A 97987-nucleotide genomic window follows, 5' to 3' on the forward strand; every position below is an offset into this window, starting at 1 on the left:
AGAAAAAATTAAACCAGTGTGCCCCGGTTGAATACCGAAACACACTGGCTGCTTAGGCTTTTTTAATTGTGTCTACTTGACAGGGGTAAGACCAAAGCTAGAGGAAAAGATGGCTTTTCTTTTTACTTTCTCTTCTCTTGACGCACCAAATACAAGAAGTACGGAACACCGATGACCGCCGTCACAATACCCGCGGGAATCTCGATCGGAGGATTCAGTCCCCTCCCCAATGCGTCTGCAATCACGAGAATCAACGCTCCCAAAACTGCCGCACCTGGCAACAGATACCGATGCTGATGACCGAACAGGTTTCTCGCCATATGTGGCGCAATTAATCCAACAAAACCAATCGAGCCAATCGCCGCTACACATGCGCCTGCCAATGCAACGGCGAGCAGCAAGAGCACATAGCGTGTCCGTACGACATTCAGCCCGAGCCCGGTGGAGCTCCCTTCATCCAGACTGATAATGTCCAGCTTTCGATGCAGGGCAAAGCTAATGGGAATGAATACGAGCAGCCACGGCAGCAACGCATAAATTTCATCCCAGCCTTTTCCCCACAAGCTCCCCGCCAGCCAGACAAGAGAATCATTGGCTTGCATCGGATACTTCACCATGATGAATTCCGTCAGCGCTTGACAGATCGCCCCTACTCCCATACCGACCAAGGCAAACGTCGTTGGCTGCGCACCGCTTTTCCGAGCGAAATAGATGAGGGCAATCGCTACCGCCAGTGCTCCCAAAAACGCGACAATCGGGAGAAGAATTGGTGAAGCAGTCGGAAACAGAATGATGACCACAACCGCGAACAAGCCCGCACCTTTGGTTACCCCTACAACATCTGGAGATGCCAGCGGATTACGGATCATTCCTTGCAAAATCACACCAGCGATCGCGAAGCCCGCTCCTGCAAGAATCGCGAGCAACGCCCGCGGCAATCGATAGTTTTCCATCATAAACGTAAGCGACGAAGATTCACCCATGATCACCCGGATGATTTGATCAGGGCCGATAAAGATCGGGCCGATTCCCATGCTAAGCAATGCTGCCACTAAGACTAAGGCGCTGAGGCCAACCAGGAGCAGGGTGTTTTTTCGTGAAGTCATACCATTTCCCTCCCCTTTTTTCTCGCCAAGTAAAGAAAGAACGGGGTTCCCAGAAGCGCCGTTACAATTCCTACAGGAGACTCAAACGGATAGGAAATCAAGCGAGCCACTACATCGGAGATTGTGACCAAGACAGCGCCCCCAAGCGCAGACACAGGGATAACGACCCGATAGTCCGTACCCACGAGCCTCCTTGCGATATGCGGAATCATCAGTCCGACGAAACCAACAGCTCCGGCGACAGCAACAGAGGCGCCTGACAAAATAACGACCACAACATAAGACAGCAGTCGGACGCGGGCGATTTTTTGCCCCAACCCCATCGCGACTTCCTCCCCCAGTCGAAACACAGACAATGAGCCGGACAGCCAGATCGCCAGCAGGAGTCCCGCCATCGACCACGGCAATATCAACTGCACATCCGTCCAAGCCGCTCCGCTAATGGAGCCAGACAACCAGTACAGTACATTCGATATGTGTTCGTTAAAAATAATAATTCCCTTCGTAATGGAGGTGAGCAGCAAGTGGATGGCCATACCTACCAAAGCGATCTTGAGATTGGTCATCCCGCGGGAAGCTGCAAATCCAAAGACAACAAGTCCCCCGAGAATCGCTCCACCAAATGCAAAATAGATGAGATTGGCTTTCCCGATATCCGGTAATAACACAATCGCGAGTACGACCACCAGACAAGCCCCCGCATTGACACCAAATACTTGCGGGGAAGCCAGTGGATTGCGGGTAACGGCCTGCATCACAGCTCCTGCCACAGCCAAATTCGCCCCGATGATGGCTCCCAGCACTGCTCTCGGAACTCGGATGGTTTGGAAAATCAAGAGCTCCTTGGAGTAATCACCCGATAGCCAATTCGTCAATAATGATCGAATCTGCAACGAAGCTACTCCAGTAAACAAGCTCAGCAACAAACCAATGAGCAAGAGGATCGCCAAGCCGATCGCAATGAGGACAAAGGTACCTTTTCGTCGTCGTATCGTTGTTTTCTGCAATACAAGCCACCTCGATCAACTACCACGTGCAGGAACACGGAAAAGACCAGATCAGCGATCGGTCTTTCCAGCATTTGCATCGTATGTGTTCTTATTTATCCTTACTGTACAAAAGGTTCACTGCCTCTTCGACAATACGTTCTGCGGATTTCAGTCCACGATAGCGCGTCCAGAGGTCACGATTTACTTTGTGTACTTCCTGATTTTTGACTGCGGTGATATTGTTCCAGAGCGGATTTTGCTTCCATTCGTTCAACAGCGCGTCGTCGGCCTCCGCCAGGAAAATCACGTCCGGGTCCCACTGCACCATTTGCTCCAGACTGATTTTTACCGTTGGTTCTGGCGCATCTTGAATCGCATTTTTGATTCCAATCATTTCGAGCAATTCGCCATCAAACGATTTTGCACCATGTGCGGACAGCGAATCTGCGCGGAACACACCCAGCATGACATTGCGGGAATCATCAGTTGATACCTTCTTCTTAAACTCTGCGATGATCTCCTTGTGCTTGATCAGGCGTTGTTCTGCTTCTTTTTGCTTGTTCAGCGCTTCCCCAATCGTGGCAAACGAGCTCAAGTTTTCCTGATACGTCGAGTTGCGGCTTTTCAGGATGATCGTCGGTGCAATTTTTTGCAAATCCTTGTAAATGTCTTTGTGGCGATTCAAATCAGCGATAATCAAATCCGGCTGCAATGAGCTGATGACTTCCAAACTCGGCTGTTGGCGTGTCCCAACAGGGGTATACTCGATTTTTTTGCCGATCAGTCCTTCTACATCCTTATCCTTCTCCTGCGCGATTCCTACAGGCGTCACTCCCAGCTCCCATAGTCCGTCCACAAAGGAGTACTCCAGCGCCACGACTCTTTTCGGGTCTCCGGTCATTTCTGTTTCGCCCAACTCGTGTTTTACCATGCGCTTTTGTGTGGTTGGCGCGCTATCTTGACCTGCTGCTGGCTGTTTTTGCTCTGCGCTTCCGCATCCGGTCAGTAATACCGTACCTGCCAGTGCAAGCGTCCAAAGCATATGACCGAGACGTTTTATTCCGTTTGTTCGCTTCATTTTTGTCCCTCACTCGATGTAATTGATAATGATTATTATTACCGATTAAATGCGCTTTTTATTGTAACAATCCGCTGCCGCAAATGAAACATTGTGCTTATTAAACCTTTTAGCGCAATAAAGGTGATTAACGTCATTTTGTTCATGCTTCGCCATTACGAAAAAAAGCCGTTACGCCTGAACAATCGACGTAAACGGCTTTTCGCCACGATGCTATTTGTTGTGTTGCGTATGACATACTTCAGACTTCTGGCTCAGCTTCTCTAATGCTTCTTTGGCTGGTGCATGATTTTCCGCCATCGCCAACGCCGTCTGATAAGCTGCCACGGCCTCTTCCACTTGACCCAATCCTTCGTAGCAGAGCCCTTTGTAATACCAGGCGTAAAAACTTCCCGATCCCTTCAAGGTCAGATGACGAATGTTGCTCTCACCTAGCTCCAAGCAATGATCAAATGTCATCAATGCTCGTTTATAGTCCTTTTTCAAATATTGAATGATCCCTTTGTACAAATGCAAATCAACGTAGTCAGGATAAATCTCGATTGCCTTCTCAATTCCTGGCCACGCCCCCTCCGCACTGCCAATCGAGATCAACGTAGAGTATTTGAGCTTGTAAAGAAGCGAAGGCGGCATCATATGGTTTTCGAGAAACCCGATAATAGACAGATTCACGAACTTGAACGTTTTCTCATGCTCCTGGATACGTGAGAATTCACTGGCAAGATGATACTCAATCCATGGAGAGTGGTCCTCTTTTTCCAATTCCTTCATTAGCAGCTGAATATTGCGCTCGAATTTTTTCTTTCTGCCAGTAAATTCATTCATGTAGCCGTAATGGTAAATCCGTACAGGCAAGATTTGAATGTGGAGGTCTTCGGTCAGATTGGGAAGAACTTCTTCTACGTTGAGCGTTTCATGGATGGGAAAATGGAAGCGAAAACCGATGCTATTGCGAAACAAACGTGAGTGAGCGATATGAAAAGCATCGTCTTCATTTTTTTCATCTCCAATGTAGTTTATTAGATGGATATAAAAAAGAGAATCTTCTTGACCGCGAAGCAGCTCTTTCAATTTCTTGCTGTCTTCCTTATTCATTTCCTCATCGGCATCCATCCACAAAATCCAGTCGCCCGTTGCTTTTTCCAGTCCAAAGTTCCGCGCTTCTGCGAAGTTATCCTGCCACTCATACGAGAGCACGACCGCTCCGAATGACTTGCCTATCTCTATCGTTTTATCGGTACTCCCCGTGTCTACGATAATCATTTCATCCACAAGATCTTTCACGCTTTCCAAGCACTTGTGAAGGCACTCTTCTTCGTTTTTTACAATCATACATAAGGAAATCTTGGGCGCCTCAGACACGCTGCTCATCTCCTTTTACACACATCACTGAGATCGTAGTCTATCCCCCCTTTACTCTATGAGCGGACTGCTCCTTTCAGAACGGCGCCATTTCCTTGGTTTTCGAACCTTTTGCATGAACAGAGCATAGGTAGTTGTAGGCAGATATCACAAAGAAAGCAGGGATCGTATCCATGCATGACTCATGCCCTTTGTGCAACAGTTCTCAGGTTGCGCTTTTCCACCAGTACGCTACCTTCTCGCTCCTAACATGCAAAGATTGTGATCTCGTTTTTCAACCTCACCTCGACCAAGTCAACGTGACACAGCTGGTTGCAGACATTTACGATGCGAGTTGGGTTTCCATGCGGGATCAATACGCCAAAAATACATTTACAGAACATGCGATCTTCCATACATTGCTGCTCGATATGTGGTTTTCGGAAAAAGGGAAGCTGCTCGAAATTGGTCCAGGGACAGGAGAGTTGTTATTCCTTGCTCGTGAGGCTGGGTGGGAGGTTATTGGGGTAGAGCCGTCACACCAATCATGCGCATACGCCCAAGACCGGTATGGATTACAACTGGTTCACTCGTTATGGAACTCCTCCGTTCTCGCCCCAGAGCACATTGGTACTTTTGATGCCATCGTTTTTTGTCACGTCTTTGAGCATATTTCGCATCCGAAGCAATACCTTGAAGAATTGAAGGGGTTTCTTAAACCAGGAGGAAAGATCATTTTTAGCGTGCCGAACAAAAACTCGTTCACCAATAAATTGTTCGGGGTGTATTCCCCGCTGTATACCGAAAATGACCACCTCTTTCATTACTCCCGTGACAATCTGATCTCATTGCTTCATCAAGGTGGCTGGGAGGTTCTCTCCATCTTTTCTCGAGAAGAAACGAATCGCTTGGAAAACCATCTGCGCAAAACCACGCAAACACCTCTACCGATCCAGGACATCATGAAGCTAGCTGTGAATCTCCAATCAACATTCCAAGGCCATGAGATCTTCTGCATTGCAACACGCCAAGCGCAGGAGGTGGAGCACGCAGATGACCAGAGCCAAACTGACTCTTTCTATGATTGTGAAAAATGAGGGCAATCGCTATTTGAGACGAGCGCTAGAAGCACATAAAGACTTTATTGACGCAGCCGTCATCATTGACGATGGCAGTATTGATCATACCGTGGAGCTTTGTAGAGAGGTTCTCAAGGGCATTCCTCTTCACCTGGTTCAAAACGCAACCTCCCAGTTTTCCAACGAGGTTGCCTTGCGCAAACAACAATGGCAAGAAACGATCCAGACTGATCCGGGATGGATTTTGAATCTGGACGCCGATGAAATCATGGATAGCTCCTTCCCCTCGAAAGTTTCCGAGATTTTGGAACAGCAGACATACGAGGCGATCTACTTTCGTTTGTACGATATGTGGAGCGAGACGCATTATCGCGAAGATGTGTATTGGAATGCCCATCATTACTACCGTCCTTTTATGATCAAGTATCGCCCTGACTTCCCATACATATGGAAGGAAACCCCTCAGCATTGCGGCAGATTCCCTCTCTCAATCAACCAGTTCCCTTACCTGTGCCATCTATCACGCGTGAAACATTTTGGCTGGGCCCGACTAGAAGACAGACAAAGCAAGTACAACCGCTATCAGCTCCTCGACCCCGATGCCAGATATGGCTGGAAGGAACAGTATGAATCGATCTTGGATCAACATCCCAATCTGTTGGAATGGGTGGAATGAAGATGATCGTTCGCGATATCGAAAAAGCTTTGCAGCAATCTAATTGTAATCACTGGCGATACAACTCACTCACGTTGAGCAAACAGGCCCTCGTACATACATGCCGTCATATCAAAAAAGAAAATGAGAAGTGCCAGATACTTCAGTTGGGTGGAGGTGACTCCGCTCTGTTTTGGAAATCACTTGGCGAGCTTGAGCTGCTCCCGGTTCAAGCAACCATTGTGGAGCATCATCCGATTCGTGCAAAGGAAATCAAGGAGAGCCTAGGGGATGTACCGCATGTCGCTTTGGTGACCAGCTCTTTGAAGCAACTATCCGAAGAGGAATGGAACAAGGTCTTCGACAATCCAGCAGAGAGCAGGAGCTTGTGGCCTGCCATCGGACAGCATGTTCCTGAGAAACAGATTGATCAGTTTTCTATTCAAAACGCATTTTACGCGGATTTGGACCAACTATCGCTTTCCGTTCATTCAGTAGATGTCATGGTTGTGGACGGTCCGCATGGCAACGGCCGCTCTCTGGCCTATCCACTATTTGTTGACGCGCTCAAACCAGATGCGCTTATTCTCGTAGATGATTTTGATCACTATCCCTTTCTGACTCATCTCGGAAAAATCTATCACTACGAAGAACTTTTTCGAGAGATAGTCGGAAATCGTCGCTGGGTATTGGTAGGGCTTCAAGGCACCAAAAATTAATGGGCGGCTACCCATTCAGACAGACACCGCCATAGGCACCTGTGCATATCCTACTCTCGAGACAGTTTGATAGGGTGGTTACATACTAATCAATCCATGAGGTGATGATCATGTCCCAAGCATCGATCCCTAATATTACGCCTGTTATCTCGATTACTCTAGACCAAACCACTTCGCTATTGCTTGCCTCCATTGCTTTAGAGGAGCTGGCTTTGGCTCAAATTCTAAACGCAGAGGCTGAAAAACTCCAATTTGTTTTAGGTACCCTTGATCCAGGGCTCGAACCAGCACCAACACTCTCCGACATCCTGCTCGTCAATGCAAGCGTTCGTCAAACGATACAAGATGTCATCAAAAAAGATATGCTCCTGCAATTCAAATTGGAAAATATCGTGGATAATCTTCTTCCACAGATTCCTTCGATTTAATAGGCCTCATTCGTATGGAAACTATCCCAATACCACTGGTCCGGGTCAATCGATCCGGGCTTTTCGCATTCCCTGCTTCCTTACGCATGTGTACAAATAAACAGTTCAGTGGGACACACACCTATGCATACACTTACCGTAATGAAAACAAAGGGGGGAATAGCTAGCGCTCACGGTTTAGAAGTAAGCGATAGGCTTACGAGTAAAACAGTTATCCATTCCTTCAAAGAGGTGATCTCATGTCTCACCCTACCATTCCTAACATTACACCCACCATTTCCGTTACGATTGAGCAATCCGTGTCTTTACTGCTGACATCCATTGCTATGGAGGAATTGGCTTTGGCGCAAATTATGAGTGCAGAGGCAGAAAAGATCCAGTTTGTGGTAGGTACATTGGGGATTACGCCTGGGGTCGTCCCCACCATCTCTGACATTCTTGCCGTTGACAACAGTGTTCGCAGAACGCTGCAAGATGTCATCAAAAAAGATATGCTCTTGCAATTCAAGCTGGAAAGTGTGGTTAACATTATCCCGGGCACCTGAATACGATTAAGTTGTCATATTAAGATCGCGGTTACATAACATGTACTGCGAGGAAGTTTCCATTTATTCACTATCAATATACGCGATCCTATGACGACCCTATCGTTTTTAAGCACGTTGTAAGAAACTTGCCCGAAGGCGTTCTATGCAAATAACGGGAAGCAGATCGCCTTCTTCTTCGGGCAAGTCTTATTATGTATACAAAATCAGACAATCAAAGGATGTAGATAACGATGTCAATGCCCACGGTCCCCAATATAACACCGGAAATTATATTGAAACGCAACGAAGTATTAAATCTGCTTCTCACCTCTATTGCGCTGGAGGAAATCGGACTTTCTCACATTATTAGGGCAGAGGGGGAAAAGATCCAAAAGATCGTGAAGGAGCAAGGCCTCTCACTCAATGATGCAATTACCCTAAACAATAGCGTAGAACGAATGCTGCGCAATGTTATCAAGACAGAGATGCTTTTGCAATTCAAGCTGGAGGACATTATTAAGCTGGAGCAGATGCATGATGATCATCAGGATGACTTACCTGACTTGCCCGATCCTCCTTGCCTCGAAAAATAACTCCCCTTGCTCACACTGCTTTTCATGGGGATTCATAATTTTATTGAAGAGGGATGATGATGACCTTACAGGATAAAGTTCCATCATATGATGTGCCTACGCGCGAAGAAGCTTTGAGTCATTTGCTGCAATCGATTGCCCTAGAGGAAGAAGCCTTGTCCAGATTGCTAAACGCCGAAGCTGACAAAGCCCTTGCTTTCGTTGGCAAAAATCTGGACTTCCCTAACAACCCCTCCAATGATGAGATCATCACCTTTAATCGTACAGTCATTTCGATTCTGGATTCGGTGCTGATGGCTGAATGGCTTTTGTTAAAAAAGCTGGATGCGGCCATTCACATGTACCCTGTGGCGCTTAAATCAAATTTTGAGATGGAACAATCTGATTTCGCGGATGAATTGGATGACATCACCATCGACTATTAACGATTGTTCATTTCAGGAATTCGAGGTCAATTGCCATGAAGAACAGAGGTATCGATGACCAAACCGTTCTAAAGCTGACCTATTCCCTCGTCCAGTTGGTCAAAGGATTGGAATCCCGCTTTCATCATGCCAAAGATTATGAGCTTATGCTGTTTAGCTACCAACTATCAACGATGATCAATCTGCTCGTCAGACTGCATACCCACATACATAATAAGCAGATTGCTCACAGCTTCCTTTTTGAATCGCGTCCCCCTCTTCATCCCACTAGTGAAATGTCCACACATTTCCTTGCTGCGATTGCCCGGTTATCGGAATTGGTAAAGACATGGAGGTTTCCACATAAACAAATCGCCACATTGATAGAAAATCATCTGCAGCAATTACAAGCTTTTTACTTGATAGAAGACCATTCTCATCATCAAACAAAGTATATGGAACCGGAAGAGAATTCCCCCTACAACAAGCCGATGCAATTGGAGCTAGAAGAAGATTTACCAGATGACGAACCGATACGTCTGGATCTGGGTGAGCAAACGAAAACTACTGACGCTCCACCTATGCCTTCCCCAACCCCTCCATTGCTCGCAAACAACGCACGCATCGATACAGCCAACAACCGGAAACCAGTACGTCCAAAACCCCCATTATTAACACAGGCTGCATCCGTCCCTACTCCCGATAAAAACAAAAACAAATCTATGCGTCCCAAGCCTGTAACCAACGTGGCGAAAGTGCGTGGACAGAAAAAAATGCTGGCTAAGCGAGTGTCTGCACCTGCAAAGCCTCCTTTTGTACCGAACTCCGTAAAGGTACGTATTGGCAATGTCACCAAGGTCATCCACATATGAACCTGAATCTAATGAAGGAGTAAGGGATATGGATCGTTTGGAATTGATCGAAGTGGCCGGCAACAGTTATGTGGTCTCCGGTAAATACGGGATCGGTGTCTATTTGGATAGGCCCAGCAAAATCGCTGTTTTCATTGATAGCGGACCGAATGCCACGGTCATCGAGGAAGTATGCACGAAAATCAGTAATCGAGGGTATCAAATCTTTGCCGTTGTTCATACACATGGCCACGCTGTTAATCACGGCGGCAATCTCTATTTGAAAAAGAGGTTCCCCAACATTCGCATCTATGCGACACATCTGGCATCCTATCTCATTGAAAATCCGCATCTCGAGCCTTTGGTTTTCGACGCAGGTGGAGGGCCTGATACTACACCTGATCAAAATAAAGAGAATGTGCGTGCGCTCGTAACGGATTATCTTCCATCCATCGATGGTATCTTTCACGTCCATACCATTCCATTCAAAATCGTCTCCTTACCTGGACATTCACCGGGAATGGTCGGTATTGTTACCCCTGATCATGTCCTTTACTGCGGCGATGCCTTATTTGGCCCCAAAACATTGAACAAGCAGAATCTCCTTTTTTTTAACGATCTGAGGGCTGCAAGGAGAAGCTTCAAGAAGCTCTCGATGATGAAATTGAACGCTTATGTGCTTTACCATGGTGGAGCCTTTAAGACAGTAACGGGTTTAATTAACAAGCATCTCACCCTTATGAAAGACACCTCTGCTTTTCTTGAAGCATTGATTCAAGAGCAGCCAAGCACTCTCGAACAAGTCGTCCAAAAAGTCATGAAAAAGTATGAGTTTGAAGATGACTTGCACCGCTACGGTTTGACTGCTTCGATTATCCGCTCTTATTTAAAAGAGCTGCAGCATGAGAACCGAATTGTCGCAAAAGTGGACAATGGTTTACTGCTATTCAGCAAACCTGCGGCAACCACTTGAACAAGGCTATAGATGGGGGTGTACCATGGGTAAAAAACGTATTTTAATCGGTAGTCCCATTCAACAATTCCCGATCATTTTGGAGGAATTCCTTCAATCGCTCACGGAGCTGACTACCAAAAACGAACTGGTTCATTACATGTTCATTGACGATAACAAAGACCCATTATCCAGTACACTCTTGGCTGATTTCGAGAAGGAGAACAAACGAACAGTCATCCTCAAAAACACAGACGATGACACGTATGTCCGAAATGAAATGACCCATTATTGGACGGAACGAAATATTTGGAAAGTAGCCCAAATGAAAGATACGATCATCTCCTATGCGCTCAAAGAGGGTTTCGATTACTTGTTTTTGATCGATTCCGATCTCGTTTTACACCCTCACACCCTGCAACAATTGCTTCAAGCCAATAAAGATATTATCTCCAACATTTACTGGACACGTTGGCAGCCTGATTCGATTGAGCTTCCTCAAGTTTGGCTGATGGATCAATACACGTTGACACGCGAAGGCGCGTCCGAATCAGCGGAGAACCAAAACTTTTTAGAGATGCTGCGTAAACCGGGTGTGTATGAGGTAGGAGGCCTCGGTGCATGCACGTTAATCCATCGAAAGGTCTTGGAGGCAGGCGTCAGCTTCAAGCGAATAGCTAACTTGTCGTTCTGGGGAGAAGATCGGCATTTTTGCGTCCGGGCTGTAGCTATGGGCTTTTCTTTGCATGTAGATACACACCTTCCTGGATACCACATCTACCGTCAGTCGGATCTGGCAGGAGTGAGTGAGTATCGCAAAAAAAATGGCATGACAGCGGGGAAAGCGAATCAGATTTCCATCAGTTTATGCATGATCGTCAAAAATGAAGAAGACGCTCTGGAGCGTTGCCTCTCCACCGTTGCGGATCTCGTCGATGAAATCATTATCGTCGACACGGGTTCAACAGACCGTACGAAAGAAATTGCGTCCAACTATGGCTGCACCATTTATGATTTCGAGTGGATTGATGATTTTTCAGCTGCAAGAAACTATGCGTTCAGCAAGGCAACATGCCCCTATATTTTGTGGCTGGATGCAGACGATATTCTTCTGGAGAAAGACCGTCAGCTCTTCCGCGAGTTGAAGTTTACGTTGAATTACAGCATCGACAGTGTCACGATGAACTACAATCTTTCTGTGGACAGCAATGGGAATGTGGCATACAGCATTCGCCGCAATCGCCTCGTAAAACGCGACCGTGGTTTTCGCTGGATCGGGCCCGTCCATGAGTATTTGGAAGTGAGTGGAAACGTCATCAACAGTGATATATCCATCACGCATAACAAGCAGAAGGAATACACGGACCGCAATCTGCAAATCTATCGACGCAGGGAAGCCAAAGGGGAAGAATTCTCTCCACGGGACTTGTACTATTATGCGAATGAATTACGCGACAATCAGTATCATGAAGAGGCCATTACTTTTTACACCAAGTTCCTGAATACCCAACAAGGCTGGGTAGAAGACAACATTAACGCTTGCTTGAAGTTGGCGAATTGCTATTCTCATCTATACGAGAGACAAAATGTTCTGTCCTCGCTATATCGTACGTTCAACTACGATCGCCCACGGGCTGAAGCGTGCTGCCAGATTGGAGCCTTTCATGTCGAAGATAAAAATTGGCTACTGGCCATTTTTTGGTATGATCTCGCAACAAAAGTGGAGCGACCTGCTGAAAAACTCGCACACATCGACCACGTTTCCTGGACGTGGCTACCTCATCTGCAACTCTGCTTATGCTATTCTCAAATGGGGGATACCGAGAAATCACGTCACCACAATGATATTGCTTACTCATACAACCCAACCCACCCTAGCATTCTCTACAACAAAAGGTATTTTGAGTCTCTGACCTGACTCCTAATCGTGGCATTGGATCACCCACTAGCTGACTCCAATGCCACGATTAGGAGTGTTTTTTACGAATTCTATCAAGATGCGGTAAATATTATGAACAAACCTCTCCAACAGAAAAGCTCCTTTTTTGTGTCCATGTGAAATCCTCTTCTGGTTATCTACATACACTTGATACCAACCCATACAGTCCGCAGGTCATGTATCGCCTCGAAATCGTATACAACCCACGTTTTCTCATACGTCCATCGATTTTGATGAGGAGGGCTTCAGTTTCAACGTGCTTGTATTTCTGCTGAGAATGTTTTCTTTGATCTGTTTTGAATCTCTACAGAAAGGAATGATACGATGTCTCAGGGAAATATCCCCAACATTACCCCTACCATTACCTTAACCAGAGATGATGCCATTAACTTGCTTCTCTCATCTATTGCGTTAGAGGAATTGAGCCTCAGTCATATCCTCAACGCCGAGGGCGAAAAGCTACAGTTTGTACTCGGTACTTTACCAGGAATATCTTCACCACCCGCAACGATCAGTGACCTCCTTACAATGAATCAGAGCGTGCGTGACACGATCAGAGTCATTACGCAAAAAGAACTTCTGCTAGATTCCAAGCTGAATTCGATCTTGTCCATCCCTATATCCGTTGGGGCGACTGGAGACACTGGTGCTACAGGAGCTACCGGGGCTACAGGAGCTACCGGGGCTACCGGAGCCACTGGGGTGACTGGCACGACAGGCGCGACTGGACCTGCTTTCACCGCAGAAAACTTCTCTGCCTTCTTATCAACTGTGACCCTCAGCGCATCTTCCCAATTAGTGAACTGGTCAACAGCCAGCCCCTACTATAGCAGTCCAAGTTTCGATGCTGAAACTGGCACTTACACAGTGCCAACGACTGGAACTTACGCCATAAAAGCAACCATTAACTATGAAACGAGCACAGCCATTACCGCTAGTTTAGACGAGGGAATCACCCCTGCATGTGAAGTACGGAGACTCACCCCTGCTGAAACAAGTCTCATTATTGGTGATTTCCCTATCCTCAACCTAAACATTGCTCTCGTACTCACATTAAGAGCTATTTTGGGGGCTGGAACAATCACACTCGCAGGTAACGTTCAACTCAATGAAGGGGATACGCTCGGTTTGTTTTATGTAGCCAATGGATTGACTATTAACCTCAACTTAGGAGGCGGCGGCGAGGGCATCGTCTGGTCCATTCATCGTCTCAGCTAACACCTCATTCCTTACGAAAAAAGCTGACTGCACTCTAACATGCAGTCAGCTTTTTCTTGTCCGAGGCATTCCCCAGCTTACACCTTTTTCACAAATTCGGATTTTAGCTTCATTGCGCCAAAACCATCGATCTTACAATCAATATCATGGTCCCCATCGATCAGGCGAATGTTTTTTACCTTTGTTCCTATTTTTACAACTAATGAAGTTCCTTTTACCTTGAGGTCTTTAATGACCGTTACTGTGTCGCCATCGTTAAGGACATTTCCATTTGCATCTTTGATGACTTTATTATCTTCATCATTATCGTTACCTGCTTGGAGCGTCCACTCATGACTGCATTCCGGACAAATCAAGGAGCTTCCATCTTCGTACGTGTATTCCGAATGACATTTTGGGCAATTTGGCAATTGACTCATCTTTGATATAACCTCCATTCGATACTGTCCATTCGATACTGTCCATTCTATCTTGACACTCCCCATACCTAAAGGCGGGGGATTCTTGGGTAATCACTCCTAACGGAGTGAATTTTACCAAGCTATCCCTGTGTGTCCCACAGTTTAGTTGACTACGCCAACAATCGAAGTCCTTCTTGCTCAATATTGATCGCAGCGTTTTGGTCACGATCATGTTGTACGCCACAGTGCGGGCATATCCAACTGCGCAAGTTGAGACTTTTGACTTCTTTGTTGCGGTATCCACAGTTTGGAGTTGAGCAGAGCTGGCTTGAAGGAAATTGTTTTCCAACAATGGAGACCTTTCTTCCATACCATTCTGCCTTATACTCCAGCATCGTACGAAACATAGCCCACGAAGCATCTGCAATGGATTTGGCTAACTTGTGATTTTTGATCATATTTTCCACTTGCAAGTCCTCCAAACAGATCACTTGGCTTTCGTTGATCAGCTTGGTTGACAGCTTATGTAGGAAATCGTTACGGGTATTTGCAATTTTTTCGTGGAGTCGAGCTACTTTGGTACGCGCCTTGTTCCGGTTGTTGCTGCCTTTTTGTCTACGAGATTGAATCCGTTGCCACTTCGCAAGTTGTTTTTCATACTTGCGATAGTATTTGGGATTTGCCACCTTCTCACCTGTAGAAAGAATGGCGAAATCCTTAATCCCAAGGTCAATCCCAACGGTTTGTTCTACTTTTAGGAGTAATTGACTCTCTGTTTCACACAATACGGACACAAAGTATTTACCTGAAGGATTACATCTAATCGTAGCCGATAGGATTCGCCCTCCAACTTCTCTGGATTTCGCAAACGATACCCATCCCAGCTTAGGAAGTTTGATGCGATTCCCTTCTATTTTGATGTTCATCTTGCAAGTATAGGATTGCTTTGGGTTCTTCTTGCTCTTGAATTTGGGATAGCCTTTTTTCTCTTTGAAAAACTTTTTGTAGGAGGAATCCAAATCTTTTAAGGTTGATTGTAGGGCAGTGGAGTCCACTTCTTTCAACCATTCGATTTCTTTTTTTAGTTGCGTGAGCAAAGCAGAACAGTCGTTGTAATTCAGCGTTTTGTTTTCTTGTTCGTAAGCATCTTTTCGTTTCGCAAGAAAGTGATTGAATACAAAGCGAGTACATCCAATTGTCTTGTTGATGAGTGTTGCTTGTTCTTTGTTTGGATACAAACGGAATTTGTAGGCTCTATGCAAGTTCAATCATTCCTTTCTTTTTGAGACTCGATGTATTTCTTAATTACATCGAGTTGCACCGTGCCAACCGTTGCTACAAAGTAGGAGTTTGTCCATAGTGAGGGAAGTCTGCTTTTGAGATGTCTAAATTCCATCCGCAACACTCTGGATGTATAACCCTTCAAATGTTTTACGACTCGGTGGATTCCGAATTGCGGATCGCATTTGATCAGCAAATGAACATGATCAGGAATGATTTCCATTTCAACAACTTCCGCACGTAGTTCCACTGCCTTTTCAAGAAACAACTCTTTTAATCGAATGTCTACTGGCTCTTTCAAAACCTTTTTACGATACTTCTGACAAAAAACAACGTGATATTTACAGTCAAATACGACATTGTGGTTACTTTCCACTGATCTACTCAGAACCATCACCCATGGTTAATGATACCACTTCGTTAGATCGAGAAGACATATCTAACAGAGATCGACAAAAAAAGAACTATTTTTGTTTGCTCTTAGCAGAGCAAAGTGCCTTATATCCCCATAGCTAAAGCAAGGGGTTTTACGGCACGAGTGATAAGACTCCGAGCCCGCAGCTGGAGGGGCTTTACAGTTACCCCGTTTTTTTTAAGCATAATGTTTGATCCAAGGAACTACGATTAAACTAAGCCGCATAAGGAGGAACGAACCATGAGTACTTCAAGCTTAAAAATCGGGATTATTCTGGGCAGCTCTCGCCCAGGCCGAGTCAGTCCCCAAGTAGGTGCGTGGCTCAAAGGAGTTGCCGATCAACGAGGAGACGCAGCGTATGAAATCGTTGATATTGCGGACTTTCACTTACCGTTCTTTGGCGATCCGAATGGTGAGCAACAAGTAGCCGCATGGGCGGCAAAGCTATCCAGCCTGGATGGATTCGTATTCGTTACCGCCGAATACAACCACAGCATCACAGGGGTTTTAAAAAACGCACTCGACCTCGCCCGCAAGGAATGGTACAACAAAGCGGCTGGTATCGTCAGCTATGGTTCATCAGGTGGAACTCGTGCAGCAGAGCACTTACGTGGAATCCTGGGGGAATTGCAGGTTGCCGACGTTCGTACACAACCTGCCTTCAATCTATTTACTGATTTTGAAAATTACACGGTCTTTAAACCATCCGAATTGCACATCCCACATGTAAACGACATGTTAAATCAAGTGATTAGTTGGTCAACAGCATTGAAATCGGTTCGAGACTAATAGAAAAATGACTAGCAGCGATATCTGCTAGTCATTTCTTTTTCGTTCCTCACTCATAGCGCAACGCATCAATCGGATTGAGCCTGGCTGCCTTGTGAGCCGGGTAGAGCCCAAAGAAAATACCGATGGCACTGGAGAACCCGAAGGCGATTACGATACTTTCCCATGATAATAGCGGCGGCACATCGACATATTGCGAGGCAAACATGGCTGTCCCGATACCAAGCAGTACCCCAAGTGTTCCGCCAATCAGGCAGACGATCATCGATTCGATCAAAAACTGCAGCATAATATCTCCGTATCGTGCCCCTAACGCTTTGCGAATGCCGATTTCCCGTGTCCGCTCCGTGACAGATACGAGCATGATGTTCATGACGCCAATTCCACCGACAAACAGCGCAATCCCGGCTGCGACACTAAAAATCGTGGTGAGCGTGCCGGAAAAGGAATCCATCTCCCCCAGTGCGTTCTCGATACTATCAATTTGGTAGTAGTTTTCGCGATCGTGCCTGCGGTTTAAGTACTTCTCTGTCTGCTTCTTGGCTGCTTCCATCGTTTCCTTCGACTTGGCTTTTACAGTTATCGTATGAACCATCTTCAACCCGGCCACATTTTGCAGGTAGGTAATCGGTATATAGGCAGTCTCGGATTGACCATTGTCAAACATCAGCTTGTCTTCCCTCACCACGCCAATGACGACGGCTGATGCTGTTTCGTAAGTCAAACGCTTCCCAATCGGGTCTTCACGTCCGAAAAGTCCTGCCGCTAACTCTTCGTTTAAAACAATGACGCGCTTCCCTTCTCTTACTTCCTCCGCAGTAAAATATCTACCTCCAACTATTTTCAAGTTTGGTTGAACCTTCAACAAGTCCTCATTTGTTCCATGTATCCTTGCGTCCTGCTCCTTTTTCGGGCCACGAATCGTTCCAGAAAGAGAGAGAAACGGCACGGCCTCTTCAATGTAGGGCGATAGTTTGGGAAGTGCATCTGCATCCTCCACTGTCAAATCAGTAAGTTTGCTTCCTTGCCTCGGGTCCCAGCCAAAATAAACGCTGAAATTCGTAGCTCCCAGCTTCTCCAACTGATCGGTATAGGCTTGTTGACTGCCGTTTCCAAGTGTAATTACGGCAATGACAGACATGATTCCGATGATGATCCCAGACATCGTCAAGGTAGCTCGGAGCTTATTTGTCCCAATCCCTTCCAGAGCCGTACGAAAGCTTTCGAGTAAATTCACGTGAGGATCACCTCCTCGGACGGAGTAGCAAACAATCGCTTCTCCACTCGCTCATCCCGGATGATATGACCATCTCGAAACGTAATGACCCGTTCGGCATGCTGGGCGATATCAGCCTCGTGCGTGACGAGCAGAATCGTTACCCCTTGGGCATGCAGCTCCTGAAAAATCGCCATGATCTCGATGCTGGAACGACTGTCCAGATTCCCCGTCGGCTCGTCTGCAAGTAAAATGGCTGGCTGGTTGACCAGCGCTCTGGCAATGGCTACCCGCTGTCTTTGACCGCCGGACAACTGCGTCGGTTTATGATCCATCCGCTGTCCGAGTCCGACACGCTGCAGCGCCGCTGTCGCTCTTTTTTTGCGTTCTGTCATGCCGACGCCCGCATACATCATCGGCAGCTCTACATTTCGCAGCGAAGTGGCACGTGGCAACAAATGAAATGATTGAAAGACAAATCCAATTTTTTGATTGCGTACCTGCGCCAGTCCACTATCCTTCAACTGCGTAACATCAATTCCATCCAAGACATACGAGCCGGAGGTTGGCCGATCCAGACAACCCAGCATGTTCATAAATGTCGATTTTCCGGAACCAGAAGGTCCCACGATCGCTACGAATTCACCTTGAGCCACATGGATATTGATATTTTGCAAAGCGAACAGCTCCAGCTCATCTGTCTTGTACTGCTTGGTTAACCCCTCAATGTGCAGCATATGTATCCTCCTTTACTCCGCAAACTCTTCGGGAGATGCTTGGAAGACCGCTTCATTTTCCTGCAAGGTTTCCGGCGGATTCGCTACCAATTCTTCACTGCCATCCAATCCGCTTTCAATTTGAATAAACAACTCACTTTCAATCCCAGTCGTCACTTTTTTCTTCTTGGCCTTGCCATTTTCCGCTACCCAGACAAAGGAAGATCCATCTTGATCCGTTACTACTGCCTCAATAGGCACTTGCATGGCGTTTGCTGCTTTTTGCAGGACGATGTCCACATCCACGTGAAAGCCTGGCTTCAAATACTCCCTCGTCTCATTCAGATCGACAGCGACCTTCACTCTCGTCTTCTCTCCCTCCGGTCCTTGACTGGTTACGGCTATAGGAGAGATGCGCGACACCTTGCCCTGCAACTGTTCTCCACCCAAGGAAAGGCCTGAAACCACTGCATCCTGTCCGATTTTGATTTTGCGCAAATCAGATTCTCCTACCTCTGCTTCGACCATGACGTCACTTGTATCTCCAATCGTGAGGATTTCCTCGCCTTTACTCAAGTACTTCCCTTTTTTCACCTTCGTCGAGAGCACCGTCCCGTCAATCGGTGAAACAATGCTGCTTTGCACACGTTGCTTTTCATATTTCGATTTTTCCAAATTCAGCTTTTGAATTTGCGCCTCATAGGAGCGAATCTCCGACTTGTCTGGCCCTTTTTGCTTCAAGAGTAAATCTTGCTTTGCGACCTTCACGCTTGATTCCGCTGTTTGCAGCTTTTGCTTCGCCTGCTCTACAGCTTGTTGAGTAGACACGCCAGCAGTGAACAGCGATTGTGTTCGTTGGTAGTCTTTTAATGCCGTTTGGTACTCGCGTTCATGCTGGGCAAGCTGCTCCTGCAGTTTCGTGACTTCCTCAGGCTCCACACCTTTGGAGAGCCTTGCGATATTCGCTTCCTGAATGGTGATTTGCGCCTCGATATCCATGATTTCATTGCTGACATCGGACATGTCGATATTGCCGATCACCTGCCCTTTCGTCACTTTGTCTCCCTCCTTGATGGAGAAATTCCGCAGATCGCCTGCATAGTTGGCGAACAATGTATGTTCATTTCGCACTTTGACCATGCCTGACGTCAAAATGGTGCTTTCCAAATCGGCCGTTACCACCGTTAATAACGTGACAGGAACACCACTCTTCTTTTCGCCCGAAGAAGCCGCATAGCCGCCAAGCCCAGCGACAAGCACGCCTACCCCCAGCCAGATCCACAAACGTTTTTTCATATTCCTTACCTCCCCAAAAACTTTAAACCCCGATCATTCTTAGCCAATCAAAAAACCCCACTTTTTCTATTACAGGTTCCACCCTGGCTCGTCACCCGATCAGGATAAGGAATACTGTTAAAAGAAAAAGTGGGGTAAAACTTAAATTTTTTTAAAGTGAGGGATTCTATTCGAAAGGTAAGCGTACTTCAAAAATCGTCCGGATCAAATTGCTCTCGGCAGAAATCGTCCCTTCGTGGCGCTCTACGATATTTTTGGCGATAAATAGCCCAAGACCTGTGCTTCCGTTTTGATGACTTCGGGCCTTGTCTCCCGTGTAAAACATCTCGAAAAGATGCGGCAGATCTTCCGGGGGAATCTCGTTGCCATAATTGATAATCTGCACAACGACTTCGTTGCCCGCAAGATAACCATTGATATCAACAAACTGACCATCGTGTCCGTAACGGATGGCATTTGTCATGATGTTCTCGAAAACGCGCGCCAAGAGCTCGCCATCTCCGCGAACTGTCAATCGAGGTGCCACATTCATTCTGGTTTCCAACTGATTTTTCTCCAAGGAAGGGTATAGCTCCTCGTTTAACTGCATGAGCAGTTCACTCAGGTCAATCAGGTTTTGTTGGATAGTGAGCATGCCGTAGTTCATTCTCGTAATTTCGAAGAGCTCATCGACCAGCTTTTCCAAACGCTGCGACTTGGTAAAAGCAATATTTGTGTAATGCCTGGCTTGTTCCACTGTTAACTGCTCGTCCCGCAAAATGATGTCCAAATACCCTAAAACAGAAGTCAGCGGCGTCCGAAGGTCATGCGCCAGATTCAAAACCAGCTGATCCTTGCTGCTTTCGGCAAAATCTCCTCTTTGTACGGCTTCCTGCAATTTTTCACCTGCCAGATTGATGTCCTTGGCAATATCTGCGAACTCATCGTTTGACGGTATTTGAACATGATGGGTAAAGTCCCCATTCGCCAGATGATGAATTCCTCTGGAAATCTCCTGAAAATAGATGGCATACCGTTTGGTTAGCAAGAAGAAAAACAGTATGGCTAGTGGAACAAAAATAATCAAAAAGAAGTAAATGTCCCCTATTTCCCGCATAAAATAGCGAATCGGCGTTAAAAAGCTTTCAAACTTTACCTGTGTCCGATAGTAAAGCTGAAGCGTTTTAAAGATCACATAGGTAACCGCACCGGATAGAAGCAGACTTAGGCCCAGAAGCTTGACCATTTGGAACCGAAAGCTTCCTATCATCTTAGCCATTAAAGGAATACCCCACGCCCCAGACCGTTTTGATCCACTTGTTCTTGGTTTTTTCTTCTCCCAGCTTCTTTCGCAAGGTGCGAATGTGTACCATGACTGTATTGCAGCCTTCATAGTACGCTTCGCCCCACACCTGCTGAAAAATATTATCCGCACTAAATACCTTCTTTGGATAGCTGGCCAGCAGGTAGAGAATATCAAACTCTTTTGGCGTTAACTCAATCGTTTCTCCGTACAGGCTCACGGTTCGCTGCTCTGGATAAATGACGAGTCCACCTGCCTCTAAGACCTTGTTACTCGCCACTGCTACTGCTGGCTGATTCAGCTGCTTAAAGCGTCGGAGCTGGGCATTCACACGAGCGACCAATTCCATTGGATTGAATGGCTTGGTCATATAATCATCTGCGCCCATCACCAATCCCGAAATTTTATCCAGATCGGACGCCTTGGCACTCAAAAAGATGATCGGCATATTGTGCTGTTCACGAATGAGCCGGGTGACCTCATAGCCATCCAGCCCAGGCATCATAATATCGAGAATCGCCAAATCAATCGAATGCGTCTGCACAGCTTGGAGTGCTGCCTTTCCATCCGCTGCGATAATTGTATGGTAACCTTCTTTTTTTACATGCAAGGCAACGAGCTCAGCAATCTCCGCTTCATCGTCGGCGATCAATATGGTGACGTGCTTCATCGTTTTTCCCATCCCTTGTATCCATTTGCTACCATTATAGCAGGTATGAAAATACTTTTCTGTTATCTCACCATGATATCATTCATACAATTATGGATAATAATTACTTTCAGTTTGTTTTGACTTTACGGACTTTTCTATATTACTATATTCATGTCCATATCATATCTATCATAAATATACTTGGGGGTAATTTATGAAAAAACTAATGTTTGCTGTTGTTTCTAGCTTGTTGGCGCTCGCGGTAAGTGCATGTGGAAGTGGCACGGATCAGGCTGCTACAACATCTGGGCAATCCGGTGCAAAAAAGTACGTATTTGGTACAGATGCAACATACCCACCCTTTGAGTTTGAAAAGGACGGAAAATACGTGGGAATTGACATCGATCTGATCAATGCGATCGCCAAAGAAGAAGGCTTTGAGGTAGAAATTAAGCCGATGGACTTCAAAGGAATCATTCCGGCTGTTCAAGCGAAGCAATTGGACGGTGCCATTGCAGGAATCAGCATCACCGATAAGCGCAAAGAAATTTTAGATTTCTCTGAACCTTACTATCAAGCAGGTCTTTCCCTGGTCGTACGTGAGGACAACACAACGATCAATGGAGAGGCAGATTTGGCAGGGAAAACGATTGCTATCAAAAAAGGCACGACTGGCGCTACCTTTGCTGATGAGCTCGGGAAAAAGTACGGTGCCACTGTCAAATACTTCGACGATAGCCCTTCCATGTTCCAAGAGGTTCAAAACGGCAACGCTGATGTGACCATCGAAGACTATCCGGTTATCTCGTATAAAATTGCGGTAGACCCTGCATCCAAGCTGAAAATTGTAGGCGATCGTCTCAATGGTGACCACTACGGCATCGCGGTTTTAAAAGGCAATAAAGAACTGCAGGACAAACTCAACTCCGGTCTGAAGAAGCTGAAAGAGAACGGGAAATACGACGAAATCATCAACACATACTTGAGCACGAAAAAGTAAAAGGCGCAAGACGCGCCTTTTTTTCACCTTAGAAAGATTGGAGTTGTCCAAATGAGCAGTAGTTGGGATGTCATTGTCGATGCACTTCCTGTCTTGGCCCAAGGCTCTGTGGTCACGTTAAAAATAACGGTCATTTCTCTGTTTTTCGCCCTCTTAATCGGATTGCTTTTTGGTTTAATGAGCACCAGCCGCTCCAAAATACTCCGCGGCATTGCAACCGCTTACGTTGACTTTCTCCGCGGCACACCGCTGTTGGTTCAAATCTTCTTTATTTATTTTGGATTGCCGCCTGTCCTTGATATCAAAATTCCAGAGACAACCGCTGGTATTCTTGCACTCAGCCTCAATGCCGGAGCGTACCTGGCTGAAATTTTCCGCGGAGGGATTCTCTCCATCGATAAAGGGCAGATGGAAGCTGCTCGCTCCCTGGGACTCACGCACGGAAAAGCCATGCGCCTGGTTATCTTGCCCCAGGCTGTTCGCCGCATGATCCCTGCTTTCGTCAACCAATTCATCGTGACGCTAAAAGACACCTCGCTCTTAACCGTTATTGGTATCCGTGAACTGATGAACAGCGGTGAGATTATCATTTCTAGCAACTTCCGCTCATTCGAAATTTGGGCTGTAGTAGCGGTCTTCTATTTCCTGATGATTTACATCCTCAGCCTGCTATCCCGTTCCCTTGAGAGGAGGTTCGCGAAATGATTCATGTAGAGAATTTGAAAAAGAGCTTTGGCTCGTTGGAAGTCTTAAAAGACATCTCGACTACCGTTGAAGAGCGCGAAGTTGTCTGTGTCATTGGTCCCTCCGGCTCGGGAAAAAGTACGTTTCTGCGCTGTCTGAACCAGTTGGAAGAGGTGACATCCGGCAAAATCACCATCGAGGGCATGGAGGTTACCTCCCCCAAAGTGGACATTAACAAGCTGAGAGAGCGTGTCGGCATGGTGTTTCAGCGGTTCAATCTGTTCCCGCATCTCACGGTTTTGGAAAATATCATGCTCGCACCCAAGCACGTCAAAAATTCGGAGCGCCAGCAAAATGAACAAAAGGCGCTGCAACTCCTCAAAAAAGTAGACTTGGCGGACAAGCGAGACGTGTATCCAGATCGGCTGTCAGGCGGTCAACAGCAGCGCGTAGCCATTACCCGTGCGCTCGCCATGGACCCTCACATCATGCTGTTCGATGAACCTACCTCTGCACTCGACCCCGAAATGGTCGGAGAGGTTCTTCAGGTGATGAAGGATTTGGCCAAAGAAGGAATGACGATGGTCGTGGTTACGCATGAGATGGGCTTCGCCCGTGAAGTAGCCGATCGAGTAATTTTCATGGATGGCGGATACATCGTAGAAGAAGGCACGCCTGCCGAGATTTTTGACAATCCCCAGCATGAGAGAACCAAAGCATTTCTCAGTAAAGTGCTGTAGACAAGCAACGGGCATGATGCGATTTTTCATCCATCATGCCCGCTTGTTTTTTCTATGAAACTCCCCTATACATACTCGTTCGCCAGCATCAAAAACACGCTGGACGTCCACGTAAAGGCCCGATCCCTCAGTCCATCACCAGTCAGCGCATCGAAGTTTTCCGCCATGCCACTGCGCGCTGCCATTCGGCAAAAACGTCCGGCAATCTCCTGAGAAAACGCTATTTCGCCTGCTCGCCGCAATCCATCGACCAAGAGCATCGTCACTGGCGCCCAGATCGGGCCTAACCAGTAGCCATCAGCGCGGTAGAAGGAACTGGTTGGACTCTCCGTAGCCAATCCATTCTCTGTCAAAAACCGCTCCTGCAAGTCGGCAATCAGCTTAGCCCGGATGTCCTGCGGCAGCTTTTCGCCTAGCACGAGAGGCATATAGCGAATCAAGCTGTCCCCTCGGGTAGGCTGATCACTTCCAGAGTGGGTCGCGAAGAAGTTTTCGCCATTCCAGTGCTTCTCCAGGAGCTGTTGCAGCGTCATTTCGGCCTTTTCCTTCCACTTCACTGCCTCTTCGTAACGGCCCAGTCTCTTCGCCAAATCCGCCAGCACATCCATTTGCAAAATCAAATACGCTGGCAAATCTGGGCTTTCAATCGGCGCCCCATCGAGAAAAATCGTGCTGTTGTCCCAGCCGCAATCATAGCCGTGATTGTACTGTGGAATCCCGTCCTGATCATCATCGCGGTAGCAGAACCACCAATCGGTCCAGCGACAAAGCGGCTCGTACACCTCTTCCAGCATCTCGTTTGTAATCGCATCGTTCCGATCCAGCATCCAGCGCAGCGTCCAGCCGTGAATCGGAGGCTTGCAGCAATTCCACAACGCATACCGATCATTGATAAAATCGGGGAAGACACCACTCTCGTCCTGCCTGTCGATAAAAATCATGAGCTGATCCCACGCCAGCGGCAAGTTTGCTCGCGTCAGTGCCATCGCATTGAAGCAATGATCCCAGCTCCAGATATTCGTCATCCAGTTTTTGGACATGTACATGGCGGACCGTGGCAGATAGCCTTCTGGTCTCACCACACAAGACCAGGTGATATACGCCGCGAGTTCTCGTGCTTCACTCAAGCCTTCGCGATGCTCCTCAGAGACAGAGAGTGTCCGTTCCAGCCACTCGTCGTACTCTTTTTTTACCTGCTCCCATCCATCGGCAAAAGCAGGATAGCTGCGCTCCTTCCACACCGTGTGGAACTCCTCCAGTACGCCTTCCAGCACACCGGTTTCCTCGTCGGGAAGAAAGGTTACGCTCACTTTCTCTTCACGAGTTGCCTTCGTGGGATTCACCGTCAGCGCTCCAGCAAGTGGAGTCACTCGCAAGCGAATTTCCGTGGAAAAGTGATTGATTTCCCAGCATCCGGCTCCTGCTTGAATCGCGTAGTCTGCTGCCGTCGATTCCAGCACCAGGCGCAATCCAACGCCTTGACCACGTATCTGCACCAGCTGCGGCTCGCTCATGCACAGCTTCACTTCGCCCTTATCCCCGCAAAGACGCAGCAAGGTTGGCGTAGCCTCCGTCTCAAATGGAACCGCCACACCATCGGCTACCATTTCTATTCGAAAAATCGCGCCATCGTGGTTGTCTCCTCCACGAATATTGCGCAAATACAGCCCTTCTGCTCGCTTGGTGTTACCCAATCGCGAGAGTACGAGATACGACCCGTATCGGCTAAAAGGAACGATTCCTAAATCAAACTGCATATGTCTCACCTCGAGGTTGCTTGTTCGATCGTTTACGATCGCGCTTTTCCAGCAGACGGCTCGTTCTGGCGTTCATCCACCAGACAGGCAGATTCGCTCCCAACAAGATCGGCAAAACAGGAATCGCCAGCAAGAGAATCGATAGAAGGAGCAAGCCTCCCATCGTGACGAGCGAATGCAATGGAAAGGCCGCGACCAGCCAAAACGATTGCTTGAGCGTCCTCTTCACGTCTGCATCTTCCCGAACAAGCAGGGAAAAAGCGTGGCAAGAGGTAGCCGCATGCAAGAATCCGATCCCCGCAAAAACGGCCGCAATCGAGAGCCCCCACAGGGAGCCCATGCGAAGGAAAAACACCACATCGACCCACAGAATTGCCCCCGTTAGCACCGTCCCTGCGCCAAGCCATTGGCTCCTCCAGAAGTAGTGGCGAAAAGCATGCCAGAAGGCGGACGGAAGCCCACGATCATTCCACTTGCCGCTAAGTACGTCGTGCAGAGCAGCTGTCGCTGGGAAGATTCCAAAGACGATGCCTCCCATGAGCGTGCACGCCACCCACATGAGATGCACCGCCGCCATCCGCAACAATCGCTCACCAAATTGGTGAAATGACCAAGCCCAGCTTTCCCATTTCGTCCGATTCCCCACTGCGGCTCCCTCCTTACTTGATAGCAACACCAGCTGAATTGTCTACGATATATCGTTGTGCGAGGAAAAAGAGGAGCAACGGCGGAAGCGAGATCAGGAACGTTACCGCCATCAGCCCGGTAGCCTCTACTTCATACATCCCTTTAAATTGCGCCAGTCCCAGCGTCAGCGTGTACTGACTTTGGTCATTCAAGAAAATGAGTGGACCCAAATAGTCGTTCCATGTGCCCAAGATGTTGAATACACTCACCAAAATCAGAGCAGGCATCATCAACGGCATAATAATCCGGGCGTAAATCTGAAACGAACCCGCACCATCAATACGCGCCGCTTCATCCAGCTCACGCGGAATGGTCAAAATAAACTGTCGCATGAGGAAAATATAAAACGCTGACCCGAAGAACGAAGGAACAATCAGCGGCTTGAGCGTGTTGATCCAGCCCAGATAGTTGAACTCCATGTACAGCGGGATCATCGTCACTTCCCACGGAATCATCATCGTGGCCAGAACGACCATGAACAGAAAGTCTCTCCCTTTAAACGTGAACCGGGCAAAGCCGTACGCAACCAGTGAAGACGATATCAACTGACCAACCGTGGTCAGGATCGTCACCGTCAACGAGTTTTCCAAATACAGATGAAACGACTGCGACATCCACGCATTCCCGAAGTTCTCCCAATGCAGCACATCCGGAATCCATTTGGGTGGGTACTGCAAAATCTCATCGTCCGACTTGAGCGCAGTAGAGATCATCCAGTAAAACGGTGCGAGAAACAGGAAAGAGAAAAAAATCAAGCTCGCATAAGCGATCGTTTTGCGTATCAAGCTTCTTCCCCTCCCCTGCGGTTGTCACCCTCGTAGTACACCCATTTGCCGGATGTTTTAAATACGAGGAAGGTCAATACCAAAATGATCACAAACATAAACCAGGAGTTCGCCGAAGCATAACCCATCTTGAAGTATTTGAAGGCGTTGTCATACGCGTACATGGCATAGAAATACGTAGACTGCAACGGTCCGCCTCCTGTGAGCAAGAGCGCTAGACTCAGCTGCTGGAACGCACTAATGATCGTCATAATCAGGTTGAACAAAATCGTTGGGCTCACCATTGGCAGTGTTATGCGGAAAAACTTTTGCACCGCCCCCGCCCCATCAATCGAAGCCGCCTCATACAAGCTCTCCGGGATGCTTTTGAGCCCCGCCAGGAAAATCAATACCATGGAGCCTTGCCCCCACAGACTGGCGATTACCATGGCAACGAGTGCCCACGAGGTATCGTTTAGCCAATCTGGACCTGTAATCCCAACCAGACTGAGCAAATAGTTGAAAATACCGTATTCCCCGTCGTACACCCACGCCCAAATCATCGCCAGCGCCACACCGGAAATCACGCTCGGCAAGTAAAATACTGTGCGGAAAAACCCGCTGCCTTTTACCTTCTGATTCAGCATCATGGCCAAAAACAACGCGATGAACAAATTCAACGGGACAAACAACAGCGCGAATTTAATCGTGACCCAGAGCGATTGCCAAAACAATGGATCATCCGTAAACATATTGACGTAATTGTCCAAGCCGACAAACGTAACCTCACCAACGACAGGCCAATCAAAAAAGCTCATGACGAGCGAAAACAACATCGGTCCCAGCGTAAAAGCGAGAAAGCCGAGAATCCAAGGCAAGATAAAAAGATAGGGCGTAAGAAACGCCCTTCCCCTGAGTTTTTTCGGTTGAACGGTCATGGCAGGCTGTTTCTGTGTCACAACACTCTCTGTATTCAATTCCCTGACCCCTTCCCGTTATTTCAAGAATTTCTGGGAGTCTTTGACTGCCTTGTTCAGTAATTCCTCGGCATTTTGTCCCATCATGATCGCATTGACCGCTGCGGAAAGGTTCCGGTTGATTTCGTTCCAGTGTGGATTCAACAGGAATGCCGGCGTGTCAGTCGATTGCTCCAATGTCTTATAGAACGGCGCGTAGAGCGGGTCCTGATCGAGCTTCTTCTCTTGTACGACACTAATACGCACTGGCAAGTCAGATGTACGCATCTTGATCGCATCACTGGAAACGAAGAACTTCAAAAACTCCCAAGCCAGTTCTTTATTTTTGGAATCCTTGGCGATCGATACAGAAGAGGTTGCAATGACACCCTTACCAGGCTTGCCAGGGAATTGCGGCATCACGACCGTACCAAAATCGACATTCGCCTTTTTGTACGACTCGAGTGACCATACGCCGTTGTCATACATCGCGAGCTTGCCCGCTTTGAACAAGTCGTTTCCGCTCTGCTGGTTTTTGCCACCGACGAGCAAAGCGCTCTTGTCTTTCGTCAAATCACTGAAAATTTGCAGGGCTTCTGCCGTTTCCTTGCTGTTCATGTAGCCTTCGATGGTTTTTCCGTCTGGACTAATGAAGCTGCTGCCGTTGCTCCACACGAACTGCTGCAAATCGTACGTATCCGGCTCCGAACGAACAGCGAATCCGTACTGCTTCTTGTCGCGAACAGTCAGCTGTTTGGCTGCTGATTTGAAATCATCCCACGTCCAGTCGTCTGTCGGAAGTGGTACATTTGCTTCGTTAAACAGCTTTTTGTTGTAGAATACGACCCGCGTCGAGAAGCCCGCTGGGAGACCGAACAATTTTCCATCGAATCGATTATAGTTTAAGAGGCCCTGGTAAAAGTCGTCGATTGCCACGGATGGGTCCTTCTTTACGTACTCATCCAATGGCTCGAGCGAGGCGTTGTACGTTGGGAAATCCCACATGTACATGACATCCGGCGGGTTTTTCGCTCCGAATGCCGCTACCAGCTTCTGATCAAAACCATCTGCATATGCCTCGACTTGTACCTTCACACCCGGATTTTTCTGTTCGAATTGTTTCGCGATATCTTGTTGGATCTTCAGCATTTGGTCCGTATCCCATGTCGCGAAACGCAATGTAACCGTTTCCTTTTTATCAGACGATGCTGGCGTTGTCGCACCTGTGTTGCTAGACGTGCCGTCTGTTCCTGCTGGCTGGGCTTGTGAACAGCCGGCTACGACGGCCAAAAGAAGTGCCATGCCAGCTGCCATCCATTTTGACGCAACCTTTTTCATCTGTGCTCCCCCCTAGATTTGCCCCTCATTATTTCTTTATTTTAATGAAGGGAAAAAAACGGTGAAACCGCCAACTGTTCGCAATAGTGTGTGAATTTGTTTCCTTTTTATCGCTTTGTTCAGGTTTGCGCGGTGGAGTGGACGATTGTTCGACTGGACTCCTCCTTTTGTTTGAAACGATAGTGGCTCGGGGTCATCCCTGTACATTTTTTAAACCATTTGCTGAAGTATTTCGCGTCAGGAAGACCGACTCGCTCAGCTACCTCCTGAATGGACAGAGCTGTTTCATCCAGCATCGCTCGGGCCATTTTTATCCGGCGTTTATCGAGAAACTCTCCGAAGCTCTCGCCTACTCCCTTTTTAAACATCACGCTAAAATGACTGCGGCTTAGTCCCACCTGTGAAGCTACCTCACTGACTGTCAATGGCGTATCCAGACGATCGAGCGCGTAATGAACGGCCTGCTTGATCGGTTCTTGCCACGGGTCTTGAATGACGCCGTACTTGCGCGCCCGCTCCGTGCGCTGGTAAAGCATCCGTACCGTCTGAATCCACGCTTCGAGTCCAGCAAACGGGCTTGCTGTCTCCCAGCTCGTCACCTTTCCAGCCAGCTTCCATTCCACGAGCAAGGATTCTACCTGCCTGCCAGTACCTGCGGGCGTCAGCAAAAAACGGATATCGCCACATGCGATCCACTCCCATTGGCTGTCCAGCTCCCGTGTAATCCATGCGCGCTCCTGCTCCTCGCCATTTGCACTGCTGCCCATCCCTTCCAAGAGCCATACACGTATGGAATCGTTCATCCACGACCAGTGTGATTGCAGGAGGGAGGACAAGCTTTGCTCGAAATCCCGGCTCAAGCCAGTCAACCACGAACCGAATTCCCTCTTCCATTCATCAGGGCGTTCACGAATTTTTTCAGGTCGCGCACTCTCGCCAGCTAGCTCAGTCCGCAGCTTTTCCAACAACGTACCCCATTCCTCATCCTGGAACTCGGTCTTCAACAAATATCCGGATACCCCGAGAGAGATTCCCTGCTGGGCAAAAGAAAAATCGCGGTGACAGCTGAGCAGGAGCACCTTTGTTTGTGGAGCCTGCTCCTTCACCCGCCTGCACAGCTCCAGTCCATCCATTTCCGGCATGACGATGTCCGTAATCACCAGCTCGGGCTGTACTTGCAGGAAAGCCTCCCAGCCTTTCCGGCCATTCGGTGCATCCGCTACCACTTCCATCCCGTAGCGACTCCATGGCACCATTGCCTTCAGTCCTCTTCGCACCAGCACTTCGTCATCCACAATCATTACCTTGATGCTCATCAGGAATTTCCTCCCTTTTCGGCCATGTGATTTGAATTGTGGTTCCTTCTCCTCTGACAGATGAAATCTTCATGCCGTGCTCCATACGGAAATGAAGCTTGAACTTCTGATCGACGTTGTACACGCCGAGTCCTCGTTTGCTGGAACGCTCCAGATCAGGATCGAGAAGTCTAGCCAATCGCTCCGGCACAATTCCTGCGCCGTCATCTTGCAACAGCAGCGTCACAAGCCCTTCTTTTTCACTGACACTGATCCGAATCGTTCCGTGCCCGTCTTCGAATGCGTGGAAGAAGATATTTTCCAAAAGCGGCTGAAGTGTCATTCGCGGGATCAAATATCGACGGCAAGCCTCTACTCCGGTCTGTTCAAATTGAAAAACAGGACCGTAGCGGAGCTCTTGGATTTGCAGAAAATGCTCGACGGTTTGCAGTTCCTTTTCCAACGGGACGAGCTCCTGCGTGATGTCGAGGTTGCCCTCTAGCACTTTGATGAGATGATAGAGCATATTGCCGATTTCATTGGCACCAGATAATCTTGCTTTCCATTGGATGGAATTGAGTGTATTGAATAATAAATGCGGGTTGATCTGGTAGTGAACGGCCCGCAGCTCTGCTTCTTTTTTTAACTGCTCGGTTCGACTCACCTCGGCGATTAGCGTCTGAATCCGCCTCACCATCTGGTTGAAGCTCACCCCTAACCGCCCCAGCTCGTCTTCTGTGTCTACCTCTGCCCGCGTCTGCAGCTCGCCTGTTCCGACCAAACGCATCGTTTCTTGAAGTCGTTTGATTTTGCCTGTAATTCGTCTGGAAAATAAATACGCCAAAAGGAGTGCCAGCACTGCCGAAAGAATCAGCGCTGCGATAAAGAAGGATTGCATCACTTCCGCAGAGCGGTTCATTTGCTCGTACGGCAAGCGCACTTGAATCACCCAGTTGTTGGACTCCAGCGGCTTGTTCCAAACGACATCGCTCTCTTGCTGGACAAATGTACCCGCCGTCTGGTAAATCAGCTCGCCATTTTTGGCTGTAATCGTCACGTACGCACTCATGTCCTTTTCCAGCTGTTCAAACAACTGAAACAGCTTGCCTGCCTTCATTTCGATCAATATCCGACTATCTTTCAACACACCATAACCGCTGAGAACGGGAACGACCAGACCAAGCACCTTCTCCTGATTCCGCAGCTCCGCCTCATCCTGAAAACCGACGTAATGCCGCGGTGTGTAAAACCCAATCCATTGCTCCTCATCCAGCTTGGCGGGCAGTCCCTTCCACCACCATTCCCGCATCAGATCCTGTCCATTGATCACATTTTCTCCGAAAAAGTAACCGGAGGGCGTCACGATAAAAATGCCTTTTGTATCAAGGTTGCGGTGCGCCCCCAGGTATCGCTCGAAGTTTTTTTGTTCCAGGAAGCCCGTGTACGTCTTCGGCTGTTCCTCCCGCATGACGACCAACGTCGGGTCTGACACGTACGTATTGATGTCATAGGCCATGTATCGCATTTGACTCAGGTAGTTGTCGATCTGGATTTGCAGCTGGGTAGCGATATACTCGCCTGACTTGCTAAATTGCTCGCGAACGACCATCGACGATTTCCAATACGCCATACTCCCTAGCGTAATCAGCGGAATAATGGCTGCAATCAGCATAAAAGCGAGCAGCTTGACATGAATGCTTCTGCGCGGAAAGAGCGACCATGACTTCATGTGACAGAACCACCACCGAATTTTGATTAGTTGCACTATTCATTCTTCAACTAAATTGTACAACGTTTCGGCGATGCCTTCGAGAACAACATCGTTAGTCACACAAGTTCCGCTTATACAGCTGAATCGGAGAAATCGTATCCTTTGAAAAAGGCGTTAATCTCATTTGGAACTGGAACTCCTCTGGACGCAAGGCATGCTGCTCCGATTGCTTAGGTCCGCAGCTATTGCTACCCAACCCGTTGTGCCGATAATCGAGATGCAGTGTCACATACTCTCGTTTTGCGAGATCTGTCGTGTGCTTCGCTTGCTCCAGATCGTCCGTATCATAGCGAAGTGCGCTAAATTCCAAGGTCGGTTGACCCATCGCGAAAAGTCCAATGCCTCTCTGATCCGTGATCGACATCCATTTGACGTCCGTGCGATTGCCATTTTCCTGTGGAAACACATACGGCGTGTACAGCTCATCCACGCTCGCGTGATACACCCCCATGCGATTGGCTTCCTTGCTGTCGATATACGCCTCTCCCGGGCCACGACCATACCACGAGACACGCTCCATATCTTTGGCGACCAATAGCTTCAAGCCGATTCGCGGCAGCATCGCTGGCGGGGTGCCTTTGGGTGTGCCTTGAACATCTACCTGCACCTCGCCATTTCCGAACACAGTATACGTGTAGCGGCACGCAAACCCCCAGTCGTATACAGGCGGAGCAATCCGTACATCGCAGGTAATGACCACCCGATCTTCTCGCTCCTGCAGGATGCTTACATGCTCCACGCGGTTTTGCAAACGATCCAGGTACACCTTGCGCCACTCTTCGACTACGTACATGTCATTGTCAATCGGAGCACGCCAAAACGTGAGACGAGGTCCTGCCACCAGCAGCTCCTTGCCAGCAAACACCCAGCTCGTCGGCACACCGCTCCCTTTGTCAAAAACGAACTGAAAATCTGCTCCAGTAAGAGTGACCTCCGTTTTCGTTTCTTTCATATCTACTCTGCCGAACACAGGCTGATGGGGAGCGACCGTAACCTGTTTGGCAGCGGTCACTGGCAAGGCAAATTGTGCCCAAGCTAGCTCATGTCCTGCCTGTACCCAGCTCTCATCTTGATCCAGCACAAAGGAGAGCGTCAGCCAGTAGTCGGTTCGATCCTGTACCTGCGCAGGCAAGGTATACGGAACAGCTACAATGGTGCGGCTTCCTGCTTCTGTATGTGGCAGCGACAGCGTTCCGCTCTGCACCACTTGTCCGTCTGCTGTCACACTCCAAACCATTCTCACGTGCGCAAGCGTGCGGAAATCATAGCGATTCGTAATGGTGACGAGCCCGCTTTCCAAATCAGTCGCTTCTACGACAATCGACTCAATCACTTTTTTGTATTCGAGTAATCCAGGGGATGGGGTGCGATCCGGACGAATCAGGCCGTCGATGACGAAGTTGCCATTCGTCGGGTAGTCCCCGAAGTCTCCTCCGTAGGCATAGTACTCTCGCCCATCCGGCGTATATTGACGCAAGCCGTGATCAATCCATTCCCACACAAAACCGCCCTGCAGGCGTTGATATTTGTCAAACACATTGGCGTAGTCGCGCAAGCCGCCGGGTCCATTCCCCATGGCATGAGCATACTCGCACATGATATGTGGCTTTTGCAGATGTTCATTTTCACCGTGCTGAATCATTTTTTCTACCGAGGAGTACATGGTGGAGAATACGTCGCACACTTCTGCTTCGCGATCCTCCTCGTAGTGGATGAGGCGGGTCGGGTCCGCTTGTCGGCACCAAGCGGCCATTGCCCGGAAATTGCAGCCGAAGCCGGATTCGTTGCCGAGCGACCACATGATGATCGACGGATGGTTTTTGTCCCGCTCCACCATACGCTCCATGCGCTCCACGTATGTCTGCTCCCACTCTGGATCATCGCTCAGCTGACTAATGTTCCCGGTTAACTGGAAGCCATGCGTCTCCAAATCGGTTTCGTCCATGACATACAATCCGTACTGGTCGCACAAATCGTAAAAGCGCGGATCGTTCGGGTAATGCGCGGTACGAACGGCGTTGATGTTGTGACGCTTCATCATGAGCACATCTTCGCGCATCGTTTCATACGGAACTGCACGCCCAAGATCGGGATGATGATCATGGCGGTTCACACCGTTTAGGCGAATCGCTACACCGTTCACGAAGAAGTTGTTTCCTTTTACTTCGATCCGTCGGAAGCCCACGCGAATCGGGATGACTTCTGTCTTTTCGCCCGACTCCTGCTCAATCGCAAGCAGCAGGTGATACAGGTTCGGCTCCTCCGCCGACCATTTTTTCGGCTCCTGCACCGGAAACTCCAAGATCACGACCTTTTCCTGCCCGGCTGCCAGCTCGCCTGCTTCGGTGTCGGTCAGCGAAGCGACAAGCGTATAGGATTGATCCAGCAGCTTTGCGGTCACGCTCACTCTGTCATAGGCAGCAGCGGAACTATTTTCTACATGGACACGTACGCGCAGCACACCATGGCGGAATTCATCATCCAGATCAGTCACGACTGCCACATCTCTCACATGCAGCCTCGGTCTGGCAATCAGGGAAACATCCCGGAATATCCCGCTCAAGTACCACATATCCTGATCCTCAACATACGTACCGTCCGACCATTGGTACACTTGCACAGCCAAGCGATTCCTGCCTTCCTGCAACAGCTCCGTCACATCAAACTCAGATGGCAAGCGGCTTCCTTGGCTATAGCCGACTTCCTTTCCGTTCAGCCACACATGAAAAGCGCTGTCGACCCCTTCAAACCGCAGGATTACCTGCTGATTTTTCCAGTCAGGCGCAACCGTAAACTCTCGCAAATAGCAGCCTGTCGGGTTCTCTGACGGGACATGCGGCGGATCCACGGGAAACGGATAGTACAAGTCCGTATAATGCGGTTTGCCGTATCCTTGGAGCTGCCAATGCCCCGGCACCTGAATTCGGGCCCACTCCGTCGCATCATAATCGGCGGCAAAAAAGTTTTCCGGCACATGCAGCGGTGATTCTGCGTATGCAAACTGCCAATGCCCATTCAACAATTGAAACCACGGTGTCGCGCCTCTTTCATAGGTCAGTGCTCCCGATTCTTCCGGGTAGGACAAAAAGTAAGCCCGCGCCGCCAAGCGATTTCGCTCTAACAGCTGATGATTTGCCCAGTCATACCGTTGATGCATCGATGTACACTCCTCTTTTTACAATTTCACGATTTCACGGTTCCTTGTTCCTTACTCGTTGCTTGCAGGGCCAAGGCGCCAGCACCGAGCATTCCTGCATCTGCGCCGAGCTCGGCCAAAACGATCTTTGTCTGTTGATGAACGACTTCCATGGCGTACCGTTGTACACTCGCTTGTACGGGGGCCAGCAACAGCTCCCCAGCCCGGCAAACCCCACCCCCGATCACTACGAGCTGCGGGTTGCACACGTTTACCAGCACAGACAAAGCCCAGCCCGTTACTTCACACGCTTCGTTCCATGCGCAGGCCGCCACCGCATCACCTTGTTCCACTGCCATAGCCACCTGCTCAGCCGTAATCCGCTCGATCTGTCCATCGCACAGAGTAAACAGAGGAGAAGCTTTTGCTTGCTGTGGATTTGCATCGAGTTCCTTGTCCAAGCGTTCACGCGCCAGTCTGGCAATACCTGTGGCAGATGCGACCGTCTCTACACAACCGAGCTTGCCGCAATTGCATGGAGCCGTAAGCCCTGGATAACACACATGACCAATCTCTCCCGCGAATCCGTGACTGCCGCGGACGAGCTTGCCTTCGTTAACAATCCCTGCCCCTATCCCCGTACCAAGCGGCACGAAAACGAGGTGACTTACTTTCCTGCCCGCACCGAATATGGCTTCTCCGAGCGCAGCTGTCCGTAAATCGTTTTCAAAAAAAAGCGGCAGCTCCACCAGCTTCGCGAGTGGTGTCCGCAAGTCTGCGTGGTGCAATTGAAAGTTGGGCGAGTGAACCGATATCCCATTTTCCGCATCAAAAGGACCAGGAAATCCGATCCCTACTGCCTCTATGTGAACGGGTGATTGATCCCGCAGTTCTTTAATCAAGGCAGCCATTCGCTCGATCAAGATGGGCAAGTTGTTATGAACCTTTGTCTCCTTGGCAGCCCGGAGGAGAATTCGCCCATTCTCGTCCATGACCGCCCCTTTCATTGTCGTACCACCGACATCGAGGCCAATTACATGGCGCATGCTGCTCCTCCCTTCTGAACCCGTTCTTCTACTCGACTTGCTCCACATGCATCGGCTGACTTCTCAACCTCTGCACATCGTCCGGTTCGATCATGCCCGCTCCAAACGACCGTGTATTCGCGGCACCGCATGCCATCCCCAGCCAAATGGCATCTGGCCAAGCCAAGCCTCGCAGCCGTCCGACAAGGACACCCGCAAGCATGGAATCACCGCAGCCCACTGTATTTTTCACTTCGGTATCCCCTAAGGGAATCGCGGAAATACGCCACGTCTCCTTGCCATCGCCGAACCACGCGCCCTCCGCCCCTAACGAGAGTAGGACTCGCTGGGCACCGCGCTCACGCAGCTCGCGTATCGCTCTGCAACGTGCATTATCGCTATCCAGCGAAAATCCGAGAATCGCTTCCGCTTCCGGTCGATTGGGCTTGATGAGCGAGGGTGTTGCTTTTATTCCTTCCAGCAGTGCCTGGCCGCTTGTATCGAGCACGCAAGCGGTTCCTTTCCCGGCGATACCTCGGATGAGTGCAGCGTATGTTTCGGCTGGAACGCCGCCTGGCAAGCTTCCGGAAAAAACCATGTACTGCGCCTGATCCGCCAGCTCGATCAAACGCGTTTGCAAGCGACTGATCTCTTCTTCACTGGGCGCAGGACCTTGCTCTAGCACTTCTGTCACCGTTTTTTCCTGTTCGTCGAGAAAAGCGAGACACAGCCGGGATTCTCCGCTCGTTTCGATAAAGGAGGACATAATCCCCTCACGTTCGCAGCCTTCCACGATGAACCTCCCGTTGTGACCGGCGACAAAACCGCTTGCGACTACATCCTGCCCCAATGCTTTCGCTACACGCGCTACATTTAGCCCTTTTCCGCCGGGCAAGCTCAGTACATCCCCCGCGCGATGCAGCTCTCCTGCACAAAAATGCGAGAGGCGATACGTCTTATCGATGGCCGCGTTCAGTGTGACCGTTACGAGCATGCTATCTCACCTGCACAGTAACGAGCGGCTGCCCCATTTTTTGTTTGAACAAATTGATCACTTCTACAGGGGTTGGATCAACCCCGCGGATCAGAGCAGCGTACAACGACACAAAGTCAGCCAAGTACACGATCGAAAACAAGCGAGCCATTCGGGACACGCCGTGGGAATGAACCACCCTTACCCCACCAGCCCGCTCACGCAAAATGTCAGCGCTGATCTCTACACGTTGGGTCGTCTTCTCGCTGTCCTCCTGATCGCGAATGAGCGTAAAATGAACGCCCTTCAGCAGCGCGGACGGCGAATCCCAACCCACAGCCTCGTCGTGGTGAAGACTCGGAATGGCGTTCCAAAATGCCATCAGCTTGCTGTTTTCCCCGAGCTGGTTTTTCCAACGCCATGCAGGAGCATCGAAAAACGGCAGCGTTCCGTACACAACGGGTATCAGTCCATCCATCTCGATGGCGATTTGTTTGGCTTCGTTTTTCTCAATCGGAGAGTCCGTTCCGTAAATGTGCTTCCACTTTTCGAACAGGGCAATCGTCTCTTCGACCTCCGCACGCTTGTCGGAAATCAGCCCGAGCTTCGTCAGGATGGCGAGAATCGGCAGGAAAATGTAGCCGAGTACGATTCGCGGCATCATTCCGCCCGGCACGAGCAAGCACGCATGATTGTGTTCACGAGCCATCTCCAATACTTTTCCGCCCGCCGTAATGACGGCGATCTGGGCACCTTTGGCGATGGCCGCTTCGTAGCCGCTGACGACTTCTTCTGTATTGCCGGAGTGGCTAACGACGATGACAAGCGTCTTCGCATCTACAAAAGCTGGGATGGTGTAGCCTTGATTTAACTGGAGCGGCACTTGCAGCTCATCAAACAAATACGACTTGATCAAATTGACGCTCGCAGCCGAACCGCCACCAGTACCAAGCACGACAATGCTTTCAATTTTAACAGAAATATTAGATACATCTAAACTATCAGATAATTGTAGACCTGTTTTAAACTGTTCATCGTAGCTTTCCGTATCTTGCAGGGCAGAAATCGTGTCCAGTTCGCGCAACGCTTGTGCATCATCGAGGTTTATACGCATGTAAAATCGTCCCTTCCTGTCTTTTTTTCGTTAACGTACATTCGCTTTTCCAACACAACCGCACATCTCCATCTTGGCGAGCGCGACTTCTTTGACTGCCTGCTTGGCCTGCTTCATATAGGTGCGCGGGTCGTTTTCCTGCGGGTTGCTGTCAAATACGCCCTTGATCGCTTGTGAAAACGCGATACGCAGCTCTGTCGCTACGTTCATTTTTGCCATGCCGAGCTGAACCGCCCGCTTCACCTGCTCCTCGGGAATTCCCGAGCCGCCGTGCAACACAAGCGGTACAGAAACACGACGAGCAATCTCTTCGATGCGAGCAAAATCAATGCGCGGCTCCCCTTTGTAAATCCCGTGAGCCGTACCAATGGCTGGAGCCAGCGTATCCACGCCAGTCAACTCGATAAACCTCTCGCACTCAATCGGATCAGCTAGCGCAGCATCTGCATCGTCGACGACGAGATCATCCTCCACGCCCCCGACCTTGCCGAGCTCTGCCTCCACATTGACACCGCGCTCCCTAGCCAGCTCCACTACACGCCGCGTCATCTCCGCATTTTCCGCAAAGGGATGCATTGACGCATCGATCATGACCGATGTATAACCCGCTTCGATACATCGCACAATCAGTTCCTCTTCATGACAATGATCCAAATGCAGGGCAATCGGCACCCGGGCCTCCTCTGAGGCTACCCGGGCGATTGCTGCTACATACTCCGGTCCGAGATGCCGGACCGTTCCGACTGTGGTCTGTAAAATGAGCGGTGCGTCTGCTTCGCAAGCCGCCTCCACTACTGCTTGGAGCATTTCCATCGTGTGTACGTTGAATGCCCCCACACAATATCCTTGCTCCCTTGCTGTGCGCAGCATTTGTGTCGATGATACCAACGCCATATCGATCCCCCGTTTCCTTTCTGATCTGGTAGTTTACCTGGTCACGCCCTGCAAGCTCGCCAGCTCCAGGTTGATGCCCAGCTCCACATACTTGCTGACAAGATGCTGTGCTGCCGCATCCGTAATAATCCGATCGACATCGGACACCCCGGCGAACTTCGCCAAATGCGTTTCTCCGAACTTGCTGTGGTCAGCCAGCACGTAGACTTTTCTGGCGCGTTCCATCATGACTTGGTTGATTTGCGCTTCTGCCAGATTGAGCGTCGTCAGCCCATTTTCCGGATGAACCCCATCTGCCCCGATAAAGCATTTGAAAACAGAAAGTCCTCGCAAATTGTCCGCTGCGACAGAACCAACGAGCGCAAATGATTTGTGACGCATCTCTCCACCGATCAAGATGACGTGATGCTTGCCTTGACTGTTCAGCTCCATGGCGATGTTGACCGCATTCGTCACGACCGTCAGATCATTTAAGCCGCGCAGCAGCTTGGCGAGCTCCATCATCGTGGTCCCTGCCCCGAGAATAACTGTGTCCCCCGGCTGTATGTGTGACAGCGCTTGATGGGCAATCGCTTGCTTCTCTTCGCTTCTCTCTTCCAGCTTTTCCGTGAAGCTGCGCTCCAATGGCAAGAAATTCGTAATCGTCGCGCCTCCGTGAATACGCGTCAGCAATCCGTCGTTTTCGAGCTTGATCAAATCTTTTCGGATCGTTACTTCAGACACATCCAGCGCCAGACTCAATTGGCTGACGGTTACGCTCTGTTCTGCTTTCAATTGTTCGAGGATCTTGCTGTGCCGTTCGGCTGCCAGCATATGACTTCACTTCCTTACGATCATAAATTATATTGTTTCGTTTTGTTTCTTATTTCCTTTCGTTTACTTTCACTTTGATCTTAGCATTGAAGAAAAACGAATGTCAAATGTGTTTGTTGAATTTTCTAAAAAATAAAAAACCAGTCTTGTCCCGGTTGAATACCGAAACACACTGGTTGCTTCATGTTTATCCATGAAAAGAGTCGGACCTCTCTATCATTCGGAATCAATGTAATGGTCAAGAATACGCTCGATATAATCCATCACCTCACGACTCATCCCATAAAGGGAGGGAGTCTCTCCATCACGAGGACGAATAAATTCCCAATATTTTAGAGACAGTTCTTCATCATCTGAAAACAGCTTGTCACTAATGTCCATCACTTGGGCTGCAAGCCGACGGGAATCCGGAGAATCGGCAGGCTCATTCAAATGAGAGCCAATGTCATTCAGCAGCTTGGCCCATTCCAACGCTAACGGATCGTCATTCTTCAAGTCAGGAAGCTTACGTAATTCATCCTCCGTAAAATACCCGCTGCGATATTGCTCTTTGCTTATCTTTTCGGGCGCATTCAGTTCTTTCATAAAACGCATGATTTCTTCGATATCGACATGGTCAGTTACTTCTAACGCGTATTGAACCGTTGTAAGCAGCGTTTCAATATATTGGAGATGCTTTTGTTTGGCATGTACAGCTTCAAGCTGTCTGGCAATGACCGTTTTCCATGCTTGTCCCTTGACGGTGGTCGCCGTTTCAACTGGTTGAGGCGGCGACGATTTTTCCATGATAGCCTGGATCTCCGACAGTCGAAATCCCATCTCTTTCAATACGGAAATTTCCTGCAGCTTCATGATGTCTTCTTCGCAGTACATGCGATATCCGGACTTGGGGTCCCTCGAAGGGCACAGCAATCCCAGCTGTTCATAGTAATGCAAAGTTTTTATCGTTACTCCGGTTCGTTTGGCTAATTGCCCTACGCTATACATGCTTGTAGCCTCCTGTTTTCCGCCAACCGATGGTCCTTCTCCGTACGATACCTAGCGTGAGCAGTATAAGAATCCCAACAAGAAGCGTCATCACAAAGATGATAAATAGTTCTCCCGTACCCGGCACCATTTCTTCGTAGGTGAGGAAGCGCGTCTCCCGCTGAAGGACGATGAATCGGGTGGTGAACAGATAAGCCAGATGAAAGCCAATAGAGGTCCACAAGCTGTCCGTCACAAGGCGCAGCAGTTGAAGAATGAACCCAAAGGTTAGCAATAAGATGATATAGTCGACTGATATGGCGGCGGGCTCAAATCCTGTGAGATGGTGCAGTCCGGTTACAGCTACCGGTGCGAGCGTGAATAGGACAGGTTGAAGAAATAAAGCGGCGACTCTGCTAAAACGCTCCCCCAGTGCACTAAACACGGCTCCGCGAAAGGAAAGCTCCTCCGGCAACGCTTCATAGAAAAAGGCGATCACTACATTCAACATCGCTGTTGACAACAACTGTATCGAGAAATGAAATTCCGTTATGTGTATCCAACCTAACCATTCGGCAATAGCGAAACCCGAACCGGAAAGGATAATAACCAGCCCCGCTCCAGCCATACACGGGAGGACAGCTTGCTTTACCGACGACAACCCGATCGCACGAAACGGTTTGCGCCCTGACTTCTTCAGCAGCCAATATAGCAAAGGCACGACAATGGATGTGAGCAGGACCGCTTGCAAGCCGTGTACGATCAGTTGGGAGCCTCCCATGCGCGATACGGTCTGTCCAACGGCGGTAGCCGCAAACAGAGCAACTACGAAAATTCCCCAACTGGACAAAACAGCTGCCCACCACCTCATTCCCTTGTTCTTACTACTGATAGACCCTCTATCCTGTTCTGGTTGCATTCTGTATTCCTCCCATCCTTTTGTTAGATCCAGCATAATCCCTCCCCTTAAGGTAAGAGTCAACACTTTTGGGGCTTCATTTTTCTGAAGGGCTGGACAAACAGGATGGCTATTGGAGGATACTCAGCTTTCGCACCGACTTTCCAGCATGAAATCAATAAACTTCTTATGCGCCCGTGAGAGCCACTTGTTTTTATGGTAGGCAATTTGCGCATAGAACAACAACTCTTCCTCGCACGCTATCATTTTTACTTTTTGCTCATTCAACAGGGCTTCGACGCTAATATACGGCATCAAGCTTACGCCTAGCCCGTTCGCCACACTCTGCTTGATCGCTTCCATACTGGAGAATTCCAGGTGATGCTTCGGCTTTATCTCCCTTTTTTCCAAGAATCGTTGAAAAAACCGCCGCAGAGCACAATGCTCTCCGCTGAAAACCATACATTCCTCGCCAGCATCCTCTATTTTTTCAAAGGAATGATCGCGTCCCCCGATAAAAACCAGCCGCTCGGTAGAGAACTGCTCCACGACCAGATTCGGATCATCGAGCTGTGGCTCCAGCGTGATCACGATATCCAATAGACCTTCATGCAGCTTTTCCCGCAAACGAATGCAGTCGTCCATCACAAATGAAATATTTACGCCCGGGTAGCTCGCTCTGTACTTGGACAAAATGTCTCCCAACCGATAGATCGTAATTGTCTCCGAGGCTCCGATGCGCAGCTCTCCTTGCAGTGATTGCTCATTTGCCGATATATCCTTGATCTTCGCATAGGAGACCAGCAGCTCCTCGACATACGTGTACAGCTCGCGGCCATAGGCGGTCAACTGAATTTTCTTTCCGAGTCGATCAAACAAGGGGACACCCATTCCTTCTTCCAGCTGCTGAATATGAGAGGTAATGGTCGCCTGCGAATATTGCAGGGCTTGCGCAGCCTTCGTAAAGCTGTTGAAATCGACGACTGCCTTAAAGGTTTGAAATTGGCGAATCTCCATCCTGGCTCCCCCTTGCCCGCATGTTTATTATTAGAAATCCTGAAGATCATCTTCAGAACTTTCATTTTTACTAATAACCAATGATAGCATATGATTCTTGGTAAGTACCGGTACGGCTTGAACGATTCGAATAGAGGAGCTGATTTTCGATGAAAAAAGTGTGCTTGTTATTACCGAATGGCTTTGAAGCAGTAGAGGCTAGCGTATTTACAGACGTAATCGGCTGGAACAAGGAAGAGGGCGACGGAACAACGGAGCTGGTGACGGTGGGAACGCGCAAAGAGTTGAAATGCACGTGGAATTTTACCGTGATCCCCGAGATGGTGATCGACGATGCGGATGTAAATGACTTCGATGCGCTGGCACTGCCTGGCGGTTTTGAGCATGCAGGGTTTTATGAAGATGCTTATCGCGAGGACGTTCTCGCTTTCATACGTGAATTTGAAAAGCAAGGCAAAGTGATCGCCTCCATCTGTGTCGGTGCACTGCCCCTCGGGAAAAGCGGGATTTTGCAAGGACGGAAGGCAACGACTTACAACCTAAACAACCAACTGAGACAAAAGCAGCTGGCAGCGATGGGTGCCACTGTCATCCCTGACCAATCCATCGTCATCGACAACAATATCATCACCTCTTACAATCCATCGACCGCTTTTGATGTGGCATTCACCTTGCTGGAGTCGCTGACATCCCGCGAAAACACCGACAATGTGAAGCGCTTGATGGGGTTTCTTGTATAATAAAACCGGCATTTTGCCCAGTGCTCTTGGGTAAATGCCGGTTTCTTTCTGCTATTTAACGAACAAGCTCGCCAGCGCTCACTGTATCTATATGAATGAGAATATCAAATGCTTGCCCAAGCGAAGTTGTTACAGTGTTTGGTTTGCTTGGATCAGCAGAACCGAATCCGATCAAAAACGGCTGTTCTTCCTCTAACCATTTTTGGGTGAGACCTGTAGCATTCCGTAAATCAACAAAGTATTGATCCTTTGAGACTTGATCCAGAGTATGATTGAATGTTTTTGGATCATTCAATTGAATGGTAGCTGGAACAATTTTATTTTCAAGGTTAAACGCGTTATAATCGCCTTTCCCGAATGAAGTTCCAATCGTTACATATTCCTTTCCATAATGCTCCAGTAAATGCTGACCGGCGAGCTTCGGGTATACCTCTTGCAACATATTGTTCTTTGCGATGTGCCCATTGTGAGCCCATACGATTGTTTTTCCCAGCTGTTCATGAGCCCACTTCGCATTCTCAAACATCGCGATATCATGCTTCAAAAAGAATTCAGATGGATTCTCCGAGAAGTTGAAAAACATGCCAGTAAATTGCTCAATGACCTTGGCGTGTTGCTTAATCCTTGCAAACTCCTTGGATTGGCCGTTCAGACTGCTTTTGTTTTGTTCCAATATTTCCGTGATTTCTTTCGCTTGCTCCTGATGTTTTTCCTGAATGGCCTGTGGCAAAGCTGAATAGGTTTCCAGGTCCTTCGTAACTTCGGCAAGTTCCTTCATTTTATTATTCACACGGGGCAGCAGGTCAGGCTTATATTTTTTTATATACTGTCTGATCTCATCGTATACATTTTCGCTGACATTTTGTACATCCATTCCGACCACCCGCAGTTTCTTTTCGTTCTCGGGATCGGCATTGTACTCACGCATCCATTCCAGTATGTCTACGATTTCTTTTGTTTGAAATATAGGCATTAGGAATTTACTCGGATTCCCTTCTCCTGTGAGAACGTAATGATCAAGTTTCAATGCGTTGCCCCAGTTTTCTTCTAATACAAGGGTGGTAAAGCCCATTTCCATGACGAGAAATTCAACAAACCGGTGTTTCATCGTATAAATTTCACGACTTCCATGATTTGCCTCACCTAAACCTACGATTGAAGCAGAACCGATCATTTGGCGCAGCGGTTCAATATCTTTAAGATCAGTCCCAGGCTCAGCGCTATTCAATTGAAAAGAGTTCAGCTCTAACCATTCTTTTGGACTTAGATGTTCTGCCTTCTTCCCTTGTTGTTCGCTGTCCATCTCGGTTAATGGAGCTGTATTCGTGCATCCTGTTATGAGTAGACCACAAATCGATACCGCGACGATGCTACTTCTGTAAAAGTTCATTTCTCTTTCCTCCTAAAAGCTTCGTTGGCGCAAAGTATGGCATGGGTACTGCCTGTACAACAAGTAGCGTTTTGTCATAAGTTTGAGACGCCCTGTTACCAGCGGTTTCTCCCTGCCCCATATGACAATTTGTCATCAAAAAAAGCACCGGATCTTGAAGATCGGTACTTTTGAAATAGCATCCAATGTCATATGCTGCAATCGGGGGATAAGAATAAGCCATCCATCACACCCTACTGGCAAAAGGAGTGGTGAATCATGGAGAAAAAGCGAGGTTCTGCCGAGCACGAGCCCACAGTAGCGCCAAGCATGAACGGTCATGATCCTTTGGAAGAAAAGGCGACGAAAGAAGAAGTGGAAAAAGGGGATTACACAAAGGTAACGCGGCTGTTCCTGGATCGAACACCGGAAGAGTAAAGACGGGATTTCTCCCGTCTTTTTGTCATCTATAGGATACTCTCGATTCTCGCCAGTTCAATTGCTTCTTCCCGGTTGCTGACACCGAGCTTCGAATAAAGGGTGGAACAGTAATTCCGTATCGTTCCCTCCGATAAATAGAGTTTGGTGGCAATCGATTTGTAGCGAAGCCCATCCGTTAAAAGCTGTAAAATCTCCCTTTCCCGTTTCGTCAATCCATACGGATCATTCGGGCTGTACTTCTCTAACTGCTCACGTTGGCGCTTCATCTCTTCGAATACGCGCGTGGCGATCGACTGATCAAGCCACGTTCCCCCGCTATAGATGAGCTTCATCGCTTCCATCATCTCTTTTGGACGAGTAGACTTCACCATATATCCTTCCGCCCCATGCTCCAATGCTGTTGCTGCCTGTACGGAATCCCCAAACGTTGTCATGATCACAACCTTCATGTTCGGCCAACGTTTTTTCATTTGAAGGAAGGCCTCCAGTCCGTTCATCCCTTGCATCTGCACGTCCATTAACACGATATCCGGCTGGTGTCGCTCACACTGTTCTAAAGCTTCTTGCCCGTCACTAGCTGTTCCCACAACGATAAAGTTGTCCTGCTGGCTTAAGATTTGCTGCAAGCTGTCGGCAATCATTACCTGATCGTCAACAATAAGCAGGCGGATACTTCCCTGTCCAGCCTCTACCTGTAAAGGAACATTACAAATGACAACAGTTCCTTGCCCTGATTGCGAATGAACAGACAGCGTACCTTGCTGTTGCTCAAGCCTTTCCTTCATTCCCTTTAGTCCTAAGCCGAACTCGATGGATTCTATTCCGTTGCCATTATCTTCGATTTGTAAACGGAGTTGCTGACTTTCGAAATACAGATCAACAGATATCACACTTGCTTGGCCGTGACGAACCGCATTTGTAAGCGATTCTTGCAGGCAACGATATAAACAAATGCTCATTTTTTGCATAACGAGCGTCTCACTGCCGATCACTCGGAAGTTGACCGTTACACCTGTTGCCTTCATAAATTCTTCCGTCAGTTCCAATAGCGACTCACTTAGCGACTGGTTGAACCGAGCATGAGAGAGCTGATGCAAATGCTTTCTGATATCATCCAGGCTGCCTTGTGCTATTGAGACAAGTTTATCGACTCGTTCAATCTGTGAATCAGGAACCGAGGATCGGAGTGATTCAACGCCCACAAGCAAAGAGGTTAACGAATGCCCAATCGTGTCATGCAACTCATGTGACAGCCGATTACGTTCCTCGATCAGTGTAAGCTCTTCGATTTGCTTAATATGCTGCTCCAGTAATTGCTTCTGTTCTTGAATGATTCGAGCTTGCTTATGAGACTCAATTAATATGCTAAACGCCATACCAATCGCAAAACCAAAGCTGCAACTAAACATGAACTCGTACGGAAGGCGATTGGTAATCAACCCGTTCAAAGCCGGAAAAATAATCCCACTAGAGATTCCCGTCCACATATACGTTCTGCGACTACTGGCCACACCAATAATGATCACCAGTAAAACGAAAGACCAAATCAATCCAGGCGCTACATAGGCCACAAATAGATAAAAAAAGCCTGTCATTACGACTTCAACAGCCAGATACCCATTTTCTTTTTTATATGGAATGATCAATGGAATGGCATAAACCAAAAAGGCAATCAGGATGATGACTCCGAACGGAACGGCTACGATTGCCGGATACATAACATCTGCGATGACGATGATACCTAGCCAAATCGTTCGCAAGGCAAAAATCACCCAATTGTACCAGAACCATTTTTTTATCATGGATAACATTTGTCATGTACTCCTGCTCGTTTGAATGGTAAGGAATTTCCCGAATGTTTCTGACTCATCATGCATCATTATTTCCCGATTCGTCAAGCAGAATGAGCAGTGTCATATAGCTCCTATGACATTCTATCATGCCATAAATATGATGGGTCGGCACGATGTCATACATAGATAGAACGGTATTGTCACTATGTGATTTTACAGCCTAGAGAATAAGGTAAATGCGTGAGACAACACACTTCAACTTAAGAGGAGCGAAAAGAAATGAAACCATTCCACATGCAAAAAGGAGCGTCACTGACTTTATCTGCCTTATTGATAGGAACGCTGATACTTCCTACTTACGGTTGTGCCGAAGCGGGTGTGAACCAAACAATCACGCAACAACAGAATACAGATCATGCCAAAACGAAAGAAGCGATTGATAAAGCTGCTGCCAGCGAAAACATTCCAGGCGTCATCTTTGCAGTAATGAAGGGAACGGATTTCTGGTCGTATGCTTCCGGCGAAGCGAATATCGAAAGCAAGAAACCGATGGAAGCTGACTATTCCTTTCGAATCGGGAGTATAACGAAAACATTCGTCGGTGTAGTTGCTCTGCAACTAGCTGGGGAAAAGAAGCTAAGCCTCGATGACTCGTTGGAAAAATGGCTGCCAGGTGTCGTGCAAGGAAACGGATATGACGGTAACAAAATTACGATTCGTCAGTTATTAAATCATACGAGTGGAGTTGCAGACTACTTAGATGCTGAACTTAGGCAAAGTTTACTCCAGAACTCCACTCAAACGTTTACAGCCGAACAACTCGTTTCTCGTGCATTAAAGCAAAAACCGACCACGGGTGGATATTCGAATACCAATACAGTGCTGATGAAACTCATTATCCAAAAGGTCACAGGAGAAACGTACGCAGAGCAAATCAAGAAACGAATTATGGAGCCGCTTCAACTAAAAGAAACGCTTTTACCGGAAAACTCACAATCCATTCCGGAAAACAGTCCGAATGGATACTTTAACAATGCCGGTACATTAATGGATATGACGGACCTTAACCCTTCGTTTGCAGACGCAGCAGGGGGGATGATCTCGACTGCGAAAGATTTAACAACGTTCTTCAGTGCTTTATTGGGCGGAAAATTGTTAACACCTGAGATTCAAAAAGAAATGTTGACCACTGTAGCTACTCCACACGGGAAGTTCGGACTCGGTATTCAGGAAGTAACATTGCCGAATGGCGTCACCATCTGGGGGCATCAAGGCGGTATTCCTGGATTCACCAACTTCGCAGGTGGAACAAAGGACGGCGAGCATGTGATCGCGATGAGTATCAACGTATTAGAAGGTGCCGTTCCTCATATGGAGAACATCCAGATGACTGAATTCTCGGGACAAGCCAAGCAACCATCCACTCCGGATCAAGCGACCCAAGAACATGGGGAAGAAGTGAAACACTTCATTGATGAGAAAGCAAAAAGCGAGGAAATCCCTGGCATAGTGGCTGCTGGGTTAAGAGACGGAGAATACTGGTCTTATGCAGCGGGTGTAGCCAACCTCGATCATAAAAATCCGATGGAGCCAGACTTTACTTTCCGTATTGGCAGTGTCACAAAGGCGTTTGTTGCTACCCTTGTCTTACAGTTGGCTCAGGAGAAAAAGCTGAATCTGGATGATTCGGTAGAAAAATGGCTCCCAGGTGTGGTAAAGGGCAATGGGTATGACGGCAACAAAATCACGATTCGTCAGTTATTGAACCAAACAAGCGGGATTGCAAGCTATACGAGTACAGACATGCGGTACGCTACCTCATTCCCTCAATATACTGTTGATGACCTTGTACGTATGGGACTGGCAAAGCCGCCAGTATTTCAACCGGGAGCAGGCTGGGACTATTCGAATACAAATACCGTGTTAGCTGGTCTTGTTATTCAGAAGGTGACAGGAGAAACGTACGATGTGCAGATGAAGAAACGCATCCTCGACCCGCTTCAGATGACAGATACATCCTTTAGTGGCAGTAATCCAAAAATCCCGGGCCAGCATGCAACAGGCTATAACATGAATCAGGCAGGGAAGCTGTATGATTTCACAGAGTATAATCCTTCATGGGCGAATGCTGCGGGGGAAATGATCTCGACAGGCAAAGATTTGACCACCTTTTTCAGTGCGCTTTTGGGTGGAAAACTATTAAATGACGAGATGATGAAACAAATGACAACAGGTGTGGACTCACCTTTTGGCAAATATGGACTTGGACTTTATGAGGTGACACTGCCGAATGGAAAGACCTATTGGGGACATGGCGGCGGCATTCATGGGTTTGAAACGTTAGCGGGTGGTACCTTAGGCGGGAAGGATATTTTGGTAACGAACATCAATGCGGTCGGCCCAGAACCTGTCATCGCTAATAATGCCATTTTCGAAAAGGAATTTAGCCGTTGAGTTAAAAAGGAAAAATGATAGAAGGCTTTTGCTTTGGGAACTCCAAGGGCACTAAGCCTTTTTCCTTTTCATCTTTTATCTATAAATTTATTTATGGATATGCCAATAAAACATAATTTGTTTTATTGGCAACTCGACCCTAGAATAGCATCTGTACCCCCCATCAAAAAATACAGGAGGCAATATAGATGGCAAAACAAATCTTGATGGTAGTCACCAATCATACAGATATGCAGGAAGGCAAAAAGACAGGAATCTGGCTGTCCGAATTTGCGGAGGCTTATCTGGCCTTCGAAAACAAAGGCTATGAAATCACCGTAGCAAGTCCATTTGGCGGAGTTGGTCCGATTGACCCTGGCAGCGTGGACGACCAAACACCGCAAGAAATCTTGGACGCCGCCAAGCATCTGGAAAACACCAAAAAGCTGGATGACGTAACAGCGGACGGCTTCGAGGCCATTTTCCTCCCAGGTGGTCATGGCACGATGTTTGACCTGCCAGATAACCAAAAGCTCCAGCAATTACTGCGAGATTTTTATGAAGCAGGAAAAATCGTAGCGGCTGTTTGCCACGGTCCTGCCGGGCTCGTGGGTGCGACCTTGTCCGATGGCCAGCCGCTAGTCGCAGGCAAGCGCGTGAATGCTTTCACAGACAGAGAAGAAGCAGCGACAGGCTTGGGGTCCTACCTGCCTTTCCTTCTGGAGAGCAGAATCCGTGATCTCGGTGCCATTTTTGTGGCGGCACCAAATTGGAGCACACATGTAGAAGTCGACGGCAACCTGATTACCGGACAAAATCCTCAATCTACGCTCGCTGTCACAGAAGCAGTAATAAGCAAATTAGGCGAATAATACACGTGAGGCTGATAGACGAAACACATATCAGCCTTTTCTTTACCGGAAAGGAGGGCTACTCACTACCATGGCAACAGAAAATATGGCCCGTCACTATGAACGAGATCAGGCCACTCGCAAAGGATCGACTCTCGCCTTGTACGCTCTGACACTCGGAGCATTTGCGATCGGGATGACAGAGTTCATCATTATGGGCCTACTCTCTGAGGTAGCCACCAGTCTGAACGTTTCCATCCCGATGGCTGGATTCCTGATTACCGGTTATGCATTGGGTGTCGCTATCGGCGCTCCCATCATCACGCTGGCTACCCACAAAATGCCGCGAAAAGCACTTTTGCTGTTTCTTATGATTTTATTTATCGCGGGAAATGCGCTAGCCGCTCTCGCACCGAACTATACGGTTTTGATGCTGGCTCGCATTCTGGCTGCTCTTACCCACGGGTCGTTCTTCGGAGTAGGTTCGGTCATTGCCGCTGAGCTGGTTCCCAAGGAAAAACGCGCGGGTGCCATCGCGATCATGTTTACCGGACTGACACTGGCCAATATTTTGGGTGTACCAATTGGAACGTTTCTGGGGCAAGCCTACGGCTGGCGCTCTACCTTCTGGGCGATCGCGATGATTGGGATCATTGCCTTGATCGGAATTGTCATGCTCGTCCCGAAGGTCGCCAACGCAACATCCAGTCTGCGTCAGGAGCTCGGCGTGCTCAAACGCCCAGCGGTTCATATCGCGCTTATGATGACCGTATTCGGATTTGGTGGCGTATTTACTGCGTTTACGTACATTTCGCCAATCCTGGTGGATATCACGGGCTTCTCACCCAGCTCTGTTTCGTACATCCTCGTCTTATTCGGCGTAGGAATTACCATCGGGAATATTTACGGTGGAAAACTGGCAGACCGCAAGCTGTTTCCTTCCCTGCTCGGAATACTTGTCTTACTGGCGCTCGTTCTCGCTGTGTTCAGCTTTACCGATCAAAATAAGCTGCTCACCTTGATAACGGTATTTATTTTAGGGATTGCCGCATTTGGTACGGTTCCTGGCTTGCAGCTCCACATGCTGAACACAGCCAAGGAAGCTCCTACGCTCGCTTCGACACTGAACATCGCGGCCTTCAACCTGGGAAATGCGCTTGGTGCCTATATTGGGGGCGTTGTTATCGATCTTAACTTTGCAGGAGGTCTCCCTGCCGTTCCTTGGGTCGCTTCGCTCGTGACGGTCATCGGAATTTTGTTTACGATATGGGGAGCACAGCACCAGAAACGTCTCAGTTAAGAAAGGATAGCCAATATGGTGGACTTTGAATGGTACCGAAGCTTTATCAGCATCTATAAGCATAGCTCCGTATCGGAAGCTGCCAGAACGAGAATGATGACCCAACCAGCCATGAGCCAGCATCTGGCCTCCTTAGAGGCAGAGGTAGGTGAGCCATTATTTACACGAGCTCCCCGAAAAATGATTCCTACCGAGAGAGGCAAAGCGCTCTATACACAGGTGGTTCCGCTCATCGAAGCTTTGGAAGAAACCACGCAGACCCTCAAGACGAACGCGGCCACATCTTTACCCGTGATTCGAATCGGGTCAGCGCATGAGTTTTTCCGTGAGAAATTAGCTCCGTATATCGGAAGCTATCAAATGCGCGTCATCGCCTATCTCGGTGTCGCTTCCAAGATACTCGAATTCCTGCTGGAGGAAAAAGTAGACCTCATCGTCATGTCGCAAAAGCTTTCCGCGCCAGGCGTCGAATATATTCCCTACATGCAAGAGGAATTTGCTTTGGTGGCACCTCCCGATTACAGGGAACCAACGTTTGACGACAAGGAGTCTTTTGAAGCGTGGCTATGCTCCCAGCCGTGGATCAGCTATGACTTGGATTTGCCGATCATCCGCCGTTTTTGGCGCGAACATTTCCAGAAGCGTCCACAAACGCATCCGACACACGTCGTACCGGATTTGCACAGTGTGCTGAAGGCGATCGAGCATGGCGCTGGCATCAGCCTGTTGCCAACGTTCATGCTGGATGATCATTTGTCCAGAAACAAAGTAAAGATTATGTACCCGTCCTTTACTGTTTATAACGATTTGTATCTGGCCTACCAGGTGAAAAACCGGAATCTGCCTCATCTGAAGACATTGATTGAAACGCTGAAAAAGGCGGTATGACAATGGTAGATAAAGATAACGCCGCTCCTGGCAAATGGAGCGGCGCAATTTTTAAACAGTTTAATGCTGTACGATCTCGTTTAACCATGATCTAAGATTTTCTTGCATATCTGGATATGTTCCATCTTTATTTTTCCTCAATGTTACCCACTGTAAATGATGCGGGAGATTGCATATTTTTAATCGGAGCTCATTCAACTCTCCCGTATAATCCTCTAATAGTAGCAACCGTTCACCCTCTACTGTTTCCTTTCCAAATGCTTCATATTTTACTTCATTGATTTTGGTAGTGGTATGCCAGTGCGTGTATGTGCACCAACGAAAATTTCCTGGTAGTCCATGCAATTTCATATTCAATTCTTCCATATCTTCTCTTTTTACATATGATCCGATTATTTCAGAATCTAATTCGATTCTCGGATCAAACTCTTTACAATCAATAATAATCTCATAATCTGCATTTTTTTCATTATGATAGTGAAATAGGATTTCTCTTATGTTGTTTAAGGCAATTTCCTTCCCGAAGTAAATTCCTGATTTTTTCTCCATAAATGATCCCCTATTTTATAAATAGTTTCCCATATTTTAATACGACTGATGTAATACTTGGTCCTTTAGACTATCATTTATGGTATTGCTTTTTTATCAATTGAGTAGTAAAGTGATAATAAGCTCAGCGAAGGGAGGCAAACTAACATGCGTAATAACACCATAGGCTCATTAATCTGGTTACGCTTGATGCGGTTTACCACCCAAAGCAACCAGCTGTCAAATGAATTTCTCAAACGCTTCGATTTAACAACAGCGCAATTCGATGTCCTGATGCAAATTAGCGTCTACCAGCCTCTCACCCAGTCAGAGTTAGCTGAGAAGGTAACCGTTACACAAGGTGGTATTTCTCGGATGCTCGTTCGTCTTGAAAAAGAGGGCTACATTGTACGCAAGCAAGATTGGAAAACGAAAACGATCAGCCTAACCAAAAAAGGGGAAGCCGTACTGGAACAAGCCTTTCCGGAACAACTGGCGTTTCAGTCGTCATTCTTCGATGAGGTACTGAGTGAAGAAGAGCAAAAAACGCTTTACACCCTAATGACACGCGTCCATAAGAATAGCCAAAAAAAGGAATTACCGCCTGTGTAATTTTTTTACACCATCACTTGATTAGTCAAGTTAAACAAGGAGGTCTACCATGTACACCATTCCAGGCCATCACCATGTATCTATGTTAACCAAACATGCTCCATCGAATAATCACTTTTACCAAAACGTATTGGGACTGCGCAGAGTGAAGAAAACCGTCAACCAGGACGATCCGTCGATGTATCACCTGTTTTACGGAGATTTGACAGGCAGTGCCGGAACAGAGTTGTCATTTTTTGAAATGCCGATGGTAGGAAAAACCGTACGCGGCACAAACGCCATCACTCGAATCGGACTGCTCGTTCCGTCACGGGAGAGCTTGACCTTTTGGAAAAAGCGCTTTGAGCAACTGAATGTTCACCATGGCGACATTACCCAGTACGCTGGCCGCGATGCCTTGCATTTCGAAGACCCGGAAGGCCTGCGAATGATCCTAATCAATAACAACGGCGAAGGAGTTCCGCCGAAATGGGCTCCGTGGGACGAATCCGTGGTCGAAGAAAAGCATCGCATCTTGGGAATCGGTACGGTTGAGATTACCGTCCGCTCCTTGGACAAATTAGCCAGCCTGTTGACAGACACATTCGGCTATAGCGAAGTATCGCGCTCAGAACAAGAAGCCATTTATCAATCCGTCCCAGGAAAATCCTTCGGAGAAATTGTCATTAAGCAGGAAGAGGGAACCCCTGAAAAACCGGGTCGTGGAAGTGTTCATCACTTGGCGATTCGTGTGAGCAACGATGAGGAACTGCAATACTGGGATGACGCCGTTCGAAAACGCGGTTTCCGTTCAACAGGGATTGTGGATCGATTCTACTTCAAAAGCTTGTATTTCCGTGAGTCAAACGGCATTTTGTTCGAAATTGCAACAGACGGTCCTGGCTTCACAGCAGATTCATCCGTCGAGGAGCTCGGAAAAGCTTTGGACTTACCTCCATTCCTCGAAGAACGCCGCGCAGAAATTGAAGCGAAATTGACACCTATAGACTAAAAGGAGTGAATCAACATGGAACAATATCGTATCGACACCAAAAAGGGACTTGAATTCGGCTTATATTCGATTGGCGACCATGTCCCGAATCCACACACCGGCTCCAAGATTTCTCCTGAACAGCGCATTAAGGAATTAATCGAAGCAAGCAAGCTGGCAGATGAAGCAGGACTTGATGTATTCGCTGTCGGCGAAAGCCACCAGACGTATTTTACGACGCAGGCTCATACCGTCATTCTGGGTGCAATCGCGCAAGCTACGAAAAACATTAAAATCGCTAGCTCCGCCACTGTATTGAGCACATCTGATCCGGTCCGCGTGTATGAGGATTTCGCTACCTTGGATCTGATCTCCAATGGTCGGGCAGAAATTGTTGCCGGACGCGGTTCCCGAGTAGGAGCGTATAGCCTCCTCGGCTACGATGTGCGCGACTATGAGGAATTGTTTGAAGAGAAAATGGACCTTCTTCTCAAGCTAAACAACGAGGATCGTGTTACGTGGGAAGGGCAGTTCCGTGCACCACTACAAAATGCAACAATCCTGCCGCAGCCATTACAAGGACGTCTTCCCATCTGGCGTGCCGTAGGGGGACCACCTGCAAGCGCGATTAAAGCCGGTCAAGCTGGCGTGCCTATGATGCTAACCACACTCGGAGGTCCAGCCATCAACTTCAAAGGCTCCGTCGATGCTTACCGGGAGGCTGCGAAGCAAAATGGTTTTGACCCAGCGACCTTGCCAGTAGCGACAACGAGTTTGTTTTATACAGCCGACAAAACTTCAGATGCGCTTCGCGAGTTCTATCCGCATCTAAATGGTGGGTTTATCGCCTTGCGTGGCGGTGGCTATCCGAAGCAACAGTTTGCGCAAGCGGTCGATTATCGAGATGCGTTAATGATTGGCAGCCCTGACGTCATCATCGAAAAAATGCTCTACCAATACGAAATGTACGGACAACAACGCTTCATGGCGCAAATCGATTTTGGCGGGGTGCCATTTGATAAAATTGCGAAAAATATTGAACTGATCGCAACGAAAATCTTGCCAGAAGTGAAAAAGCATACAACCAAATCGTAACAAAAAGGAGTGGCACCTATGAAAATCGTCGTATTAGTGACGGTTATCTCAAATTAAAGATACTCTATACAATGCAGTTCTGTTGTTAATGCGGCCTGCTGACCGAAAGCTTCCAAGACGCGGATCTTCTTCTCACAAGAAAAGAAGGTCTGCGTCTTTTTTATTTTTCCATCATAGTTAAAATTATCCTCAGTAGATTATAATCATGAAACAGCAGATGAATCACACGTAAAAGGTGGCGTGACGACTTGTGAATATTTGGAGGATACTGGACATTGATCCTACCGAAGATATTTCGACGATTAAAAAAGCCTACGCGAAAAAGCTGAAGCTGCATCACCCGGAAGATGATCCGGAGGGCTACCAGCAACTGCGAGAAGCATACGATATGGCCATTAAAATGGCGAAGAAGGGCCAGAGAAAACCAAAGGCAGAAGTGACATCCATAGCCGATGCAGAAACCCCTGTACAACTGGAAGAGGATACTCCCATCCTCACTGTTCATCGTCGGCTGTCCTTTCAACATATTGACGCCGCACCAGATCGCAATGATCCAGTTGAACAAATACCTTTCATGGAAGAGGATACTCCCATCCTCACTGTCCAGCGTCGGCTGTCCTTTCAACATATTGACACCGCACCAGATCGCAATGATCCAGTTGTACAAACAGACACTTTCATGGAAGAGGATACTCCCATCCTCACTGTCCAGCGTCGGCTGTCCTTTCAACATATTGACGCCGCACCAGATCGCAATGATCCAGTTGTACAGATAGACACTTTTATGGAGCAAGTAAAAGCTTTGTACGACGATTTCCCTTCCAGAATCAATCCTGAAAATTGGACAAAGCTGCTCCGTTCTGACTTAGTATGGAATATACATCTGAGAAGAATCGTCAGTGATCGCCTGTTTCGCTTTCTGCACGAGCACCACCATTTGCCCAAAAGCGTCTGGTTAATACTAGAGGATGGCTTTCAATGGCGGGAGCTTATTCAAAAGCCTTTTTATATGGACAAGCACTCGAAAAATTTTTGCCAATACTATCTGAAGCAGCTAGACGATCCAGGATTGCGTTTTGACACTTTGCTTGCGGCGCCCCATCTCAATCGTGATATATTCTTGTCTTACCGCGATGCAGCTTATCAAGCCTTGAAAGAAAATCAACTGGAGCAAGCAAGCAACTCACTTAACGCGGCTATTGCCTTATTTGCCGATGACCCCGAATTGCTTCGCCTCCAGGGAGAGTATTGCCAGCGAATCGGTGACACGGATGGTGCACTCGACGCTTATTCCCGAATCATCAGCATTCAGCCAGACGATATCGACAGCTATCTGGCTCGAGCCTACATATGGTACCAAGAACAACATGTCACCGAGGCTCAGAAGGAATGCGAGTACATCCTGTCTCAACTTCCAAACCATCAGGAAGCACTAAGCCTGCTCGGAAAGTGTCAGCTGAAGCTGGGTAATGAAGCTCAAGCAAAAGTCACATTTGAACAGCTGCTCGCAGCCAGTCCACACGATTACGAGGCGCTCATTTTGCTCACCCAGATTCGTGGAAACATGCTGAAACAAGTCAAGAAGCTGCCTGCCAAAGAAAGGGAGCATGCCTTGCAGCAATTGACTTTGGAGCTGGGAGAACGGAAAGGCTTGAATAAACAAATAATGCCAGCCATTCATTTTCAAGTAGCCGTAGCTACGGTGACCCTTGCTCTCATCATGCTTTTTCAATCTCTTCTATACAACGCATATGTAGATCATACGAAGTCCGCTCCCATTTCCAATGTAGAGCTTCATCAGAATGGACTGGTCAAATTATCATCGCCAGAGGCTTTGAAACAGATTGGACCCAACCAATTCGTTCAGGCCAGATTAACGAATCTCCGTAGTCTGAACATCTATCAATATACGAAAACAGATAAAGACGGAAATAGCTACACGACATACGAAAATTATTTGACGCTTAATGAAACCGGAGACATAGGAAAAATTACTCCTTCAGGCTACGTAAACATCGGCTACTTGGGCGATACCCCCATCCTCGTCATTACGAAGCATAGTACGATCGAGATTGAAAAAACCGGAATCTTAGATTTTGAAATGGGCCAAGTAATGGATATACCGCCTAAGGTACTGATGGACACAAAGAAAATGTTACAGCATTTGGAACTGACTCCTTTGTTCGATTTCAACAAGCTCAATCAGAATCAAATGATTGAGGTAAAGTATTTGACGATCCCGACGATCCCGAGTCCGAGCCCGCCGTTGGAGATCTATTTCTATGGGCTGATTCTTTTGGTCTTGTGTCGTTACTTCTTTGGGTCACTGTACAATCTGTATATCATCACTCGAGTCTATTAACAAGGAGTGAACTTTTTCATACATGTTCACATTCAAGCGTAAAAAGGAAAAACAATTTCACTTCTTTACCTGCAGTATGCATTCAGCTATTGGGATTGGGGCAGATACGGTCTACATCGAAATAAAAGATAACTATAGCAAACGGGGAATAAGAGACGCCGCGAGTCAGAAAGAGAGACTATCGTGGATGCTAAAAGAAGGCGAGCGGAAAGAATTTGCCCGGCTTCACCATTTTTTATCAGCGTTATCAGAGTCAGGACGAGTGGAATATATCAACTCTCTGGAACCAGATCAGGATCGCGTCGGCAAGGCAAAGATCGTTCATTACTATCTGCGAAGACTCCCAGATGAAGGGATTGCTGCCTATGATTATGCCTGGGTCTCCTACTTGAGTGGTACGAGATGGGAAGGCGGCTATATCAGCAAAGAGGAAGCTCGGCAGTTTAAGCTACAGGCTGTGAGACAAGCGCAACAAGCCTATAACAGCTGGAGCGAGTTTATCACGGGATATATCGCCGGCTATCAATTTATGACTGCGAAAACATCGCTGGATCACCTGCGCCAAAATGATTGGAATTTTTCACGCTCCCTTGTTTCCAAACACTGCATGCTATCGAAATCTAACTGGCATACCGACTTTTCAAATTTTAGCTAATAAATAATAGCTCTCCCCATTTTGGGTGAAGAGCTTTTTTACTGCCGCCACTTCGCATTATGTTACAATTATTGTAAGAAATTCGACACCGATGGAAGCGAGTTGATCTTATGAAAAAGAAAGTCATCCTGGCTGGCGGCACTGGCTTTATCGGCAAGTATCTGGCAGACAAATTCAATCAACTTGGCTACGAAGTAAGGATCATCGCAAGAACTTCCCCTCATATAACGTGGGACAATCACGCGAAAATCGTGGAAGCTTTGGAAGATTCCGAGCTGCTCATCAATCTGGCGGGCAAATCCGTCAACTGTCGTTACCATGAAAAGAACAAGGAAGAAATCCTGAATTCTCGGACAGAGACCACTCACATACTTGGCAATGCTGTTCTTGCCTGCAAAAACCCTCCTTTACTCTGGATCAATTCCAGTACGGCCACGATTTACAGGCATGCAGAGGATCGCCCCATGACAGAAGCAACAGGGGAGATTGGAACAGGCTTTTCGGTCGACGTCGCCAAGCAATGGGAAGCTGCCTTCTTTTCCTTTGATTTGCCGCATACGAGACAAGTAGCCTTACGTATGGCGATCGTGCTGGGCGAAAACGGCGGGGTTATCGATCCATACAAAAATCTCGTTCGCTTTGGACTCGGGGGTGTACAAGGGTCTGGCAATCAGCGTTTTAGCTGGATTCATGTCGAAGATATCTTCCAGATCATTCTCTTTTTGAAGGAGAGAACTGACTTAAGCGGCGTGTTCAATTGTTCTTCTCCCCATCCCGTCACAAATCGTGAATTCATGCAGCATTTTCGCAACGTGATGAATCGGAGCTTCGGACTGCCTTCTCCCAAATGGATGCTGGAAATGGGGGCCATGATAATCGGAACGGAAACAGAGCTGGTGTTAAAAAGCCGCTGGGTTATTCCAGAAAGGCTTGAGCGTGAAGGGTACCAGTTTCGTTTTGCCCATATCGATAAGACGCTGCAGGATATTTTGAAATGACCGACAAACCTTCCAGGAACTATGTTCTCCAGGCAAAAAGCAAGCAATTTTACTGGGAAGGGGATGGGCAGCTTTCCATTAAAACATTTCGTAATGGAAGGGCACAATACAAGACAAGTAAAGGCTTTTTTGCTGTGGAAGAGGGCAGGTATCTCTTGCTGAACGAAGGGGAGTATACCATTTCCATCGAGGAAGCGGAGGATGTAGAATCGTTTTGTATTTTTTTCAAGCATGGTTTTGGCGAGGAGATGTTAAGCACGCTCGTGGATTCAACGGATCGACTTCTCAGTGATCCTTATAAGGAAACGGCTTCGATCGGTTTCTTTGAAAAAACCTATCATACGAGCCATACACTGGCTTTTCAGTTAGCGACTTTGAAAGAGAGTCTCACCTTCCTTGAACGGGACTCCATCGGTTATGAAGAACAATTTCACCAGATTATGCGGACCCTATTGCTCGGACAGTTCGATGTAAGAAAAGAAATGGACGCTTTGCACGCGCTTCGACAATCGACTCGCGAAGAACTCTATCGAAGAATCAGTACCGCCCATGATTATATACGCGCTTTTTATGATCAACCTATCAGGCTCGATGAGATCGCACAGATTGCTTGTCTGTCTCCTAACCATTTGCTGCGAGCGTACGCCCAAGTGTATGGCAAAACGCCCCACCAGCATATTTCGGAATACCGGATACAACGAGCCAAGCAGCTGTTAGCCAAGCTGGACTTCAGTATGACAGACATCGCCTTTGAACTTGGATTCAGTAACCCCGTTTCCTTTAGCAAAATGTTTAAGCAGCATGTCGGCGTTTCTCCACTGCAATTCAGAAAAAAAGTGATTTTGGATAAGAAATAATCATTGGATTCGTCTATGCTGAAGAGGATACGTGAACAAATGGGGGATTTAATCATGAACACGAACCTGATTCAAAAAGTAGGGCAAATCGGCATCCCTGTCAAAAACCTGGAAAAAGCCGTCCATTTTTACAAAGAGCAGCTTGGACTCCCTCTTTTGTTTCAGACAGGCAACATGGCGTTCTTTGAATGCAACGGACTTCGCCTCATGCTGAGCCTGCCGGAAAAAGAGCAATTTGCACACGCCAGCTCCGTCATTTACTTTCAAGTAGATGACATTCAAACTGCTTTTGAAGAATTAAAAAATAGGGACGTAACGTTTATCAATGAGCCACATCTCGTAGCCAAAATGGGGCAAACGGAAACGTGGATGACCTTCTTTAAAGACACAGAAGAGAATACGCATGCCTTCGTGAGTGAAGTACAAGGGGAGACCGTTTCATTTTGAACGGTCTCTTTTTTATTTTCCCACAAATCCACCGAAGCCGAGGACCTGACTCAAGAAGTTTTTATTCATGTTGTTCCCTCCCATATTTTTTTGCAATATCCACTGTTCATTCCCTTACACTTCCTTAACATGGGAAAAGTCATTTCTCAATATAAGCGTGATAGGATCGTACAAGAAACAAGCAGCAGCTTTAAAAGGAGACTTCGTATGAAAAAATGGATGTATACGCTAACGGCGTCACTCGTACTCTCGACCCTTTTCGGTTACGGTCAAACCCATGCTTCCGGTACGAATTCAGCTAATGTCCATAATGGTAAAGCACGTTCTGTAGGCAGCCTTTCCTTCATTGGAGAACAAACCATTCCATATGGCCAGCAGTTTGAAGGAACGACTATTGGAGGACTTTCAGGTATTCATTATGATCCAAAAAAAGGACAGTGGCTCATCATCAGTGATGATCGGTCTGATAAAAACCCTGCGCGATTCTACCAAGCAAAATTAGCCTACGATCATAAACAGTTTCAACCGGTTCAGCTATCAGGTGTAACATTTTTAAAGCAGCCAAATGGAAGCTATTATCCCAATCAAAAGCAATTCGCAACGCAAGGTGGAGAAATCCCGGATTTGGAAGACATCGCGGTAGACCCCAAGGATGGAACCATCTGGTATACGACGGAAGGCAGCCGATCACATGGCATGAATCCATCTGTTAAGCATGCGTCCAGAGATGGGAAGTATTTATCTTCGTTCCCGGCGTCAAAGCTATTCACTATGAATCCAAAGCTCGAAATCGGACCTCGCCAAAACCAAACCTTTGAAGGTCTCAGTTTTTCGCCAGACGGTTCATCGCTTTGGGTTTCCATGGAGAACGCTGTCTATCAGGATGGGGGACTCCCAACGGTAAACGCTGGGTCGCTCTCGCGTATAACGCAATATGATCGCAATGGAAATATGAAAGCTCAATATGCTTATCCGGTTGATGCCATCCCTGCAAAACCGGGTCCTGGAAAGTATGCGGATAATGGCGTAACGAGTATTCTCGCTGTCAATGATCATTACAGAACGTGCCGGAGTTGAAGGAGCAGATGGAACCTTCAAATTCCATGTTCGTGTATATGAGATTGATACAACAGGTGCCACCGACATTTCCAATCTCGATTTGTTACTTGGAAAGAATATCACTCCCGTTAAAAAACGGCTGGTCCTCGATTTATCCAAATCAGGTCTACGGCATATCGATAACATCGAAGGAATAACGTGGGGACCCAAGCTTCCGAACGGGCACGACAGCTTGGTTCTGGTTTCAGATAACAACTTTGCAAGTACACAAACCACTCAGTTATTAGCTTTCGAAGTGCTACCTAAAAAGTGAGCAATGGGGTATAGGAAAAGGGGCTTTCCCTAAAAAGTCATGAAAATGACTAAGGGATCGCCCCTGCTTCTATTTATCCTTTTACCGTAGCAATCGGCGCCACCTCAGCCACAATCTCAGCCATACCATGATCCACATGCGACTGAATCACCGGAGTAATATCTTTATAGGCATAAGGCGCCTCTTTTTTCAGCTCTTCCTCCCATTTTTTCAAAATATCGCTCCGTCCGCGCAAGTCCGCCCGCTTCGGGTCAATCGGATTGATCACGCGGAAGTTAGCAAGAAACTCGCGAAATCTGTCATCGTCCACTTTCACAGCATCGCCGCGAGAAAGTGCACGACCTGCGCCATGGCTTGCGCTAAACAGACTTTCCCGATTCCCTAACCCCGCCAAAATAAAGCTGTGCGATCCCATAGACCCAGGAATAAACACAGGTTCACCCGTATACTGAAACGGCGTGCCCATCATTTGCTCGGCCGATTTCGCTGTACACGACCCTTTTCGATGCAAAAATCCACCCACCTGTTCGAGCTGCTCTTCCCACAAATAATTATGAGGCGCATCGTACAACAGCTTGTGTTCAAAATCGCCCAACACATCGGAAATCGATTTGTACATCATCAGCCCCAGCATTAATCGATTGGCAAACGCAAAGTTCGCCGCATTGTGCAGGAGACTCCAAAACATTTTCCACTGCGGTTCGAAACGCTCCGAAAGAGGCAGTGGATACATGCCGTTATCCGGGTGCTTTAAGGAAGTCGGGTACATCCTTTTCAGCATCTCTTTGATCCATGCACCGCTGTTATAACCAATGGAAACAGAGCCGGTATGAATCATAAGGACAACTTGCCCTTCTTTTAGCCCCCACTGACTGGCGATAGAGCCCTGATGCACTTTTTTGACCACCTGAATCTCAAAAAAATGATTCCCGCCACCAAGCGAGCCGATTTGTGCATCCCGGGAAAGCTCGGCAGGGCCGAGAAAGTCATCGAGTCCAATCGTCGATTCCGCGATAAAAGACCCCATTTTATTGACATGGTTCAAATCCAGCTCCTGCTGCTTCTCGTTGTAATAGCGCCAAATTCCCTCGCCATTCGCTTCCTTGTGGCTGTCCAGTATGCCGATCAGGCCTTCCTTGAACATTTTTTCCCGCATCTGCCGCGTCATGGGAATATTGCGGCCCCCTTCGAAAAAAACATGGCGCACATTCCGTTCAATGACATCCAGATTTGTGCGAATCTGCTCCTCGGACAAATCCGTGACATACAGACGCATCCCGCAGTTAATATCGTTGCCAATCGCTTGCGGCAGCACAAACCCACGCGTAAACAGCGTCGTGCCTACAGGAATGCCGCTTCCTTTGTGAAAATCGGGCGTAATGGCTACTTCCAAAACCCCGGTATTGGGATCGTCAAAATAATCGGGTGAATGCTTTTGCAGCGTTGCAATTGTTTCATTCACCTCTAAAAGTCGATGCAGCTCCTCTACCGCATTGTTTTCTACTTTTACTTCCGGATTGATGAAATATTTAATGGGTGTGTTGCTCAATAGAAGACCACCTTTATTCGTTTTATAGGAACATACGTTCTTTATTTGCCAATAGAAAAAGCCGCTATCATGCTGATTTCGTCCTTCCTGGATGAAAAAACGCAGCATGGAATCGCAGCCTTTACGCTTGGGAGCTATTGTGTTATCACAAGGGCGTTATCAACAGCCTATGGGAAACGGAGTTGGCTCACTCTTACACAACGCAATCGCGTAAAAGGCACACCTATGGAGTTGGATTTTATCGCTACATGGTTTTGTTTCATGCTTAGTTACGTATGCGAACATGTTGGAATCCTCCTCCTTTCGTTTCTTGCTCACGATCTTACCATTGGATAAATTTTACTGTCAAGCCCCCGAATTATCGAGGGCCCGAGTGATCTTTCCCTTTTACATCGAATCTAATTCGCCTTCCATAAACTTGATCAGGTACACCTCCGGCTGCGCGAGGAACTCTGTAAAACTGCACAAGTCCGCATACTCCTTATGCTCCTCATCATAGCAGCCTATGCTACCTTTTTTCTTCGGATTCCACACAAGGTGCAGATGGGAGTAGTTGTCGATTTCGGCAGACAAACGCAGCAGCTTTTGCCGACCGATTTTCATTTCAATCGTATCGGTCAATGTGAAAAAGTCGATGTACCCAATGTCATACTCATTCTCCGCCAGCTCAAGACGCAGCTCTTCTCTGGTAAGGAAGCCAATCAGTTCTTCGGTCAGCTTAAATTTTTGCAGCTCGTACTTTCTGTTCTCCACATCATGCAGCTCGGCAGGTTCCAGCGATTTCAAATACGCAGCCAACTCCGTATCTTTGTTGCTAACCGCGATGGTATAAGGCCGCTCGCCACCCCTTTCCGCTACCATAACGTCCGCACCGCGTTCAACCAAATACTTGACCATGGCGGCATTCCCCAAGCGCGTGGCAACTGTTAATGGGGTCGCTTGATACGGATACACCATATTCGGTTTGTTATAATTGATGTCCACCCCATGATCGAGCAAATAGGCCGTGGTCGTAAGGTCATGATCCGACACGGCTTTACGCAATACATCGCCGCCATGAAGTCTTATATCCAGTCCCAGCTCTTGAATGAGCGGGATGTTCTTTTTGTTGCCATAGTAAGCCTCCGAATAAGCGCCTGAGCGCACCTGATTGAGCATGTCCAGCTTGGCGCCTTGCGCTACAACATAACGAACGATCTCTTCCGTGCAATAGCGTACGGCCATCAAAAAAGCTGGATTATTTTTGACATTCAGATTAACGCCATGCTCTACCAGCAGCTTAACAACTTCTAGCTTCTCTGATAAAATCGCCAGATCCAACGGGCTTAGCGTCGTATATTTGCTAAGCACGACGCCCTTTTCTATATCCCATCCGGCCGCAATCGCATCTTGTAAAGCCGGGATATTTCCTTGATAAATATGCATCGCGATTTCTGGCAGCTCTTCGAAACTCCCGATATCTTTCAACTTGATCATCGATTACCCTCTCCTGACTTATGTCTTATGAAAAATATAGAAAATGATTTGGCAAAAAACAACAAATAATTACCTTATTCTTTTTTATTCGATTGAAATTACAGTTAATTCTGTCTATATTTGACGAATCTGCTCGATAAAAAGTATTTTCCCAGTAAAAGGAGTAGTTTTACGAGAAGAGAAATACTTATGCAAATCGTCTTATACATACTTTTTTAAGGAGAGTGGACTGATGAAGAAGATGCGTACTCTCGCTTCTCTTACGCTTGCAGCATCACTCATGCTGAGTGGCCTTCCTTACAATGCACTGGCAGCGGCGGAGTTTAGCGAACAGGATTGGGAAAAAGTAAACGAATATACCAATGCGGAAGTAGAGCTTGGCTCCGAAATCTCAAAAATCTCTCCTCTGTTGAACACCAGTTCCAGCAAAAATGTGAGTGTCATTATTGAGCTGAACAGCGAGCCTTCGATTGTAGCTAAACATGAAGAAGGTTCAGAATCTTCCGTTAGATCGTTGCGAGCAAAAGTAGAGGAGGAGCAAGAATCTTTCCTCGATGAAGCAAAAGACAACAAGGTCAAACTGAAGGTAAAGCGCAAGTTTGAGCATGTATTCAACGGCATGGAAGTAACGGTGTCCGCCGACGAGTTGGAAGAACTGGCTGAACTGCCACAGGTGAAACGCATTTATCAAAATACGTATTATGAGCTCCCCGAAATTGATGCCGTCAGCGAGAAACAATCGTCCACCAAATGGGATCAGGCCCCTCTCCAACAAATCGGTGTTCTCGATATGTGGAAGGATGGTCTGACAGGGAAAGGATTGAAGGTCGGCGTCATCGATACCGGTGTTGATTACAAGCACCCTGATCTCAAGGATGCCTATAAAGGTGGATATGACTCCTTCGACAATGACAAAGACCCTTATGAAGAAGCGCCAATCCCTGTAGAAGATGACCGGGAAGGAACAGGATATGAAGGCTCCAGCCATGGAACGCACGTCTCCGGCACCATCGTAGGACGAGCCAAAAACAGGGCATCCGACGTGCAGGTAAAAGGGGTTGCCTATGGTGCAGACCTCTACGTATACCGTGTATTGGGCCGAGGAGGCGGTAGCTCCGCTCAGGTCATCGACGGTATCGAAAAAGCGGTGAAAGACGGCATGGATGTCATTAACCTGTCGCTTGGCGCCGCTATGGAGAAGAACTCTGACTCTCCAGATGCCATCGCTGTAAATAATGCGGTACTGTCTGGTGTGATCACGGTTGTATCGGGCGGGAACTCCGCCGACGATGAACGCGGCAGACATTATTACACCGCGGGATCACCTTCTGGAGCGAGGCTGCCGATCACAGTTGCAGCGGTAGACTCCCCTACCGTGCAATATGACGGCTCAGCAACCTCGTCCTTCGGAGCCAATTACGAATTCCCTGTGATGGCATGGCAGGTCAGAAAGGATAACTTCGCCTCCATCATCGGAACCAAACCGCTGCCAGTCGTCTATGCCAACCTTGGCTCTCGCAGCGATTTTGAAAAGGTAAATGTAAAAGGCAAAGTCGCTCTCGTATCCCGTGGTACTCTCGGCTTCACGGAAAAAATCGAAAACGCCCGAAAAGCTGGTGCTGTCGCGATCGTGGTCTTTAACGGTAACGACGCGGACGGAGATGGCCAAGCCGATCTGGATATCCGTGATCGCGAGGGCTATGTCAACACGATCCTGGGCGACCAGATCGAAGCGATCCCTACCTTTGACATGAAGGGTCTGGAAGGCCGGACACTGGCAAAAGAGCTGCTGGCTGACCCTGAAAAAGCGAAAACACTGACGTTTACGTTCTCAGGAAACTACCCAAGCACAAATGATCCGGGTGACCGCATCGCCGGATTTAGCTCACGCGGTCCAATCATGGGCGACGATTACAGCATCAAGCCAAATCTGGCTGCGCCAGGTGTAGCCGTTCTGTCCAGCTATCCATCTTGGAGCAAGCTGATCCCCGACGCCAAGTACGACAAGGCATACGCCCGTCTAAACGGTACAAGCATGGCGGCTCCGCACGTTTCCGGTCTTGCCCTGCTGTTGAAACAGGCACATCCGGACTGGACACCTGCCGATATCAAGGCAGCGCTCGCGAACACCTCAAAACCGCTGTATAGCCCAGACGGCACACTGTACGATGTGTACTCCCAAGGTGCAGGCCGCGTAAACGGCTACGCCGCATCGAAAACACCTGCTGTTCTGACAACGGTAGAGCAGCTTACCATTTTGGGCGAAGATTTCGAGCCGAAAACCATTCCGTACTATGCGGACAACGTTTCCTTTGGCTTGCTGAAGGCTGGCAGCAATACCGTCACGAAAACGCTCCAGCTGAAAAACCTGTCCAAGAAAGAAGTTTCTTACGAAGCAGAAGTGATCATGCATCCGTCCGTTACGACAGATCCGTACAAGCCAGGCTCCAAAACGCCAGATGTCGATGACATCGATGTGGAAATCTCCGAAGATTCCATCTCCGCTAAAAAAGGCGATGCGACCACATTTGAGCTCAACCTGTCCGTTGACTCCGATGCAAAAGACGGCGTGTATGAAGGGGAAGTCCTGCTGAAAGCGAAAGGCAACCCTGACCTGCGCCTGCCGTTTGCTGTACACGTGGGAGACAAGCGCGAGGATACCAACTTCGGTTTCGACAACCTGAAGCTGTCCGATACGACAATCACGCCTGATGGCGATGGCAATGAGGATTCATTCACACTCGAAGCAGAGCTGCAAGCCAAAGACGTGAACCAGATCTCTGTTGAGGCATGGGACATGGACGATAAATACGTCGGTACCCTCGCATCCGTGTTCAACAATTACGCGCTGATTGCACCAGGCCCTATCACCTTCTCTAATCTCGATGGTACCTACTACGATGGTAGCCAAGTAGCTAAGAAGCTCGATCCAGGCAAATACAAGCTGAAGCTCGTCGGTCGAAGCGTTGACCAAAGCAAGCCGAAGGGTGAGCAGATTGTAAAAGAATACGAGGCTTGGAAATCCTTCATGATTAAGGCATCGAATAAAAACGCGGTCTTGTCCAAGGTAGTTGAAGAAGCCGTAGAGCAATTTGAAATTGAGATTGCGAACACCACAGAGCTGGATCAGCCAGTGCTTGTCCTGCCGGAAGAAAGCGATGATGTGACTTATCAGGTGACGAAGAGCTCTGATGAGGCCTTTATCGATGACGAGGGAATTTTGAAGGAACTGCCTGCCGAAGGGGAAGAAACCGTTACGCTGTATGTGACGATTACTTCTAAGGAAGATGAGTCGGTTACGCAGACTGTGAAGGTGAAAGTGACGTTGGAGGCGGTAGTAGAGTAGTGTTGGTTTGACGTTTTTAGATGAATAAAGGCTCCGCCACTCATCATGGCGGAGCCTTATCTTTTGCCAATTATACCGGCCATTACAGCTTGTTCAAAATTTCCTCTTTGATAAAGGCTCTGATCTCTTCGCCGCTCTCCAGAGTGAGGACGTGTTGTGCTGTTTCCTGTAGCGACTTGTAATCCAGCTTTCTCAGCAAATGGCGGGCACGGAGAACGGAAGTGGCACTCATGCTGAATTCATCCAGTCCCAACCCGAGCAGAATCGGGATCGCCAATTCCTCTCCGGCCATTTCTCCGCACATGCCGACCCATTTGCCTTCTTGATGGGCCGCTTTGATTACCTGATTCACCAGCCGTAAAATGGCGGGATGGTACGGATCGTACAAGTAGGCGACCTGCTCGTTCATTCTGTCCGCTGCCATCACATATTGAATCAAATCGTTGGTCCCGATGCTGAAGAAATCGGCTTCCTTGGCGAGCTGGTCTGCGATCATCGCGGCAGCTGGCACCTCGATCATGATTCCTACTTCCAAATGATCGTTAAACAAAATGCTTTGGTTGCGCAGCTCTGCCTTCACTTCTTCCAGGATCTGGTTCGCTCGACGCAGCTCGGCTATAGTGGCGATCATTGGATACATGATCTTGATATTGCCGTATATACTTGCTCGGAGCAAAGCGCGTAACTGCGACTTAAACAGTTCCACGCGGTCCAGGCACAGCCGGATGGCTCGATAGCCTAGAAACGGATTCAATTCTTTCGGCAGATCGAGGTAGGAAAGCTCCTTGTCCCCGCCGATGTCCAATGTTCGAATGACAACTGGTCGCCCCTTGCCCATGGTCTCTGCAACCGCTTTGTAAGCCGCAAACTGCTCTTCTTCCGTGGGGAACTGCTCCCGCCCCATATAGAGAAATTCGGTACGAAACAGTCCGATCCCCTCGGCGCCGTTTTCAACGGCCTGCACGGCGTCCTGCGGATTCCCGATGTTGGCTGCCAATTCCACGCGGTGCCCATCAGCGGTAACACTTTCTTCATGAACCAGACGAGCCCAGTCCGCTTTTTGTTTCCAGTAGGCCTGCTGTTTGGCTTCATAGGCTGCGACGACAGCTTCGTCCGGTCGAATGTGTACCTCGCCTTCAAGGCCGTCGACAATGACCAGATCCCCAGTTTGCAGCTGCTCTGTAATGTCCGACATGCCTACCACCGCCGGGATTTCCATGGTGCGTGCCATGATGGCGGAGTGAGACGTGCGGCCGCCTATATTCGTTGCAAATCCTTTTACCTTTTCCCTGTCCAACTGTGCCGTATCGGATGGCGTCAGATCGTGTACAACCAGTACCACCGGCTCTGCGAAATCCGCTGGCAACTGATCGTGTATGCCGAGCAGATTCTTCAGCAGACGCTGGCTGACATCGCGCAAATCCGCCGCCCGCTCCCGCATGTACTCGTCGTCCATGCTTTCAAAAACGGCGACAAAGCTGTCACGAACCTCCTCCAAAGCTGCTTCCGCATTCACTCTTTCGCTTTCCAGCTTCTCCTCAATGGCACCAATAAACTCCGGGTCCTGCAAAAAAAGCTGGTGGGCTTCAAAGATTCTCGCTTCTTCTTCGCCTATCTCGTGGCGGACCTTCTTCTTGACCTGCTCGAGCTCTAGATCTGCCGCTCTCACACTTTCCCGAAATCGCGCAAGCTCTGCGGCCACCTCATCTTGGTCAAGGATGCGTCGTTCATACTGAACCATCTCTTCCTTTTGTACAACAGCTCGTCCGATCACGATTCCGGGAGCTGCAGCGATCCCTTTTTGCAGCATTACAATCGCTCCTTATCGAAGCCGCCCCCCTGGGGTCAAGAGGGGGGGCTTCCTGTCATGTTACCCGTGAACCGACTCGAGCAATTTGCCAAGCTCCTCCATTGCTTGCTCCGCCTGTTCACCAGTGATCTCAAGGGTGATTTGCTCTCCCATCTTCGCACCCAGTGTCATCAAGCCCATGATGCTTTTGCCATTGATCTTTTTCGTGCCCTTGATCACGTTTACCACGCAAGGAAACGAAGTAGCCTTTTGCACGAATAATGTTGCCGGACGGGCGTGCAGTCCAGTCGGATTTTGAATGGTGAAAGTATTGGTCAACATCTGGTTCCAGCTCCTTTTACTCTACCGCGTCTTTTTTCAGTATTTTTAGCATGAGTGCCGTAACTATTGTTCCGGCAAGAATGGAAACAAGGTAAAGCGGCCAGTTGCCGATTACCGGCAAAACGAATATTCCGCCATGAGGGGCAGGCAATGTGCATCCAAACAGCATCGATAACCCGCCGGCTACGGCAGAGCCAACTACGAGCGAAGGAATGACGCGTGTCGGATCAGCCGCGGCAAACGGGATCGCGCCCTCCGTAATGAAGGTTGCCCCCAGGACATAAGCCGTTTTGCCCGCCTGCTGCTCTTCCATGGTAAATTTCTTCTTGAACAGCGTAGTCGCCAAAGCGATTCCGAGCGGCGGAGTCATCCCGGCAGCCATAATCGCTGCGTGAGGGGTGAAGTTGCCCTCGGCAATCATTGCAATTCCAAACGTAAAGGCTGCTTTGTTGACAGGGCCACCCATATCAAAGGCCATCATTGCACCCAAGATCACACCTAGGATAACGGCGTTACCAGTGCCCATGTTTTTCAGCCAGTCACCCAGCGCCACATTGGCCGCGGCAACCGGTTCTGATACGACGTACACCATGACAAAGCCTGTAAGCAAAATTCCAAGCAGCGGATACAGCAGCATCGGCTTGATGCCTTCTAACGATTCCGGCAGTCCGGCCAACAATTTTTTCAATCCGACCACAATATATCCGGCCAGGAACCCTGCGATAATTCCACCGAGGAAGCCGGAGCCGGATGTAGCCGCGAGCAAGCCCCCCACCATACCCGGAGCAAAACCAGGGCGATCAGCGATGCTCTTGGCGATAAACCCGGCCAGTACCGGAATCATCAGCTGGAACGCTGTTCCTCCGCCGATGTCCATCAGAACTTTGGCCAGCGGATGGAATGACGGATCGTTTGGATCAACTGCCTTGATCCCAAACATAAAGCTCAGCGCAATGATAATCCCGCCGCCAACGACAAACGGAAGCATGTTGGACACGCCATTCATCAGGTGCTTGTAAAAAGCGGGCTGCTTCGCCTTTTTCTCCGCCTTTGCTTCTTGAATATGGTCCTGGTAGCTGGTCACGCCATTGCGGTAGACACTTCCCTTTTGCTCTACTGCTCGCTGAAGCAGTTCTTCGGTGTTGCGGATCCCTTCCGCAACCGGCACTTCAATGACGATCTTGCCAGCAAAGCGCTCCATCTCCACCTGCTTGTCGGCAGCTACAATCACAGCCGTCGCTTCTTCAATATCCTGCAAAGAAAGCTTGTTTTTCACGCCTCCGGAACCGTTTGTCTCCACCTTGATGGCAATCCCCAGCTCGGCAGCCTTTTTCTTCAGCGCGTCGGCAGCCATGTACGTATGGGCAATCCCGGTCGGGCAAGCGGTTACCGCGACTACTTTTGTCGGCTGCTTCTTTGAGTTCTCTACTCTCTCCTGTTGTTCTTCCTGCTCCTTGTCCTCTACAGCGCTTTCATCTTCGCCCTGGATTTCTTTTTCTTTGCGCGTGATAATATCCAGCACCTGTTCCTTCGTCTCGGCCCTCGTCAGCTCCTGACGAAATGCTTCGTCCATGAGCATCTGGGAAAGCAGCGCCAGTGTTTCGAGATGGGCTTGATTGGCGTCCTCAGTAGCCGCAATCATGAAGAAAAGATGTGCTTTTTGGTTATCCAACGAGTCAAAATCAACGCCCTCTTTGGAAAAGCCGTATGCAATGCTGGGAGTTTTGACTGCTGCTGTCTTGGCATGCGGGATGGCAATTCCTTCTCCAATTCCGGTGGAGCCTTGTGCCTCACGCTTGAGAATGGCTTGCTTCATCTCTTCCCTGCTGTTGAGCCGTCCAGCTTCGTCCAATTTTTCAATCAACTCATCTAATACCGCTTCCTTGGAGGAAGCAGAGAGAGGGAATAGAATCGTGTCAGCTTTTAACAAATCGACAATGCGAATCTCGTTATTCATCGTTGAACCCCCTTTATCAAATGGCGGTTATTGTGATTTCCGGAAGAAATGCTTGTACCTTCTCATGTGTGCAGAACCCTTCCGACAGGGCAGTCGTGCTCCCCGCAGCTACAGCAAAACGAAACGCGGCTTCCGTATCCATTCCCTGCCTATAGCCATAAAGGAAACCGGCAACCATCGAGTCTCCGGCACCGATCGAATTGACTGGTTTGCGCTGCGGAATCTGGGCGACATAAGCCGCTTGCCGATTGACAAATACAGCACCCTGACCAGCCATCGACACGATGACGTTCTGTGCGCCCATTTGCAAAGACTTACGTGCCATATCGATCGCCTCTGCTGGTGTGGCAATCGTCACCCCAAACAGTTCCCCCAACTCATGATGATTGGGCTTGATGAGAAACGGCTCTTCCGACAAACCGGTTTCAAGCGCTTTCCCTTTTGCGTCGAGGAAGATACGGACGCCCTTGCCACGCAGCCGCTTCATGATCGTCTGGTACATATCGGACGGCAAGCTTTTTGGCACGCTTCCCGCGAGTACCAGATAATCGCCGCTCTGCAAGCTGTCGATCTGTTGCATCAGCCTTTGGAGCGCTTCATCCGGGATGTCCGGTGAGACTCCGCTGATATCCGTTTCGGTCTGCGCCTTTATTTTTAAATTGATTCTGGAATCCTGTTCGATTTGGATCAAGTCATGAGAGATGCCGGCTTGCTCGATCTGCTGTTGAATAAACGCTCCCGTAAACCCACCGACAAACCCCAGCGCCGTGCTGTTTTCCCCGAGTATGCGGAGAACCTTTGATACATTTATGCCTTTTCCGCCTGCGACCTTCCATTCTTTTTGCGCCTGATGAATGGTTCCTTGCGACAGAGCAGTGATCCACAAGTGGTAATCAATCGATGGGTTCAGGGTTACTGTGTAAATCATGCTTTCACCACTTTAAGAGTTGATAATCTGCCGTAAACTTGTTGTTCCTCTTGACTCAAACCGTCATCCGTGATTACCGTGATGCCTTGCAGGTCTCCCACTTTGGCAAAGGTGACCCTGGAAAACTTGTCAGAGTCGGACAAGATAAATCGCTCGTCAGAAAACTGCAAGGCCAGCTGCTTGACGTATGCCTCATCCGGGTCAGGTGTGGTCAGACCGTGATGCTGGTCAATGCCGTTGATCCCGAGAAAGCATTTGTCGAATCGGTATTGACTGAGCGCAGTGATCGCATCACGCCCCACCATCGACAGTGTAGCCGCTTTCAATTCTCCGCCCAGCAGGATCGTCCTGATGTTTCGCTTGATAAGCTGAAGGGCAATGTCCACCCCGTTTGTAACGACCATGATGTTGTCGTAAGGTAAATAGGGCAGCATCTGATACGTCGTGGTTCCCGCATCGATGAAAATCGAGTCGTGTGGTTTTATCAAACTGGCGGCATATTTGGCGATCGCCAGTTTCTCCCGTTCATGTTTGACCGATTTTTCCAGAATCGTCGGCTCTTCGATTTTGCTCTGCAGCACAGACGCCCCGCCGTGCACGCGTTTAAGCAAGCGCTGTTCTTCCAATTCGCTTAAATCTCGCCGGATCGTCGATTCCGATGCCCCAGTCGCTTCCACAAGCTCATGAATGCGCACAATATCTTTTTCTTTCACTAAAGTTACTATCAGTTGATGACGTTCAGGGGTTAGCATCGTATCCTCCCTTCTCCTAGTTGCACCAGGATTGATTTTGATTATACATCCAATTTCAATCAAAAACAATCATTAATAGTCATAATCAATCAGGGATCGTTCACTCCTTCGGCAACAGACAAAGCCACCCCAAATCATCGGAGTGACTTCCATATGAATCTAGCATGAATTTAGCTTGCCGAATGAACGCGGCCCTGACTTACTCTGCTTTCATTTTTTCAAGGACAAGCTCTATCGATTTCTCCTTGATGTGGGGGAAATCACTGATGATCCAGTGAGGAACGACATATACCTGATTGTTTTTGACTGCTTTTAACTGCTGCCATAAAGCGCTGTTAGTCAACTCTTGGAATCTCTTATCGGATTCTTTGTCTGGACCCTTGGCTGGATTTCCGACCTGAATGAAAATATGATCTGGATTCAGCTCCGGCAATTTTTCCATAGAAATAACTTCAAATTTTTTCATAGCTTCAACTTGCGGGAGCGGCTTCAATCCCAAGTCGCGGGCAATCGTCGCGCCAAACAGTTGATTCGGGCCGTGAACCCGATATTCTTTTGCCATGACCCGCATGTAAAGCACCGTTTCATCTTTGCCAACCTTTTTTGCCAGCCTTTTCTTGGCTTCCTCGGCTTTTTGATCGTAGCGGGCCAACCATTCGTCGGCTTCCTCTTCCTTGCCAAGCATGCTTGCTAATTCACGGAAAGCAAGCCGCCAATCATCTTGGTCTTTTAAAATGATTGTGGGAGCTATTTTCGATGCGTCGTCATAAATTTTAGCATGGACCTCTCTGCCTATGATCAAATCAGGTTCTGCCTCCAGAATCGCTTCCAGATTCGGGTCATCTCCCAGATTTTTCACGCCTTCAAACGGGTTCCCCTCCATGTATTCCAGGTTCGTTTCTCCCTGGTAGGATGCCATGGCATAGGGCTTGATGCCAAGAGCGTAAAGAGAGTCAGCCAACCGATAATCAAGCACTGCTATTTTCTTCGGCTCCCCTTTTATGGTCGTTTTACCGGAATAGTGTTCAATGACCCGCTGTGCGGATGATTGATTGTCACCGGCAGTAGACATTTGTTCCTGGCTAGCACCGCAGCCAGTGAGGAACAAGCAGCTTGCCAGAATGAAAGAAAGTGCTGCGAACAAATAAGTGCTATTCTTTTTCATAAATAAGTGTCTCCCATTCCTATCCTCTTGTTATTTGCTAATGATAATCATTTTCATTATATCGTAGCAAAGTATAGTATATTTATTTCCTTTTATTTTTTCAAGCTTTTCACCCTTCACTCTACTTTCCTTTTGAATTTTGTCCTTTAGCCTCCTATGAAAAAAAAGAACCTCCAATCCAAAAACGGATCGAAGGTTCACTGTAAGATTGCCATTAACTAATTAACTATAAGCCAGTTCTTTTTCGACGAGACCAAGCACCTCGTCTGTCGAACGTTGGATCTCTTGAAGAAGCTCTTGGTTTTGCAAGAGTGACACGCCATAAGAAGGAATCATTTCTTTGATTTTCGGTTCCCACTCTGCCATACGTTGTGGGAAGCATTTTTCTAATACCTCAAGCATAACCTGAACAGCTGTAGAAGCACCTGGAGATGCGCCGAGCAATGCAGCTACGGAGCCATCAGCGGCACTAACCACTTCTGTACCAAATTGAAGAGTACCTTTTCCTGCTGGTGTATCCTTGATAACTTGCACGCGTTGACCGGCTACCACGATATCCCACTCTTCGCTTTTCGCGTTCGGAATGAACTCCCGTAGTTCTTCCATGCGCTTTTCATGCGATAACATAACTTGCTCGATCAGGTATTTGGTCAATGCCATTTCTTTTACGCCTGCCGCCAACATCGTCATGACGTTGTTCGGTTTTACGGAAGTGATCAAATCCATATTGGAACCTGTTTTTAAGAACTTTGGCGAGAATCCGGCAAAAGGTCCAAACAGCAAGGATTTTTTGTTGTCGATGTATCTGGTATCCAGATGCGGTACCGACATTGGAGGAGCGCCGACCTTTGCTTTACCATACACTTTTGCATGGTGCTGCTCTACCACTTCCTGATTTTTACAAACCATGAACAATCCGCTTACCGGGAAACCGCCGATATGTTTGGACTCTGGAATACCGGTTTTTTGGAGCAAATGCAAGCTTCCGCCGCCACCGCCGATAAAGACGAATTTGGCAATATGGTCTTCGATGTTACCGGTAGCCATATTGTACACTTTCAATTTCCACATGCCGTCGCTCGTACGTTTGATATCCTCAACAGCATGGTTGTAGTTAATCGAGACGTCTTTCGTCTTCAAGTAATCAAACAACATACGTGTCAAAGCACCAAAATTGACATCCGTACCCGAGTCGATTTTGGTTGCAGCTATTGGTTCATTCGATGTGCGGCCTTCCATGATGAGCGGAATCCATTCCTTCAGTTTTTCAGGGTCATCGGAGTATTCCATCCCTTGAAAGAGAGGATTGTTTGCCAGCGCTTCAAAACGCTTTTTCAAAAAGCTTACATTCTTTTCGCCTTGTACCATACTCATATGAGGTATTGGCATGATAAAGTCTTGCGGGTTTTGGATGAGATTGTTTTTTACAAGGTAAGCCCAGAATTGTCTGGACAGCTGAAAATGTTCATTGATTTTAATGGCTTTGCTAATATCTATAGACCCGTCAGCTTTCTCGGATGTATAGTTCAGCTCACAGAGTGCCGCGTGGCCAGTACCCGCATTATTCCATTCGTTAGAGCTTTCTTCCCCTGCTTTTGCGAGTTTCTCAAAAACTTTGATTTCCAACTCGGGTGCCAATTCTTTCAGTAATGCTCCCAGAGTTGCGCTCATGACCCCTGCACCAATCAAAATAACGTCTGTTTTTTGCTGTATGGAGCTCATAATACCCTTCCTTATCTACTGTTTTTGTAAAAAAGAAGTAGTAGCTCCTTGCCCCGTTGCAAGACGCTACGAAAACATCTTACCTTTCACAACTATAACTATATCATAGAAATTATTTATTGATTCAATTATCTATTATAATTAGAGGATTAATAACTATTTAATGTTGGTAAAAAAGGGAGGATTCCGTAAACAGCGTCTGAAGAACACGTAAAAACCAAGGCCTTACCTTAGTTTATTGCGGGGGTTTAGGATTTGGTTTGTTGTTACCAGTGAGGCGCTTACCATATAAATTTTGCCGTACTTATGGTAAAAATTAGGAAAACCTCATGGAGATGGAGATGAACTCTTTGACCCACCTGACAAACGACATTCCGTGGCAGCGTTTGACGACAGCCTATGGAAGAGGGACGGACATTCCGCGGCTTATAGAGACCGGGCAATATGCGGAATTGGCCAATCTAATCGAGCATCAAAGCACCTTGTGGCAGACGACGCCGTGGGTACTGCTGATACTCCTGCAGGAGCTTGCCAAACAGAAGCCAGAGCAGGTCTCTTCGCAGGAAATTCAGTTGTACCTGGCTGTTGCTTCTGCTATAAACGTGGACGAAATGGATTCACAAAATGCAGTTGAGACCATGAACGAGCTATTGGACGAAAAGTATTTATGGCCAGAGGACGAGGAAGATGATGAATTATGGTGGGAAGAAGAGGAGCCGAGGGGCTATGAGCAGGAGGCATTTTTCAGCTATTTTTCTTTCAGTTATTCGCTGCTAAAGGATGCCATTCCCGTTTTCACCGAGATTATGGAAGGGAATGACAAGCTCGCTCCCGATATTCGGGAGCTGCTGCTTATGCTCCAATCAGAAGGGGCTAGTGCTGTCGAATAGTTGTAGGAGTTCCCATGATATTGCCCACCCTGTCACCTTATGATGGGGTGGGTATTCCTAGCTGCTGCACGTAATATCGATGTGCAACTTCTGCAAGGCGATCCTGGTCTTCCCAGAATCTCTGATCAAGCTTATCCAGCCGTTCTTCTTCCTCCTCGGTAAGGAACCGCGGAATATCCCAGAGCTGGGTGAGGCGGTTGTCTTCCGATAAATGCTCGATGCAGGCATATCCCGACTGGACGATTTCGAGTGCATGGACTGCCCCGATCGCTTGTAAGGCCCGTACCGCGTAGATATATGCCTCTTCTCCCCAGTTGCAAAAAAACTGCAAGAACCCGCCGTTATACACATCAGCTTCCAACAGCCATAAGGCGGCAATCTCTTGTTCCTGCGAGGTTAGTGTGTTCCAGCCCGAAGCATTCTTTTTTTGCACAAAGGCTGAGGCAAAATCAAACCATACGTCATGGATATCCACCTTACTCAACTTGTACTCCCCCTTCAAGATCGCTGTGCACAAACGACACGAAATACATTAATCTTATATGAATACATAATCGTTTGGTAGATGGTGGCAGCTTCGCGTGGCTGGCATCTAAGAAAAAGAATCGTTTAGGAGGCTGCAATGGATCAGGTACTTATCGAACAGTTGAATCGCTGGCATGAAGAAGACGAACAGCAGCGAATTGTGGACTTGCTGTTAACCGTTCCCGAAGGGGAACGAGAGTATGAGGCAATCAGCCGACTGGGCAGAGCTTATAACAACCTGGGGCTATATGAAGAAGCTCTCAACCAATTGGAGAAAATTGCTGAGGCAGGTCAACAAGATCCAGTCTGGCACTTTCGAGTAGGTTTTGCTCTCTATCATTTGAAAAGATATGAAGAGGCGGCACAGTCATTCCGTACCTCAGACAAGTTAGAAACCGGTAATCAGAATACCGAGTCATGGTTAAGGTGGAGTCTCCAAAAAGCGGAGAAGCAGCAAAGACAGGAGCTTCGGATGGCAGCCAAAAAGGCAGCGGCTGTTGAGGGTTCGGCATCGGAGGAAGTTCCTTTTTCAAACATGTCGCTTGATGACTTTTGGGACGACAGCGAGTACGCGAAAAAAGCCTATCTATCCGAGCCACCCACGGATGAACTAATCGCCTCAATCGAGGAAGAGCTCGGATACAAGCTCCCTGCCTCCTATCTTGCACTAATGAAGCATCAGAACGGCGGCATTCCGAAGAACACGTGCTTCCCAACAGAGGACCCAACCTCCTGGGCTGAGGATCACATTGCCATTACGGGCATTCTAGGCATTGGCCGAGAGAAAAGCTATTCGCTCTGCGGGGATCTTGGCAGCCAGTTTATGATTGAGGAATGGGGATATCCCGACATTGGAGTTGTGATCTGTGATTGTCCTTCAGCAGGTCACGACGTAGTCATGCTGGATTACCGGGCATGCGGGAGAGATGGTGAACCCGAAGTGATTCACGTTGATCAGGAAAGCGATTATGAAATTACGTTCCTGGCTGAAAATTTCGAGGCGTTTATCAGGGGCTTGGTGAGCGAAGAAGAATACGATACCTCCGCGGAGGACAAGGAAGCAGCTCTTTACAAAGTAGCCCACGGAAAATTTTCTTCCTTGCTGGAGGAGCTGTGCACGCCAGTATCGGAAGTGGAACAAATTGATCAGAAAATACGCAGTATTTGTACACGGATTGTAGAGGAAAAAGGCTTTTTTTCTTTTCATGCGGATGAACTCTCGTATCTGATGTACGATGTGCAGTTTTGGCTATACACAAAGTCATACCCTGATACCAGTCATGAACAGTACCTGGCTGTCTATGAGAAAATGATCGCCTTTGGCGGAGAATTCGGTCAAGGTGGCTATGCTCCGGGATGGATTAGCGAATGGCTGGATCGTCGCAAGAAGGAAGGTCGGATCGTTCAGGAAAATGGGCACATCCGGTTTACAGATCAGTTCGCAGCGGAAGTGATTCAGCAGCTACGAGAAGCCTAAAATACTTGCAAGCAATAAAGAGCCCACGTCGACGCGGGCTCTTCTTCTATTTCTATCGATTGAGGGCAAAACTCTATCTCTTGGCAACCACATTACTCATGAAAGTCGAGTCCCGATCTGACTTCTTTCACATACCCTGCCCGAATGACGAAATCTCCGAAGTGTTCGCCTTCCTCGCGTTCCTTCGCATACCGATTTAAAATCGGCCGCAGTTCATTCAGTATTTCTGCTTCTCCGATGTTTTCACGATACAGCTTGTTCAACCGATTGCCGGAGAAACTACCGCCCAAATACATGTTGTATTTACCGACAGCCTTCCCAATGAAAGAGATTTCCGCCAATGCAGGTCTTGCGCATCCATTTGGGCATCCTGTCATGCGAATGACGATCTCCTCATCGCGCAAACCCGCCTCATCCAAAATCAGCTCGATCTCATCCAGCAGTGTCGGCAAATAACGCTCTGCCTCAGCCATCGCAAGTCCGCAAGTCGGCAACGATACACAAGCCATAGAGTTTCTCCGCAGTGCAGAATAGGAAGTTCCATCGGTGAGCCCGTATGCTTGAATGATCTGTTCAATTTCCGGCTTCTTTTCACTGGTGATATTTCCAATGAGGAGATTCTGATTCGGCGTCAGGCGGAAATCCCCTGTATGAACCTTGGCAATCTCCCGCAGGCCGGATTTCAGGAGGTAGTTGTCCTCGTCTTTTACACGGCCATTCTGAATGAAAAGGGTAAAATGCCAGTTATCGTCGCTCCCTTTTACCCAACCGTAGCGATCGCCATTATGCTCGAAGTGATAGGGGCGTGCCTTCTCCAGCTCCCAGCCCAGTCGTTGCTCCAATTCATGGATAAACCATTCGATGCCGCGGTCGTCGATCGTATATTTGAACCGTGCGTGCTTCCGTACCGCGCGATCCCCGTAGTCTCTCTGAATCATGACCGTTTTCTCGGCGACATCCAATACTTGTTCCGGTGTGACGAAGCCGATCACCCGCGCCACCTGCGGATAGGTTTTGGGATCGCCGTGGGTCATTCCCATTCCGCCTCCCACCGCAACGTTGAAGCCCAGCAGTCGACCTTCCTCATGAATCGCGATAAAGCCCAAATCCTGCGAAAAAACGTCAACATCGTTGGCAGGCGGTACGGCGATGCCGATCTTAAACTTGCGCGGCAAATAGACAGGACCATAGATCGGTTCTTGCTCTACCCCATCCCGACTGTCGACAACCTTTTCTTCATCCAGCCAGATTTCATGATAGGCGCGGGTCCGAGGGTCGAGATGATTGCTTATTTTTTTGGCCCATTCGTAAACCTCTTGATGAACTTCCGACTCGTAGGGATTCGGATTGCACATGACGTTGCGGTTGACGTCCCCACAGGCAGCCAGTGTACTTAACAAGGCTTCGTTTACTTCTTGAATCACCTGCTTCATATTCCACTTAATCACGCCATGCAGTTGAAAAGACTGACGAGTCGTCAGGCGAATCGTTCCATTCGCAAACTGTTGGGCGATATCGTCCATCATGAGCCATTGCTCTGGTGTGACAACGCCACCAGCGGCACGCACGCGCACCATGAATTGATAGGCTGGCTCCAGCTTCTGTTTGCTCCGTTCGTTGCGAAGATCCCGGTTATCCTGCATGTAGCTGCCATGAAATTTCATCAGGCGGTTATCATCCTCAGGGATGGACCCAGAAATCCTGTCTTCCAGCGTTTCCGCCAGACTTCCCCGCAAGTAATCGCTTCGGCGTTTAATGTCCTCTACATCGCTGTGAGGAGCACTGTTTGGCGAAAGCAAATGATTTTCTGACATGGTTTCGATCTCCCCTCTCATTCTTTCTCAAAAATCAGTAGACATCTCGCTGATATCGTTTTTCCTGCTGCATCCGTTTCAAATACGCAACGGCTTCCTCTGAATCAAGTCCGCCCTCTTGTTGGAGAATGCTGGCCAGAGCTGCGTGAACGTCGTGCGCCATCTTTTTCTCGTCTCCGCATACGTATACATGCGCCCCATCCTGGAGCCATTGGTAAAGCTCCTTGCTCTTTTCAAGCATCCGGTGCTGAACATACACTTTTTCGCTCGTATCTCGAGAGAACGCGACATCCATATGCGTCAGTACGCCCTGTTTGAGCCAACGCTGCCATTCGAGCTGATAGAGAAAATCCGTGGAGAAATGCTGATCGCCGAAGAAAAGCCATGTCTTGCCCGTCGCCCCAAGCTCCTCCCGTTCTCCCAGGAAGGCACGGAATGGAGCGACACCCGTGCCGGGACCAACCATGATCAACGGGATGTCCGGGTTAGCCGGAAGCTTAAAGTTTGGGTTATGCTGTACAAATACAGGCAGGGTATCACCCGTTTCCAAACGATCCGCGATATAACTCGAACAAACGCCGTACCGCTCACGCCCATGAGCCTGATAGTGAACATTGCGAATTGTCAGATGAACTTCGTCCGGGTAGGACTTTAAGCTGCTTGAGATCGAATAGAGACGCGGCGGCAGCTTTCTAAGTATGGAGACAAATTCTTTGGAAGATACGCCCTTCAAATCGTAGTCCTCTACCAGGTCTAGCAAATCCCGATTTCGAATATAATCGCGAAGCTCTTGCTCCTGTCCTTCCGCAAGCAGTTCCTGCAACCCGTTTCCTGATGATAGCTTTACTGCTTGTTCCAAGAGAGGCTTGGTGAGAACCGTGATTTCAAAATGACTGGACAAGGCCTCTTCCAACGTGCGCTCTTCCCCGTTTTTATGAATAGGAACGAGCTCTTCCGGCTTCCAGCCCATTGCCTCAATCAGCTCACGGACAAGGTCGGGATGATTTTTAGGATAGATCCCCAAACAGTCACCCGGTTCATACTCGAGATTGGACCCCTCAAGGGAGATTTCCAAGTGACGAGTTTCCTTATCCGACCCGCGTCCGTTGAGATTCAAGTTCTCCAAAACCACAGCCTGAAACGGATTCGACCGTGAATATTCGGTGTGTGTCTCTGACCCGATCGCTGCACCACCCACGATTGCGCTTGCAGCAGCAACCTGGGTTGCCGAAGCTTCACTGAGAGAAGCCAGGACCTGATTCATCCATTCAGAGGCTTGCTCGTCGTAATCCACATCGCAATCGACCCGGGGAGTAAGGCGCTTGCCGCCTAGCTCTTCTAACCGTTTATCGAACTCTTTACCAGTTTGGCAGAATAATTCATAGGAGGTATCGCCCAATGCCAGCACGGAAAACCGCAGGCCCACCAATTTCGGCGCTCTTTTGCTGTGCAGGAATTCATGGAAGGAGATGGCGTTGTCTGGTGGTTCACCATCCCCGTGTGTGCTTACCACAACAAGCAGGTTTTCAACCTTTTTCAACGCATTCGTCTTGAAGTCGCTCATGGAGGAAAGAGTTACGTGGAAGCCGTGCTCCTGAAGCTTTCCGGTCAGCACCTTGGCCAGCTTTTGGCTGTTCCCGGACTGAGATCCGAAAAGCACAGTGACCTCCTTGGAAATGACTTGCCCATTCGCAGCTAAAGCGGTTTGAATCCCAGCGGCCATCGGTGCTTCCACTTTGTGAAGAGCTGCAAGATATCCGCTCAGCCAAACCTTTTGCACCTCTGAGAGCGTGGGCAGCAACCGATTTAGGAGCTCTACTTGTTCCTGACTGAAAGGACTGTCTGTCACCTTAAGTACCAACGATATGCACCTCGCAAGAGAAAAAATTAATTCCGAGTAATCTTATATGATTATTTACTTTAAGCTACCACAGTGAGTAGAACCCGAGCAATTGGGATTCGTTATTGTCATCATAAGTTTTCCTAATCATTGGATAACAGCACAAAGAAACCCGGGCCTAAGATAAGGGACCGGGTTTGCTATTCAACTGTTACGTAGTAATAATAGGCCTATCTAAAAGGGTAGCTTTCGAAAAATAGCCCTCACAAAATGTGTTAAACTACTAAAAGCAACCACCTATTTATTAAGGGCCAGCTTTAGAAATGAAGATCCATGTATGGCTTCCTGGAGGCATTTGATGAAACGATTGTTAGTACCAACGATTCCCGGTGGAATCATAACCATCCTGATTTTTTACCTTGATTACTTCCAATTTGATCTCGTCGATAAATTTCTTCTGTTTGCGGCTTTCGTCATTGTACCTCTTGTAGTTTTACTATTGGGCTATGAGGAAAAGAATACACTTCAACGGCTGATATATACTTCAATCAAACTGCTTCAATTTCCCGCAGCGCTTCTCGTCTTCGCCTCTGTAATGGGCAGCCAAGCGTGGGGGATGGGGAGCACGGCCATACCAGGCAATCTTTCCCTCGGCTGGTTGTTGTTCACGTTACTACTCTGCATCTATGGCCTGAGCTTGATTGTGAATCACAAGGGGAGAGCAGCGGAAATAGCGATTGGTGCTGGACTCGTTTACTTTTTCATCGGGGGCATTTGGTTCACGCTGTATCAGTATCAGGTTGACCTCTACCAAGTTAAACACGCAACACACGCCCTCAGTTCGGTCCACTTTCATTTCTCATCTGCCATCGTTCCGATTTTTATCGGTTTCCTCGGACGGATTATGACAAAGAAAAGCTGGTATCCATGGGTCGTTGCCATCGATATCATCGGACCCATTCTGATCGCTGTCGGTATTATTTTCTCGAAGCCGATTGAGTATATTGGCGTCACCTTGTTCGCCTGTAATATTGCGATTTACACCACTTATCTGCTTGCTTATTTGAGGAAAGGCTCTTTACAGAATAAGTCGAGTTTCTTTTTAGTCCTTTCCTGCATTGCCTTTTACACGATTGTCGTTATTTCCATTTGCTATCCGTTATTGAAAAACCTATTTTCCTTAACCATACACGATTTCATTCCGGTTTACGGATCGCTGCATTCGTTTGGGTTTGTTTTATGTGGGTTGATTGGATGGGTGTATATGATTGACTCTCTTAAGGAAAACACGCTTACTGACAAGACATAGATATCAATCTGCTAAATTCCTCGAACCTATCGCAAGAAGTATAGATTTTAGAACAGCAAATGAGCCCCAAAGATCGGGGGCTCATTCGAATTCATACATAAACTTTTAGTTTATCCCATTACTCTTGTACTTGTACCCCAGCAAAAGGCACAACTGCTCTGCGATATTTCATAAGACCTACACAACAAGGCTGTTCTTATACTCACCGTGGTCAGGATAACGTATCATATCATCACCGTTATGCACGAATACCTTTCCACCACTGCCATCTATGGTCGTATATTGCTATATATAATCGGATTCGTATTTGGCATGCTCAAAGGCGCAAGTATTACATATAAAGAAAGCAACCATCATACTTTCGTTAGTCGCTTTCTTTTGCAGAAGCTGTTAATCGCTTACTTTGCTCAATTTCTTTAATAGCTGCAATAATGTTTTTTTCCCTTTCTTCTAACCTTTTTATATAGTCATCTTGTTTTTTTACTTGGTTCATTAAATTCTCACATAGATGCTTATATTCTTCTAAATCTCTATTAGTTATACTTTCATCCCTATCTATTGATTTAGGATTAGCCAAGAGTGGAATGAATCTAGCAAGACTTATTAATGTTAATAGCAGACCTGTTACTGTTTGGAAAGAGACTAAATAATATCCCATGCTAGTACCAGGCATTAAAGCTGATTGGAAACTCGCCATTGTCACCAAACTAATATAGATTATTTCTACAAAAGATTTCGTATCCACATTTTTGAATTCACTTGAGAAGTATAAATATGATAGGGTAAACCAAAGTACTATTTCTACATAATTATGAAGCAATAAAATGATTGTACGCTTGTAACTTCTAACTTCCCCAATACCATCTGAAAATAACATTAAATTAAGTTGTGTTATATTTATTTCAAACACTCTGTAAATGCCATATACAAGTAAAATTAACTTCAATAATTGAAAGTTATCACTAGTTACATTGTGTATAAATATTACAGAAATAAATGAAATTAATACGTTAAGTACAACCCATAACTCTACAAATACATATTTATACTTACTATTCTTAAGATATGGAATGAAAGTCCTCAATATGTCAAATAGAGTAACCTTTTGCAGAGTCTGAAATATCACCTTCCAAAAATTATACAAGAATGAAGGAAACATATTATCCATGTAAACACCCACGATTTTCCGTTTTGCAATTATTATATACTAACTTTCCTATTTTTGGTTAGAGTCAACGTAATGTATCTAACTCCTGAACAATGGAGTATTAAGGATGACGAAAAATCCGCCATGATCGGAAACTCACCTTGTTCATCTCTGGAAGACGTATCAAAAAATAAAGCTCGTCACTATCCGGAACGAACAAGTCCAGTCTGTGGGGAAACTGGCTTACCCACCACCCCTCGGCTTTATTCAACCTATGTATATAAAGAAGATCGCTGTCGTCATACTCTCTATGTTCCGGAGAAACGATCGTTAAAATATTCCCGCCATTCAACCGGGCATTTCCATAATGAATCAGCCACCAGCGGTAAGACTCCTCCAACGCCTTCATCTCCCGATCAAAGCTGACTTCACGCAGTTGAATTTGATCTTCCATCACAAGACGAGTTAGCGCTCGGAAGTTCGCGATATTGGACAGGTCATGAAAACCGCGGACTCTGGAGATCTCCAGGTCGTCGATTTCATTCTCTTCAATTTCCTGAATATGCTCTCGACCTCCAAGCAAAATGCGAAGGTGCTTCAGCTTTTTCAGTCGATTAACAAAATGTAACGGTAATTTGCTGATCGAATGCAGCGCGAGATAATTCAAATCCTTCAGATCGCCAACCGCATCCAAGTTTTTCACCTTTCCCCCGACATGCAATTGTTCCAGATGAGAGAATTCTTTCAAATATTGAAGGTTGAGAGTTTTTTTTCTCAGAGATAATGGATAATTCTCTTAGAGAGCGCAATGTTTCTATTCCCAAAACCTCTGAATTCTCCAACTCGTATATGCCAAGGTGTAAACTGTGCAAATGTTTCAGTGTCGTCAATGTTTCGGTGTTATGTGCCTGAGTAAGGCTATTGAGATGCAGCATTTTGACATGGGGAATCCGCAAAAGAGTATGCCCATCAAACGAGAGAGAATAGTGCCCGTAGAAACGCACTCCGAAGTTTTCATCCAAACGCGCGCACAGCTCATCCACCTCCTCCAAAATGGAGCCATAAAACTCCGGGTGAGAGAACTGGACAATCACTTGGTTGCCGTCGCGCAAGTCCTGCTCGATCTGAACCCGGTCCAGCACAACAGGATTATTGATCAAAATCCTTCTTTTCCATATTTTTCGCACGCGTACAGCCTCCTTACAAAGGATATGGTGGGGCTTTTCCTGCGACAATGTTGTCTGGATGAACGTCAGTGCGCTCATAGCCACTCATGCGGAGAAAGATATACTCAATTTCTTCTAATGGCATTTGCAATTGTTGGCTGACCTCATAGAGTCCGAGGTTTTACGCTAGAAGTTCCCGAGCTTTATTGAAGCGTCTAAATGTTTTTCGCCCGTAACTTTCAGGTAAAACACGCCAACCCCGTTACCTTAGACAAGCACCTTGACGATACGCTGCGGCGGCTGCTTCACCGGTAAGGCCGCCTCGGTTCATAGAAGCAACAAAGAGCCCATGATCGACGCGGGCTCTTCTTGTATTTCATTCTATGGAGGCTTCCTCACAACCTCAAACAGCGTCTCACTTACCCCGGCGATAAAGATCGATGGTTTTAAAACCCTCAGCCAAGACCGCGATCATTTCAGCTCGGCGCTTTGCCCGTGTCCCCTCTTGTACGGCACTATATACATACCGCGCCCAATCCTTTTTGTACCCGGGCGTGAGTGATTGGTAAAAAGCGAGCTCTTTTGGCGTATGGCGTAAATCCTCTTCTATTTTCGGCACAAAGTCTATATAATCATCGACGCATTGACTCGATTTAGATGAAGCTTTTGCCGCCTTCTTTTTCTCATTTTTAAACCCGACAACCGTAAATACCTCATTCATGCCGACCATTCGATTAAATTTGATCGTGCTTGTCCCGATATAGCCATCTTCATGGGCTCCTAATCCATCGAATAATTCATCCCGATGGATATAAGTCGGATAGACTTTATTCCCTTTCTTGGGATAAGCAACGTATAGAAGCCCTCCCTCCAATAAATAGCTGTGGTCGATTACCTTCTTCATGAGCTCTTGCAAGGACTTCATATCCAGTACGAAAGCAAAAATCATATCATATTGCACGTCTTTCAACGCATGGTCCGCTTCTTTAAGAACGGCTAAGCTCTCCTCACCCTCCGGTGTATGTAAGACAGCCGTTTTTTGATATTTTTGCAGGTTCAGCTTCTCAACGATTGTTTTCGACATGATGGATCTTCCCCTTTGGTTTCATGATACGGCTCGGAGCCAAGCCTGCCTTAACTTTCCACATAGGTAATGCTTTCGCGGAATTTCTCTTCATGTGATTTATGCTTTCCGTTCTATTATACCGTTAAAGTTAAAAATTACAGGAATGGAGACACAGCAACTGGGCTTTTGCAAAAACTATGACACATTCCATTGTGCTACAAAGCAATCCCCATTAGTATATTATGGAAGGAGGTAGGGTTCCGTTGAAAACAGCGAGTGAGATACTTTCGATAATCAGTCATGACCGTTTTTTAGAGAATGTCTTCCATAAAGATGTTGATTGGGACGCTGAATTAGACGCTAGGGATGCTGATGAATTTGATACGGCATGGAGTTCTAGTTACAAAAAAGTTGATGAAATTGCCCCCTCTGAAAATACGATGATCAGAGAAATTAGGGAATTTGTGTTCAAGCAAACTTTTCGGATAACCCAGAATTCAGAGCTGGCAGGGTATGCGTCGGACGATTTTGGTCTCATTTCCAAGGCGTTTGAAAACAAGATTAATATAGAATTTATCAATAACCTATGGGATTCCTACCTGCAAGGGAAATTCCCCAATGATATGTAAATGAATCTTCAAAAGAAAAAAAATCTGCACATACAGGTTATGTAAAACGAGCGTCATGAACACTATAAAAAGCGGAGTATTTCCCCAGTTATTCCAGTAAGTCCATGGAGAATGACAGGAAATGTCTAAACCATTTGTAAAAATGAAAAAAGGAGCTGCGGTGGACAGCTCCTTTTTTGAACATTCGTTCATCATTTATGTTTTGCATTAAGCCTCTGTGTTTACTACGCCTCTAGGCTCCACCAACAAGACATGGCATTCCTTTTCGGCGAAAGGCTTGTGATCCGCTCCCCCCGGGACAATAAACATCTCACCCTTGGAAATTTTCACCTGCCCATCACGAAAATCAATGAACATTTCTCCTTCGAGCACGATAAATACCTTATCGGCCCCTTGATGCTCGTGCCAAATAAAATCCCCGGCAATCTTGATGATTTTAAATTGAAAGTCATTTATTTCACCAACGACTTTCGGAGACCAGAGATCGTTGAGTGTAGATAGCTTCTCATTCAGATTAATCGCTTGGTAATGCATATGAATCCCTCCATAACTTTTTAGTGCTTACGCAAAGCACTTGTTATATTTTGTAAAGCGTATTCGATAGCTAATGGGCCACCAGTAATAGCAGAAGAATCCAATAGATGAACATTGCCTTTCTTGACCGCATTGAGATTATTCCATACATTGCTTTGTTTTAAGTCATTCATTAAATTTTCCTTTTTTGTAATGTCACCGATAAGAAAAATATGGTCTGCTTGTACAGTTGATATTCCTTCAAACGAAGTAAATTTATTAGTAATACCCGTAAATGTATGATCTGGTGTAAGCCCGAGTCCCTTTTCTTTATCAAACGCAAGTGTATAGACTGGATTTTCCTCACCGAGTACATTGAAAGTTTTCCCATCCCACGACAATATAAATGCCACTGACTCTCCTTGAATCGACTTTAATGCTTCTCGCCCAGTTGTGATTTCTTTCATCATTTTATCAATTACCTTTTCCGCTTCTTCTTCTTTTCCAATAATCTCGGCTACTGTACGGAGTCCATATTGCCAATCTCCGTAGATTTCCTTGGATTTTAACGTAATGACTGGCGCAACTTTTTCAAGTGAATCATACATTTTTTCATGATGCTCTGTTGCTAAAATAATATCAGGCTCAATAGATAATATCTTTTCAATACTAGGAGACACTTTATCTCCCAATTCCTCAGTTGAATCCAGCTTTCCTTTTAAATAGGTTAAAGTAGATAGATACTCTTTTTCAGTAGATGCAGCAGGTGGCTCACTTAATGCAACTAATATTTCGGGATAAAAATACCATAATGAGGCTATTTTTTCTGGTTTTTTCTCGATAACAATTTCTTTCCCTAGGGCATCCTTAAATGTTCTTGGCCATTCGGTTGTATCTACATGAACTGCGGCTGTAGATGCGCCTTCGGTAGTTGATCCCTTATTTTCAGCAGGTGTTTGATTGCAACCTGCTAGTATGCCTACTACTAATAGCATGGAGATTAGCAGGCCTTTAACCTTTTGCATACGCTATTCCTCCGACTTGATGTTTTCTTTTGTTTGCCATTAGTATAGTAAAGCCATTTTTGGTTTAGAATGGATGCCTGTTGAAATTAGCATGGATTATTGATGAACTTCTCTCGATATTCAGTAGGAGAGATACCGAGTTGTTTCTTGAACACTCTACTAAAATAATAGGGGTCAGCAATTCCAACCGTTTGCGCAATTTGTTGTACAGGCATATCACTTGTAAATAGCATTTCTTGCGCCATGTTTATCCGATATTTGAGTAGATACTCTGCTGGTCCCATGCCTGCATGTCTTCTAAATACGTAAGAAAGTCGATTTCGATTAATATTATATTGTTCTGCAAGCGATGTTATTGTAAGGCCTTGATAATAGTATTCATGAATATAAGTAGATACCCGTTCGAATAAAGTATGTGATTCACAGCTATTTTGCCTATTGGCCACACATAATAAGGCTTCATTCAATACATCGCGAAACAGCATTTCGGTCTGAAACATCGAAATGCCTCCAGGCTGATTATACACATGCCAAAGACGCATAATTAATTCGATAAGACGAGGAGATTGTCCGGTTGATAATTCAAAATGCTGATGAGAAAAGCTTGTCTCTTCCAGTTCTGCGTTACATATTCGGTATAATACGAGAATATACTCCCAGTTGGTGTTGCCAAACGTTTTTTGAGCTAGTTTCATTTTCGCCCCCCCATGCAAAACTTTTCCTGGCGAAAAAATATAGGGCGTGCCGTTAAATTGAAATTGCACCTTCCCTGTAAGTGGAAACACAAATCCAGGAAAAGAATCTGTATATTCAGCGTAAGGTACACCTGGATCTTTCGCATATCGATATACTCCTTCTACTTGAAAAGGAATGTGTGCCAAATGTTCTGCTAACTGATCAACGTCGATTTTCACATTGCATACCTCATTTCAATCGTAGTTTGCCGGTTATCAGCCGTTATACGGGAAACTATTGCAATAAGATTGGTCCGTTCATTTATATGACATTCAGAAAAAAGCTAGTAAAGGGATTACCCTTCACTAGCTATTGGTCTACAGCTTCTTCGTATGTGACCGAAACATTACGAATAGAAAATAAGGTGCGCCAATCAAAGTAATTAATAGACCGGATGGAATTTCGACCGGAGCAAGTATCGTTCGACCGATGGCGTCCGCCAATACAAGAAGGAGAGCCCCGAGTAAGCTCGACAATACGATGGATTGTCGTGTGTTATGCCCGATTAAGCTTCTTACCATATGAGGGACGATTAAACCGAGAAAGCCTACAGTTCCTACAGTGGCGACCGCACCGGCAGCGAGAAGAACACCTACGGACATTGCAGCGAATCGTGTTTTACGCACCGATAAACCTAATCCTATAGCGCTATCATCAGAGAATGCGAGTATATCAAACCTGCGACCGAGCCACCATGCAAGAGGAAGGAGAGCGGCAAGGAATATACAGATGATGAGGAATTGATCCCAGGTGCGACCATATGTCGAGCCAGTCAACCATATATAGCTACTACTTCCCCATAATGGCCCAAGTACGATTAAGGCTTGAATACCCGCGGAGCCGATAGCTGAAACCGCGATCCCCAGAAGAATAAGTACCGAGGGATTGAGCGACTTTCGCCATGCGAATAGGAATATGACGGCAGCAGCAAGTATAGCTCCGCTCATGGCAGCGATCGGAAGAACTACGATCGGTACTTGCGGCCAGGCAATAAGCACAAGTAGTGCTCCGAATCCAGCCCCCGAGGTCACCCCCAGAATAGAAGAATCGGCTAATGGATTACGAACAGAAGCTTGGATTAGAACACCGCTTACGCTCAGTGCTATTCCTGCGCCTGCGGCGACAAGGGTACGAGGTAATCGTAAATTAAAGAGGGCTGAATAAGATGCTGCTTCGTCAGATCCAATTAAGCTCGCGAATAACTGACTTAGCGGAATACGTGTGCCGCCCATTGTCATGCTTACAAGGATGAATAAGACAACGAAGAAAAGCATGATGAACGCGAGAAGCGGGAATTGAATCCGAACACGATTTCTGCCAATAGACATGGATGAGGTTGAAAAGGAACCCATCATACCATTCATTTTCCTAAGTATGAGCCAGATTAGCCAAGGTGCTCCGATTATCGCCATCATCGCACCTACTGGCATCTCACCCATGCTGCTACGCACCATTCGCGTAAGAACATCAGCCCCAGTGAGCAATACGGCTCCCCAAAGCGCGGTGGCGGGAATAAGCCAATTATGCTTGTGCAATCCGCTTAGACGTACCAAGTGCGGCGCGACGAGACCAACAAATCCGATCGGTCCGACTACACTGACTACGACTGAAGCAACAAGCACGGCAAGTGCCAATCCGGCGAAGCGAATGAGATCAACCTTCTGACCTAATGATTGAGCAGTGGACTGATCCAAGTTCAATACATCGAATTGCTTGCCCATAAAAATAGCGACGATAATAACAGCGCTGACGCCAGGCCAGGCATACGTAACACCTTTCCAGTCGAGTTGGGAGAGCGAGCCTGAGCCCCATAAAAATAGCGACTGTGTTTCCGTAGCATGGAATATATGTAGAGCGCTTGTAAATGAACCGATCACCATAGCTACGATCATACCGGAAAGGGCTAGGCGGATTGGACTTGTAGATCGACCGCCTCCGAGAAAATAGGCACACATCGCAGCAAAGCCTCCGCCAGCGGCGGCAAAGAGAAATGGTGACTGGTGGAGCAGGTTGGGAAAATAGATCGTTCCAGCAACAACCATAAAATAAGCACCGGCATTAATACCAAGTGTATCTGTGGAAGCTAGCGGGTTTTTAGTAACCGTCTGTAGCAAGGCCCCAGCTACAGCAAGCCCTGCCCCGGAGATGAATCCTAGTATCGCACGCGGTATACGCATATCCCATATCACATTATGTGAGAGTATATCCTGACGATGAAATAGGGCTTCTAACACGACCTTGAAAGTAATTTCTGCTTCCCCAAAGCACAGACTGGCTATCAACAGTAGGAAGAGGGCAGCTAAGCCACCCCCGAATAAACTAACGGTTCTCATTTCGTTATAGCTTCTACAACGCGGTCAACTAATACTTTGGAGGAGAGGGGGCCGCCGAAGGTCCATGTGTCTCCACCTATGCCATAAGTCCGGTTTTCTTTAACGAAATTTAATCCGTTCCAAACCTTATTATTCTTCACCGAGTCACCGAAAACGTTATCGTCTTTCTGGACAATGTAAATGAAATTGGAATCGCTCACTGCTGGCAGGGACTCAAAGGTAGCGTCTGTAAAACCGTACTTTTCAAATTTGTCCGACTTCCAATCGCTGGTTAACCCGATACGATTGAGCGTTTGTACGACTGTCGATGTTTCCGTAAACATCCTCAACGTTGCCGCATTCTGGCTGCTGAATGCTTGGGTAATGACATAATTGAATTTGTCCTTGCCAGCTGCTTTAAGTTTTTCCTTAGCTGCTGCATAATGCGTATCAAGATCTGCGAGCACTTTATCCGCTTCTTTTGATTTACCTACTGCTTTAGCAATGGTCTTAAAATCGTTGACCATTCCTGTATAGGCATCTCCTTCGTTCGGATAAGGATCGAATTCAATCGTAGGCGCAATAGCATTAAGCTGATTGTAGATTGCATCGTTATTGTCCGTATTCGAGATAATCAGATCAGGCTTCAATGACGCTATCGTCTCCAGGTTGGGCTCCCAACGCAAGCCGACGTCCGTAACGCTATCTGCGAGTGCCGCTTCATCAGTCACCCAAATCTTATATTCCTTATTGTCCGCATTTCCTACAGGCTGAATACCTAACGCGATTAATTCCTCCGTATAGATCCACTCCAAGGCGACGACTCGCACCGCAGGCTTGTCAAGCTTAGTCTCACCTTTTCCATGTTTAATAATGATAGGGCCAGCCGAGTCGGTATTATTTGAGGCAACGCTGCTTGTATTATCCGAATTTTTTGAACCACAAGCAGTAATAATTAGGAGAGATAGTAGAACCATACTAACTTGTAATAGCCTTTTCATTATGTTTCCCCCACCCAGTAAACGCTCGTTTTTTATCAAAATCAATAATGATAATCAATATCAATTTCAACAAAGAGAGATTATCATTGCTCAATGAAGTTGTCAATATTATTAAGCGAGTTTCAAGTCTTCCTGTTTAATTAGACTCACAAATTCACTAGCTCCCTTCTTCGGGGAATTTGTGCTCAAGCAAACTTTTCGGATAACCCAGAATTCAGAACTGGCAGGGTATGCGTCGGACGACCTTGGTCTCATTTCCAAGGCTTTTGAAAACAAGATCAATATTGAATTTATCAATAACCTATGGGATTCCTACCTGCAAGGAACATTCCCGAATTCCAGAATATGTGAATGAATCTTCGTACGTTGCGATTATGAGAGTAGCCGAAAAAGACCGGAGAAGCATATAAAATATGCACTCCGGTCTTTTTGATTAAGAAAGAGAGTTCCCTTTACTTTTTGGTTGCTGCTTCAATATCCTTGTACGCCCAATGAGTTGGAGGTACATCCGGCCAGCTTTGTCCTATTACCGTGCTTAACTGCGAATGGTTCAGCAAACGATTGATGATCGTGACCGTTTCTGCTCGAGTCAATGTCTTTTGGGGATGGAATGTACCATCTGGATAGCCGGCCATGTAGCCTTCTTTATTTACTGCCGCAATAATCTGAGTTGCCCAGTGATCTCCTGGCACATCGTAGAAGTTGTTCGGCATGCCGTCTCCATTTAACCCCAAGTGTTTGTATACAATGGTCGCCATTTCCGCGCGCGTGATTCCGCCTCCCGGATTGAACGTGCCATTCGAATAACCGTTCATCAGCCCTGCTTCATTCGCTCTTCTAATCGCATCTGCCGCCCAATGTTGGTCGGCTACGTCCATAAACATTCCACTTGCGGATGTAGTCTTGACCATTCCTGTGTTTACCAGGATCATAGCCATTTCTGCACGGGTCACTTGGCGATTTGGATCGAAGTTTCCGGTTGGATAGCCGTTCATGTAGCCTGTTTGGTCGTTTTCTTCTTTTGCTGGCTCACTTGGCTTCGGTTCTACATTACCGGAGCTGCCTCCAGTAAAGAACGGGTTTTGAACATGATTAGTGCTGTCCCGGTCTTTTTTCCGTTCTTTATCCCGGTCTCTGTCTCGCTTATCACCAGATTCTAAATCTCTTCTTGCTTTTTTAAGCTCAGCCAGTGCTTCGTCTACCTCGTCCTGGGTTGCATCAGGATCTTCCAGTACGTCATTTGCTCGCTTCAATGCTTTTTCGAGTTTTCTCCAACTGGAAGATGTATAGTCATCTTCATCCAAATCTTCATCGTCGATTTCATCTACTCTTGCTTGCAGCTTTGATTTATCGACAGTAGGTGTTGGCGTTGGCTCGTCTGGTTTTTGCAAACCTTCTCTGGCCTTTTTCAATGCCGAGAGCGCTTTGTCTACTTCTTCTTGGGTTGCATTTGGATCAGCCAATATTGCATCCGCTTTTCTCAAAGCTTTTTGCAGTTCTTCCCAGCTCTCGCTTGTGTAGTCTTCACCCGTAAGATTCTCGGATTGGATTTCGTCCGCTTTGGCTTCAAGCTTCGATTTGTCGACTGTAGGTGTAGGCGTTGGCGTTGGCACGCTTGGTTTTTTCAAACCTTTTCTGGCCTTTGTCAATGCCGAAAGCGCTTCGTCTACTTCTTCTTGGGTTGCATTTGGATCAGCCAGCACTGTATTCGCTTTTTCCAACGCTTGTTTCAGTTCTGCCCAGCTCGCGCTTGTGTACTCTTCTTCCTTCAAGTTCTCAGCCTTGATTTCATCTGCTTTGGCTTGCAGCTTTGTTTTGTCGACGGTAGGCGTAGGCTCGTCTGGTTTTTTCAAACCTTCTCTCGCCTTTGTCAGTGCCGCCAGCGCTTCGTCTACTTCTTGCTGGGTTGCATTTGGATCAGCCAGCACTGCATCCGCTTTTTCCAATGCCTGTTTCAGTTCTGCCCAGCTCGCGCTTGTGTACTCTTCTTCCTTCAAGTTCTCAGCCTTGATTTCATCTGCTTTGGCTTGCAGCTTTGTTTTGTCG

87 protein-coding genes and 1 pseudogene are annotated in these 97987 nt (G+C 47.5%); 35 read left to right on the forward strand and 53 right to left on the reverse strand.

The genetic code is table 11. The features are described 5' to 3' along the window. Positions 1 to 122 precede the first annotated feature (122 nt). From FB479_RS24875 to FB479_RS24890, 4 genes are all read right to left on the reverse strand, one after another. On the reverse strand, positions 123 to 1106 hold the full coding sequence (locus FB479_RS24875) for a FecCD family ABC transporter permease (protein WP_142067079.1): 984 nt from the start codon (positions 1104 to 1106) through the stop codon (positions 123 to 125). Beyond that, complete coding sequence (locus FB479_RS24880; protein ID WP_142067080.1) at positions 1103 to 2113, reverse strand: FecCD family ABC transporter permease; 1011 nt, start codon at positions 2111 to 2113, stop codon at positions 1103 to 1105. The genes FB479_RS24875 and FB479_RS24880 overlap by 4 nt, the downstream gene beginning before the upstream one ends. A gap of 91 nt (positions 2114 to 2204) precedes the next feature. After that, positions 2205 to 3173, reverse strand: a complete 969-nt coding sequence (locus FB479_RS24885) for an ABC transporter substrate-binding protein (protein WP_142067081.1) — start codon at positions 3171 to 3173, stop codon at positions 2205 to 2207. A gap of 213 nt (positions 3174 to 3386) precedes the next feature. Further along, on the reverse strand, positions 3387 to 4535 hold the full coding sequence (locus FB479_RS24890) for a glycosyltransferase (RefSeq protein WP_142067082.1): 1149 nt from the start codon (positions 4533 to 4535) through the stop codon (positions 3387 to 3389). A gap of 173 nt (positions 4536 to 4708) precedes the next feature. On the opposite strand from FB479_RS24890, the gene FB479_RS24895 reads away from it, so the two are divergent. The 11 genes from FB479_RS24895 to FB479_RS24945 all read left to right on the forward strand — a co-directional run bounded on the left by FB479_RS24895 (position 4709) and on the right by FB479_RS24945 (position 13879). After that, positions 4709 to 5611 (forward strand): class I SAM-dependent methyltransferase, encoded by a 903-nt coding sequence (locus tag FB479_RS24895; RefSeq protein ID WP_142067083.1) that lies wholly within the window; start codon positions 4709 to 4711, stop codon positions 5609 to 5611. Next, entirely contained in the window at positions 5568 to 6269 is a 702-nt protein-coding gene (locus FB479_RS24900) for a glycosyltransferase (protein WP_142067084.1), read from the forward strand. The genes FB479_RS24895 and FB479_RS24900 overlap by 44 nt, the downstream gene beginning before the upstream one ends. A 2-nt stretch (positions 6270 to 6271) precedes the next feature. After that, a complete protein-coding gene (locus FB479_RS24905) occupies positions 6272 to 6967 on the forward strand; it encodes a hypothetical protein (protein ID WP_142067085.1) in 696 nt (231 codons plus the stop codon). Positions 6968 to 7077: 110 nt separating this feature from the next. Beyond that, complete coding sequence (locus FB479_RS24910; protein ID WP_142067086.1) at positions 7078 to 7395, forward strand: alpha-helical endospore appendage domain-containing protein; 318 nt, start codon at positions 7078 to 7080, stop codon at positions 7393 to 7395. A 239-nt stretch (positions 7396 to 7634) separates the two neighbouring features. After that, on the forward strand, positions 7635 to 7940 hold the full coding sequence (locus FB479_RS24915; RefSeq protein ID WP_142067087.1) for an alpha-helical endospore appendage domain-containing protein: 306 nt from the start codon (positions 7635 to 7637) through the stop codon (positions 7938 to 7940). A gap of 233 nt (positions 7941 to 8173) precedes the next feature. Then, positions 8174 to 8515: an alpha-helical endospore appendage domain-containing protein gene (locus FB479_RS24920; RefSeq protein WP_106657270.1), complete on the forward strand. Its 342-nt coding sequence runs from the start codon at positions 8174 to 8176 to the stop codon at positions 8513 to 8515. Positions 8516 to 8574: 59 nt separating this feature from the next. Beyond that, a complete protein-coding gene (locus tag FB479_RS24925) occupies positions 8575 to 8940 on the forward strand; it encodes an alpha-helical endospore appendage domain-containing protein (protein WP_106657271.1) in 366 nt (121 codons plus the stop codon). A 35-nt stretch (positions 8941 to 8975) separates the two neighbouring features. Beyond that, on the forward strand, positions 8976 to 9791 hold the full coding sequence (locus FB479_RS24930; protein ID WP_142067088.1) for a hypothetical protein: 816 nt from the start codon (positions 8976 to 8978) through the stop codon (positions 9789 to 9791). Between the two features lie 28 nt (positions 9792 to 9819). After that, the gene (locus FB479_RS24935) at positions 9820 to 10743 is read left to right on the forward strand and encodes an MBL fold metallo-hydrolase (protein ID WP_142067089.1); all 924 of its coding nucleotides are present in this window, start codon (positions 9820 to 9822) and stop codon (positions 10741 to 10743) included. Between the two features lie 25 nt (positions 10744 to 10768). Then, positions 10769 to 12640, forward strand: a complete 1872-nt coding sequence (locus FB479_RS24940) for a glycosyltransferase (protein ID WP_142067090.1) — start codon at positions 10769 to 10771, stop codon at positions 12638 to 12640. Positions 12641 to 12985: 345 nt separating this feature from the next. Then, the gene (locus FB479_RS24945) at positions 12986 to 13879 is read left to right on the forward strand and encodes an alpha-helical endospore appendage domain-containing protein (protein ID WP_142067091.1); all 894 of its coding nucleotides are present in this window, start codon (positions 12986 to 12988) and stop codon (positions 13877 to 13879) included. Positions 13880 to 13956: 77 nt separating this feature from the next. Here FB479_RS24945 and FB479_RS24950 read toward each other — a convergent pair whose 3' ends face one another. The 3 genes from FB479_RS24950 to tnpA all read right to left on the reverse strand — a co-directional run bounded on the left by FB479_RS24950 (position 13957) and on the right by tnpA (position 15949). Next, positions 13957 to 14298: a zinc ribbon domain-containing protein YjdM gene (locus tag FB479_RS24950; protein ID WP_106657277.1), complete on the reverse strand. Its 342-nt coding sequence runs from the start codon at positions 14296 to 14298 to the stop codon at positions 13957 to 13959. A 152-nt stretch (positions 14299 to 14450) separates the two neighbouring features. Further along, the gene (tnpB, locus tag FB479_RS24955; protein WP_142067092.1) at positions 14451 to 15542 is read right to left on the reverse strand and encodes an IS200/IS605 family element RNA-guided endonuclease TnpB; all 1092 of its coding nucleotides are present in this window, start codon (positions 15540 to 15542) and stop codon (positions 14451 to 14453) included. A 2-nt stretch (positions 15543 to 15544) separates the two neighbouring features. Then, positions 15545 to 15949: an IS200/IS605 family transposase gene (gene tnpA / locus FB479_RS24960; protein ID WP_370511705.1), complete on the reverse strand. Its 405-nt coding sequence runs from the start codon at positions 15947 to 15949 to the stop codon at positions 15545 to 15547. Positions 15950 to 16216: 267 nt separating this feature from the next. Between tnpA and FB479_RS24965 the strand changes: the two genes are divergently transcribed. Continuing rightward, the gene (locus tag FB479_RS24965; protein WP_106657279.1) at positions 16217 to 16765 is read left to right on the forward strand and encodes an NADPH-dependent FMN reductase; all 549 of its coding nucleotides are present in this window, start codon (positions 16217 to 16219) and stop codon (positions 16763 to 16765) included. 49 nt (positions 16766 to 16814) lie between these two features. Here FB479_RS24965 and FB479_RS24970 read toward each other — a convergent pair whose 3' ends face one another. The 5 genes from FB479_RS24970 to FB479_RS24990 form a co-directional block, all read right to left on the reverse strand. After that, positions 16815 to 18002 carry an ABC transporter permease gene (locus tag FB479_RS24970; RefSeq protein WP_142067094.1) on the reverse strand — a complete coding sequence of 396 codons (1188 nt, stop codon included), beginning with the start codon at positions 18000 to 18002 and terminating at the stop codon, positions 16815 to 16817. Next, on the reverse strand, positions 17999 to 18718 hold the full coding sequence (locus FB479_RS24975; RefSeq protein ID WP_142067095.1) for an ABC transporter ATP-binding protein: 720 nt from the start codon (positions 18716 to 18718) through the stop codon (positions 17999 to 18001). The genes FB479_RS24970 and FB479_RS24975 overlap by 4 nt, the downstream gene beginning before the upstream one ends. Positions 18719 to 18730: 12 nt before the next feature. After that, the gene (locus FB479_RS24980) at positions 18731 to 19993 is read right to left on the reverse strand and encodes an efflux RND transporter periplasmic adaptor subunit (protein WP_142067096.1); all 1263 of its coding nucleotides are present in this window, start codon (positions 19991 to 19993) and stop codon (positions 18731 to 18733) included. A gap of 166 nt (positions 19994 to 20159) precedes the next feature. Next, positions 20160 to 21251 carry a sensor histidine kinase gene (locus FB479_RS24985; RefSeq protein ID WP_142067097.1) on the reverse strand — a complete coding sequence of 364 codons (1092 nt, stop codon included), beginning with the start codon at positions 21249 to 21251 and terminating at the stop codon, positions 20160 to 20162. Further along, positions 21244 to 21945: a response regulator transcription factor gene (locus FB479_RS24990; RefSeq protein ID WP_106657333.1), complete on the reverse strand. Its 702-nt coding sequence runs from the start codon at positions 21943 to 21945 to the stop codon at positions 21244 to 21246. Before FB479_RS24990 ends, FB479_RS24985 begins: the two co-directional genes overlap by 8 nt. Before the next feature lie 196 nt (positions 21946 to 22141). Between FB479_RS24990 and FB479_RS24995 the strand changes: the two genes are divergently transcribed. The 3 genes from FB479_RS24995 to FB479_RS25005 are packed head-to-tail and all read left to right on the forward strand — an operon-like array spanning position 22142 to position 24351. Further along, the gene (locus FB479_RS24995; RefSeq protein ID WP_142067098.1) at positions 22142 to 22927 is read left to right on the forward strand and encodes a transporter substrate-binding domain-containing protein; all 786 of its coding nucleotides are present in this window, start codon (positions 22142 to 22144) and stop codon (positions 22925 to 22927) included. Positions 22928 to 22978: 51 nt separating this feature from the next. Beyond that, on the forward strand, positions 22979 to 23632 hold the full coding sequence (locus tag FB479_RS25000) for an amino acid ABC transporter permease (protein ID WP_007720310.1): 654 nt from the start codon (positions 22979 to 22981) through the stop codon (positions 23630 to 23632). Continuing rightward, positions 23629 to 24351 (forward strand): amino acid ABC transporter ATP-binding protein, encoded by a 723-nt coding sequence (locus tag FB479_RS25005; protein ID WP_106657284.1) that lies wholly within the window; start codon positions 23629 to 23631, stop codon positions 24349 to 24351. The genes FB479_RS25000 and FB479_RS25005 overlap by 4 nt, the downstream gene beginning before the upstream one ends. 65 nt (positions 24352 to 24416) lie before the next feature. On the opposite strand, the gene FB479_RS25010 is transcribed toward FB479_RS25005, so the two are convergent. From FB479_RS25010 to FB479_RS25085, 16 genes are all read right to left on the reverse strand, one after another. Next, on the reverse strand, positions 24417 to 26108 hold the full coding sequence (locus FB479_RS25010; RefSeq protein WP_142067099.1) for an amylo-alpha-1,6-glucosidase: 1692 nt from the start codon (positions 26106 to 26108) through the stop codon (positions 24417 to 24419). After that, complete coding sequence (locus tag FB479_RS25015; RefSeq protein WP_142067100.1) at positions 26098 to 26754, reverse strand: YesL family protein; 657 nt, start codon at positions 26752 to 26754, stop codon at positions 26098 to 26100. The genes FB479_RS25010 and FB479_RS25015 overlap by 11 nt, the downstream gene beginning before the upstream one ends. A gap of 13 nt (positions 26755 to 26767) precedes the next feature. After that, positions 26768 to 27580, reverse strand: a complete 813-nt coding sequence (locus FB479_RS25020) for a carbohydrate ABC transporter permease (protein ID WP_142067101.1) — start codon at positions 27578 to 27580, stop codon at positions 26768 to 26770. Beyond that, positions 27577 to 28497 (reverse strand): carbohydrate ABC transporter permease, encoded by a 921-nt coding sequence (locus tag FB479_RS25025; protein WP_164724593.1) that lies wholly within the window; start codon positions 28495 to 28497, stop codon positions 27577 to 27579. The genes FB479_RS25020 and FB479_RS25025 overlap by 4 nt, the downstream gene beginning before the upstream one ends. A gap of 57 nt (positions 28498 to 28554) precedes the next feature. Next, a complete protein-coding gene (locus tag FB479_RS25030; protein ID WP_142067103.1) occupies positions 28555 to 29853 on the reverse strand; it encodes an ABC transporter substrate-binding protein in 1299 nt (432 codons plus the stop codon). Between the two features lie 119 nt (positions 29854 to 29972). Then, the gene (locus FB479_RS25035) at positions 29973 to 31169 is read right to left on the reverse strand and encodes a response regulator transcription factor (protein WP_142067104.1); all 1197 of its coding nucleotides are present in this window, start codon (positions 31167 to 31169) and stop codon (positions 29973 to 29975) included. Continuing rightward, on the reverse strand, positions 31141 to 32877 hold the full coding sequence (locus tag FB479_RS25040) for a cache domain-containing sensor histidine kinase (RefSeq protein WP_142067105.1): 1737 nt from the start codon (positions 32875 to 32877) through the stop codon (positions 31141 to 31143). Before FB479_RS25040 ends, FB479_RS25035 begins: the two co-directional genes overlap by 29 nt. A 94-nt stretch (positions 32878 to 32971) precedes the next feature. Further along, the gene (gene ebgA / locus FB479_RS25045) at positions 32972 to 36076 is read right to left on the reverse strand and encodes a beta-galactosidase subunit alpha (protein ID WP_142067106.1); all 3105 of its coding nucleotides are present in this window, start codon (positions 36074 to 36076) and stop codon (positions 32972 to 32974) included. A gap of 26 nt (positions 36077 to 36102) precedes the next feature. Beyond that, positions 36103 to 37101 carry an ROK family protein gene (locus FB479_RS25050; protein ID WP_142067107.1) on the reverse strand — a complete coding sequence of 333 codons (999 nt, stop codon included), beginning with the start codon at positions 37099 to 37101 and terminating at the stop codon, positions 36103 to 36105. Between the two features lie 28 nt (positions 37102 to 37129). After that, positions 37130 to 38074 (reverse strand): 1-phosphofructokinase family hexose kinase, encoded by a 945-nt coding sequence (locus FB479_RS25055; protein WP_142067108.1) that lies wholly within the window; start codon positions 38072 to 38074, stop codon positions 37130 to 37132. A gap of 1 nt (position 38075) precedes the next feature. Next, positions 38076 to 39167 carry a bifunctional phosphoglucose/phosphomannose isomerase gene (locus FB479_RS25060; protein WP_142067109.1) on the reverse strand — a complete coding sequence of 364 codons (1092 nt, stop codon included), beginning with the start codon at positions 39165 to 39167 and terminating at the stop codon, positions 38076 to 38078. Between the two features lie 30 nt (positions 39168 to 39197). After that, positions 39198 to 40061 (reverse strand): class II fructose-bisphosphate aldolase, encoded by an 864-nt coding sequence (locus FB479_RS25065; RefSeq protein ID WP_106657296.1) that lies wholly within the window; start codon positions 40059 to 40061, stop codon positions 39198 to 39200. A 33-nt stretch (positions 40062 to 40094) separates the two neighbouring features. Beyond that, the gene (locus FB479_RS25070; protein ID WP_142067110.1) at positions 40095 to 40874 is read right to left on the reverse strand and encodes a DeoR/GlpR family DNA-binding transcription regulator; all 780 of its coding nucleotides are present in this window, start codon (positions 40872 to 40874) and stop codon (positions 40095 to 40097) included. Positions 40875 to 41090: 216 nt separating this feature from the next. Then, positions 41091 to 41861: a MerR family transcriptional regulator gene (locus tag FB479_RS25075; RefSeq protein WP_106657298.1), complete on the reverse strand. Its 771-nt coding sequence runs from the start codon at positions 41859 to 41861 to the stop codon at positions 41091 to 41093. Further along, positions 41854 to 42759 carry a CPBP family intramembrane glutamic endopeptidase gene (locus tag FB479_RS25080; protein ID WP_185746416.1) on the reverse strand — a complete coding sequence of 302 codons (906 nt, stop codon included), beginning with the start codon at positions 42757 to 42759 and terminating at the stop codon, positions 41854 to 41856. Before FB479_RS25080 ends, FB479_RS25075 begins: the two co-directional genes overlap by 8 nt. A gap of 123 nt (positions 42760 to 42882) precedes the next feature. Next, complete coding sequence (locus FB479_RS25085; protein ID WP_142067111.1) at positions 42883 to 43755, reverse strand: LysR family transcriptional regulator; 873 nt, start codon at positions 43753 to 43755, stop codon at positions 42883 to 42885. 149 nt (positions 43756 to 43904) lie between these two features. On the opposite strand from FB479_RS25085, the gene FB479_RS25090 reads away from it, so the two are divergent. Continuing rightward, entirely contained in the window at positions 43905 to 44495 is a 591-nt protein-coding gene (locus FB479_RS25090; protein ID WP_142067112.1) for a DJ-1/PfpI family protein, read from the forward strand. A gap of 55 nt (positions 44496 to 44550) precedes the next feature. Here FB479_RS25090 and FB479_RS25095 read toward each other — a convergent pair whose 3' ends face one another. Then, entirely contained in the window at positions 44551 to 45885 is a 1335-nt protein-coding gene (locus tag FB479_RS25095) for an erythromycin esterase family protein (RefSeq protein ID WP_142067113.1), read from the reverse strand. Between the two features lie 258 nt (positions 45886 to 46143). Between FB479_RS25095 and FB479_RS30645 the strand changes: the two genes are divergently transcribed. Further along, the gene (locus tag FB479_RS30645) at positions 46144 to 46302 is read left to right on the forward strand and encodes a hypothetical protein (RefSeq protein ID WP_185746417.1); all 159 of its coding nucleotides are present in this window, start codon (positions 46144 to 46146) and stop codon (positions 46300 to 46302) included. A gap of 29 nt (positions 46303 to 46331) precedes the next feature. Here FB479_RS30645 and FB479_RS25100 read toward each other — a convergent pair whose 3' ends face one another. Beyond that, positions 46332 to 48116 (reverse strand): helix-turn-helix transcriptional regulator, encoded by a 1785-nt coding sequence (locus FB479_RS25100; protein WP_142067114.1) that lies wholly within the window; start codon positions 48114 to 48116, stop codon positions 46332 to 46334. A 261-nt stretch (positions 48117 to 48377) separates the two neighbouring features. On the opposite strand from FB479_RS25100, the gene FB479_RS25105 reads away from it, so the two are divergent. The 4 genes from FB479_RS25105 to FB479_RS25120 all read left to right on the forward strand — a co-directional run bounded on the left by FB479_RS25105 (position 48378) and on the right by FB479_RS25120 (position 53570). Beyond that, positions 48378 to 50552, forward strand: a complete 2175-nt coding sequence (locus FB479_RS25105; protein WP_142067115.1) for a serine hydrolase domain-containing protein — start codon at positions 48378 to 48380, stop codon at positions 50550 to 50552. 188 nt (positions 50553 to 50740) lie between these two features. Then, the gene (locus tag FB479_RS25110) at positions 50741 to 51403 is read left to right on the forward strand and encodes a type 1 glutamine amidotransferase domain-containing protein (RefSeq protein ID WP_142067116.1); all 663 of its coding nucleotides are present in this window, start codon (positions 50741 to 50743) and stop codon (positions 51401 to 51403) included. A 70-nt stretch (positions 51404 to 51473) separates the two neighbouring features. Next, positions 51474 to 52682: an MFS transporter gene (locus tag FB479_RS25115; protein WP_142067117.1), complete on the forward strand. Its 1209-nt coding sequence runs from the start codon at positions 51474 to 51476 to the stop codon at positions 52680 to 52682. 15 nt (positions 52683 to 52697) lie between these two features. Next, positions 52698 to 53570 carry a LysR family transcriptional regulator gene (locus tag FB479_RS25120; RefSeq protein ID WP_142067118.1) on the forward strand — a complete coding sequence of 291 codons (873 nt, stop codon included), beginning with the start codon at positions 52698 to 52700 and terminating at the stop codon, positions 53568 to 53570. Positions 53571 to 53630: 60 nt separating this feature from the next. Here the strand turns inward: FB479_RS25120 and FB479_RS25125 are convergent, their stop codons facing one another. Beyond that, the gene (locus FB479_RS25125; protein WP_142067119.1) at positions 53631 to 54119 is read right to left on the reverse strand and encodes a hypothetical protein; all 489 of its coding nucleotides are present in this window, start codon (positions 54117 to 54119) and stop codon (positions 53631 to 53633) included. Positions 54120 to 54266: 147 nt separating this feature from the next. Here FB479_RS25125 and FB479_RS25130 point away from each other — a divergent pair, with 147 nt between their 5' ends. From FB479_RS25130 to FB479_RS25170, 9 genes and pseudogenes are all read left to right on the forward strand, one after another. After that, positions 54267 to 54710 carry a MarR family winged helix-turn-helix transcriptional regulator gene (locus FB479_RS25130; RefSeq protein ID WP_142067120.1) on the forward strand — a complete coding sequence of 148 codons (444 nt, stop codon included), beginning with the start codon at positions 54267 to 54269 and terminating at the stop codon, positions 54708 to 54710. Between the two features lie 49 nt (positions 54711 to 54759). Then, complete coding sequence (locus FB479_RS25135) at positions 54760 to 55701, forward strand: ring-cleaving dioxygenase (protein WP_106657310.1); 942 nt, start codon at positions 54760 to 54762, stop codon at positions 55699 to 55701. A gap of 15 nt (positions 55702 to 55716) precedes the next feature. Then, on the forward strand, positions 55717 to 56775 hold the full coding sequence (locus tag FB479_RS25140) for an LLM class flavin-dependent oxidoreductase (RefSeq protein WP_106657311.1): 1059 nt from the start codon (positions 55717 to 55719) through the stop codon (positions 56773 to 56775). A gap of 250 nt (positions 56776 to 57025) precedes the next feature. Next, on the forward strand, positions 57026 to 59137 hold the full coding sequence (locus FB479_RS25145) for a tetratricopeptide repeat protein (RefSeq protein ID WP_142067121.1): 2112 nt from the start codon (positions 57026 to 57028) through the stop codon (positions 59135 to 59137). Positions 59138 to 59159: 22 nt separating this feature from the next. Next, complete coding sequence (locus tag FB479_RS25150; RefSeq protein ID WP_106657313.1) at positions 59160 to 59792, forward strand: DUF1266 domain-containing protein; 633 nt, start codon at positions 59160 to 59162, stop codon at positions 59790 to 59792. 110 nt (positions 59793 to 59902) lie between these two features. Continuing rightward, positions 59903 to 60790 carry a TIGR01777 family oxidoreductase gene (locus FB479_RS25155; protein ID WP_106657314.1) on the forward strand — a complete coding sequence of 296 codons (888 nt, stop codon included), beginning with the start codon at positions 59903 to 59905 and terminating at the stop codon, positions 60788 to 60790. After that, a complete protein-coding gene (locus FB479_RS25160) occupies positions 60787 to 61647 on the forward strand; it encodes a helix-turn-helix domain-containing protein (protein ID WP_142067122.1) in 861 nt (286 codons plus the stop codon). Before FB479_RS25155 ends, FB479_RS25160 begins: the two co-directional genes overlap by 4 nt. A 54-nt stretch (positions 61648 to 61701) precedes the next feature. After that, on the forward strand, positions 61702 to 62094 hold the full coding sequence (locus FB479_RS25165) for a VOC family protein (protein WP_142067123.1): 393 nt from the start codon (positions 61702 to 61704) through the stop codon (positions 62092 to 62094). 219 nt (positions 62095 to 62313) lie between these two features. Next, positions 62314 to 63466: pseudogene (locus FB479_RS25170) on the forward strand (esterase-like activity of phytase family protein). A 73-nt stretch (positions 63467 to 63539) separates the two neighbouring features. Here the strand turns inward: FB479_RS25170 and FB479_RS25175 are convergent. Continuing rightward, the gene (locus FB479_RS25175; protein WP_142067124.1) at positions 63540 to 65015 is read right to left on the reverse strand and encodes an RtcB family protein; all 1476 of its coding nucleotides are present in this window, start codon (positions 65013 to 65015) and stop codon (positions 63540 to 63542) included. A gap of 387 nt (positions 65016 to 65402) precedes the next feature. Continuing rightward, entirely contained in the window at positions 65403 to 66491 is a 1089-nt protein-coding gene (locus FB479_RS25180) for an ankyrin repeat domain-containing protein (RefSeq protein WP_142067125.1), read from the reverse strand. Positions 66492 to 66723: 232 nt separating this feature from the next. Here FB479_RS25180 and FB479_RS25185 point away from each other — a divergent pair, with 232 nt between their 5' ends. Next, positions 66724 to 69837 carry a S8 family serine peptidase gene (locus FB479_RS25185; protein WP_142067126.1) on the forward strand — a complete coding sequence of 1038 codons (3114 nt, stop codon included), beginning with the start codon at positions 66724 to 66726 and terminating at the stop codon, positions 69835 to 69837. A gap of 82 nt (positions 69838 to 69919) precedes the next feature. Here the strand turns inward: FB479_RS25185 and ptsP are convergent, their stop codons facing one another. The 7 genes from ptsP to FB479_RS25220 all read right to left on the reverse strand — a co-directional run bounded on the left by ptsP (position 69920) and on the right by FB479_RS25220 (position 78492). Further along, entirely contained in the window at positions 69920 to 71647 is a 1728-nt protein-coding gene (ptsP, locus tag FB479_RS25190; RefSeq protein ID WP_142067127.1) for a phosphoenolpyruvate--protein phosphotransferase, read from the reverse strand. Between the two features lie 60 nt (positions 71648 to 71707). Beyond that, positions 71708 to 71968 (reverse strand): HPr family phosphocarrier protein, encoded by a 261-nt coding sequence (locus FB479_RS25195; RefSeq protein WP_106657321.1) that lies wholly within the window; start codon positions 71966 to 71968, stop codon positions 71708 to 71710. A gap of 16 nt (positions 71969 to 71984) precedes the next feature. Beyond that, positions 71985 to 73925: a PTS fructose transporter subunit IIABC gene (locus tag FB479_RS25200; protein WP_106657322.1), complete on the reverse strand. Its 1941-nt coding sequence runs from the start codon at positions 73923 to 73925 to the stop codon at positions 71985 to 71987. 16 nt (positions 73926 to 73941) lie between these two features. Next, positions 73942 to 74853: a 1-phosphofructokinase gene (gene pfkB, locus FB479_RS25205; RefSeq protein ID WP_142067128.1), complete on the reverse strand. Its 912-nt coding sequence runs from the start codon at positions 74851 to 74853 to the stop codon at positions 73942 to 73944. Further along, positions 74850 to 75605 carry a DeoR/GlpR family DNA-binding transcription regulator gene (locus tag FB479_RS25210; protein WP_142067129.1) on the reverse strand — a complete coding sequence of 252 codons (756 nt, stop codon included), beginning with the start codon at positions 75603 to 75605 and terminating at the stop codon, positions 74850 to 74852. The genes pfkB and FB479_RS25210 overlap by 4 nt, the downstream gene beginning before the upstream one ends. Before the next feature lie 199 nt (positions 75606 to 75804). Continuing rightward, positions 75805 to 76770, reverse strand: a complete 966-nt coding sequence (locus FB479_RS25215) for an ABC transporter substrate-binding protein (protein ID WP_142067130.1) — start codon at positions 76768 to 76770, stop codon at positions 75805 to 75807. Between the two features lie 222 nt (positions 76771 to 76992). Next, complete coding sequence (locus tag FB479_RS25220; RefSeq protein WP_142067131.1) at positions 76993 to 78492, reverse strand: malate:quinone oxidoreductase; 1500 nt, start codon at positions 78490 to 78492, stop codon at positions 76993 to 76995. Between the two features lie 341 nt (positions 78493 to 78833). On the opposite strand from FB479_RS25220, the gene FB479_RS25225 reads away from it, so the two are divergent. After that, entirely contained in the window at positions 78834 to 79382 is a 549-nt protein-coding gene (locus FB479_RS25225) for a hypothetical protein (RefSeq protein ID WP_142067132.1), read from the forward strand. 37 nt (positions 79383 to 79419) lie between these two features. On the opposite strand, the gene FB479_RS25230 is transcribed toward FB479_RS25225, so the two are convergent. Continuing rightward, a complete protein-coding gene (locus FB479_RS25230) occupies positions 79420 to 79866 on the reverse strand; it encodes a DMP19 family protein (protein WP_142067133.1) in 447 nt (148 codons plus the stop codon). A 138-nt stretch (positions 79867 to 80004) separates the two neighbouring features. Here FB479_RS25230 and FB479_RS25235 point away from each other — a divergent pair, with 138 nt between their 5' ends. Continuing rightward, positions 80005 to 81384 carry an SMI1/KNR4 family protein gene (locus tag FB479_RS25235; protein WP_142067134.1) on the forward strand — a complete coding sequence of 460 codons (1380 nt, stop codon included), beginning with the start codon at positions 80005 to 80007 and terminating at the stop codon, positions 81382 to 81384. A gap of 92 nt (positions 81385 to 81476) precedes the next feature. Here FB479_RS25235 and cysI read toward each other — a convergent pair whose 3' ends face one another. Together cysI and FB479_RS25245 are read right to left on the reverse strand one after the other, a co-directional pair. Further along, positions 81477 to 83198, reverse strand: a complete 1722-nt coding sequence (cysI, locus tag FB479_RS25240; RefSeq protein WP_142067135.1) for an assimilatory sulfite reductase (NADPH) hemoprotein subunit — start codon at positions 83196 to 83198, stop codon at positions 81477 to 81479. A gap of 34 nt (positions 83199 to 83232) precedes the next feature. Continuing rightward, positions 83233 to 85059 (reverse strand): assimilatory sulfite reductase (NADPH) flavoprotein subunit, encoded by a 1827-nt coding sequence (locus FB479_RS25245; protein ID WP_142067136.1) that lies wholly within the window; start codon positions 85057 to 85059, stop codon positions 83233 to 83235. Between the two features lie 337 nt (positions 85060 to 85396). On the opposite strand from FB479_RS25245, the gene FB479_RS25250 reads away from it, so the two are divergent. After that, positions 85397 to 86347 (forward strand): YndJ family transporter, encoded by a 951-nt coding sequence (locus tag FB479_RS25250; RefSeq protein ID WP_142067137.1) that lies wholly within the window; start codon positions 85397 to 85399, stop codon positions 86345 to 86347. A gap of 364 nt (positions 86348 to 86711) precedes the next feature. Here the strand turns inward: FB479_RS25250 and FB479_RS25255 are convergent, their stop codons facing one another. The 4 genes from FB479_RS25255 to FB479_RS25275 form a co-directional block, all read right to left on the reverse strand. Beyond that, positions 86712 to 87515: a DUF3967 domain-containing protein gene (locus tag FB479_RS25255; RefSeq protein ID WP_142067138.1), complete on the reverse strand. Its 804-nt coding sequence runs from the start codon at positions 87513 to 87515 to the stop codon at positions 86712 to 86714. Positions 87516 to 87615: 100 nt separating this feature from the next. Beyond that, positions 87616 to 88197 carry a hypothetical protein gene (locus FB479_RS31080; protein ID WP_255438632.1) on the reverse strand — a complete coding sequence of 194 codons (582 nt, stop codon included), beginning with the start codon at positions 88195 to 88197 and terminating at the stop codon, positions 87616 to 87618. Next, on the reverse strand, positions 88109 to 88681 hold the full coding sequence (locus tag FB479_RS25265; protein ID WP_255438634.1) for a hypothetical protein: 573 nt from the start codon (positions 88679 to 88681) through the stop codon (positions 88109 to 88111). Before FB479_RS25265 ends, FB479_RS31080 begins: the two co-directional genes overlap by 89 nt. Before the next feature lie 394 nt (positions 88682 to 89075). Continuing rightward, the gene (locus FB479_RS25275; protein ID WP_142067139.1) at positions 89076 to 89744 is read right to left on the reverse strand and encodes a YdeI/OmpD-associated family protein; all 669 of its coding nucleotides are present in this window, start codon (positions 89742 to 89744) and stop codon (positions 89076 to 89078) included. A gap of 245 nt (positions 89745 to 89989) precedes the next feature. Between FB479_RS25275 and FB479_RS25280 the strand changes: the two genes are divergently transcribed. After that, positions 89990 to 90355 carry a hypothetical protein gene (locus FB479_RS25280; protein WP_106657621.1) on the forward strand — a complete coding sequence of 122 codons (366 nt, stop codon included), beginning with the start codon at positions 89990 to 89992 and terminating at the stop codon, positions 90353 to 90355. A 207-nt stretch (positions 90356 to 90562) separates the two neighbouring features. Here the strand turns inward: FB479_RS25280 and FB479_RS25285 are convergent, their stop codons facing one another. The 6 genes from FB479_RS25285 to FB479_RS25315 form a co-directional block, all read right to left on the reverse strand. After that, complete coding sequence (locus tag FB479_RS25285) at positions 90563 to 90889, reverse strand: cupin domain-containing protein (RefSeq protein WP_142067140.1); 327 nt, start codon at positions 90887 to 90889, stop codon at positions 90563 to 90565. A gap of 20 nt (positions 90890 to 90909) precedes the next feature. Continuing rightward, positions 90910 to 91893 (reverse strand): ABC transporter substrate-binding protein, encoded by a 984-nt coding sequence (locus tag FB479_RS25290; RefSeq protein WP_142067141.1) that lies wholly within the window; start codon positions 91891 to 91893, stop codon positions 90910 to 90912. An 86-nt stretch (positions 91894 to 91979) separates the two neighbouring features. Further along, positions 91980 to 92807 carry a helix-turn-helix transcriptional regulator gene (locus FB479_RS25295; RefSeq protein ID WP_142067142.1) on the reverse strand — a complete coding sequence of 276 codons (828 nt, stop codon included), beginning with the start codon at positions 92805 to 92807 and terminating at the stop codon, positions 91980 to 91982. 138 nt (positions 92808 to 92945) lie between these two features. Continuing rightward, positions 92946 to 94961, reverse strand: coding sequence for an iron ABC transporter permease (locus FB479_RS25300; protein ID WP_142067143.1), 2016 nt, complete (start codon positions 94959 to 94961; stop codon positions 92946 to 92948). Further along, on the reverse strand, positions 94958 to 95941 hold the full coding sequence (locus tag FB479_RS25305) for an ABC transporter substrate-binding protein (RefSeq protein WP_142067144.1): 984 nt from the start codon (positions 95939 to 95941) through the stop codon (positions 94958 to 94960). The genes FB479_RS25300 and FB479_RS25305 overlap by 4 nt, the downstream gene beginning before the upstream one ends. Positions 95942 to 96393: 452 nt before the next feature. Next, on the reverse strand, positions 96394 to 97987 hold a 1594-nt coding region (locus FB479_RS25315), incomplete at its 5' end, for an S-layer homology domain-containing protein (protein ID WP_185746418.1).

The sequence above is a fragment of the Brevibacillus sp. AG162 genome (assembly GCF_006715575.1).
GTDB classification, from domain to species: domain Bacteria; phylum Bacillota; class Bacilli; order Brevibacillales; family Brevibacillaceae; genus Brevibacillus; species Brevibacillus brevis.

Bases quoted from the DNA above. Each gene is read 5' to 3' on its own strand.
- FB479_RS24925 (WP_106657271.1), top strand. From the start codon at position 8,575: ATGACCTTACAGGATAAAGTTCCATCATATGATGTGCCTACGCGCGAA.
- FB479_RS25080 (WP_185746416.1), bottom strand. From the start codon at position 42,759: ATGCAACCAGAACAGGATAGAGGGTCTATCAGTAGTAAGAACAAGGGA.
- ebgA (WP_142067106.1), bottom strand. From the start codon at position 36,076: ATGCATCAACGGTATGACTGGGCAAATCATCAGCTGTTAGAGCGAAAT.
- FB479_RS25125 (WP_142067119.1), bottom strand. From the start codon at position 54,119: ATGGAGAAAAAATCAGGAATTTACTTCGGGAAGGAAATTGCCTTAAAC.
- FB479_RS25160 (WP_142067122.1), top strand. From the start codon at position 60,787: ATGACCGACAAACCTTCCAGGAACTATGTTCTCCAGGCAAAAAGCAAG.
- FB479_RS25075 (WP_106657298.1), bottom strand. From the start codon at position 41,861: ATGTATAGCGTAGGGCAATTAGCCAAACGAACCGGAGTAACGATAAAA.
- FB479_RS24995 (WP_142067098.1), top strand. From the start codon at position 22,142: ATGAAAAAACTAATGTTTGCTGTTGTTTCTAGCTTGTTGGCGCTCGCG.
- FB479_RS25150 (WP_106657313.1), top strand. From the start codon at position 59,160: ATGTTCACATTCAAGCGTAAAAAGGAAAAACAATTTCACTTCTTTACC.
- FB479_RS24990 (WP_106657333.1), bottom strand. From the start codon at position 21,945: ATGAAGCACGTCACCATATTGATCGCCGACGATGAAGCGGAGATTGCT.
- FB479_RS25040 (WP_142067105.1), bottom strand. From the start codon at position 32,877: ATGAAGTCATGGTCGCTCTTTCCGCGCAGAAGCATTCATGTCAAGCTG.
- FB479_RS25010 (WP_142067099.1), bottom strand. From the start codon at position 26,108: ATGCAGTTTGATTTAGGAATCGTTCCTTTTAGCCGATACGGGTCGTAT.
- FB479_RS24950 (WP_106657277.1), bottom strand. From the start codon at position 14,298: ATGAGTCAATTGCCAAATTGCCCAAAATGTCATTCGGAATACACGTAC.
- FB479_RS25065 (WP_106657296.1), bottom strand. From the start codon at position 40,061: ATGGCGTTGGTATCATCGACACAAATGCTGCGCACAGCAAGGGAGCAA.
- FB479_RS24905 (WP_142067085.1), top strand. From the start codon at position 6,272: ATGATCGTTCGCGATATCGAAAAAGCTTTGCAGCAATCTAATTGTAAT.
- FB479_RS25115 (WP_142067117.1), top strand. From the start codon at position 51,474: ATGGCAACAGAAAATATGGCCCGTCACTATGAACGAGATCAGGCCACT.
- FB479_RS25000 (WP_007720310.1), top strand. From the start codon at position 22,979: ATGAGCAGTAGTTGGGATGTCATTGTCGATGCACTTCCTGTCTTGGCC.
- FB479_RS24875 (WP_142067079.1), bottom strand. From the start codon at position 1,106: ATGACTTCACGAAAAAACACCCTGCTCCTGGTTGGCCTCAGCGCCTTA.
- FB479_RS25300 (WP_142067143.1), bottom strand. From the start codon at position 94,961: ATGAGAACCGTTAGTTTATTCGGGGGTGGCTTAGCTGCCCTCTTCCTA.
- FB479_RS25110 (WP_142067116.1), top strand. From the start codon at position 50,741: ATGGCAAAACAAATCTTGATGGTAGTCACCAATCATACAGATATGCAG.
- FB479_RS25055 (WP_142067108.1), bottom strand. From the start codon at position 38,074: ATGCTCGTAACGGTCACACTGAACGCGGCCATCGATAAGACGTATCGC.
- FB479_RS25095 (WP_142067113.1), bottom strand. From the start codon at position 45,885: ATGAACTTTTACAGAAGTAGCATCGTCGCGGTATCGATTTGTGGTCTA.
- FB479_RS24920 (WP_106657270.1), top strand. From the start codon at position 8,174: ATGTCAATGCCCACGGTCCCCAATATAACACCGGAAATTATATTGAAA.
- FB479_RS25105 (WP_142067115.1), top strand. From the start codon at position 48,378: ATGAAACCATTCCACATGCAAAAAGGAGCGTCACTGACTTTATCTGCC.
- FB479_RS25185 (WP_142067126.1), top strand. From the start codon at position 66,724: ATGAAGAAGATGCGTACTCTCGCTTCTCTTACGCTTGCAGCATCACTC.
- FB479_RS30645 (WP_185746417.1), top strand. From the start codon at position 46,144: ATGGAGAAAAAGCGAGGTTCTGCCGAGCACGAGCCCACAGTAGCGCCA.
- FB479_RS25130 (WP_142067120.1), top strand. From the start codon at position 54,267: ATGCGTAATAACACCATAGGCTCATTAATCTGGTTACGCTTGATGCGG.
- FB479_RS24895 (WP_142067083.1), top strand. From the start codon at position 4,709: ATGCATGACTCATGCCCTTTGTGCAACAGTTCTCAGGTTGCGCTTTTC.
- ptsP (WP_142067127.1), bottom strand. From the start codon at position 71,647: ATGCTGCAAAAAGGGATCGCTGCAGCTCCCGGAATCGTGATCGGACGA.
- FB479_RS25085 (WP_142067111.1), bottom strand. From the start codon at position 43,755: ATGGAGATTCGCCAATTTCAAACCTTTAAGGCAGTCGTCGATTTCAAC.
- FB479_RS25140 (WP_106657311.1), top strand. From the start codon at position 55,717: ATGGAACAATATCGTATCGACACCAAAAAGGGACTTGAATTCGGCTTA.
- FB479_RS25070 (WP_142067110.1), bottom strand. From the start codon at position 40,874: ATGCTGGCAGCCGAACGGCACAGCAAGATCCTCGAACAATTGAAAGCA.
- FB479_RS25165 (WP_142067123.1), top strand. From the start codon at position 61,702: ATGAACACGAACCTGATTCAAAAAGTAGGGCAAATCGGCATCCCTGTC.
- FB479_RS24980 (WP_142067096.1), bottom strand. From the start codon at position 19,993: ATGAAAAAACGTTTGTGGATCTGGCTGGGGGTAGGCGTGCTTGTCGCT.
- FB479_RS25155 (WP_106657314.1), top strand. From the start codon at position 59,903: ATGAAAAAGAAAGTCATCCTGGCTGGCGGCACTGGCTTTATCGGCAAG.
- FB479_RS25135 (WP_106657310.1), top strand. From the start codon at position 54,760: ATGTACACCATTCCAGGCCATCACCATGTATCTATGTTAACCAAACAT.
- FB479_RS24985 (WP_142067097.1), bottom strand. From the start codon at position 21,251: ATGGCTAAGATGATAGGAAGCTTTCGGTTCCAAATGGTCAAGCTTCTG.
- FB479_RS24975 (WP_142067095.1), bottom strand. From the start codon at position 18,718: ATGCTGCACATTGAGGGGTTAACCAAGCAGTACAAGACAGATGAGCTG.
- FB479_RS25005 (WP_106657284.1), top strand. From the start codon at position 23,629: ATGATTCATGTAGAGAATTTGAAAAAGAGCTTTGGCTCGTTGGAAGTC.
- FB479_RS25210 (WP_142067129.1), bottom strand. From the start codon at position 75,605: ATGCTAACCCCTGAACGTCATCAACTGATAGTAACTTTAGTGAAAGAA.
- FB479_RS25035 (WP_142067104.1), bottom strand. From the start codon at position 31,169: ATGAGCATCAAGGTAATGATTGTGGATGACGAAGTGCTGGTGCGAAGA.
- FB479_RS25275 (WP_142067139.1), bottom strand. From the start codon at position 89,744: ATGTCGAAAACAATCGTTGAGAAGCTGAACCTGCAAAAATATCAAAAA.
- FB479_RS25290 (WP_142067141.1), bottom strand. From the start codon at position 91,893: ATGCAAAAGGTTAAAGGCCTGCTAATCTCCATGCTATTAGTAGTAGGC.
- FB479_RS24885 (WP_142067081.1), bottom strand. From the start codon at position 3,173: ATGAAGCGAACAAACGGAATAAAACGTCTCGGTCATATGCTTTGGACG.
- FB479_RS25100 (WP_142067114.1), bottom strand. From the start codon at position 48,116: ATGTTATCCATGATAAAAAAATGGTTCTGGTACAATTGGGTGATTTTT.
- FB479_RS25200 (WP_106657322.1), bottom strand. From the start codon at position 73,925: ATGAATAACGAGATTCGCATTGTCGATTTGTTAAAAGCTGACACGATT.
- FB479_RS25255 (WP_142067138.1), bottom strand. From the start codon at position 87,515: ATGGATAATATGTTTCCTTCATTCTTGTATAATTTTTGGAAGGTGATA.
- FB479_RS24910 (WP_142067086.1), top strand. From the start codon at position 7,078: ATGTCCCAAGCATCGATCCCTAATATTACGCCTGTTATCTCGATTACT.
- FB479_RS25285 (WP_142067140.1), bottom strand. From the start codon at position 90,889: ATGCATTACCAAGCGATTAATCTGAATGAGAAGCTATCTACACTCAAC.
- FB479_RS24915 (WP_142067087.1), top strand. From the start codon at position 7,635: ATGTCTCACCCTACCATTCCTAACATTACACCCACCATTTCCGTTACG.
- FB479_RS25235 (WP_142067134.1), top strand. From the start codon at position 80,005: ATGGATCAGGTACTTATCGAACAGTTGAATCGCTGGCATGAAGAAGAC.
- cysI (WP_142067135.1), bottom strand. From the start codon at position 83,198: ATGTCAGAAAATCATTTGCTTTCGCCAAACAGTGCTCCTCACAGCGAT.
- FB479_RS25220 (WP_142067131.1), bottom strand. From the start codon at position 78,492: ATGAGCTCCATACAGCAAAAAACAGACGTTATTTTGATTGGTGCAGGG.
- FB479_RS25225 (WP_142067132.1), top strand. From the start codon at position 78,834: ATGAACTCTTTGACCCACCTGACAAACGACATTCCGTGGCAGCGTTTG.
- FB479_RS24940 (WP_142067090.1), top strand. From the start codon at position 10,769: ATGGGTAAAAAACGTATTTTAATCGGTAGTCCCATTCAACAATTCCCG.
- FB479_RS25305 (WP_142067144.1), bottom strand. From the start codon at position 95,941: ATGAAAAGGCTATTACAAGTTAGTATGGTTCTACTATCTCTCCTAATT.
- FB479_RS24945 (WP_142067091.1), top strand. From the start codon at position 12,986: ATGTCTCAGGGAAATATCCCCAACATTACCCCTACCATTACCTTAACC.
- FB479_RS24930 (WP_142067088.1), top strand. From the start codon at position 8,976: ATGAAGAACAGAGGTATCGATGACCAAACCGTTCTAAAGCTGACCTAT.
- FB479_RS25120 (WP_142067118.1), top strand. From the start codon at position 52,698: ATGGTGGACTTTGAATGGTACCGAAGCTTTATCAGCATCTATAAGCAT.
- FB479_RS24935 (WP_142067089.1), top strand. From the start codon at position 9,820: ATGGATCGTTTGGAATTGATCGAAGTGGCCGGCAACAGTTATGTGGTC.
- FB479_RS25250 (WP_142067137.1), top strand. From the start codon at position 85,397: ATGAAACGATTGTTAGTACCAACGATTCCCGGTGGAATCATAACCATC.
- FB479_RS25050 (WP_142067107.1), bottom strand. From the start codon at position 37,101: ATGCGCCATGTAATTGGCCTCGATGTCGGTGGTACGACAATGAAAGGG.
- FB479_RS25180 (WP_142067125.1), bottom strand. From the start codon at position 66,491: ATGATCAAGTTGAAAGATATCGGGAGTTTCGAAGAGCTGCCAGAAATC.
- FB479_RS24965 (WP_106657279.1), top strand. From the start codon at position 16,217: ATGAGTACTTCAAGCTTAAAAATCGGGATTATTCTGGGCAGCTCTCGC.
- FB479_RS25215 (WP_142067130.1), bottom strand. From the start codon at position 76,770: ATGAAAAAGAATAGCACTTATTTGTTCGCAGCACTTTCTTTCATTCTG.
- FB479_RS25025 (WP_164724593.1), bottom strand. From the start codon at position 28,497: ATGACCGTTCAACCGAAAAAACTCAGGGGAAGGGCGTTTCTTACGCCC.
- FB479_RS25060 (WP_142067109.1), bottom strand. From the start codon at position 39,167: ATGCGTATAAACCTCGATGATGCACAAGCGTTGCGCGAACTGGACACG.
- FB479_RS25030 (WP_142067103.1), bottom strand. From the start codon at position 29,853: ATGAAAAAGGTTGCGTCAAAATGGATGGCAGCTGGCATGGCACTTCTT.
- FB479_RS25195 (WP_106657321.1), bottom strand. From the start codon at position 71,968: ATGTTGACCAATACTTTCACCATTCAAAATCCGACTGGACTGCACGCC.
- pfkB (WP_142067128.1), bottom strand. From the start codon at position 74,853: ATGATTTACACAGTAACCCTGAACCCATCGATTGATTACCACTTGTGG.
- FB479_RS25090 (WP_142067112.1), top strand. From the start codon at position 43,905: ATGAAAAAAGTGTGCTTGTTATTACCGAATGGCTTTGAAGCAGTAGAG.
- FB479_RS24900 (WP_142067084.1), top strand. From the start codon at position 5,568: ATGACCAGAGCCAAACTGACTCTTTCTATGATTGTGAAAAATGAGGGC.